Here is an 87,230-nt window from a genome sequence, read left to right on the forward strand (position 1 = left end):
GTGTTGGCTTCGCTTCAGCTACTCAGGTCTCATCCTTATGTATGCTCCCCGAGATGGCTTCGTCTTGCCGCCTACCTACAACGCGAACTATTTAGGAAATATATTAGAGTGGTTTTATTTATCTTTATTCTGAATCATTTGGTTATCTAGATTTTTAAAATTTGCTTACTTACCGCTTATTTACAATGCAAATTATCTAGGGAATGGATTGGTATTTATATAATAGAGGGTTGATTGTATTATCTCTAAGCAATAAAAAAGGCCTCGATGATGTCATCAAGGCCTTTTGAACAACTGAGTGTAATCGTTAGAAACTAGCTGGTTTTGCCATTTCTGAAGTGGCTACACTTGATGCTGCGTGCCCACCAGCACCACCTTTACCTTCAAAAGTAGAAGCTTCGCGTTGATATTCTTTACTCTCAAATGTTGATTCAACAGCCGCAGGTGCAGGTGCTTTTGTCATTGGTGAAGATGAATGACATTTGTACTGCCTTGCAGTTTTTTGAGTTGCAGACGCTATTGTTGGTTTCGTCTCAGTAGGCACTGTAGCAATCGTTTCAGTTACTACTGCGAGTTCAATTGTAGTTTCAGCTATAGCATCAGTTACAGGAGATATAGCCGCGATAGATTCAGTCTCTACCGATTCAGTAACGACAGGCTCTACGACTACAGGTTCTACAACTATAGATTCAACAATAACAACAGCAGGCGTTTCAGTAGCTGTCACTATTTCTTGAGTTTCTTCAACAATAACATTGATAGGCTCAGCGACTATTTCTTCTTTCACTTCTGCAAGTGTCGTTTCTACAGAAACAGGTTCTTCAACTATAGGCTGAGTGATTGGAGCCGTACTTTCGATAACGGGCTCAATTACTGCTTGAGTTGATTCTTCAACTACTGTTTCAGTTGTTTCTACTGTAGAAATAACAGCTTCTGTCACAACATGTTCAACTGCTTCAATGATTTCTACTGGCTTAGTTTCAGCTTCAACTTCAACATTAATCGCTTGTTCAGTTGCTACTGATATAGCTAATTTAGCGGTTTCGGCGAGTGATGCGTTAGCTGAGTTTTGTTGTTCCAGCATTTCTTCATTTGTAATAATTGCAAAGCTTTCTTGTGGAGGCAGAACAATTGGATAACGAATGAATACTTTACCTGAAGCAAATTCTGGCGAAGCAACAGCCCCTGATAATGGCATCGGAGATTTATTTAAATGACGCTCATCACGGAAACGACGACGACGCTGACCACTCACGCGCAAGTGACGAGGAGAGCGACGTGAACGGCGTGGGATAATCGTATCCTGCTTCTCATCATCGCCTACTAGATCGTTATTATCTTGCAGGTTTTCATCATTAAGTTGTGCATTATTTTGTGTAACAGTATTAGCCTGTTGATTGTCATTATCATGGCTTACTACTTTATGTTGTATAGCAGGCGTTGGTGCCGGTAAAGCAGCGGTAGTATTTGCCACAACTGTTGTTGGTTGTTCAGCTGCGGTTGTTGACTCTACAGATGTTGCTGCTTGGTCGTTATCAGTAACACGAATCTTTTGTGTTAACTGACGGCGTTGGCGACGTTGCGCCGCTGGGCGTTGTTCATCTTCTTCTTTTACCGCAGGTGTTACAGCACTGTCTTGCTGAACTTCTTGCTGATTTTTAGCCGTTTGTTGTTGACGTTTTTCGTCTTGACGGCGGCGGCGATCAGCTCGTGGGTCACGGCGTTGCTGCTGATTATCATTAGCTACAGTGGCAGCTTCAGTTGTCGCTTGCTCTTCTGGCTGAGCAGTATTTCTGTTGTTTCTACCTTTATTACGATTATTTGCATCATCAGACTGCGTATTACGGTTATCGCGATTATCGCGATTGTCACGATTATCTGTACTGTCATCGCGGTCACGTCGATTGTTATTGCGACGATTGTTTCTGCGATCATTATTACGACGACGGTCATTATTGCTTGGTCGTGGCGTAGGCGCTGGCGCTTCGACAACTTTTTCTTCTTCAGCGAAAAGATTCTTAAAGAAGGTCGCAACTTTGCTAAATAGGCCTGGCTTAGCGGGTTTATCAGCACTTGTTTGGGTAGGCGCTTTAATCGGGACTTCTTTTGGTTTAAGTGCAGGAACTTCAACAGGTTCTTGTAGCGCAAACGCTGAGATAGCCGGTTGTTCTGGCGCTTTACGTTCTGAGGTTGTGTCGTCAGTATTGCTGAGTGTTTCCGACTCATGGTATTGCGCTAAGTTATAGCTAAGCGTACTAATCTCTTCGCCTTTACGAATACGGATCACATTGTAGTGAGGCGTTAGCATTTGGTCATTAGGGACGATAATGACACGTACTTGATGTTGACGTTGTTCAATCTCAGTGATTGCTTTGCGTTTTTCATTAAGTAAATAAGATGCGACTTGCACAGGAACAATGGCATGAACTTCATGCGTATTTTCTTTTAGTGCTTCTTCTTCAATTAAACGAAGAACAGAAAGAGAAAGTGATTCGTTATCACGAATAGTTCCTGTCCCTGTACAGCGTGGGCACACATGATGGCTTGACTCACCAAGAGAAGGGCTCAAACGCTGACGAGACATTTCTAACAAACCGAAACGTGAGATACGCGCAATTTGAATACGAGCACGGTCTTGTCGAACGGCATCACGTAAACGGTTTTCAACTTCACGTTGATGCCTAACTGGCGTCATATCAATAAAGTCGATAACAATTAGACCACCAAGGTCACGAAGACGTAATTGACGTGCAATTTCATCTGCGGCTTCTAGGTTAGTATTGAACGCGGTTTCTTCGATATCACCGCCACGCGTAGAACGTGAGGAGTTAATATCAATTGCCGTTAATGCTTCAGTTGTGTCAATAACGAGCGCACCACCAGAAGGTAAACGCACTTCACGCTGGAATGCAGACTCTATTTGAGATTCGATTTGGTAGTGGCTAAATAGCGGTATTTCACCACTATAATGTTTAATTTTGCTCGCAAAATCACCACGACCAATGGCTTCAATGTGGTTACGAGCCATTTCAACAACTTTCGGGTTGTCGATAAGGATTTCACCAATATCAGGGCGTAGATAATCGCGGAATGCACGTACAATAACGTTACTTTCTTGATGGATTAAGAAAGGCGCTGGACGATTTTCAGCTGCTTTTTGGATAGCATCCCAATGGCGCAGACGGTAAAGCAAATCTTGTTGTAAAGACTCAGCTGATTTACCAACACCGGCAGTACGAACGATAAGGCCCATACCTTCTGGAATTTCTAAGCATGATAATGCTTCTTTAAGTTCGGTACGATCTTCACCTTCGATACGACGTGAAATTCCGCCTGCACGAGGATTGTTTGGCATTAATACTAAATAGCTACCGGCCAAACTAATAAAAGTGGTTAGTGCCGCACCTTTATTACCACGTTCTTCTTTATCAACTTGAACAATAACTTCTTGGCCTTCCTTTAAAACATCTTTGATGTTAGGGCGACCTTGAGAGTGATAGTTGCTTGGAAAGTATTCGCGGGCAATTTCTTTAATCGGGAGGAAACCGTGTCTTTCAGCACCATAATCAACAAAAGCGGCTTCAAGGCTAGGTTCGATACGGGTAATTTTACCTTTGTAAATGTTGGCTTTTTTTTGTTCATGACCTGGGCTTTCAATATCCAAGTCATAAAGACGTTGCCCGTCAACAAGGGCAACACGCAGCTCTTCTTGTTGAGTTGCGTTTATTAGCATTCTTTTCATGTTGTTACTTACTCATTATTTTTTACTTTATAAATAAAGAGCAGCGAAAAAAAGAGCTACTGTAAACCGATGGCCTCATGATTTTTACAAAGCCGTCTGCCTCTCGGCAGTCGTTCGTATAGAGACGCGCAGTATTCGGTGAACCTGATTCTTAGATTAAAAATTCAGCGTTCTTAATCAGGATGCCGTAAATTTTCATAAAAAACGGAAGTTCCTAACCCAATAAGCTAAAATTCGTTGCTCGCTAATTTATTTGATGTTGTTAAATGTCTTACGCCATTGCTGCATCGTTACGCCATCAAATAACAAATTCAATACCCATTATATTTCAAATTGAATGGTGTTTATTATAAACATAGTACATCACTCAACTGCCTGAACCACATAATTTATCCATGCTTATCGGGCTATTTTCGCTCGATACCTACATGCAATTTGAATTATTTTGGGCATATATCTATTTTAGTGCCAATTCTTGTGTTCAAACATCTCGGCAACTTCTTATTATTCCATTGCCATGTGCATTATAGCAAGTTGATACGTAAGTTATATGGAAATTTTATTGGGAAATAGGATTATTCAGCCAGAAAGTAAGCAAATTGAAAAAAAAGATAAAAAAATTTACGAAAAAGGTATGATAGAAAGAGTGAGTTCGAGTCTTTTTTAATCAATTAAAATTTTAATCAATTAGAGTTAACGCATTCCTTAATGAAAACAGATAACCAAGTTCATTTTATTGATATTAGCGATGACGAAGCAGGGCAACGCATCGATAACTTTTTGCTAGCAAGGCTAAAAGGTGTTCCTAAAAGCATGATTTATCGCATCATCCGTAAGGGTGAGGTACGTGTTAATAAAGGACGGATTAAACCTGAGTATAAATTGCTAGATGGTGACCAAGTTCGCGTGCCGCCAGTGAGAGTTGCAGAGCGTGAAAATGCGCCTGTTTCAGCGAAATTGGATAAAGTTGCTGCTTTAGCTGATTGCATATTGTATGAAGATGAATCGATTTTAGTGATCAATAAACCTTCAGGTACCGCTGTGCATGGTGGTAGTGGTTTAAGTTTTGGTGTAATTGAAGGGTTGCGAGCATTGCGACCAGAAGCCCGTTTTCTTGAATTAGTTCACCGTTTAGATAGAGATACCTCCGGTATTTTACTTGTGGCAAAAAAACGGTCTGCATTAAGAGCATTACATGAGCAATTACGCCTCAAGCAAATGCAAAAAGATTATTTAGCATTGGTGCGTGGCAACTGGCCATCACATATCAAAGTGATTCAAGCGCCATTATTAAAAAACATTCTGCAAAGTGGCGAGAGAGTTGTCAGAGTCAATAGTGAAGGAAAGCCCTCTGAGACACGTTTTAAAGTCGAAGAGCGTTTTGATAATGTGACACTGATAAAAGCAAGCCCTGTAACGGGAAGAACGCATCAGATTCGTGTACATACCTTACATGCAGGGCATCCAATAGCTTTTGATGACCGCTATGGTGACAAGCAATTTGATAGTCAGTTAGCTGATACAGGTTTAAAGCGTCTATTTTTACATGCCAGCTCATTGCGCTTCACTCATCCTAAAACAGGTGAAGAAATGCAAATACAAGCACCTTTAGATGTGAAATTGAGTAATTGCTTGAAAGCCTTACGTGCACGTAAGGCAAATTAATAGGCATTTAATCCGATTTGCGTTAACGAGGAGTAGCAGTTAGATCCTCGTTAACGCTTATTTAGCTTAATGGGTTTATGCCATGCTTACGTAACATTTCGAGTAGTAAAATGATGGGTAGGCCAATTAATGTATTTGGATCGCGGCCATCCAATCGTTCAAATAGAGCAATACCTAATCCTTCAGATTTAAAACTTCCTGCACATTGGAATGGCGCTTCTTTATTGAGATAGTGCGTTATTTCTTCATCACTTAATGGCCTAAAATAGACATCAAACAATTCACATTGAACGTTAAATTTGCCTGTCTCTGTGTCTAGTAAGCACAAACCAGTATAAAAAGTCACTTTGCTGCCGGATGCTGCTTTGAGCTGCTTAAAGGCATTTTCAAAGGTGTGTGGTTTACCAACAATTTGATCATTAATGACACAAACTTGGTCTGAGCCAATAATTAAATGCTGTTGGTATTGCTTAGCCAGTGCATTGGCTTTTTCGTGAGATAAACGAGTAACTAAAGCTTGCGCAGATTCGTGGAGTATAGGGGATTCATCAATATCGGGTGCAGCCGTTAAAAATGGTATGCCTAGTTTTTTTAATAAGGCTTGGCGATAGGGTGAAGTGGAAGCCAAAATAATTGATTTCATAATTTTTCTCGAAACTCATAGCCAAAAGGGATAACTCATTTTAAACTATACACCGCAAAACCTGCGATTTTTTGGTGAAAAGGCAAGATTACATTGCCTTTTTCTTTGACTATAGTTCATTTGAAAGTTAATATGCGCGCCTTATGCAAAAGGTAAAATTACCCCTAACGATTGATGCACAGCGTACAGCTCAGAAAAACCTTGACTATGTTGGGAGTTATACACCTGAGCAAGTTACTCGTATTGCTGAGTCAGTAGTTAGCGTAGATAGTGATGTTGATAACGAATTATCATTTAAAATTGATAATCAGCGTTTGACAGTTATAGAAGGGCATTCCACTGTGGATGTCACGCTAGAATGCCAACGTTGCAGAAAAGATATTAAGCACCATGTCTACATATCGTATTGTTTTAGTCCTGTCGTCAATGACGAAAAGGCCGAAGCATTACCGGAATGCTACGAACCTGTTCATGTAGATGAATTTGGTGAAATAGATTTGCTGGGAATGATAGAAGATGAAATAATTCTTTCCTTACCAGTTGTTCCGGTTCATGATTCTGAACACTGTGAAGTGTCCGAAGCGGACATGGTGTTTGGTGAATTGCCTCCTGAGGCCGAAAAACCAAACCCATTTGCCGTATTAGCCAGTTTAAAGAAAAGTACTTAAGGAGTAAGGTCAATGGCCGTACAACAGAATAAACCAACTCGTTCAAAACGCGGTATGCGTCGTTCACATGATGCACTGACTGCAACCCTAGTTTCTGTAGATAAAACCTCTGGTGAAACTCACCTGCGTCACAATGTGACTGCAGATGGTTATTACCGTGGCCGTAAAGTTATCAACAAGTAGTTTTTAATTTACAAGTTGATACCTTGGCCAATCTAACCATTGCGTTAGATGCTATGGGCGGGGATGTTGGTCCCCGCATCACGGTGCCTGCGGCTTTGCAGGCATTGGCATCTAATCCAGCACTAAAATTACTGCTTGTCGGTCAACCCGAAGCCATTCAACCCTTGCTTGCACAACAGAGTGCCGAGCAAATTTCGCGTATTGAAATTATTCCAGCACAAGGCGTCATAGCGAACGATGCGAAGCCATCAAGTGCTATTAGGCAGAGTAAAGGAACATCGATGCGAGTGGCCTTAGAGTTGGTAAAGACAGGGCAGGCACAAGCTTGTGTAAGTGCAGGAAACACTGGTGCGCTAATGGGTTTGGCAAAACTGATGTTAAAATCAATTGAAGGGATAGAACGCCCTGCATTGATGACAATATTGCCTAATCAGAAAAAAGGTAAAACGGTTGTCCTAGATTTAGGTGCAAACGTGAATTGTAGTAGTGAAATGTTAGTCCAGTTTGCAGTGATGGGTTCGGTTATGGCAGAAGAAATTGCCAATATCAACAACCCTAAAGTCGCTTTACTGAATATTGGTGAAGAAGAAAGTAAAGGACTAGATAATATCCGCGAAGCCGCCGCAGTATTAAAACAAGCCGCGTCGATTAATTATATTGGTTACGTTGAAGGCAATGAATTGCTCACAGGTAAAACCGATGTATTAGTGTGTGACGGCTTCGCAGGTAACGTCTCATTGAAGACAATGGAAGGGGTTATCCGTGTTATCCTTTCATTGTTAAAGTCAGCGGGCGATGAAAATAAAAAAAGCAGTTGGTTTATGCAACTGGCAAAAAAATGGTTAAAAAAACGCTTAATGAAGCGTTTTGTGGATATGAATCCAGACCAGTATAATGGTGCGACTCTGTTAGGATTGAATGGTATTGTTATCAAAAGTCATGGTGCAGCGAACGAACATGCTTTCAAAGCAGCAATTGAGCGTGCGGTACAAGCGGCGGATAAACAAGTACCTGAAAAAATAACAGCGCGACTAAATATTGTTTTACCCAGGAGTGATCAATAACCTATGTCTATGCACAGTAAAATATTAGGAACAGGCAGTTACTTGCCAGAGCAAGTACGTACCAATGCTGACTTGGAAAAAATGGTTGATACTTCTGATGAGTGGATTGTAACGCGCACGGGTATACATGAAAGAAGAATTGCTGGGGAAAACGAAAGTGTTTCCGACATGGGCTTTCATGCTGCAAAAAACGCACTCGAAATGGCAGGCGTTGATAGCAGTGAAATTGGTTTAATTATTGTTGCCACAACATCTGCAACCCACGCATTTCCAAGCGCAGCCTGCCAAGTCCAACAAATGCTCGGTATTAATGATTGCGCTGCATTTGATATTGCAGCAGCCTGTGCGGGTTTTACTTATGCAATAAGTATTGCAGATCAATTCGTTAAAACCGGTATGGCGAAAAAAGCACTCGTTATTGGTGCCGATGCATTATCAAAAACATTAGATCCAAACGACCGCGGTACTGTTATTTTATTCGGTGATGCAGCGGGTGCGGTTGTGATTGGTGAATCTAATGAACCGGGTATTATTTCAACGCATTTACACGCTGATGGGCGCTATGGCGATCTATTAACGCTACCAAATCGTAGTCGTTGTTCTGATGACCCTGCTTACCTGACGATGACAGGTAATGAAGTTTTTAAAGTTGCAGTACGTGAACTCGCTCATATTGTTGATGAAACACTAACGGAGAGTGGCATTGCAAAAGAAGAACTTGATTGGTTAGTGCCACATCAAGCTAATTTAAGAATTATTACAGCGACGGCCAAAAAACTAGATATGACAATGGATAAAGTTGTTGTCACACTTGATCGTCACGGTAATACTTCTGCAGCATCAGTCCCAACAGCTTTTGATGAAGCTGTGCGTGATGGTCGCATTCAGCGAGGTCAACTTGTGCTATTAGAAGCATTTGGTGGTGGATTCACGTGGGGTTCGGCGCTGGTTCGTTTTTAATTTACTGAGAAAATAGACATGACACAATTTGCTATGGTATTTCCCGGACAGGGTTCTCAGTCTCTTGGAATGTTAGCATCATTAGCTGAGCAATATCCGCTAGTTGAGCAAACATTTGCAGAGGCATCAGATGCATTGGGTTACGATCTTTGGGCATTAGTACAAAATGGACCAGAAGAAGAATTAAATAAAACATGGCAGACACAGCCGGCGTTATTAGCAGCATCTGTGGCAATCTTCCGTGTTTGGCAGCAAAAAAAAGGTAAAATGCCAGTAATGATGGCAGGTCACAGCCTTGGTGAGTATTCTGCATTAGTGTGCGCAGGTGTTATCGACTTCAAAGAAGCGATTAAACTGGTAGAATTACGCGGTAAACTAATGCAAGAAGCAGTTCCTCAAGGCACTGGCGCTATGTACGCTATTATTGGTTTAGACAATGATTCGATTGCTAAAGCTTGTGCAGATGCGGCTCAAGGACAAGTTGTTGCGCCGGTCAATTTTAATTCACCAGGCCAAGTTGTTATTGCTGGTGAAAAAGATGCTGTTGAACGCGCCGCTGCGGCCTGTAAAGAAGCGGGCGCTAAACGTGCGTTGCCTTTATCTGTTAGCGTGCCATCACATTGTGCATTAATGAAGCCAGCGGCTGAAAAATTAGCAATTGCATTAGAAAAAATTGAATTTTGTGAGCCAGATTATCCAGTGATCAACAATGTTGATGTTAAAATGGAGCAATCAGCGAAAAATATTCGTGATGCTTTGGTCCGTCAACTGTATAATCCAGTCTGCTGGACGCAAACAGTCGAGTTAATGGCAGAACAAGGTGTTGATCATCTTGTTGAAATGGGACCGGGCAAAGTATTAACTGGTCTTACCAAGCGGATTGTCTCTAATTTAACTGCCGTAGCAGTCAATGATCCTGTATCATTAGACACTGCTTTAGAAAATATCTGAGGACGACATGAGCTTTGATGGAAAAATTGCCCTTGTAACGGGTGCAAGTCGCGGGATTGGTAAAGCAATCGCTTTAACTTTAATTGCTCGCGGTGCGACCGTTATTGGTACAGCAACAAGCGAAAATGGTGCACAAGCAATTACCGCTTATCTTGATGGTAAGGGGAAGGGTTTTGCATTGGACGTGACCTCGCCAGAGTCAATTGCAGAAACTTTGACCAAAATTCGTGAAGAATTTGGTGAAATTGATATTTTGATTAACAATGCGGGCATAACACGTGATAACCTATTGATGCGCATGAAAGAAGATGAGTGGCAAGATATTATTGACACCAACCTTTCATCCGTTTACCGTTTGTCTAAATCTGTTTTGCGTGCCATGATGAAAAAACGTTGTGGACGTATTATTTCCATTGCATCAGTTGTCGGTGTTATGGGAAATGCAGGGCAAACGAATTACGCAGCAGCGAAAGCAGGGCTTATTGGTTTTAGTAAATCATTAGCACGTGAAGTCGCTTCTCGTGGTATCACTGTCAATGTAGTAGCACCTGGTTTTATCGAAACTGATATGACTAAGGCGTTGACAGAAGAACAGCGTGCAGGCATTTTATCTCAGGTTCCTGCAGATAGATTGGGTGATGCACAAGAAATTGCCAGTGCTGTAGCGTTTTTAGCTTCTGATGAAGCGGCCTACATTACGGGTGAAACATTGCATGTCAATGGCGGCATGTATATGATCTAAAGAAATGAGGGAACCATTTGCATTAATTAGTGTTATATAGCGCAAAATAATGCAAAATTATGGTTTCCACAGCCGGGATTGGGTTGTATCTTTTCCTGTATTCATAAACTACGAAAACCATCGCGAAAGCGAGTTTTGATAGGAATTTTAATAGTATGAGCACTATCGAAGAACGCGTTAAGAAAATCATCGTTGAACAACTGGGTGTTAAAGAGGAAGAAGTTGTAAATACAGCTTCATTTGTTGATGACTTGGGCGCTGATTCTCTTGACACAGTTGAGCTAGTAATGGCTCTAGAAGAAGAGTTCGATTGCGAAATCCCTGACGAAGAAGCTGAAAAGATCACAACAGTACAGGCTGCGATTGACTACGTCGAGAACGCATCTAAATAATTGTACTAAACTTATCTAGGCGATCACTCGATCGCCTATGTTCCCTTTGTCACTTTTCCCTCTTAGGAGGATGCGCGTGTCTAAGCGTCGTGTAGTCATAACCGGACTAGGCATGTTATCCCCTGTCGGCAACACAGTTGAATCATCATGGAAAGCTGTTTGTGGCGGACAGAGTGGTATCAGCCTTATCGAGCATTTTGATACTACTAACCACGCAACTAAATTTGCAGGCTTAGTAAAAGATTTCAATTACGAAGATTATGACATCTCTCGCAAAGATGCGAAGAAGATGGACCCATTTATTCAATATGGCATTGCAGCAGGCTATCAAGCTGTTAAAGATGCGGGATTGGAAGTAACAGAAGCCAATGCTACACGTTTCGGTGCAGCGATTGGTTCTGGTATTGGAGGGTTAGGTTTAATTCAAGATAACTGTGAGTCTATTCAACACGGTGGTCCTCGAAAAGTAAGCCCATTCTTCGTGCCTTCAACAATTATCAACATGGTTGCAGGTCATTTAAGCATCATGTACGGTTTGCGTGGTCCAAGTATTTCTATCGCCACTGCTTGTACATCGGGTGTGCATAATATTGGGCATGCAGCACGTATGATAGCTTATGGTGACGCAGACATAATGTTGGCAGGTGGCGCAGAAAAAGCGACAACCCCGCTAGGTGTTGCTGGCTTTGGCGCAGCTAGAGCATTATCAACACGTAATGATAACCCACAAGCGGCTAGCCGTCCTTGGGATAAAGACCGTGATGGTTTTGTTCTTGGTGATGGTGCGGGTATCATCGTACTTGAAGAATATGAACATGCAAAAGCGCGTGGTGCAAAAATCTATGCAGAGGTTGCAGGCTTTGGTATGAGCAGCGATGCTTACCATATGACTTCACCACCTGAAAATGGTGAAGGGGCTGCTCGTGCAATGATTAATGCGCTGCAAGACGCGGGTATCGAAGCAAGTGATATCGGCTATATTAATGCTCATGGAACATCGACTCCAGCAGGTGATTTAGCTGAGGCTCAAGCAGTTATTTCTGTATTTGGCGAAGGTACTGATGTATTAGTCAGTTCAACTAAGTCAATGACAGGGCATCTTTTAGGTGCTGCGGGCGCTGTTGAATCTATCTTTACGATTTTGTCGTTGTGTGATCAAATCGTTCCACCGACCATTAACCTTGATAATCAAGATGAATCTTGCAAGTTAGATCTTGTACCGGGTAAAGCAAGGAAAGTTGAGAACATGGAATATGCGCTATGTAACTCATTTGGTTTTGGTGGTACAAATGGCTCGTTGATATTCCGTCGTTATCACGCAGAATAAGCATCGGCTATATTGAAATTAAAGCTCCAGATTACCTTAGGGTCTGGGGCTTTTCTTTTTCCTATCCTTTACAGCACTTCATGCTTTAGTTTATGATAACTCCATTATGTTACTGTCTGATTTATCAGCTTTTATTATAAGTATAATCAATGTCATACTGGGTAAATGGTCAAATTTGTAATCAAATCGATGTCGCTGATCGCGCTGTTTCATTCGGGGATGGCTGCTTTACGACTATACATGGGGTTAATCAACATGCACAAATGTTGAAAAATCATATTGGTCGTTTGATAAGTGATAGCCGACGATTAAAATTACCACAGCCGGATTGGCAGGCGCTTACCGCACATATAGAAGCGATATGTCGTGAACAAACTGATGATGAGTTTGTCGTGAAAGTGATTATTAGCCGTGGTGTAGGTGGTCGGGGGTATAGTTCAAAAGGGTTTAACCAACCCACAGTCATCACTGCGATTTCAGAATTTCCTCAACATTATCCGCTATTGCAGCAAACAGGTGCTCAACTTATCCTTAGCTCAATTCCATTGAGTCGAAATACTTTGCTGGCAGGAATGAAGCATCTTAATCGTTTAGAACAAGTTTTGATCCGACAGGAAATCGATGAAGCGCAAGTAGATGAAGCGATTGTATTAGATACCAATGGCATCATGGTCGAGTGTTGTAGTGCTAATTTCTTTTGGCGTGTGAAAAATCGAGTTTATACCCCGGCATTATCTTATTCAGGTGTGAATGGGCTTATGAGACAAAAGATAATGGCACTTCTTTCTGGCAGTCAGTACACTTTGGAAGAAGTCGAACGGTTTCCGGCGATATTGGCTCAATGTAATGAGGTTGTTATTTGTAATAGTTTAATGCCAATTTTACCGGTGGCGACAATTACCTTGAAAGAGTCACAGTCTGTATTGGAATACCAATCACGAGAATTATTTGAATATCTGCTTTTGCGTTGTCAGATGTAGTTAATACTTTCAAATCTGATCTATATCGGCAAACCTAGTTTTTAAGTGGTCAAAACATGAAATTAGCCAAAAAAATAGCACTTGTTATCTTTGTTCTCGTATTAGTCGGTGGAATTGCTGCTTATTTGCAGTATCGACAGGTTATTAACTATGCAAAAGTGACAGTCAATTTAACGCAAGAAAAAATATTTACAGTACCTGCGGGAACGGGTCGTGTTGCATTGGAAGATTTACTTGTTAAAGATAATATCATTGAGCAAGGACATGAATTTCAGTGGTTATTAAAGCTACGCCCTGAATTGGCAAAAATGAAAGCAGGTACTTATCGTTTACAACCTGAAATGAATGTTGAACAAGTTTTGGCGCTTATTGCGAGTGGTAAAGAAGCTCAGTTTTCAATTCGTTTTATTGAAGGAAATCGTTTCTCAGATTGGAGTAATATTTTACGTGATGCACCTTATTTAGAAAATAAAGCTAAGGATGCAACCCAAACTGAATTATACGCGATGATTGGTTATGATGGCGAAGGTTTACTTGAGGGGTGGTTGTATCCTGATACTTATTCATATACAGCGGGAACAGCAGATACCGATATCCTCAAACGCGCTTATCAGCGTATGAAAAACAGCCTAGATGAAGAGTGGGCTGGGCGTGATCGTGATTTGCCGTACAAAAATGCATATGAAATGCTGATAATGGCCTCAATCATTGAAAAAGAAACCGGAATTGATAGTGAAAGGTCTCAGGTAGCCTCTGTATTTATTAACCGACTGAAGAAAAACATGCGTTTGCAAACAGACCCAACCGTTATTTACGGGCTTGGTGATAAGTACCGTGGTAAAATTTACCGAAGCGATCTCGATAACTACTCAGCGTATAACACGTATAAGATAGATGGACTACCTCCGACACCAATTGCTATGCCGGGTTTAGCATCAATAAAAGCGGCCGCGCACCCAGCAAAAACAGATTACTTATATTTTGTTGCAAATGGGACGGGTGGGCATACTTTTAGTCATAACCTTAATGACCACAACCGTGCAGTTAAAGTTTACCGACAAATTGAACAGAAAAATTGATAAACAAAATGAAAAACCAATTTATTGTTATTGAAGGATTAGAAGGGGCAGGGAAAACAACTGCAATTAATACGGTTGTTGAAACCCTTAACCAAGCCGGAATTCAAGATATCGTTTTCACACGTGAACCTGGTGGTACACCGTTAGCTGAAAAGCTACGAGAACTGGTTAAACAAGGTATTGAAGGTGACAAAGTGACTGATAAAGCAGAGCTATTGATGCTTTATGCTGCGCGCGTTCAGTTAGTTGATACCGTGATAAAACCCGCTTTAGCCGCAGGTAAGTGGGTTGTTGGTGACCGTCATGATCTTTCATCTCAAGCGTATCAAGGTGGCGGAAGATGTATTGATCGCGAACTTATGCAATCTTTGCGTGATTTAGTGCTAGGGGATTTCAAACCTGCATTAACGCTTTATCTTGACCTTCCACCTGCATTAGGTTTACAGCGTGCACGTTCACGAGGTGAGCTTGATCGAATTGAGAAAGAGTCGTTAGCTTTTTTTGAACGGACTCGTGCTCGTTATACCGAACTTGCCGCTCAAGATGAGTCCATTTTAACCATTGATGCAAGTCAAAATATCGAGCAAGTTCAAAAAGATATTCGTAGTACACTTCAGCAATGGTTAGCTAAATAAGGTTATGACGTAATGAACTGGTACCCTTGGTTAAATGATAGCTATCGCCAATTAATAGCGACTTATCAAAGTGGTCGTGGGCATCATGCTTTATTATTGCACGCATTTCCGGGAAATGGAGCTGAAGCTCTTTGCTATGGTATTAGCCGTTGGTTAATTTGTCAGAAGAAAGATGGACTGAAAAGTTGCGGTGAATGTCATAGTTGTCGCTTAATGTTAGCAGGAACACATCCTGATTATCATGTTTTAGTGCCAGAAAAAGGTAAGCAAACGGTTAGTGTTGAATCGGTTAGGAAGCTCACGGAAATACTTAGCAGTCATGCTCAACAAGGCGGCGCTAGAGTTGTTTATATTCCTAATGCAGAGATATTAACCGATGCAGCAGCAAATGCGTTGTTAAAAACGCTAGAAGAGCCGGGCAAAGAAACTTATTTCTTACTAGGCTGTGAGAAAAAAGAAAGTCTACTGGCAACGTTAAGAAGCCGCTGTTTAACACATTTTTTACCCGCGCCAGAACAACAAATCGCGTTATATTGGTTGCAAAAACAAATTGCTAATTTGAATACAAATAATGCGATAACCGCGTTGAAACTTTGCCAAGGCTCACCTATAGCGGCATTAGCACTTCTTAGCCCAGAACATTGGCAAAAACGTAGTACATTATTTGACGAGTTAGAGATTGCATTACAACAACGTGATTTATTACGTTTGCTACCTATTTTAAACAGCGATAATGGGCCTGAATTGATTAGTTGGTTATTAGGACTATTATCGGATGCGTTAAAATTGCAGCAAAATGCCGTACAATATTGTATTAATCAAGACCAATTATCACGGGTCTCATTGTTATCGACCTCGATGACACGTTCACAACTAGTTAATGCTTATGAGCAGTGGCAAAATTGTCGCCATCAATTAGTGACGGTCTCTGCGCTTAATCAAGAATTGATTTTGACTAATCAGTTATTACAATGGGAAGCATTGATTGCAAATCCCTCATTATGAAAAGAGTAAAATATGTTTGTAGTTGATTCACATTGTCATCTCGATTGCTTAGATTATGAAAAAATACACTCTAACGTTGATGATGTTATTACTAAGGCATCTGCGCGTGATGTCAACTTCATGTTAGCCGTTGCCACGACGTTGCAAGGCTTTGAAAGCATGAAACAGCTTATTGGGATGCGTGATAATATTGCGTTTTCCTGTGGTATTCATCCACTAAATTTAGATGAAGGCCATGATTTTGAAAGATTAGCGCAATTAGCGGCTGGCAGTGAAGTTGTTGCCCTTGGCGAAACGGGGCTTGATTATTATTACCAGCAAGAAAATGCCGCGTTGCAACAAACGTCTTTTCGTCAGCACATTCGAATTGGGCGTCAAGTTAACAAACCTGTTATTGTGCACACTCGCGCAGCTCGTGAAGATACCTTATCGATTTTACGAGAAGAAAAGGTAACTGAGTGTGGGGGTGTTTTACATTGTTTCACTGAAGATAAAGATACGGCGATAGAATTACTTGATTTAGGAATGTATATCTCTTTTTCGGGAATTGTGACTTTTCGTAATGCTGAGCAAATAAGAGAAGCCGCACGTGTTGTCCCGCTTGATCGAATTTTAGTGGAAACTGACTCGCCATATTTGGCACCGGTTCCCCATCGTGGTAAAGAGAATCAACCTGCATATGTTCGTGATGTTGTGGAGTATATGGCTGTGCTTAAAGGTATTAGTGTTGAGCAGATGGCTGAAATTACCACAGAGAATTTTAATCGCTTGTTCCATTTGAATGTGGGTAAAAACAGCGATTAGGTTTTAACTAACCATAATATAAGTCATTATTGAATTATTAAGGAAAATGAAATGGCAGAAGAAACTATTTTCAGTAAGATTATTCGACGTGAAATTCCTGCTGATGTGGTTTATCAAGATGAACTGGTTACTGCATTTCGTGATATTTCACCGCAGGCACCGACTCACGTTTTGATTATTCCTAACAAGCTTATCCCTACCGTTAATGATATTACCGCTGATGATGAACAAACACTCGGTCGCTTATTTACAGTTGCAGCTAAAATTGCCAAAGAAGAAGGCATTGCTGAAAATGGTTATCGCCTGATTATGAATTGTAATGAACATTCAGGCCAAGAAGTTTTTCATATCCATATGCACCTTGTTGGCGGACGCCATTTAGGCCCATTACTTGCAAAATAATGGATAACCCAGTGGGACATGTTGCTATAACGGCTAAGCGTTTTTTTGCACTCAGTATCATGATAATGGTATTGAGTGGTTGCCTTTGGGGCAAAAAAAATGGGCTCATATTTAACGAGCAGCAGCGGATAATTATGGAATCTGCGGTCTTAGCAGAAGGTATCATTGCTGAAAATCCGATCATCAGTGTGGAAAATTATCAAACAGCCGCCACAATTAATATTAGCAATATACAGCCACAAGCTGTGACAGTGTTATATCGCTTGTATTGGTATGATGAGCAAGGGCTGAGAATTGAAACATCCGCTGTTTTAACACAACAAATTCCAGGAAATTCGATGGTGACTGTTAATGCCGTGAGTCTTTCACCTTTAGCGCGCAATGTCCGTATTTATATATTCTTACCACCAAAGGCTGGAGAATAGTCATGAAACACGTTTTATGGGTTGCAATTGCAACGTTATTATTAGCTGGTTGTCCCTCTTATCCTCCCCAAGAGCCGGTTAAACAACCGCCAATCGTACCTGTAGAGCCTGAACAACCGCCACAAGTGACACCGCCACCACCGACAGATAAAGTACCTACACCACCAAAACAGCAAACTACGAATTGGTCTGCATCGATTACCCCTTTGGTTGGACAAATGGCATCAGCGGAAGGTGTTGAAAGTGGTAAAGTGTTGTTGGTTGATTCGGTAAAAAATAATACAAATGGTTCTTTACCTGTACAAGTTGTCACCGGTGCCATGACCACTGCGGTTGAAAATACGCAACGCTTCAAGGTTGTGCCACAAAGTGTTGTGAGTTCGGCACGTAAAACATTGGGTTTATCACAAGATGATAGCCTTGTGACACGCAGTAAAGCGATTGGTTTAGGGCGTTACGTGCAAGCGGATTATGTCATTTACAGTGTTATTTCAGGTTCAACTAAAGAGCGCAATATTGAAATGCAGCTAATGGAAGTGCAAACAGGCGAAATTGTTTGGACGGGTAAACACACGATTGAGTAGTAAAAATCTGCACAATGAAAAGTCGAGCAGTAACCAGCTGAGTAATAAAAAGTGAATAACAATAATGCGTTATTCTCTTTGCTTATGCGTTATTTTCCTCATGTATTAACGCAAAATTGGGAGATAACGCCTTTAGCTGGTTTGTCTGGAGGCACATATTTATTACAAACTCGGTGTGCCCATCAGCGTATTAGTCTTATTGCTCGTGCCGATGGACAAACTCAGTCATCTTTATATGTTGATCGCGATAAAGAAGCACAAATTTTAAAGCAACTTGAACAATTTCCTTATGCCCCGAAATTGATTGGCCGCAATAATCATTGGTTATTATTAACATGGTGCGTAGGGCAAAACCCTCACTATACCACCTTTGTCTCTCCTGAATTTCAAGCAAAGCTCGCTAACATTGTTGCGCAGTTGCATTGCCATCCTTTATTAAATTATCGCTTACAATTGAGAAATGAAATTGCGCATTATGGTGCTCTTATCGATAAAAAGCGCCTATCGCCAAGGTGGAAAAAAATTCATCATCAATTTTTGACGATGAAAATGCCGAAAACATTAAAACTTGCGCCGGCGCATATGGATATTCATAGTGGAAATGTTGTCAGTAACAGTGATGGGAAAATAATGTTGTTAGACTGGGAATATGCGGCGAATACGGATATCGCATTTTCATTAGAAACTTATTTTCAATTCAATGAGCTTACTTTAAATCAGCAAGATTTCTTTCTTCATCATTACTGTGATGTCAGTGGTGCGTATAGCGATAAAATACGGCTAGCTAAGCACTGTCATTTATGGACGCCATGGGTAAAATATATGATGTTAATGTGGTATGAAGTGCAGTGGAATGAAAGTCATCAGCCGCAGTTTTTGCTACAATCACATTCATTAAGGCAATATTTCAATTTACTTGGTTGATAGTTAACGCTGATAACTGAGTTGATAATCATTTGTAGAATAGTTTAATAAGCGAGGCAGGCTATGGGTCCGATAATGCTGGATGTTCAGGGATATGAGCTGGACAATGAAGAGCGCGAAATATTAGCCCACCCCTTAGTTGGCGGTTTGATTTTATTTACCCGTAACTTTCATGACGCCGCTCAATTAAGAGAACTAGTGCGTCAAATCAGAGATGCATCAAGACATCGCTTATTGATAGCTGTCGATCAGGAAGGTGGACGTGTACAGCGTTTTCGTGATGGTTTTACCGCCTTACCTTCAGCACAAGCTTTTGCTGAGCTAAACAGCCAAATGGATGGTGCAAAACTTGCTCAAGAAGCAGGGTGGTTAATGGCATCCGAAATGATAGCGATGGATATTGATATCAGCTTTGCGCCCGTTTTAGATTTAGGTCATCAAAGTATTGCGATTGGAGAACGTTCATTTCATGATAATCCTGAGATTGCAATGGTGATGGCTGAGCGTTTCATTAAAGGTATGCACAGTGCTGGAATGAAGACCACAGGTAAACATTTCCCTGGGCATGGTGCTGTAAAAGCTGATTCACATAAAGAAACGCCTCGTGATGAGCGTTCATTAGAAACCATTCGTGGTAAGGATATGTCGATTTTTAAAGATTTTATCCAGAGAGATTTATTAGATGCCATTATGCCAGCTCATGTTATATACACTCAGGTAGATGAACGTCCTGCAAGTGGTTCACCATTTTGGTTGAAATCAGTGCTTCGTGAGCAACTTGGCTTTAACGGGGTTATTTTTTCTGATGACCTCTCTATGGAAGGCGCGGCTATTATGGGAAGTTACCCTGAAAGAGCTAGCGCTTCTTTAAATGCGGGTTGTGATATGGTTCTTGTTTGTAATAACCCTGAAGGTGCTGTGAGTGTTTTGGATAATTTACCAAAACAACAAAATAGCCAAGCTTCTAAGTTATATCATAGTGGTCGCCAATACAGTTTGAAAGAGTTGCAAAGTGTAGAGCGTTGGAAAGATGGTCATCGTCAATTGGTCAATTTGCACCAAAAATGGCAAGAGCATCGTCAGTAGTTTTATTGAATTTCTAATTTATCGATATCAGCTAGAAATTATATCTAGCTGATATACATCAAAATATGTAACAACCTCCGATTCCTTACCATGCTGATTCTTTGATGATCCATGTCAGATGGATAAATTTTCGATTCCCCCCTGATTAAAACATCTTCCATTACATTAATTATTGTTACTCTATCGTCCAAAATTTCACATGAGGTTAGTGAACGCAGTCGATACCCCAATAGTATTATTTCTAATCAATACCATTATTGTGCATCGGAAAAATATTGATTGTTTTTTAGCTTCATATAGTTTTAATCTCTTTTTATTTTTATTTTTTTAGGTAAATAGTCCATTAAGAGTTGGCAGTTATTAGTTAACTTGTCATATAAAACTAAAAATAGTACTGATGGAATTTACATCTAATTAGTGTGATTTCAAATTGTTAATATTATTTAACTGAAATGAAAATAATAAAAAAAGTTAAGTAATATAAAAAGATATTTATTAATAATGTTATATAGAAATAGATTGCAATGTATCCAAAATCTAATATTTCAATCTTTACTATTAAGTAATCGGTTGCTTTACCGATATGTAGAAGGTAATTACATATATCTGCATTTAAATTGTTTGGATAAATTTGAAATGTACCTAAATAGCGATTTTTAATTTTAATCGTTCAGTGGATATTAAAGTGAATACAACAGCGCAATGTGATGTAAATCACATTGAATCATAGATAAAATGCAAGTGATGTAACAGGTTGTGACAGTGATCGTTTTAATTGACGGTAAATTACGATAGCATTCAGATTATGACGAAATTATTACAATTCGAAGCTAATGAAGATTTACTCGACGAGAGATAAAAAACAAAAAAAACGCTGAACTGTTTAAGTTAAATATAACTAAATGTATGAGGATTACGCCTCATCGTACTCGTTTTGTCTATTTTTAAATAGTTATTAAGATAATAATTAAAGAGATAAGTAAGTTGATATTAGTGTTTAATTCTTTTGCGTAGAAAAATAAGATTTTAGTGTTTGAAATGGAAGTGATGTTTATTAAAAGTCAGTGAAGTTATTTTAAGCTAAATATAAAGATGGTGTTTTATTGCCCATGGCAACATGGGCAAACATAAAATTAATTCAAATAATCATTAACTAGGTTTATTCATAATGAAAGTTAAAAATTTTGTTTTACTAATGCTTTCTCCTTGTTATTTAGCCGTTACTGCAGCGAATGCGAGTAACTGGGAAGATACAATCAAGGAAAATTCGTTTGTTGCTGATTCTGAACTTGAGATTTCTACACGTAATATGTGGAAGTATTTAAAAACAGAAAATCGTTTTGACAAAGAAGAACAACGGTATAAAAAACAAGTCGCACAGGCTTGGGGTCAAAACTTACAACTTGATTATAAATCAGGTTATTTCGCTGATGTTATCGGGTTTGATGCTTCGTACTACGGTGGTATTAAACTTGCGGCAAGTAAAGACTTCGCCTCTCGTGCAATTTTGTATAACGATGATGGTGAAGCTAAAGGCTATAACAAAATTGGTCAACGCTACGCTAAAGTAAAACTTGATTTTGAACCTGTTAAAATAAATGGTAAAGCAGGTTGGTTTACACTGAAAAACAAGGGTATTTTTACTAACTCCCAACGTCTTTCTCTTAATACCTATAGCGGTTATTACACCAATACTGCACTCGGTGATTGGAATTTAGACTTGATGTATCTCGACAGTAAAGTAATGCGTCGTGATAGCCCTAATATTGATAAAATGTATTTTGATGACGGTAATGGTAAACGCCATGTCCTTGATCACGTAATTACGGGTGGCATCAATTATGAAACAAAACCGCTGAAAGTTTATTATTTCTATGGTCAAGCAGATGATGTATTCCGTCAACAAGGTCTCGAGGCTAAATATAAGCTAACATCGGACGTTACACTGGCTTCTCAAATTTATAATCATGAGTATGGCAGTGACGGAAAACGTACTACTGAAAAAAATACAAAACGCAATTTTGATAAGAGAGCATGGCACTACGCGGGTACTGTAGAGTGGAAAGTGCCAGAAACGCCTTGGACTTTGGGTGCAGGCTTAACACATACCACGGCGAAAAAAACCAATGGCGTGGGTCAATTTGCACGTAATCCAATCGGTAATACGCGAGGTCGTTTTAATTCACCAGCATACTCAGATATCGACTATGTTCGTGATGGCGAAACAATGTTAGGACTTTCTGCTGAATATCAAATTAATCCAGATCTCTCAGTGGGTGTTCGTTCTAACTATAGTGAATTCTCTTATGAAGGCGAAAAATTAAGACAAGGCCAAGCAGGTTTGTTTAGTTATTGGACACCAATGAAGAACTTATCAATTTCTTTAAGCGGTGGTTATGGTTGGCACCATGAGCAAGAATCTGATTATTCTACACCGAAATTATATAATGGCCATTCACAGCGCGCGCATTCATTATCGGGCTCTATGACAACCACATATCGTTTCAAAATGTTCTAGAAAGTAGATGTTTATAAAAGGTAATAATAAATGAAACATAAAATTGGGTTACTCACAGTGCTTGTTGCTGGTGCATTAATGGCTGGTTGCGCACCTAAAACGACTAATGATAATTTGAAAGTTCAAGTTATTGGTATCAATGACTTCCATGGTGCACTTCAAGCGCCAGGTGATGGTGAATTAGGTGGTATTGAGTCTATCGCGACCCTTATCAATCAATTAAGAGCTGAAAATAACAAAACGATCGTGGTGGGTGCTGGGGACTTAGTGGGAGCGAGTCCGCTACTTTCATCCATGTTTTATGATGAGCCTACGATTGAAGCTTTAAGTGCAATCGGCATGGAAACCAGTGCCGTTGGTAATCATGAGTTCGATAAAGGTAAAGAAGAGCTTTTAAGAAAACAAAATGGTGGTTGTCATCCAACTGCGGGTTGTGTCGGTAAAGACTCATTTGCAGGGGCTGATTTCAATTATTTAGCAGCTAACGTTATCGTGAAAGAAACGGGAAATACGCTATTTCCTGCTTACTTTATCAAAGAGTTTGACGGTGTCCCCGTTGCATTCATTGGTCTAACACTTGAAGGTACGCCTGCGATTGTTACACCAAGCGGAACTGCGGGTTTAGAGTTCAAAAATGAAGTTGAAACTATTAATAAGCAAGTGCAATTGTTAAAAGCACAAGGTATTAATAGTATTGGTGTGTTGATCCATGAAGGTGCGACTCAACAAATTGATACCAAGAAAAAAGATATAAACCGTTGTGATAATATCCAAGGTCCAATCGTGGATATCGTGAAGCAATTAGATGGTGCTGTGGATTTTGTTGTTAGTGGACATACACATCAAGCTTATAATTGTGAAATTAATGGTAAAACAGTAATTTCTGCACAATCTAACGGGACATTGATTTCTCAACTGAATATCGAAATTGATAGAAAAACGAAAGATATTGTTAGCATTGACGCTAAAAATATCCCAGTTGAAACTAAGCGTTATGAGAAAAATCCTGAGTTAACCACGTTTGTGCAAAAGTATGAGCGTATTTCTTTACCTATCGCCCAACAAGTGATGGGAACATTAAATGGCTCAGCGGATAAAAAACTATCGCCAGCGGGTGATTCAACACTCGGTAAAATTATTGCAGACGGACAATTGTATTCAGCCTCTTCAAAAGAAGCTGGCGGTGCACAAATTGCCTTTATGAATAGTGGTGGTATCCGTGCTGATTTGAAAGCAGGCGAGTTAACTTATGGTGATATCTTCACTGTGCAGCCTTTCTCAAATGTGATTGTGACTCAGTCATTAACTGGCGCTCAAATTAAGCTTGCACTAGAACAGCAATGGGATCGTGCTCGTCCACAAATTATGCCAGTTTCCAAAGGTTTCTATTATGAGTGGGACGATAGTCGTGCAGTTGGCGATAAAGTCATTCCAGGCTCAATGAAGCTTAACGGTAAGCCAATTGATATGAATAAGAGTTATCGTGTTGCTGCCAATGAATTCTTGGCAACAGGTGGAAGCCGTTTCTCTGCATTCAAAGAAGGTAAAGACCGTGTTTATGGTTTACCTGACAATGAAGCATTGATGCAATACTTCAAAGATAATTCACCAATTGCATTACCAACGGATACACGTATCAAAAAAGTTAAATAAGGTGAGTTTACCTATCAGCGTTGGATGACGCTATGATTTAACATTGAACAAACCCTGAAAGTAAATGACTATTTTCAGGGTTTTTTATCGCTATAATTCCTTCTCATTTTTTTGACTATTTCATCATAACTTCCTCAATTTTAATCCAAATATCACAATATAAATGATTACGTTATGGCTAATTTATTTTGACATGCAAAATATTAATGATTCGTATTATCAAATAGCTTGGACGGATTATCATAAATTGATTAATATCAGCATGGTCAGCGCTATCTGGATTCCTTTTTTTCAAAAAATGATTTGACGATTGTGATCGTTGTCATAATAATCAACTAAATTGATATTGATCAATATTTGGTATGACCAATGCGCCAGTCGTGATATTCTTTATTTTATTCGAGTTAATAGTGGTTAATTATTGTTATTAAAGATGTTTATGATGAGAAATCTTTAATAACATTAATATATTTTGTATTGAGGAAATTATGACCTTATCTCAACCTAAGATTGTCGTTATAGGTGGTGGTGCTGGTGGTTTAGAGCTGGCAACTCGCTTAGGACGCAAATTGGGCCGCAAAAAACGTGCCGAGATCACTTTAGTTGACCGTAATCCAAGCCATTTATGGAAGCCGCTATTACATGAAGTCGCTACGGGTTCATTAGATGATGGTGTAGATGCTATTAGCTATCTTGCCCATGCACGCCATAATGCATTTCATTTCCAATTGGGTTCGTTAACAAATATTGACCGTGAAAATAAAAAAGTGATTTTAGGTGAATTGCGCGATAAAAATGGCGAGTTATTAGTGCCATTGCGTGAATTACATTATGATTTTTTGGTGATAGCGCTCGGCAGTACCTCAAATGATTTCGGTACACCTGGGGTGAAAGAAAATTGTATTTTCTTAGATAGCCCGAACCAAGCGCATCGTTTTCATGATGAAATGCTTAATTTATTTCTTCGTTACTCGGTTCGTGGTAATGCTGAAGAAAAAGTTAATATTGCGATTGTTGGCGCGGGTGCAACGGGTGTTGAGTTATCGGCTGAGCTCTATAATGCTGTTGAACAATTGACGAGTTATGGTTTCAAAGGTTTAGATACTGATGCATTAAACGTCACTTTGGTTGAAGCGGGGGAACGAATTCTACCTGCTTTACCTCCTCGAATTTCGGGAGCTGCACATCAAGAGCTGAACAAGCTCGGTGTCAATGTATTGACTAAAACGATGGTAATAAGTGCCGATAAAGAAGGTCTTAACACTAAAGATGATGGCAAAATTCATGCAGACCTTATGGTTTGGGCTGCTGGAATTAAAGCACCAGACTTTATGAAAGATATTGCGGGGCTTGAAACTAATCGTATTAATCAATTAGTAGTCAAACCGACGTTACAAACAACTCTCGATGATTCTATTTTTGCTATTGGTGATTGTGCCTCTTGCGCTAAGCCCGAAGGTGGATTTGTCCCGCCAAGAGCACAGTCTGCCCATCAAATGGCAAGTCGTTGCTATGATAATATTATTGCGATTATGAAACAAAAACCGCTTAAAGATTATATCTACAAAGATCACGGTTCTTTGGTTTCGTTGTCGCGTTTTAGTACCGTGGGTAGTTTGATGGGTAATCTGATGCGTGGAGACATGATGGTTGAAGGGCGTATTGCTCGATTTGTCTACATTTCGCTATATCGAATGCATCAAATAGCGCTTCATGGTTATGTGAAAACAGGATTAATGATGCTAGTAGGAAGTATTAACCGTATTATTCGACCTAAATTAAAACTTCATTAATTCAATCTTTAAAAATAGCGGTTAGGTATTTATTGGCAATAAAAATTCACCTTATTATATTAGGGTGAATTTATTGCTATGATGAGATCTTACTGCTTGACCACTCATTACTGCCCGAAACTAATTACAATAGTTATTATTTCTTCTGTTATGTATTTAAGCGAATCTGTATTTAGAGATAGTTGAGATTTATGTATTTTGTTGTTAAATATAATTGATTTTATAAGTAAAGTTTAATTAAATAAATTTTAATTGTTACGAATTAAATAATTATTTAATTGTTTTTATGATAGAAAGCACATTAATTATTTAAAAAATATTATGACCTTATATTAAATAAATACGGAATATAATTAATGACTATTTGAAAAATTTTATAAAAAAGTTTTTTGGCTAAGTGTTAGTCAAGGTTAGATTGTCTAAATTGAAGTTTATTTTGTATGTATTTTGTGCGTGATTTTTTAACCTCATGATTAATATTGATTTTATCCTGTGATATCATTGGTGTAATATTGTTATTTTGGATAGAAGATAACATTAAATCTCGACTCATTTTGGGTGTATGCTATTAGAGTGACTTAATGTTTATAATTGTTTCAAAATATTATTAAAATAATATTTTGAAAATTAGGATTATTCTAAAAAACCTTATTTACTGTAGGTAATTATCGAATTATCCTGATTAATTGCTACAATAGATTCATTCTGTTTTTTTATAAGGGCATTCTATGAAGCTTAGATTTAAGTTGTTAACAACATCAGTAGTTTGCCTTACTGTAATCTTAATTATAGCATTCCTAATAACTTCATTTTCTCGCTCTCCAGAAGCTAAATTAGCAACGGTATTATCTACAGAACCTATTAAATCAAATCGTATTATTGAATATGAAAATTGTGCAGTAACTGGGGTGCCAGGTACTTTTAGTCAAGAATCACTTTCCCGTTTTCATCCTGCGCAAAATGAATGCAAAATAGTGTTTATGATTGAAGCACTACAAGATAAATCATTTCCTTTCTTTTCAGATAGTCATCAACGAACTTGTGTGATTACTAAAAAAATGGAACTGGTTATCGTCGGATATGATGTGGTATATCGGATAGGGGATACAGTCGGTAAGGTTAGAACAGCTTATGACCCCGGCTTATTTATTCCATTGAATGAAGATGGCCGCTTAAATTTAACGGTGTCTAATAGTGCTGTCTGTGAGACATTACGAAGTGACGTTAAGGATTTAGCCCCTTTTTACTGTATCAAGCAAAACGAATTACTGACGAATAATGACCCTTCCTCCATTTTGGAATTAAAACCCAGCAAAAATACCTATGGTTTTTTCGAGTAATAGCTTATTTTTGAATCATACCAATTGAAGTGATAAAAAAGACTATCAAGGTTTATTTCTGATAGCCTTTCTTGTTATCTATGATAATTGATGCTCTTCAAAATCTGTCAGTAGCTGCTTAATAAATTCGATTCTACCGACCCGATCACTCAGGTCATTGAAGAATTTCAATCGTACAGGGCCATCTAAACGATAGGTTTGTGGTTGTCCTTGTAATAAGCTGATTAAAAAGCTTGGGTCGACTTTATTTTTCTCACCAAACTCAATAAATCCACCTTTTTCATGGGCTTCAATTCGTTTCACACCAAGAGCTTGTGCTTGTAGTCGTATCGCAGCGTTAGCGAGCAAGAATTTACCTGCATCTGGTATTTTACCAAAACGGTCAATTAGTTCAGTACGTAACTCATTCAGCTCGAGTGAGTCTTTGGCGCTAGCAATGCGTTTATAGAAAGAAAGTCTGATATTTACATCATGAATGTAATCATCAGGCAACAAGACTGGCATTCTTAATTCAACTTCTGTTTGTTGATTCGTTAAATCTTCAAGGGAAGGTTCACGACCTTCTTTCAATGCATCTACGGCGCTTTCTAGTAATTCCATATATAGCGTAAAGCCTATGGTTGTCATTTGTCCGCTTTGGTCATCACCCAGTAATTCACCTGCTCCTCGAATTTCTAAGTCATGGGTTGCAAGTGCAAAACCTGCGCCTAGATCTTCTAATGACGAAATAGCCTCAAGGCGTTTATGGGCATCAGCCGCCATCGCTTTCGGGTGTGGCGTCAGTAAATAAGCATAAGCTTGATGATGGGAGCGACCAACACGACCTCGTAGCTGGTGTAATTGTGCTAAACCGAAACGATCTGAACGTTCAATCACAATTGTATTGGCTGTTGGGATGTCGATGCCCGTTTCAATGATAGTGGTACAAATAAGGACATTAAAACGTTGATGGTGAAAATCGGTCATTACCCGTTCTAATTCACGCTCTCGCATTTGTCCATGGCCCACAACAAAGCGGGCTTCAGGGACTAATTTCTCAAGACGCTCTTTCGTTTTCTCTATATTTTCTACGTCGTTATATAAATAGTAGACCTGCCCGCCGCGCAAGGTTTCACGTAATATTGCCTCACGTACGATTAAGTCGTCATATTGGCGAACAAAGGTTTTAACCGCTAAACGACGCGCTGGTGGTGTTGCAATGATAGATAAATCACGCATACCACTCATTGCCATATTTAGTGTACGGGGAATTGGCGTGGCTGTTAGGGTTAAAATATCGACGTCTGCTCGCATGGCCTTAATGCGTTCTTTATGACGGACACCAAAACGATGTTCTTCATCCACGACCAACAGACCTAAATCTTTCCAGATGATATCTGGCTGAAGCAGTTTGTGAGTACCAATTAAGATATCAACTTTACCTTCAGCGGTTTCAGCAATAATTTGTTGTTGTTCTTTTGCTGTTTTGAAGCGCGACAGCATTTCAATCTTAACCGGCCAATTTGCAAATCTATCTCTGAAATTATCAAAATGTTGCTGAGCAAGTAGGGTAGTCGGCACTAATACAGCAACTTGTTTATTATTGTTGATCGCAAGAAATGCTGCTCGCATAGCAACTTCAGTTTTACCAAAGCCGACATCACCACAAACTAATCTATCCATGGCTAAAGGTTGGCACATATCACTTAAAACAGCATTGATTGCCATTTCTTGGTCAGGCGTTGTTTCAAAAGGAAAACCTTGGCAAAACTCTTGATATTGCTGTTTGTCATGTTTGAAAGCAAATCCAGCTTTTGCTGCACGCTGAGCATAAATATCCAGCAACTCAGCGGCTACATCGCGTACTTTTTCAGCGGCTTTTTGGCGCGCTTTGCCCCAACTATCGCTCCCCAATTTATGTAATGGGGCATTTTCATCCGCTCCGCCTGAGTAGCGGCTAATTAAATGTAATGATGATACGGGAACATACAGTTTATCTGAGCCTGCATAAGTCAGTATGAGGTATTCGGCTGTTATACCGCCAGCTTCAAGTGTGGTTAACCCTTGATAGCGGCCTACACCATGCTCAATATGAACAACAGGTTGCCCTGGGCGCAATTCAGCAAGATTACGGATTAATGTGTCTGTATTAATGGTGCGGCGGTTATCAGCACGACGGCGAACAACTCGCTCGCCGAGCAAATCACTTTCACAAATCAGTGCCCTGTGTAGGCTAGATTGAATAAATCCATGCTCTGCTGCACCTAGCGTTATTGCAAAACGGCTCGTGGTTTGATGCGTATAGTCATCAATAATTTCAGGGCGAATTTTCAAGCGTGCTAATAATTCTGTAACAGTTTCACGGCGGCCTTCGCTTTCTACTGAAAAAACAACAGTACCATCAAATTGTTCTATAAATTGGCGCAGTTTCTCTAACGGGGTTTTACTTTGCCCTTGGGTACTGATATCCGGCAATGGTAGATAATCTAAATTAGTATTGGCGGCTTTATCTGCTAGTTTTTCTGCTGATAGTTGAACTCGAGGCCATTTTTTTAATGATTGATTAAGTTGTTCAACGGTCAACCATAAATCTGCGGGTGGTAGCAACGGACGCATCGGGTCAACGCTACGACTTTCAAAACGCTGTTGGGTATCAGATTGAAAACGTTCTGCGGCTTCTTGCAAACTTTGTGAGACAAATAAGGTGTTATCGGGAAAATAATCAAAAAGCGAACTTAGTGGCTCGGGGAAAAAGAGCGGTTGCCAATATTCAATGCCTGTTGGTAGTGTGTTTTTACTGACTTGTTGATAAATATGTTCAGGATCTCGACGAACTTCAAAGCGTTCGCGCCATTGACTACGAAAGCGTTCAATTGCCTCTTTGTCTGTAGGGAATTCATGAGCCGGTAATAAATTAATGCTCGTCACTTCGTCAAGGGTTCGTTGAGAATCCACATCAAAAGTACGTAAACTATCAATTTCGTCATCAAAGAAATCAAGACGAAATGGTAATGAACTTCCCATCGGGAATAAATCGAGTAAAGCGCCTCTTATGGCGTATTCACCATGTTCTAAAACTTGTTCGACATGGCGATAGCCTGCTTTATCGAGCTCTATTGTCAAGTTTTCGCGCGAAAGTTTATCGCCTTTTGCCATTACGAGTGCATGACTGGTTAAAAAACTCGATGGACACACTTTCTGCATTAAGGTATTAACCGGTAAGATTAATGCGCCTTTTTGCATTGTTGGCAAATGATAAAGTGTCGATAAGCGATGAGAGATAATTTCTTGATGAGGCGAAAAATTATCGTAAGGCAAGGTTTCCCAATCCGAGAGTGTTTCGATTGGATGATGAGAAAACTGTTGCATTTCATCTCTCAAGCGTAATGCATTTTGCATATCGCGAGTGACAATAACGACAGGGCCTTGATGACGTTCCATCATCTGTGCACATTCAAGGGCACCAGCTGCACCTATTAGGCATCCTAAATGGCGAACATCGCCACTACGGCTAGGCAGTTCATAACGAGTTTTTAACGACATAAAAATATTCGGCTTCTCACAGCTATTAGTTAAAAAATTAAGCGACTAGCTAAACTTGCAGTTCAGTTATCGATAAAAAATTATCAATAAATTAGTCCGCTTTACTCCATGATTTGTCTGAAAGTAACGCAAATAGGTATATCAATAATAAAAAAAACCACAAAAGCAGGGTTGGGTGGTTCCATTCATCTATCGTACCCTTTATTATCGCTGAACACTTCGCTTTGGCAACAGGGGCATCAAAGATTTCATGCACCAATCTGTCTCAATATTCATAGGTCTGCGCTATATGCGCGGACGAGCTGCTGATAAATTTGGTCGTTTTGTTTCCAGTTTATCGGCAATAGGTATCACACTTGGGGTTACGGCATTAATTACAGTAACTTCAGTAATGAACGGCTTCGAGCGATCGCTACAAGATAGCATACTTGCATACATGCCGCAGGCTATATTGACATCAGCAACTGGAAATATTGACCCAAAAGCACATCCTCTTTCTGACCTACAGCACTTGCAGGGGGTGAACTACATTACTCCTACAGTGCAATCGGATGTGGTCTTACAAAGCCGTACCAACGTTGGTGTCGGTATGATGACAGGGGTTAATGTTAACGAGCCATCTCCGTTATTGGACAAGCTGATTAGCGGCGACCGTAAAGAACTTGTCGAGGGAAGTTACAATGTTTTTTTAGGGAGTCGATTAGCGGAAACCTTAGGGCTTAAGCGTGGCGATGATGTGCGTTTAATCATACCTGGAGTGAGCCAATTAACACCGATGGGGCGCATTCCGAGTCAGCGACTATTTACCGTCGCGGGTATTTTTCAAACTAATGGTGAAGCTGATACGAGCGAATTAATTGTTGCGCAGTCAGATGCCGCTAGAATTTTACGTTACCCTATTGGCCATGTGACAGGGTGGCGATTATTTTTGGATGAGCCTCTCAAAGTAGATATTTTGAGTAAGCAAATTTTACCTGACGGGCTTGTCTGGACGGATTGGCGTGAACGCAAAGGTGAGTTTTTTCAAGCTGTTAAAATGGAAAAAAATATGATGGGGTTATTGCTCAGCCTGATTATTGCGGTTGCAGCATTTAATATCATTACATCACTTTCTCTGCTTGTTATGGAAAAGCAAGGAGAGGTGGCGATCCTTAAAACATTAGGATTAAAGCGTGGTCGTATATTGGCGATATTCATGATCCAAGGTGCAGGGGCCGGTATTATTGGTACTTTAATCGGCACGTTCTTGGGTATATTGCTTTCGAGCCAATTGAATGTATTGATGCCGTTAATTGGTTTGTTACCTAAAGGGGTGGCATTACCCATTGTACTTGATTACCCCGGTATTTTAATTATTGCACTTTCCGCTATGTTTATTTCGTTGCTTGCTACGCTATACCCTTCTTGGCGTGCGGCAGCGGTGCAACCTGCTGAGGCTTTACGTTATGAATAATCAACCACTTCTTGTCTGTGAAAATTTAAGTAAGGTTTATCAAGAAGGGCCAATGACGACAGAAGTGTTGAAAAACGTTAATTTTTCAATGAATGAGGGAGAAATGATGGCAATTGTCGGCAGCTCAGGCTCTGGCAAAAGTACATTATTACACCTATTAGGTGGGCTAGATACGCCTTCTCAAGGTAATGTTATTTTTAAAGGGCAACACATTAACCAGTTGTCTTCTGATTCAAGAGCTGAAATCCGTAATAAAGAATTAGGTTTTATTTATCAATTTCATCATTTATTACCTGATTTCACCGCCTTAGAAAATGTTGCGATGCCCTTATTAATTGGTGGTGTATCGAAAACACAAGCTTTTGCTAAAGCGACAGAAATGCTTACGGCCGTAGGGTTGGCTCACCGTGCGGGGCATCGTCCATCAGAACTTTCTGGTGGTGAACGCCAACGAGTGGCAATAGCGCGAGCATTAGTGAATGACCCTGCTTTGGTACTCGCTGATGAACCGACAGGGAATCTGGACTTACGTAATGCAGATGCAATTTTTGAATTGCTAGGTGAGCTTAATCGTAAGCAACGAACTGCATTTTTAGTTGTTACTCATGATATGAAACTTGCGCATCGTTTATCACGTCAATTAGAAATGCGTGATGGACATTTACAGCAGGAACTCAGCTTGAGCTTGGGGGCTAACTGATGCTTAAAATGCCTCTGACGCTATTAGCGGCATTACGCTTTAGTCGAGGACGCCGCCGAACAGGCATGGTGTCTTTGGTTTCTATTGTGTCAACGCTTGGCATCGTATTGGGTGTTGCGGTATTGATTATTGGTTTAAGTGCCATGAATGGTTTTGAGCGCGAGCTAAATAATCGTGTGCTTTCAGTGGTACCCCATGGACAAATCTATGCTGTTAAACCGCCTTATAATGATTGGAAATTCACTGAGGATATTATTCGTAAAACGCCAGGCGTACAGGGCGTTAGCCCCTATGTGAATTTTACCGGTTTACTTGAGCGTGGTGCAAATCTAAAAGCGATTCAAGTGATGGGTGTTTCAAAAGAAAGCCAATCGGAAGTTAGCGCTTTACCTCAATTCATTCTTAATGATGCATGGCAGCATTTTGAAGCAGGTAAACAATCGATTATTTTAGGCCAAGGGGTTGCTAATTCACTGAATGTAAAAGTAGGTGATTGGGTGACTATCATGATCCCAAATACGGATACTAGCTTAAAAATTCAGCAGCCAAAACGCATTCGAGTTCAGGTATCTGGTATTTTTCGTTTGAGTGGATTACTTGACCACCAGTTGGCCCTAATTCCTCTTGCGGATGCTCAAGAATATCTTGGTTATGACAATGGAATTAGTGGATTTGAAATTAAAGCGGATGACCCATTTATCGCTGATAAAGTTGTCTATGATGCAGGGTTAAGGACAATGCATCATGTCATGGTTAAAAGTTGGATTGGTGACTATGGCTATATGTACAACGATATTCAAATGGTACGAAGTATCATGTATCTAGCGATGATTTTAGTTATTGGCGTAGCATGCTTTAATATCGTTTCGACGTTAGTGATGGCGGTTAAAGATAAAAGCAGTGATATCGCAGTATTTCGTACTTTAGGAGCCAAAGACCGACAAATTCGCGCTATTTTCTTATGGTATGGCTTATTAAGTGGACTAATTGGTTCCTTAATTGGCGTGATATTTGGCGTGCTTATTTCGCTTAATTTAACCACGATGATCAAAGGATTAGAATTATTGATTGGGCATCCTATTTTATCTGGTGATGTATATTTTATTGATTTCTTACCATCAGAGTTGCACTTTATGGATGTTATTTATGTGCTAATAACAACGATTGTCCTGAGTTTATTAGCGAGTTGGTATCCTGCTCGCAGAGCAAGTAAGTTAGATCCTGCGCGTATTCTAAGTGGGCAATAGTCGCTATTAATCGTAGTGAACAATAATTTTTCTGCTCTATCCTATTGGGTTAGTTATTTTGAGTGAGCTATTCATTCGGTAACTAGCCCAATCTATTTAGTTGTGATCCCTTTGCTTATTTTCTCTAAAAATAACTGCTTATAGCTTCGTTTCTCAATTAATTCTTCCGTAAACCCATAATGGATTGCTAGAGTCATAAGGCGTTGATTAAACTCATTAAGTCGCATTATGTTATCGGTCATAATTGCGAACTCAGCGAACCAACCGAAATCAGCAAGATTGTCTATTGTGATATGAACGTCGTTGAGAAAATAAATACTGCGTATTTTCGTTAAAGTTAAATTGCATTGGTAACCTAATGTTTGCAGCATATTTTTGACATGTTGGCAGTCATCTATATTAATGGCTTTACATTCAGTAGCACTAGGACCCTTAACAATCCATAATTTGATCCCCGATGGGGTCATTTCTCTGACTGACATACTGATATTTTTATCGGCAAGTGATGTATTTTCATTGTCGAAAAAATAGTCTGTTTCTATATTATCTGAGGTAAAAACCTGAGCTTTATCGTTAATTATTTTTTGTAAAAATGCTTGAGGATCAGGTAGTTTGAATTTAATTTCAGCTTCATATTTTCCGACAAAATGTTCGCTCATGAGATTTACCTGTCTTGTCATTACTGTTTGTTTTAATTAACGGGATGGTAGCACAGGTTACTAAGTGTTTGGTTGTAAAGGTGAGGCTATTTTTAGGTAAAGCACCTATTTGAACTGAATGATAAATAGGCGCTTTAAAATTGGAAGATGAGTCTGATTTTCTAAATATTAAGAGTAAAATAGCACCGTATTAATAGGCTTCTTTTTTGGTCATTTTGTCTAAATAACCCATAACAAAAGCTGAAAGAACAAAGGTGAGGTGGATAATGACGTACCACATCAATTTGGTATTTTCTATATTTTGTAGGTTCATAAAGATTTTTAGTAGATGAATCGAGGAAATGGCAACAATCGAAGCCGCAACTTTATTTTTTAATGAAGTTGCATCCATTTTGCCAATCCAACCTAGTTTATCACTACTATCAGGGATACTAAGTTGAGAAACAAAGTTTTCGTAACCTGAAAACATGACCATGACTAATAAGCCACCGACTAATGCCATATCAATCAATGATAATAACGTGAGGATGAGGTCAGCTTCTGGAATGGCGAGGATATTAGGTAAAATATGAAATAGTTCTTGGAAGAATTTAATTGTTAACGTAAGCAATGTAAGTGAAAGCCCAAAATAGATAGGGGCGAGGATCCAACGTGATGCATACATTGTTTTTTCGAAGAACTTTTCCATGAAAACCCTTTTAAGTGATAAAAATGATAACAGATAAAACTGTATGTCACATTTTAGCGGTTTGGGGGCATGTGGATAAAGGTTTTTTTGTTAATATTATGATTTAGGGTGTTAAGCTGACGTAACTATCCTTTTTAACCGTCAGTCATTTAATGAATTTAGCATTGTTTTGTCTGTATTCATGATGGTGATGTGTTTGAGTGTGTTAACATTTACATCATGTAGAAGTGATATTATAAGTCATTCTTAGTAAAAATTATTTTTACAGTAAACTGTCGCCAAGACTTGTTGCTAAAACGCATGGATGAAAGGATGTTTTCTGATGTTGCGATACCGTTATAGATTAAAAAAAGTTAAAAAAAATAAGTGTGTGCGCCGCCAGCGACTTCGTAATCGGGCTTTTTATATTGATAGTAGACTAGCTGATATGAAAAAAGTGAACATTGTTGTATTAACTGGAGCAGGTATATCTGCCGAGTCTGGAATTCAAACCTTTCGTTCTGCCGATGGATTGTGGGAAGAGCATCGTGTTGAGGATGTGGCTACGCCAGAAGGCTTTGCGCGTGATCCTAAATTAGTTCAACGCTTTTATAATGAGCGCCGTCGGCAGCTACAAAGCGATGATATAAAGCCAAATGCTGCACATTTTGCATTGGCACAATTAGAAGAACTATTAGGTGATAGATTTTTACTTATCACACAAAATATTGATAACTTGCATGAAAGAGCAGGTAGTAAACGAATTGTTCATATGCATGGTGAACTGCTTAAAGTACGTTGCAGTTGGTCAAATCAGGTTCTCGATTGGAAGGGCGATTTAGCTGTTGATGAACGCTGCCATTGTTGCCAATTTCCTCAGCCTTTGCGCCCGCATATTGTGTGGTTCGGTGAAATGCCATTGGGTATGGAACGTATTTATCAAGCGCTTGAAGATGCAACAATTTTCATTTCTATTGGTACATCAGGGCATGTTTACCCTGCGGCAGGTTTTGTACATGAAGCAAAATTACACGGTGCCCATACTGTTGAGCTTAATTTGGAACCTAGCCAAGTAGAAAGTGAGTTTGAAGAAAAACACTATGGATTAGCGAGTAAGGTGGTTGTTGAGTACATTAATAAGCTAGTTACTGAGCTTAATTCAGCGAACAAAATCTAATTTTTGATAGTTAGAGTCATCGAAACAGCTGAAAAGGGAGCATTAGACTCCCTTTTAGCGATTTTAGAAACAAAGTATTCAATCTGATTCTATTTTAAACGTTCTCATCCATCATCGCTGGCATGGTGATTTCTTTTACACAGGTCGCATTGCTGGTACTTAAAATAAAGCGAACAGCATTAATAACATCTTGCAGGGGGATCAACTTGCCTTCACTGTGTTCAATAACTTCGTTTACAGGCATCGATAATGGATATTCTGTCGCTAAGTAACCTAAGTTAAGAATAGATATACCAATTTTATCCTCTCGTAATGTTTCCCTTAGGGATTGAACAATACCTCGCAGAGCATATTTAGTTGCAGAAAAAGTCACTTCTTTGCTCTTATGATTATCCAGCCCCCATGTGGAGCCAATAAGTATTATTTTGCTGTTATCGGCTAATCTTAGGTTTGCTAACAGGCTTTTTAAATTTAATAGACATGCACTAATATTTGTTTGAATGATATTGAGTAATTCGAGATCATCAGAGGATTCAAATGTATATTCTTCAGTAAATGCTAATTTTTCCCAGATACCGACGTTATAAATAAGCGTATTTATAGGGCGTTCACCCACTTTGTTTTTAATCATTTGTGCGCAGTTTATTTGATTAAGGTCGGCTTGGATCCAATGAAAATTATCTGCTTTAAACGGTGGCACAGAACGTGAGACCCCATAAATAAAATCTTTTTCGGAGGGTATTCCTTCAATAAGTGCTTTGCCTAAACCTTTACTCACACCATAAATTAAAAATGTTTTTGACATTTGATTACCTGTAAAATTAAGTGTAAATACACCTTATTTTTATAAGGGATAATAGCGTTACAATATTAAGTATTAGTGTATAGCATGAATGAATGGGTAGATGTTTGGTTAAATGTGCATATAAATTAATAATGTTAAATTAATACTATCGTCTCAAAAATAATTCGACTTACTGAAATAAAGCATTTATTTTTAAAGTGTTAGCATTAAAATTAACTTGACTTCATAATATTTAACTTAAGATTATTGTTTCTATATTAAACCATGAGGTATAGTTACAATAATACTAAATTATTATTGATATCCTAATTATTAGGTAGTTGATAGTCAATAAGATGCTATTTTGAGTAAATAGAGAGTAGTTAACGAATTAACTATTCAATTTTTATTTAAAAAATCACCTGCATTAACCTCAAAGCTGATTTGAAACAATAATTGTTTGTGTGATCTTTCCCATAATATGAATATTAATATTAAGGGGGATGGAGTATGGACAAACTCTTGGAGCGGTTTTTTGAATATACTGCTTTTGATACACAATCAAAACTGAATGCAAAAACAGTACCTAGTAGCAGTGGCCAACTAAAATTTGCCCGTGCGTTGCATAAAGAACTGAATGAGTTAGGATTTGAAAAAGTGACATTGACTGATCAAGGTTGCTTGACGGCCTATTTGCCATCAAACGTTGATTGGGATGTGCCAACTATTGGATTTATTTCTCATCTGGACACGGCGCCTGACTTTTCGGGCAAAAATGTTTGTCCACAAGTGCTAGAAAATTATCGTGGTGGTGATATTGCATTAGGGATTGGCGATGAAGTTTTATCCCCCGTGATGTTCCCTATATTGCATCAAATGATAGGTAAGACACTTATCATGACTGACGGTAAAACGTTACTTGGTGCTGATGATAAAGCGGGCATTGCCGAGATAATCACTGCGCTAGTGCGCTTGAAAGCAAATAATACGCCACATGGAAAAATTTGTATTGCTATCACACCTGATGAAGAGATAGGGCGTGGGGCTCGTCATATTGATTTTAAAGAGTTCGATGCGCTTTGGGCTTATACCGTTGATGGTGGCGGTGTCGGCGAGCTTGAGTATGAAAATTTTAATGCGGCCAATGTCTCCATTAAAATTGTGGGTAATAATACCCATCCAGGTATGGCTAAAGGGGTTATGGTCAATGCATTAACTTTAGCTAATCGCATTCATTCAATGTTACCTGCTGATGAAACGCCTGAAAATACTGAGGGTTATGAAGGATTTTATCATTTGACCTCGATTAAAGGTACGGTTGAAAAAGCAGAGTTAAATTACATTATTCGAGATTTTGACCTTAATGGCTTTGAAGCAAGAAAGAAAAATGTCATTCGGATTGCTGAAAAAGTCGGAGAAGGGCTACATCCTAGCTGTTATATCGAGCTCACTTTAGATGATACTTATTACAACATGCATAAAGAAGTAATGAAATTCCCGCATGTTGTAGAGCTAGCAAAACAAGCCATGATTGATTGTGATATTAAACCTATCATCCAACCTATTCGTGGTGGTACTGATGGTGCGCAATTATCTCATCGCGGCCTACCGTGCCCGAACATCTTCACTGGTGGATATAATTTTCATAGTAAACATGAATTTATAACTCAAGAAGGGATGGAGCAAGCGGTTAGTGTCATCATGCGTATCGCTGAGTTGACTGCAATACACGCAAGCAATAATCAATCGTAATCAAATTATATTTATCTGACTACAGTAAAACGCCCTACACAGTTCAATGTATAGGGCGTTTTTTTTATTAATAAAGGTCTATTAAGATTAATTATTGAATGCGATTATTAATGTCAGTCGTCAAAATACCAGTATCCATTATTTACCAGTGCAGTAATTAATGGGATAAAATTCACATCATCAATTGCATCGCCGAGCGTCTTACTATTTACCGAATCAAATCGGCATAGGCTATCTGCTGCTTCATAACACTGAGTCTCTAAACATTCGCCATTGACAAAAAATTGGTCGCCAACACGTAGAGCTCTTAACCCGTTGAGTTTGTACAAAGTTTCATCTTGAGTTTTCAACAAGTCATAAATTTCTTCTTGCGTATATGGCGGCTCTGGTGGTGCAACATCTAATTCATGGCGAGATTGAGAAATGTACTCACCTAACCACTTGCGGAATAATTCAGGGTCATTAATCAGAGAGACCATCATTTCACGTAGCTTAATTTGCTCACCTTGCAAAACTTCGGCGGGATTATCACGAAATGATAAATCAGGATCGCTATAGCGATAACTCCCAAGATCATTCGAAATCAAATGGTCGGCAAAGCTACTAATCAGTTCACGGGTATTTGGCGCGCGAAAGCCTACAGAGTAGTTTAGGGAAGGCTCGATGGCATAACCTTCATGTGGGAATCCAGGTGGAATATAGAGAATATCTCCAGGTTCCATCTCTTCATCAATAATCGCATCAAATGGATGGACTTGGAGTAGGTCAGGGTGAGGGCTGTGCTGTTTCATTGGGATTTTTTCCCCAACGCGCCATTGTCTACGACCTTCACCTTGAATAATAAACACATCGTATTGGTCAAGGTGTGGGCCTACGCCACCCCCAGGTACTGAATAAGAAATCATTAAGTCGTCCATGCGCCAGTCAGATAATACTCTGAATGGTTTCATTAGCGCCGAGCTTGGGTGATGCCAATGATCAACGGCTTGAACGAGTAGTGACCAATTTTCTTCACCTAAGTGTTCATAGCTTTCAAATGGGCCATGACCCACTTGCCAATTTCCTTCTTTGTGGCTGACTAGACGGCTATCAACCTCATTTTCCATCGCTAATCCCGCAAGTTCATCAGGCGAGATAGGATCAATAAAACGCGTAAAACCCTGTTTAATAAGCAGCGGTCGTTTCTGCCAATGACTGTCAAGAAAACTCTGCCAGTCAAGATTCAGTTTATAATCCATCTTATTGTCCCTATTAGAAAACATGTCGTAAATAGTATACCTGAAATGGCCTGCAATACAGGGTCTAAATAGCTTCACATCACAGATTAGCTATCTTCAATGACCATCTGTTGCCTAAAAGTGACGATAACGCGGGCTCCACCAAGTGGGCTATCAATAATTGAGATTTCGCCATCATATTGGTCAATAATATCAACAGCAATAGATAAGCCAAGACCTTGCCCAGGACGCAAGGTGTCCGCACGCTGTCCTCGAATAAAAATGACATTTCGTTTGTTTTCAGGTACGCCAGGGCCATCATCATCAACGGTGATGGTTAAACTGTCTTGTCCTACAGCAGCTGTTACCTCAACAAATTCAAAACAGTATTTACAGGCATTTTCCATCACATTACCCATCACTTCCATAAAGTCATTAGGTTGTCCTAACCATGTGATTTCAGGTGAGATATCGACAGTAATAGATACGCCTTTGTGCAGATAGACCTTATGAAGTGCGCTCGCTAAACTATCAATAATGGAAGGAACTGATGAGATTTCACGTAATATCAGGTTTTCGTCACCTTGCATTGATGCACGGTGCAAATAATAACCGACTTGTTGTGAAATACGTCCAATTTGCTCCAACATGATAGGTTCTGCTTGCTCGATATTCATTTGTTTACCTGAGCGCAATAATCTAAGTGTGGATTGTATAACGGCCAAGGGTGTTTTTAAGCTATGCGTTAAATCAGAAAGTGTTGTACGATATTTACTATAACGCTTGCGCTCATTGGTGAGCAAAATATTGAGATTGCGGACAAGCCCTCTTAACTCTGCGGGTGGATTTTCATCTAATGTTTCTCGTTCACCTTTTTCGAGGCCGCTAATCTGCGACACCAATGATTTTATAGGGCGTAAGCTCCAGTAGGCAGCAAGCCATAATAGTGGTATCACTAAAATTAAGTTGGCGAGTAACACATAGCCAAACCATTCCCAAACTAAACCTGTTTTTTGTAAATCTTGAGGAAGTGTATCGACTACAACAATAGTGAGAGGTGGAAGATGCTCGCTTTCACTGTATTGGTTGACAGAAACGGAGTGGGTGAGAGGCTCATCGTCATTATTCATGTCGTTAAGCTTGGTATTATATTCAGGATTGTTATATAGCAGTTGACGCGTTTCTTTAATATCGGTGTCAATTTCGTATAATCCCTCTTTTCTTAGCCAATCTTGATGAATGAGTTGCTCAACATTGGGAACATCGCGTTGACGCCAAAGAACTTGACCATGGTCATCATAGATAATGACCAAAGTTGGATTATTTAACGTAAAATTAGGGGGAACACGGATATCAATTTTATTATTTTGCCACTGTGCAAGGCTATAAATTAGATTGCTTTGGCTGCGCAGCAGGGTGTAGGTCGTCTTATCAAAGCTAATCAGATAACCCAGTATGGCAACAATACCATAGGACAATGTTAGTGCGAGAATAACCGCAGAGGTCGCGCATAAAAAGCGCGCCCGTAATGATAGTGGCTTAATTTTAAATTTTCTTAATGACATATTAACCATTCACGTCGAAGCGATAACCTTGGCCACGAACGGTAACAATTACATCATTACTATGAAATTGTTGTATTTTTTTGCGTAGCCGACCCATTAAAACATCAATGGTATGACTTTCTCTTAATTCTGCATCTGGATAGAGCTGGCGCATTAATGAGTCTTTGCTCACCACTTTACCATTATTACGCAGCAGTGTTTCGATGATGGTATATTCAAAGGCTGTTAGTTTGACGGGCTCACCTGCAACCGTAAATTCTTTACGTGATAAATCGATAACAAAATGGTCTAGCTCAAGTATTTGCGAGGCAAGTCCACTATTCCTGCGCATCAACGCTTGCATACGAGCAACGAGTTCTTCTAATTGGAAAGGTTTAGTTACATAGTCATCAGCCCCGCTATTCAATGCTTGCACTTTTTCTTGCCAGCTTTCTCGGGCTGTCAGGACGAGAATGGGAATAGTCACATGCATACTACGCCAGCGTTTGATCATGGATAGACCATCTTCATCTGGCAAGCCAAGATCAACTACCGCAATATCAGGGCAGCTTTCATTTAAAAAGTAGTCTGCTTCTTTTGCATCTTCCGCTGAATCAACTTGGTGTCCAAGGTCTTTGAGTTGAACGGTTAAGTGATGGCGAAGTAAAGCATTATCTTCGACGATGAGAATACGCATCTGAAAGCCTCATATTAAAAAAAGAGAGTTAACCTGTCGGTTATATTATCACTATGTTAAAAAGAGAAATCACTGACGACAAGTCATTAAGTAAATATAAGTCAAACAAACCAAAAATATACTCCAAATGATCAATTTATTGCGATTTAGTCAATTATCAAAGTGTTATTTGATCTTATCTGAGGTAGGGGGTTTATTTGTATGGGATAAGTAAAATTAATGGGGGAGTTAAGCGTCGAAATATCAAGAATGACACTGAGAAGGATATAAAGGCGAACAATTCAGAGTGAAATGTTCGCCTTTATTAAATTTAACGAGTTATTTTAAATCGTTAACAAAAGTGACAGCGTAACCAATATAATTAGCTGGTGTCATTTCTTTCAAACGTGCTTTTTCGCTTTCAGGTAGTGCTAAGCTATCAATGAATTGTTTCATCCCTTCTGCGGTAACACGTTTTCCACGCGTTAACTCTTTAAGTTTTTCGTATGGTTTTTCAATGCCATAGCGACGCATTACGGTTTGAATTGGTTCAGCTAATACTTCCCAGTTTTGGTCTAACTCATCAAGCAGATGTTGTTCATTAACTTCCAGTTTATTCAATCCTTTCATTGTGGATTGATAAGCAATAAGTGAATAGCCGAGGCCAACACCTAAGTTACGCAGTACTGTTGAGTCTGTTAGGTCACGTTGCCAACGAGAAACAGGTAATTTGCTTGATAAATGGCCAAGTACCGCATTTGCTAAACCTAAATTGCCTTCTGAATTTTCAAAATCAATAGGGTTCACTTTGTGTGGCATGGTGGATGAGCCAATTTCACCCGCAATGGTTCTTTGTTTGAAGTGATTTAGTGCGACGTAGCCCCAGATATCACGGTCAAAATCCAGCACAATAGTGTTAAATCGTGAGACACAATCAAATAGCTCAGCGATGTAATCATGCGGTTCTATTTGAGTGGTGTATGGGTTCCACTGAATACCGAGTGAAGTCACGAAGGTTTCACTAAATTCGTGCCAATTAACTTCAGGATAAGCCACGATGTGAGCATTATAGTTACCCACTGCACCATTGATTTTACCGAGGATTTCAACTTGTGTGAGTTGACGATACTGGCGCTCTAAGCGGTATGCAACGTTTGCAAATTCTTTACCAATAGTCGATGGTGTTGCTGGCTGACCATGAGTACGTGATAACAACGGTAAGTCACGATATTCGTGAGCCATTGCTTTAACTTTATCAATAATTTGACGCCATTGTGGCAATAAAACATCTTTACGTGCAGTTTGAAGCATCAGCGCGTGAGACAAATTATTAATATCTTCAGAAGTACAAGCAAAGTGAATAAATTCTGAAACAGCATGTAGAGCTGGAATGTTAGCGACTTTTTCTTTTAGGAAATATTCAACTGCTTTAACATCATGGTTAGTGGTGCGCTCAATTTCTTTGATACGCATTGCATCTTTTTCGCAGAAGTTTGCAACAATTTCATCTAGGTAAGCGTTTGCGTCAGCATCAAATGAAGGAACTTCATTGATTTGAGCGGTTGCCGCCAGTTTTTGCAGCCAGCGAACTTCAACTTGAACGCGAAATTTCAGTAAGCCAAACTCACTAAAAATAGTGCGTAAAGCGCTGACTTTATCACCATAACGGCCATCAATCGGCGATACAGCGGTCAGTGAGGATAATTCCATTGGTAGCAACTCCAGATTAAAGGTGAGACAAAATATCTTTCGCCTGATTAGACAGACGGCTTCGGGAAAACATTAATTGAATACGGCTGCCGCCGACTTGCTGCCAAAGCACCGCACAACGGATACCTGCCAGTAAAGTGGCTCTAACTTTTGCTTGAACCAACGTATTTTTGAGAATGTCTGGAGAACCTGTAACTTGAATACGTGGTCCTTGAGGGCTGACAACATCCACATAAATACCCGCAAGAGCATTAAAAACACCTTCAGACATCGGTTCAAAATAGCTTGCTTGACGTTCAAATTGTTCTATACGTTGACCTAGTTGGTTCATGGCGTCTTGATTTTTATTAAGGCGGCGCTCAAGAACCATCATACTAAGCATATAGCGTGTCATTTCAGCGGATAAACCACTGTTGCCGCCTGTTAGCATGCCAAGCATTGTACTAAGGCCTGTTTTTAAATTTGCAGGATCGTTACCGAAAACATCTAATGTAGATGATGGATTCATATTCGTCAGGCTTTTGATCATAGTTTCAAGGTCTTGCTCATTAGAAACACCTTCATGAGCCAGTTTTTGAACTATATGACTTGCTTGGCAGATACCTGCCAAAGCAAGCGTGATATCGTAATAATTTTTAGCCACAGTTACTCCTGAATACGGGCTTCAATAATACCGCCACCGAGGCAAACTTCATCTAGATAAAATACTGCAGATTGCCCTGGCGTTACAGCAGCAACTGGGTAGTCGAATGCGACTTCAATTCTATCTTCACTCAGCGGTGTAATAGTACAAGGAATATCAGATTGACGATAACGAGTTTTCACCACACAGCGTAGCGGTTGCGTCATGGTTTCTCTATCAACCCAATGTAGTTGTTGAGCAATTAAGCCAACAGACATCAGGCGAGGGTGTTCATGCCCTTGAGCAACGATAAGATGATTATTTTCAACATCTTTATCAACAACATACCAAGGATCTTCTGAGCCTTCTTTGGTGCCGCCAATACCAAGACCTTTACGCTGCCCTAAGGTGTGGTACATCAAACCTTCATGCTGACCAATAGTTTTACCGTCGACGGTAATAATTGGGCCAGGTTGCGCAGGTAAATAGCGACCTAAGAAGTCACGAAATTTGCGTTCACCGATAAAACAAATACCCGTTGAATCTTTTTTCTTCGCGGTGATTAAGCCAATTTCTTCCGCGATACGACGAACTTCAGGTTTTTCAAGTTCACCAACAGGAAATAGGCTTTTAGCGACTTGCTCATGGCTTAAGGTATATAGAAAGTAACTTTGATCTTTATTGGTGTCTAAGCCGCGTAGTAGCTGGCTTTTACCATCAAGATCACGACGGCGTACATAGTGACCCGTCGCAATAAAATCTGCACCGAGATCTTCGGCTGCAAACTCAAGGAAGGCTTTGAATTTAATTTCTTTGTTGCACAGAATATCTGGATTTGGTGTACGACCCGCTTTATATTCAGATAAAAAATGTTCGAAAACATTGTCCCAATATTCAGCGGCGAAGTTAATTGTATGGAGTTCGATGCCTAATTTGTCACAAACAGACTGCGCATCAGCAAGATCAGTTGCCGCTGAGCAATATTCTTTATCGTCATCTTCTTCCCAGTTTTTCATAAACAGACCAACAACCTGATATCCTTGCTGCTGGAGCAAGTAGGCTGAAACGGAGGAGTCAACACCACCGGACATACCGACGATGACTTTCTTTTGGCTGTTATCTGACATGGTACTGTTATCTGACATTATAAATAGTCTCAATGCGGAAAAATCAAGCCCCATACTTTAGCATGTTGTACCCTTGTTGCACCAGAGTTAGCGGCAATATTCTTGGCGCAAGAAAAACAGAGTAAAGACTGACGCGGCTCTATTAATCGTTTTTTATTAGATCAAAATAAGCCAAATCGAGTTGATTACCCAAAGTGATCACCATAAGCAGACAGAATATCAAGGGGATAGGTGGTATTTTCTTGAAAGCAAAGGATACTTTGTGCAACTAATGGAGATCGTAAACAATTACTTTCAATAATTTGTTGTGCGCTGACCCAGTGGCAACAGCTAATGTCGCTATCTTGTGGATGTGTTTCACAGGTATTTGGTAGTTCGAGTTCAAATAAAAAACGAATAAAAGGGGTGTTATCAGGCGCTATCCATTGATGAATTTTAATTAATTTTTGCGGTGTAGCGCTGATACCTGTTTCTTCTAAAAGTTCGCGTTCGGCTGCCTGCAATAATGTTTCATCTGCTTCTAAATGCCCGGCAGGTTGGTTCCACGTAGGTTTACCATTAACCCACTCTTCAACTACTAAAAATTTGTTTTGGGCATGTACGATAGTCGCTACCGTAATATTGGGTCTAAATTTTGGGCTAGACAATTTTTACCTCCATCCATTCACCGATGGCTAAGTTTTCTAATTTGAATTCACCAATTTGATAGCGAATCAATCTTAGGGTAGGAAAGCCAATATTGGCAGTCATTCGGCGAACTTGTCGATTTCTGCCTTCATATAATGTGATTCTAAGCCAGCTTGTCGGGATATTTTTACGTTCTCTAATTGGTGGATTCCTTGGTTTAACCCAATCAGGTTGTTCAACAAGCTCGATATTTGCGGGTAACGTCAAACCATCATTTAATGTTAATCCCTGACGAAATTTAGCAAGAGCCGCCGTATCGGGTATCCCTTCTACTTGAGCATAGTATATTTTGCCCGTTTTTTTCTGAGGTTGAGTTAAGCGAGCTTGTAATTTACCGTCATTGGTTAAAATTAATAATCCTTCACTGTCCCTATCGAGGCGGCCTGCTGCATAAACATCGCTTATTGGAATATAATTCTTTAAAGTATCTCGACCTTGCTCATCGGTAAATTGTGGTAGCACATCATAAGGTTTATTAAATAGGATGACTTTACGCACAATAGGTGGTTTAGAGGGGGAGTGAGTTGCTCGTCGAGTGCGATCCGCATGAGATTTTGGTGTCAGTTTGTTATTGGTTGTTCGTTTAATGTTTGGCTTTGTCATAATCAGTTAATTATCCACATAAAATAGTGAGTAACTTTTTGTTTTTCTTTGTCTATTAAAAAATTACTCAATTGATCTTAGTTTATGTGATTTACTTGTCAAAGCATAGTAATGTGTAGAGATAATAATATTGTTATTATGCTTAGTTAAATTCAAAAAAAAGTAGGTATATAAGTAGGTATAAGTGATGAATGGAATTAATTAAAATCACCTAGTTGGCTGATAGAATGATTGAAAACCATGTTGAATTAGGTCGACACAAAATAGATATTCATTTTCAGAAAAATCAATAGTATCAATTAAATCCTGCTCACTTCCAATTGCGTGACCAGATTCACGACTTAAATGTAACTCACCGCAAAACTCTAATGCAGAGGTGAAGATTTAGTTAAACTATTTAAAAATGAAAATATTACGTTGCCTGTTGCTTCCATTACCTCAATAGCAACAAGCCTAAATTTAGCAGGTTGGTTTGAGATCATTGAATCAAGTTATTATAGGTAAGTTGGCAGCTAGGGGATAATTTTTCTGACCAAAACTATTCAAGTGTATCACTCAGTGGCAATGTAAATTTATTTAAATTACCAAAACTCATAATAAAAAATAACATGTTGGGTAAGAATGAAAGCTTTTCGTTAATCAGTCAATTTGATGAAATATTTTTAGAAAAGAAAAGGTGTTGAGCAAATTTAAATTTATGTTGTTTAATTAAATGAGAGGTTTTATTCATGGGTAACTTATTTTAAAATGATTTATTGGATTTGATTGTTTGTATTTAGTCGCTTTATAAATGTTAATTCAAATTGATATTTGATTGAAAATAATTAAGTTCATTAAAACCATTTAGTACAATAAAATCAAATTTTTATATTAATAATAAATGTATAAATAATTATGTGCTTATTAATTATGTGAGCAATACGTATTTTTAAGGCAAACTATTTTGCTAGTATGAAAATTATACGAATATGGTTTTTTGATCTTATTATTTGTTTAATTCATTATAGTAATTGTCTGTTTTTTAACCTAAAAATTAGATTGAAAATTATAATTTTAGAATTAATTGTTTGATTTAAAAGTAATTGCATGGATATTAACTTTATATTGTAATAACTAATAGATACGTTAAATGCGATCTGTATTGAAGCTTAGGCGAGTAATCATTGGCGTTCGATGCAGATTGAAGTAATATTGACAGGTCTCTTACAAAAAATTAACAAGCTAAATACGCAATTGAAAGGAGAGGTTAATGGAAAGCAAAGTAGTAGTTCCGGCAGAAGGCGCTAAAATCACCATTGATGCAAAAGGCAAACTAAACGTTCCGAACAACCCGATTATTCCTTACATTGAAGGTGATGGTATTGGTGTTGATGTGACACCTGCCATGCTAAAAGTGGTTGATGCGGCAGTGAAGAAAGCATACAACGGTGAACGCAAAATTTCTTGGATGGAAATCTACACCGGTGAAAAATCTACTCAGTTATATGGTAAAGATGTTTGGTTACCGCAAGAAACCCTCGATTTAATCCGTGATTACCGTGTATCAATCAAAGGCCCTTTGACAACTCCAGTTGGTGGTGGTATTCGTTCTTTGAATGTTGCGCTACGTCAGCAACTTGATCTGTATATTTGTTTACGCCCAGTTCGTTATTATGCGGGCACACCAAGCCCAGTAAAACAACCTGAGCTGACTGACATGGTTATCTTCCGTGAAAACTCTGAAGATATTTATGCAGGTATTGAGTGGAAAGCAGGTTCTGCTGAAGCTGATAAAGTCATTAAATTCCTTCAAAATGAAATGGGTGTAACAAAAATCCGTTTCCCACAAGATTGTGGTATCGGTATTAAGCCTTGTTCTGAAGAAGGAACCAAACGTTTAGTTCGCGCTGCAATTGAATATGCAATTGATAACGACCGTGATTCAGTGACATTAGTTCATAAAGGTAACATTATGAAATTCACTGAAGGTGCATTTAAAGATTGGGGTTATCAATTAGCACAAGAAGAGTTTGGTGGCGAATTAATTGATGGCGGCCCATGGCTTAAAATTAAAAACCCTAAAACTGGCAAAGATATCATTGTTAAAGATGTGATTGCTGATGCATTCTTACAGCAAATTTTGCTGCGTCCAGCTGAATATGATGTTATCGCTTGTATGAACTTAAACGGTGACTATATTTCTGACGCATTAGCAGCACAAGTCGGCGGTATTGGTATCGCACCGGGTGCTAACATCGGTTCTGAATGTGCATTGTTTGAAGCAACCCACGGTACTGCACCAAAATATGCGGGTCAGGATAAAGTGAATCCTGGTTCAATTATTCTATCTGCAGAAATGATGCTACGTCACATGGGCTGGGTTGAAGCAGCTGACTTAATCGTTAAAGGTATGGAAGGCGCAATCGCGGCTAAGACTGTAACTTACGATTTCGAGCGTCAACTAGAAGGCGCTAAACTACTGAAATGTAGCGAATTCGGCGATGCAATGATTAAACACATGTAATTCATTACTTAGTGTAATTAATAACGGGAGCTTAATAGTTCCCGTTTTTTATTATCACTTTAGAAACGGTTATCAAAAAGTTATCAAAACGAATTATCAAAACCTACCCAATTTTTTTGTTATTAAATAACTACTTTTACCCAATCTTTACCCCGGTCATCATTATATTTATCGGTCATTTTTTGCGATTTATGACCCAGTAAATCTTTTGTATTAATCCCCTGATCTCGATATAGCCTTTCAGATAAAGAACGTTGCTCATGGAATGAAGCTGGGGTTCCTTCACCCCAATCAATATCAGTTTTATTCCGTGCTTTCTTAAAATTAGTGGTTAGTGTATTAGCGGTAACTTGTGCTCCACGATCTGCTTGTGAAGTTGTATGAAAATAATGGATTAAATATGGGCTTACAACACGGTCACGGCATCGAGAAACAATATCACGCAGTGATATATTTAATGCCTCAGATCTTAATGCCAGTGGAATAGCTAATTTACTGCCTGTTTTTTCTTGAGTAACATGCAAGTGGTTATCCCAAATATCACTAAACTTCATTGCTGAAATATCACCAAGCCGCTGACCAGTAATAACGGCAAGCAACATAGCATTGCCTAAATACTTATGTTGATTATTGGCAATATCAAATATTTTTTGCCATTCCTCTAAATTAAGGCGCTGACGAGTAATTCGCCTTTTAGGTTGCTTGGTTGCAAGTGCAGGGTTATATCCTGGTGGAACTTCACCGGCGTGCTGTGCTTCTTTGAATACATCAATTAACACCGAACGAATAACTTGCGCCATACGGTGTTGACCATTAGATTTATATTCATCGAGTATCCCTGCAATATCCCTTGCATCAATAGCTGGTAATGGCTTCATTGCTAGCGAATGCCTCATTAAATCAACAGGTTTTCTTTTTTGTTTGTATGTGTTTAATTTAATATCACCATCAGCAAGGCGCTCTTCTTGTATTACCCAGTAGCGATCTAGCCAAGTATTAACAGTAATTTCTTTTCCTTTAATTCTCGCTACTCTATCGCTGATTGCCATCACTTGGCGACTGCGTTGTTCCGCTAACCGACTATTCGCTTCAGTGGCAATTTCACGCGCCTCAGCTTCGTTGTCACCAAGGGCGTGATATTTTCCAGTTATAGGGTGGCGATAACGCCAGTAAACCTTATTAACTTTCCTACTGAATAGCGGATAAAGGTTAGGAATACTGACGTTGTTTTTACGTGGTCGGGCAGCCATCGCTTAAAATCCTTTGCAATTTCGGATTATCACTTTTTTTGATATCCGGTGATGTCAAATTACCGACTAAATCGGCATCCTCTCTCACGCGCCAAATACCACCTTCTTTTTGTGCTGGTGGATAGAACAAGCCACTTCTAGCGTAGCGTTGTAATGTCCCCAGACCAGGAGGGCGACTACGATAGCGATCACTAGCCCATTCCTCCAAAGTTAGCATTTGCATAATTACCTCCACATCTGCCGCATACAGATTTAAAAATTAAATATCGTCGTTAACTGGTTTAATCAAATGCTGGTGGATAATAGACACATACTTAGCTTGATGAATTGCATCAGCTAACGCATTGTGTTGCTCACCTTCGAACTGAAGTGTTTTCTTTGGATCAATACCAGCATTACGGCCTAGCTCTACAATGGTGCGAACATCACGGTTATTATAAAATTTCCAGAATGGCTCTATGCCGACTGCATCATATGCGTTACGCAAAATAATATTGTCAAAATCAACGCCATTACCCCACACTTGAACATCATCAGTTAGAACCTCTCGTGAAAACACCCTAAGACTAAGCAAGGTAATGGATAGGTCATCACCATCAGCAACGATAGCAGCTCTAGCTTCAGCACTTTGTTTCATCCACCAAAGAACGGTATCAGCGTCGATATGAAGCCCAGCGCGCTCACAGCTTTTTAAATCAACTACAGTATAGAAGGTAGGACCAATCTCACCCGTTGAAGGCTCAAAGGCTACTGCGCCAATAGAAACAATAGCGGCATTACCTTTGTTGCTCATCGTTTCTAGATCTACCATTAAGTGTTTATATTTCATTGTTAGTCCTTATTTATTTAAGCGATATACCGGGATGCTATTTGCCCTGCTTTTTTCTTCATTAATATGCGTAAAGCCATGAATCCTGATCCACTTCTCGCCTTTTGATTCCATGTAACCAATGGGCTTTAGGTTATTTATGTGATCCAATTCCTTCTGCATTTCAGAACATTTATCAGCTAACTTAACTACCAAACTAATCAAGGTTAAGTTTTCCTGCTCCCTTGCATCAAGTAACTTATGCCATTCAGCATCGTCAGCGCAGAAGGCTTCAATTAATTTAGTGCTTTCTTCATTTGCTTGAAATGTTTTCTCAACATGCTCACACAGATTAATTAATTGGTCGCTCCATACAGAACATTTTGCAATTTGATATCTACGGGTTAATAACGCATCGGCTTTCAATTCTTTGGCTAATTCAAGCATCTTATTATTCATAATCACACTCGCTTAAACTCAATAACCCATACCCACGGATTGCTTTCATAATTACAATCAGGCTTACTGACTGAATCCCATAAGTGACGAAACCAACAAAATGCATCAGTACTACCACCAGTTAATTCCCTCTCCAGCGGGTAGCCCTCGGCTTTAAAATCATCGTCGCTAGCTGCTTGTAAGCGCTCTACGCGAACATCAGTAATTTCTAGTGTGATACGCGAAGTCCAGCGAGGCATATGTATAGATGGTGTCCATGTACCGTCATATTTATGATTATCAGTATGAGGTTTCCAGTCAGCGTCATCAGGAATTGACCATAAACCATAATCACCGTCTTTTTGTTCACAAGAGGCTTTATAAATTCTTGCTGCTTGTTCTTCACCAGTTTTAAGAACATTGTCATTCCAATCGATGCAAACACCATCTTCATTACCAAGTAATGCAAAAGTTTCACGAACCCAAAGACGATCACCAATTTTACCTAGAGGGCATAAATTATATTTGGGGGCGTCCAATACATGCGTAGTGGTACCACTTCTTGTTTTGGTCGGTTTTTTTAGCCATAAGCAATTACCAGGTATTACATTATTAACAACTCTACGAGTTTGAGTTTTACGGCCATCAAGGATGGCGCGTACCATTTCAGTATTAAAAATAATTCCGCGCTCTTTCATGTCAGCCACCTATGCGTGTAGCAGTTCTAATGCGTTCATAGATTTCACTTGCTTGAAATCGCTCCTCACCAACATCACAGGCGCAGAAATATTCAAATGCAGCTTTTTCAGCTTCCCTATGTGCTTCGATAAACTTGGCCTTGAGTTTTGTTACGTCAAGTCTCAGCCATGAACATACAGGGCTATCATCCGTTGCGGAAATTCCACCAATAAACCAACCATCACCTTGTGGTTTGCTAGGTATCCATCCAGAAATATTACATCCACCATCTTCAAAATAAAGTTTGAATGTTGGATGGTTTTCGTCAATATCGTCTTCCATGCAAACATTACAAAATTCAAGACAGTTATCTTCGATCCACTTTTTTAGTATTTCGTGGTCTTCAGTTTCTGGTATTTGGGAATGTACCCAGTAGCCATTTTCGTCGCGTTCTACTAATTCAGGTTTAATAGACATACACCCACCTTAAATAATAATTCTGTAAACTGAATTAACTGTTTGGATATAACCATCAGTTAAATAAGTATCGATATTGATAACCTGTGATGTTTGAACAGGCGCACCATCAACAAATCGTTTTTTAGTATCATTAAATACGTATCCCTCAGCTCCGTATGCATGAATACTTTCAAGCTTTAAGTCAGCAATAAAAGTAGGGGGAAAATTAACGAGTTGGCTAAAGTTTAAAAATTTATCCATGGCGGCTTCAGCCACTTCTTTATTTGCAATGCGGTGACATGCATATTGAATTGCTTCACACGCCCAAGAAAAGTGATAAGTCGGATTAAACTGAGGATATAGATCCTCATAATCCCATGGGGAGTCATATTGCCACTGCGATTCACTTGTTAAATCGGCTTCTTCAACTGCTCGGTAGAAAACATTCTCAGAAATTGAACTACAAGAATAATTTTCAGCATAAGATTTAACGCTGCCTAACCTAGAAGCAAATTCGTTATAAGAGGACTTAAGTTCCCCTTTTTCCTCTCGGTCAACATCATGTTTATTTTCGGTATACCAAGATTCAAGTATTTTTCTTAGATCTTTTAATGTATTTGGTAAATCAACTTCTTTGTAGGCACCAGCAACTTCACTGCGCCCTGAGCCCATTTGTAATTTTTCTGCCCAATACCCACGATCGATGCGGTCTTTGTTAAAAAATTGAACCATATCTCTAATGCGCCTAAATGCCCATGTACCCATATCACCAGTCATAACTAAATAGCCGGGGAAGGTTACAATATCAAACCAATAAGCAGATCTATTTGGTTCTGAAAAACTATAATGGCGGTGTATCCCATCTGCTTTAATACACTCCATTTCATGTAATTTAGTGTCCCGAATAAAACCCATCATTAATACTCCACACAAAATTTAGATAATAAAAGTCCGTCTCTTAATAAAGAGAATTAAATTCCTTGGTATTGGCTAAATAGTTATTCTGTTTTTTCTTTGTATTTTAATAATTCAATTAATAACTCGATGGTATTAATCATGTGAAACATAAATACAGAATTTATATGTCGATGACGGAAAGCTCTATCACCATCACAGTCAATATCACTAATTGGTTTTATTCCCTTAAATTCGAAGTTATCACTTAATTTAAAGACAATATCTAGAGTGGCTAATTCCATTAGGCTGACACGAAATCCATTTGATAAACTCTCACTTAACTCACGCTGTACATAGTGCAGTTCAGCGTCGTATTTAACCGATTCTAATTTTTTCTCAACCTTACGTTGTAGTAAGTAGAAGTTGCAAGGGTATAATCGCCCACCAAAACAGTCAGCTGATGGTTCATTATTGATATAGTTTATTAGGCGTGTTGTTATTCCATTTTTTGCATCGTCAATGTGAATTGTTTCTGTTTTTACCGATCCACAAGCCTTAATCAAACAATTAACCAGCGCTTGATGCTCTGGTTTTCGAGTGCTTGATACGATAAGAAACCCTTTTTCAACATGATAAAGTGCAGTGATAATCTTAGTTTTAGTTAGAGCAACTTTAAGCATTTCTTCTATAGCAATATACTTTATTTCAGTCTCAAGGAAATCATCAGTACCTTGCTCTTTTAGTTTTTCAATACGTCTATTAACTTCAAACGCAATAGCTGCTTTAGGTAGTATCTTTTCATCAATGCGAAAAGTAATAATATAACCACCTTCAATTGGTGTAACTAATTCGCCTGTAATCTTATTAGGAATAAAACCATAGCTAACTGAATGTGATTCTAAAATATCAACAAAAGGTAATTCTTTTAAATGATTTTCTAGAACTTCAGCGCTGGGTAATTCCGCTTTAAATATAACTGCACTAGTAATTGGAAAACGTTTCATTTGTTAATCTCCGCATAGTTATTAACTCCACACACAATAAATAAGACCACTGACAATAATTAATAAACTTACCTAGTGTGAACTGATTAAGTATCAGTGGCCTTATGTATGATGTGAGTCTCAATGTAATGCCTGAACTAACTTAGCCACATCAGGCGGCTGTGGTATTATTGTTATTCCGCAATAACAATAAGGGTATATTCATGTCTATTTATTCAACTCTTTGGGCTACTTTAAATGAATCTCTATGTGAGGCTCACAATTTAGAGTCTTGTTATTTTAAAGATAACGATCCAAGAGCTCATTCTGTTCGTAAAAAAGCCTATATTTTATTTTTGCTTGAAGTTGTCATGTATGAATACCGAAACAATGAGATTGACATTTGGTTTAAACAATCATTTGACAATACTCTAACTTCATTTGCTTACAATAAAACAGGAATACTCCCCGATCTGTTTTATAATCTTTCAGATACCGCGAAGATTATCGTTTTGCAGAAGCACCTTCTTAAATATCCCCTACCTGAAAATGCCCAAACTTTTCTAAAAAATTTACCAACTCCTTTAGCTTCTGATAATCTTGAAGTAGATCTTTCTGTAGGTTGGACCCTTGGTAATGGTTGGCAGTATTTAAAGCAGCAATAATATGCTCATTTGCATCATTGGCCGCATGCCAAAGCTGACTCAACTCAAAATTCACCGACTGCGCTTTGTTTTTAAACCGAACGAAAGGATAAAAACTGTCTGATAGACACTTATACAACTCAGAGCCAGTGAATTCAGCAGGGTCAATTTTATTTAAATCGAATTGACCTTTTTTCTTATCATTTTCGCTAGTTACTCCACACATATTGCACACCCCACACAGTTAAATTCAATTAAGCACTAATAGTGACAGCGCACATGTCTATGCATTCTGCGATTTCATCGTCGAGTTTTTCGAGTTTAGATTGCAGATCATCGCGGTCGGTACGGAGCTTTTGAAGATTGTTAATCTGTTTAGCTTTTTCAAGTATCCACTCGCGCACATCATCCTGCGACATTGGCACACTAAAAGTAACGATTGGTTCATTTGAATTGGGTTGCATAATGCTCTCCTAAGTTGTCAAAGTTGTAGTTAATTGTTTTCTTGCTAAACATCCTTAAGTTGTAATTTAGTTGTATTTAAACTGACTGTCAACAACTTTATGTTGTTTGATTTAAGTTAAAGAAAGTTTGAGGATAGTGAAAATAGGAGAAACTATGAATATCAACCCAGCTTTTAACTACAAACGGAATAGAGATAAGCTATTTGCTAATTTAATTTCGATTATTGATGGTGTTTTATCAGATAGTGAATTGTCAGATTCTGAAATTCTTTACATTACCACATGGCTTTCTGACTCTGAGCAAATAGCTAACAATGCGTTCGTCATGCTTTTACAAGAAAGAATATCAAGAGTGCTAGATGATGGAGTGATAACGCTGGAGGAAAGAAAGGAGCTAAAGCAAATGCTATTGGATGTGCAGCGAGCAATAATGGACATGCCAAGCATTGATCTATATTCAACAGAATCTGATATTAACTTATTAAATGGGCTTTGTAAGGGAATAGTGGCTGATAGGCAGCTCGGTATAGAAGAAATTAATTATTTAGAGTGGTGGCTAACTCAAAATGGAATGTTAAAAAGAAATTATCCTGGCAGGCATTTGTATGAGCTAGTAAAGACAATAAAGGAAGATGGAATAATAGATCAAAGCGAAAGTGAATTACTCTATAAAGCGTTAGTTGATTTCTCTGGCACAGACTTAGATAGTGGTGTGGTTGATGGTTTGTCATGTCATCTACCCTGTGATGAAATTGATGTATTAAACATTAAAGGATCAACAATTTGTTTGACCGGTAATTTTATTACAGGAAAAAGGTCTTTAATATCAATGCTAATAGAAAATGCTGGTGGAAAGGTTATTGATAGAGTAACGCAAACTGCAGACTATTTAGTTATCGGTGTATTATCCTCCCGTGACTGGAGATTCTCTAGCCACGGAAGAAAAATAGAAAAAGCTATTGATGATAGAGATAGTGGAAAATCTAGCGTAAAGATAACTACAGAAGATATCCTAATGAAATTTTTACCAACTTCGTGATGACCAAAATACTCTACCTATAACATGAACCCTGACAACAGCTTCGCTTCTAGGTAGCTGTTCATCAGGGTATTCCTCTCTATTAAAGCTACGAATAACAATGCCACCATCTGGCCTATAAACAAGTATCTTTACACGTAATAAAACGCCATCCCTTATAGCATAAAGATCCCCATCTTTTATTGTCTTATTGCTGATATCAACAGCAACTAGATCCCCGCTATTCAATACGGGATAGAGGCTATTACCAACTATTTTGACAATTCTAGCGTTGCTTGCATTAACACCGTATTTACGCAATTCATCCCGACGGAATGGGTATGTATATTCTTCTGATTCAACAACTTCTGCATTTGCACCACAGCCTGCAGCTAATTCAATATCAAGTACGGGGATGTCAACAAAGTCAGCGTCGCTATTACTCGGGACGTCTTCCCATTCTTTTATCTCAAACTCTGTTTTTTTCCCGTTTTCATCGCGCACACCGAATTGAAGCCAATGAGCAGAAACATTTACAGCTTTAGCTATATCCGCAATCCTTCTAGGGGAGCTAGTTTGCCCTGATTCAATCTTTTGTATTGATTGTTGACTAACACCCACTTTTTCAGCCAGATCCGCCTGACTCATCCCTGCTTTAACCCTTGCATCTAACAACCGTTTAGCTATCGACATAGTTTCCTCCTCCTTCGAAATTGTATTTTACAACTTTAAGTGTTGAAGTTTCCAACATCTAAAAGTTGTCAAAGTTGTTGTTTTGAATTATTATAAAGTTGTATTTAACAACTTAGGGGGCTAGATGGGACATATAACCAGTAATTCATGTGTCGTAGGGTTACAAACTGCAATCACTGCTGCAGGTGGCCAAACGCAATTAGCAAAACGTATAAGTGAGCTTTTAAATAAGCCTGTTAAGCAGCAACAAATATGGAATTGGCTAAACAGAAATAAAAGAATTCCAGCGGATAAAGTTCTTGTTGTTGAGCAAGCGTCAGGAATATCGAGAAGCAAGCTGCGGCCTGATTTATATCCATAACAATCAAAAGTGGTTATGAAATTTATCAGAGTAGGTTGATTGAATTAACTACCAACAAAACAACGGAATTGTAGATATGTGCAAACAAACACTAAAAGAAGTCGTTAAAGAAATGTGCAAGGCAATGCCTGGTGGTCGTTCTGCAATGGCAGCTGCTTTGGGTATGAGCGAAACCACATTCAACAACAATCTGTATGAAAAAAATGGCTGTCGTTTCTTTGAAAATGATGATTTGGAAGCAATGGAAGAATTATCCGGCACTAAGTTGCTGGTGGGCTATCACATGGATCGCCATGGAATAACCCCAGCGAAGAAAGTAGACCCTGAAAACTTAGACAAAGTTGAGCTATTTGAAATTCGCATGAATTTAGATGCGATGCAGGGCTCGCTCACCATTCTCATCAAAGAAAGCATAGCGGACGGCATTTTAACGAATGATGAAATAATCGCCATAAATCGCAAATTAGACAAAGTCTGCGCTTATGCACGTGGTTTTGTGAATTCATTACCAGTTGTTTATGGGGTGACTAAATGATGAGTAACGCTAGAAAGGGTGACGCTCAGGATATGCGGTCCCGAGCGTCGGTTGCTAATAACAACTTGTGTGGAGTAACTAGCATGAGCAGTTTAAACCAAATCAGTAAGAGAAAGCAATTTAAGTGCTTATCCGTTTCTAAAAATGGTCTGTTTCAATATGTCGAAATCATAACGTCAGCTGACGCTCTGGGCAACTACCAGACCAAACAACAATTGGTAGACATCGCCGATTTAAAAAGCGACTGGGCTAATTTTTATTTCAATAGTGAAGGCGAGGCTCATGTCCAATGAAAAGCATAAGAACCTTGACCGTAATTTCAGAGATAAGCGCGGTCGTATCGTCAAAGTCATTGAGTGGGATAGACAAAAGCAGCGAGTTATTTTCATGCTCGATGATTATGAGCATCCGTGCTTTGTGCCACTTAGTGATTTTAAAAAATATTATTCAGAAGTTAAGTAGGTAGCAACATGAGTGTAAAACTATCAAGTTACGTCTGGGATGGCTGCGCGAGTGCGGGTTTAAAGATAACCTCGGTTGCTATCATGGCTCGCCTTGCTGACTTCTCAAATGATGAAGGAATTTGCTGGCCATCGGTACCGACTATTGCCCGTCAAATTGGCGCAGGTGAAAGTACTGTGCGTACAGCCATCAAAAGCTTAGAGAAAGCAGGTTGGTTATCAAGTGAGAAACGCCGCAAAGGTAACCGCAACACGAGCAATATTTATCAATTGAATGTTGGCAAGTTAGCTTCAGCGGCGATGGCTGCCATTCCTCAACCGCCAGAATCTGACACATCAAATCCTGACGCATCAAAATCTGTTGCATCAAAATCTGTCCCGTCAGAATCGAGCAAAATTAATCGTTTTGACCCGCCAGAATCTGGGGGCGATCCGTCAGTAACTTCAATACATGATCCATTAGTAAATACTCTTTCGTCGCAGAATTCTGACGAATTAAGCGACCAGCCTAAAATTGATTTTTTAAATCGTTATCCAGAAGCCGTGATTTACAGCCCTAACTACCAAAAATGGGGATCGGCTGATGACCTCAAGTGTGCCAACTGGTTGTTTGGTCTCAAATGTGAAGTTTTCAAAGAGTTAGGTTTGAAAGCGCCTAAGGAGCCTAATTTCACAGAATGGGCAAATGATGTTCGCTTGATGAACGAGATTGACGGCCATTCCCACAAAGAGATTTGCCAGTTCTATAAGCGCATTAGCCAAGATGAATTCTGGAAAAAGAATGTTCAATGCCCGAAAACACTGCGCAGCCAATGGGATGATTTGACACTGCGCTTAGCAGGTGAGCAAAAAATCAAAATTGATACGGTTGAGCGTGATGAAGCATTTACTCGCCTTATCGGTTCGCGTTCACCAGCCAAAAATCGCATTGAAGAAATCGCAGTTGAACTAGCAGGAAAATCTGGCGTTAGGCGTATGACTGATTTTGTCGGTCGTAAGGCGTGGATTGGAGTTTGGCAACAAGCCGCAGAACTAGCAGCGAAAGAGGTGACAGCATGATGCGTAGTGAATCTAAAGAAATTTACGGTGTGAATGTATTTGGCTTAATTGCGATGTTTAAACAGCTTCGTAAATTGTGGGTTATTCGTAAGCTTCGCAGGAGATGGAATGATTCTCGCCGTGATTTAATCACTTGCAGAAAATTTCGTCACTTAAATCATCATGCTGACCATTTTCAAGTTAAGCAGCGTTATGAGCATATTCGTCTGTATGTGGAAACCCACCAGCAGCGAGGTGCTATCTAATGAAATTAACTTACGGATCTGTCTGCTCTGGTATTGAAGCTGCGAGCGTTGCTTGGGAACCATTAGGCATGAAACCTGAGTGGTTTAGTGAGATAGAACCTTTCCCATGCGCTGTATTAAATCACCACTGGCCAGAAGTAAAGAATCTAGGCGATATGACCACTATCACTGACAAATTAAACGCCGGTGAAGTGGTAGCCCCAGATGTGTTAGTCGGTGGTACTCCATGCCAAGCATTCAGCGTTGCAGGTTTGCGCGGCGGTTTAAGTGATGAGCGTGGGCAATTAACTTTATCATTTGTTGAATTAGCGGATTGTATTGATGAAATCAGAAAAAACGAAGGCAAAGCGCCAGCAATCATCGTCTGGGAAAATGTCCCCGGCGTCCTCAGTAGCAAAGATAATGCCTTTGGATGTTTCCTCGCTGGATTGGCTGGAGAAGATGAACAGTTTGAGCTTGGTGCGCGACCTGAACATGGAAAATCAAACCAGTTCTGGACGTGGAACAAAAAAAACAGTGAGCACATTATCAGTTGGCCGGTCGCTGGTTATATTGTTGGACCCAAAAGAACTATCGCGTGGCGGGTCCTCAATGCTCAATATTTCGGAGTGCCCCAACGACGCCATAGAGTCTTCGTTGTCGCAACTGCTAGAAAAGACATTAGTGTCTCAGAAATACTATTTGAGCAACCAGGCATGCGAGGGGATATTGAGACGAGCGGAACGCAGGCAGAAGAAATTACCAGTGATGCTGGAGAATGCCTTGCAAGCGGTAATAAAACAACAGGAACCATCTTAGCAAATTGTGGTACCAAACACTGGTCTGGAAACCAAGAAGCCTTTACGGGTGATTTTCATGTTATTGATACATTCCGATTACAGTCATTCGGTCAATATACGCCAGATGATTCAGCCTCAACATTAAGAAGTCGTGATGATAAAAGTGCAACCGATTTAATCGTGACTTGCTCAAGTAAGCAACAATCATTAAATGTTGGCATCAATATAGCGAATACAATTGGGGCGAATGATTATAAAGAGCCTCAAATGGTTGTTTTTAACCCACAAGCTGGAGGTAAAACATCATCAACACTGGGGGCTAGTTCTGAAACGGTAGGTTGTTTACAAGCCTCTCAACAACCGGCTATCGCATTAGCTGGCAATATTATCGGCCGTAAACCGGAAAATGGCGGTAATCAAACAGGCTTTAATGAATCTGATATCTCATACACATTGACTAAAGTTGATGTTCATGGCGTTAGCATTAATAATATTGTACGCAGATTAACTCCGGTTGAATGTGAACGCCTACAGGGTTTCCCTGATAATCACACCAAAGTTCCTTTTAAAGATAAACCTATTGACGATTGTCCTGATGGTCACCGTTATCGCGCCCTAGGTAATTCAATGGCAGTGCCTGTTATGCGTTGGATTGGTGAGCGCATTTGCCATGCTATTGCAGACCTAGCGCCTAAAATAGCCTACGTCCAACAGCTCAATGAGCTCAAAGCTAAATCAGCCCACTGGTTAAAAGAGGTTGGCGACCAATGGAAAACACCAGAAGATATCTATTGGGGTATTAATTCCCTATATGGTCCATTCAATTTAGATTTATTCACCGATGGGCAAAATAGCAAATGCCCTCATTTCTACACCGCAGAAGATAACGCACTGACTCAAGACTGGTCGGAAAAGCTGAAAGAAGTTGGCGGCGTTGCTTTTGGTAATCCACCTTATTCCAGATCGTCATATCACGAAAAACAAGCCCTAACGGGGGTTCGCCACATTATGTCTCATGCTTCAGCGATGCGTGAAAAGGGTGGTCGCTATATTTTTCTATTGAAAGCGGCAACCAGTGAAGTGTGGTGGCCAGAAAATGCAGATCATATCTGTTTTATCCGTGGTCGCATTGGTTTTGACGTTCCTGAGTGGTTTATCCCTGCTGATGAGAAACAAAAACCAACTGGTGCATTCTTTGCCGGGGCAATAGTCGTATTCGATAAAACATGGACCGGTAAAGAATTTGATTACATCAGCCGCGAAGAACTGGAACAGCGCGGCAAGGCATTCATAGAGCAAGCTAAGTGGTTAGCTAAGAAGATGGAGGTAGCGGCGTGAAACCTTTACATATCCGAATTGTTGAAGACTTTAAAGTAGGACACGAGATCACAACAAAGCTAATTAAAAATATGTATGCATCTACAGATAATCACGCTAGCAACACGATTAATTTTTTATATCGCTGCGGAGCAGTAAGAAAATCAGGCAAAAAAGACGGTAAGCACATTGTTTATATCATTGCGCGTGATGGATATGAGAAAACAATTCAAAAAGACAAAGAGATTAGTAAGTTCAGAAAGAAAACGAATAAGTATTTACGTTGTGATGTTAAAGAGCTTACTAAAACACATAACCCACTGGTCTTGAAATTTGATGCATTGCTAGCAGAGGTAAGAGCGTGAAAAACAAAATATCAGAAATTCAGCCTTGTCCATTTTGTGGCAGTGAAAATATCACCCTCGAAAGCCATAGCTATAGAACATGGTTTTATATCCAGTGCCATAGTTGCATTGCGAAAGGCCCTGAAGTAAACGATAAGCAAACTGCAATCACAGCGTGGAACAAGGGCGTAGCTCATGAATAAATCAATATCGCTAGTATTGCCATTTCCCCCTAGCGTCAATTCCTGCTGGCGGACAGTTAAAGGCCGAATGTTACTCAGTGAGCAGGGTCGCAAGTTTCGAATTAACGCTATAGCCGCTGTTTATGATCAATTGCGCAAAATGCCAAAGGCAATCACTGAAGATGTATCAGTCATTGTGAAGATGTACCCACCCACAAAACAGCGGAGAGATATTGATAATTACTTGAAAGCCGCATTCGATGCGTTAACACACGCTAAGGTTTGGAAAGATGATGATCAGGTTAAGCGTGTCGAAATGGAGTGGTGCGAAGTCGTAAAGGGTGGTCGGTTCGAGATAGAGATTCGCTTAATTTCATTTCCTAGTGACAAACAGGTGTAACCATGTATTCTAATAACCTGTACGTTAATCCAGTGATATGCGGAAGCTGGGTTGATGAATTAAAACAACTTGTGGAGTAATACATCATGAACCAATTGGTTATTGATGGCGTCAGCGTACGCCAATTTTCAGAATCTTTTTTTTGTTTGAACGATTTACAAAAAGCAGCAATGTCTGCTGATGGTGAGAATCGTTCTAGCCGAACACTGGAAGTGCATGAATTCATGCGCCGGCCAGAAATCCAAGAATTGATAGAATTGATTAAAAAAGAAACTACGGGAAATTCCCGTAGTATATCTGAACCCGTAATAGCAGTACCCGGACGTAACGGCGGAACGTTTGTCTGTAAAGAATTGGTTTATGCCTATGCGATGTGGATAAGCCCAGCATTCAATTTAAAGGTTATTCGTACTTTTGATTCAATTGTGATGCAGCAACAAACCACAGACACGGAAAGTGAAAGAATTAAGGCTGCTATAATAATCCTTGAGTCAGCGACAAAAACTTTAAATTTATCAAATAGCTCAAAATTGAGCGCCTATCAAAAGCTACAGCAATTTGCTGGTCTACCAAATATTATGCCGTCCTACGCTATTGACGCCCCTGTTGATGCAGCAGACGGATCTAGCAGGACAACTCACTCATTAACCGAATTAATCCGCAAAAATGCACTTAATATCTCCGCTCAAGCAGCCTATAAGCGTTTAGCTGAATTGGGGCTGGTGGAAAGAAAGTCACGCCCAAGCACCAAGGGAGTAGATAAAACCAAGCATTATTGGTCAATTACTTCTAAGGGGCTAATCTACGGGAAAAACATGACTAGCCCTAACAATCCTCGCGAAACACAACCGCATTTCTTTGAGAGCAAAAGTACCGATCTCGTTAAATTAATGGTAGTGGGGCAAGCCGCATGAATAATCAGTGGATATTAACCCCGATCCGTATTCCTGAAATAAACGCTGTTATGTTTAGACCAGGAGCAAGCCTTAACATGTTTAATGACAGAATGCTGATCACAACATTACCCGATGAATTAAAACATCAACCATCGGGTCTTATCTCTCTTTCTGACCAATACCTCAGTGACCAATATAATGATGTCCGGTTATCAAAGCCTGTATTAAATTTAACCATTGACCCCGAGCCACCAGCTAGTTTCATGCTAAAGCCAAAACTTAAGCGCTGGACTAATGATAAATACCTACAGTGGGTTAAGAAGCAACCATGTTGCGTATGTGGTGCTACATCAGACGATGCTCATCACATCATTGGTCACGGTCAAGGCGGCATTGGTACTAAATCTCATGACTTATTCACTATTCCACTGTGTCGGGTTCACCACAGAAACCTACATGATGACCAAAAGGGATGGGAAAGCGAGCATGGAAGCCAAATTGATTTATTATTTAAATTTCTAGACCGTTCAGCGGCGCTAGGTGTTTTCGGTTAATGCGCTATGCGGAACGCAGTGGAGGGTTTTATATGCTAATTTATGCGCATGACTTGGAATATTTAAGCGATATGGCATGGGAAGCGACATCAAACTATAGAGTAGCAACAAAAGGTCAGCTTGCATCATTTGAAGACTTTGGGTTAACAGATACCAGAACTACGCCAAGGGTTAAAAAGCGAGATTTAGAATTAAATGGTCGCCTTGTTTGTCGTGATACAGATCCAGTCTATGCATCGGAAACCCGCTATCGTCGAACTCCAAATCCAATGATAGATCATGATGATTTTTTATTGTGCTCGTGGCGCAGGGCTATTAATGCATTAAGTGAAGAGCAACACTCATGGATAAAGTATTGTTATGGGTATAGTTTAAAATTTGACCATCAGGTCAATATTAGCGTTCACATATGGTCTGAATTTGAAAAACAGCATAAAGATAAGAAGATAACTAAAAAGGTTAAGGAGAGATTAAGATCATTGGTTTGGTTATCAGTTCAGGTTTGTACTGGTAGAGATTACGCACAGACAGACTTAGCACGACTGGTGGGGGTAGAGCGTAATAACTGGAAAATGAATTATGAATTATATTGGGATGACCTTTTAGATATTTGTTATGAGCTAGATAAACAAGCTTTGTTATCCATGGGGCGAACACGAAGCAGTCAAATATCTAAAAATAAGTACTATAACTTGCAAAAATGAACAAAATAGGCCATATTTAAGGCTAATTTGATATGTTGCCAAAATTATATATAACCTCGCATTGCGGGGTTTTTTATGCCTGAAACAAACATAAGGCTCGCCGTTGCGATTAGTCAGAGTGACATGCGTTGTGTTAATAAACTTTTACACTTATAAATTGCAAGTTAGATATGTGTGACGTACTCTGTCGTCGCTATAGCCATCATGGATGATTAGTGGGTATCTATAGCGGAACCCGTCAGTAATGGCGGGTTTTTTGCTTTCTGGTTATTAATCGCGCTAATTCATAGTCGACGTGCTATAGTGCTTAGATCACCCATACCCCATTGCTATAAACAGCAAATCTTGCACCCGCGAGCTTTTATCTAAACAATAGATGCGGTATCCAAAGGAAAGCCTTATGGATCAGAACGCGCTATACCACCGAATTCTATCAATTGCAGAAGGTATGTTAACTATCGCTGTATTGACTTTGACGACCTTCGCATTAGTTTACTGGTTTAAATAATACCTACCCGCCATTAACTCAACTGGAAGAGTATTTAGTCTTAGCGAAACTAAGAGTCGGGGTTCGATGCCTCGATGGCGGTCCAGCTAGCTCAAGCAACAAAATATTCCAAAATTATTCTAAGGGCTGCGCGTTGCGTGGCCTTTTTCGTATATAGCCACCGCAAATCACTATCAACATGTTTAATTACTGCAATGACGTTGCTGGTGGCTACCTATTAACTAAATTCCTCCGCTAGGGGGTGAGATATGCGTATGTCAGACAACTCAAGCCTCTATGCAAAAGCGGTTGGAATAAGCACGGCGGCAGCTGGACTTTTCACTTTAGAAGAATGGGCAATCATTATCGGTATTATTTGTACGGTCGGAACATTCCTTGTTAATTGGCACTACAAACGAAAAGAATTCAAATTAAGAGAGAGGGCAAATAGTGGCAAAGATACCTAATAAAATAAAAATGGCCGCTGCTGCTGGTGGATTGATGGCCTTAACTGTTGCAATGGTCACTAATTTTGAAGGGTATGAACCTAAGCCCTATCGTGATGTGGTCGGTGTTTTGACGGTGTGTTATGGGCACACGGGCGCTGACATTATCCCCACAAAAACCTATACAAAAGCTGAGTGTGATGCGCTGTTAGAAAAAGACTTAGCAATCGTCGCTAAAGCGGTAAATCCCTTAATTAAAGTCAATATCCCTGATTACACCAGGGCGGCACTCTATTCATTTACTTATAACGTCGGAACAGGGGCTTTCTCACGTTCTACTCTACTTAAAAAACTCAATGCCGGTGACCACACTGGCGCATGCAATGAACTAAAACGCTGGATATACGCAGGGGGCAAGCCGTGGAAAGGGTTAATGACAAGACGAGAAGTAGAAAACGCGGTATGCCTTGGCGAATTCGCATCTACTTATCCTTATTCCTCATCGGAACCATTGTCTTTATGGCAACTGGCGTATACGCACTCAGAGATGATACCTGTAGCACTGACAAGGTAAGTCTAGAAAAACACTGTCAAAGTGCAGTCAATCACTATAAAGCTCGGCAGGTGAACTTATGAAAATAGATAACTCATTTTGGTTATTCTTAATGATTGTTGGTCTAGGCTGGTGGGCTGTAACTGAGTATGAAAGCAATTCATTACTGAAGGTAGATAACAGTAATAAAAGTAAAATCATTGCCAGCCAATCACTTCAATTCAATCGGTTTAATCAAATAGCCACATCAGCCTACCGCTATGGTATTCAGGCAGAAGTTAAGTCGCAGGAGAGAGTCATTGAATATAGAACAATTCTTAAAAAAGAGCCCACTTGTGATCTGCTTGTGCCTCAGCCTATTGCTGATCGGTTGCTCAAGTACACCTACGAATTACGGTCAATGTACGCCGATACCCAAAACACTAACCGAGCCAGTGCTAGTACCGCTACCACCAGCACCTTAACTTATTGCCAAGCGATGTTATGGATTGATTCCTTATTAGCAGCACTGGATAAAGCAAATGCCCAGATCGAAGCAGTACGTAAACTGGAAAGGTAAAGCACTTACTGGTATCGAAGCCATGGAAGAGAATATAGGATAAAAAGTAGAATCAATATCACATTGAATTAACCTTTTCATTTATATTTAAAATTTTTCTGATATATTTACATCAATAGTTTAAAATCAAATCAACCTACGTTGGTAGGTTTTTTCATGGATTGATGGCATGTCAGAACCTTCTGTTGAAAATAATGATGTTTTAAGTGAGTGGCCTGATTTTTACCCTTCATTTGTTCCTCCTAAAAATGCATCAGATGCAGAAGGGGAGCTTTTTAGGCTTGTTATTTGCGATCCCCCAGTACAGGCATGTTTTGTCTCAACTTATGAAGAAGATAAAAGAAGGCTTAATTCTTGCAATACGAGAGAAAAGGAAGAGTGTGTCTATGGCACATCATTTTTTAATAGTTATGAGGGCGCGAAAAATAATCAAGATAAATTCCCTCAAGCGCTAGGCAACAAAAAGATAGCTAAGGGAGAGCTCATAGCTAAAATGGGTAAAATGAAGCAAACATTTGTAAACCCTGCTCATTTCACCGTTTGGTTAAGAGTGGATTCAAAAATTCATGAACATTTTGAATGCGTATTAGGGAGAGATAAATGAAAAATATATTTATTTCCCATAAATTATTCGGCAACTTAGTTATTCGTAATGTTTATGAATTCTATGACGAACCACGCCTATTTTCTGTAACGAATGAAGTTTCATCAATTTATTTAGTATATTGGATTGGTGATACAAAGGATTCTTCTAATTGGTTTATTATTCCGATATCTCCAGACAGACTGGAAATGCTAGAAAGAAAAAGGATTGATATTTATTCGGTTTTGACTGAACAGGAGCAATCATTTTTTTATGCAGCAAACATATATTTTGACGAATGTTCAGTATCGATTGAAACAAAAGATACGCAAGATGTATATGACATTGCTCTTCCTAAAAAAGGTCTGGATATTAGTTCAGTTGTCCCTATGTTAGTTAATGGGCGCTTAGGGCATCCAGTGGAATATTCAACACATGAAATTCATGTGGAAAAAAGTGCTAAAAAAAGTATTTTAGATTTAAATCATGTATCTAGTATTTTTGATTCTTTTGATGTTTTTTATCAGCATATGATTAAAGCTCATGATTTTAAAGATAAAATACGACCAGTGGCAGCAAGGCCGGGTTCTTTTATATTATCATTTCAAGCTGAAAAATTAGCTGATTTTGAGTCTATTTTAAATAGGCTTTATAATCTTATTTTGAATAGGAAAGATATTAAAAAATTCATGATGGAAAATGGATTGGATTTTCAATCTTTCTTTTATTTATTAAATAGTGTTATTGAAACGGGTACTAATTTTGAGTTAAAAAACACTAATACCGATGAGGTGATATTTGATTTAACCAAGTCTGCCGCTGAATTTTATTTAAACGATATACGCAGGTCCGCAGCTACTTCTGTTAGTGGTGAGCAAGTTCCCCAAGCAGATATCCTTAAAACTGTATTTAAGATAATTGAGGTAAAATGGTCTGATAACAGTTTAGATACGACCAATACAGGGCTAAGTGAGAGACATATATATTATTACCTTCACGCAGCAAGAATATTAGGTTTTATTGATCAGTATAGAAATGTAACTGTTTCAGGGCAGCAATTAATAGAAGCTGATGATAATACGAAATTAAAAATAGCTGCAAAAAATTTCGAGCAAAGCCACTGCTGTTGGGCTTGGATACAGTGGGCCGAGGTAAGTAATTTATCTGAGCTGGATCCTTGTTCAGCGGAGCAATTTTTAAAGGAACAGTGTTTTACACTAAGTAGTAAAACATTAGCTAGAAGAGCTAGGACATTAAAGAATTGGAGCCTGGAATTAAAAAAACACTATATAACCTACTAGCAAATTTTAGTTATAAGCCGCGGAAAGCGGCTTTTTTTATGAGGTTTTCATACATCTACGCACCCGTATAATAAATGACTACATTAACGGGAGTTCATAACGCTTGAGGCAAGTTACGAGTAGTCATATTTAATTTTTTAAATGCTATTCATTGAGTAGCATTGATAGGATTTTATATATGTTTTGAATGCTGGTGGTCACTCGGTACCGCGCAGTTATATAAATTCGTCTAGAAGAATATTCTAAATAGCCATCAGCTAATCACTGGTGGCTTTTTCATTTGTGGAGACAGTCATGTCAGATAAAAAAGAAATAGGCACCCTATCTATAAAGATATCAGTCGATAGCACTGACTTAGATAAGCTGGAAGCGCAGCTAAAACGTATTGAAGGCCTAATGGTGAGCACTGGATTAAAACATCCAGCTAAGCAAGGCTTCACAATGGATTTTGGTATATTCAACCCTAAAGGGTGTTTAGAACCTGTATTTACAGTTTCTTCTGGCAGAGTGTTCATTAATGATGTGTTTATTGAGAATGGCACTATACAGAAAATGGTACTGCAGCCAGTAGAAGAACAAACTAAAAAGGGTGCAGAGCAAGCGCGGTCTGAAATAACCACAGGTATTAATGATAACCACGAGCAATCATCCGCTATGGCTAAGCTTGATGTTAGTGAAGGTGGCGGCGTTGTCTATGTTGATAAGTTAGAAGCTGTACCACTAAGCAAAGCGGCTAAAGCTACTATTGCAAGTGTTAGTGAATCAATATCTCATGAAGAGTCTGAGTTCGATAAGTATAAGCAACAGGTTGAGTCTGAGTTCAAGCAACTACAATCTTTAATTATAGCAATACAGCATACGCAAGCTAGTTCTGAAATGGCTATGGCTAGTGCTATCGAACGGGCTCACGCTGATATTCAATCGGCTAAGTCTGGGTGGTTGTAATGCCACCTCGCATACCGCGTGCTTGCCGTAAACATGGCTGTAGCAAGACAACAATAGATCGCAGTGGTTATTGTGATGAGCACATGAATACAGGCTGGGAATCCCACCAGCAAGGGAAGAGCCGACACCAACGTGGTTATGGATCTAAGTGGGATAAGATACGCGAGCGAGTGCTTAAGCGTGATAAGTATCTGTGCCAAGACCATTTAAACCAAGGACTAGCAGTAGAAGCCAAGACAGTCGACCACATCAAAGCTAAAGCACACGGTGGTACTGATGACGATAGTAATCTCCAGTCATTGTGCTGGCCATGTCATAGACGTAAGACAGCAACGGAGAAGGCTCATAACTAATTGAATTATAGATAATTAATTTAAAATATTACGTAAGTGATAATGATTATCAACAGCAGGGAGGGGCGGGTAAAATCTCTACCACTCTCGCCCTAAAGTACCGCCGCCTTACCTTTTGTTATATCGCCGCAGGTTAGAAAACTTTTTTTGGGTCTTCCCAAGTATGTATTAATAGGAGAAAGCTATTATGTCAGGACCACCAAGAACCCCTACACACCTGCGATTGGTGAGGGGGAACCCATCAAAACGCCCGATTAATAAAAATGAGCCAAAACCACCTTCAGGGGTACCCTTAACTCCGAAGCATTTCTCCAAACAAGAGAAGTATTGGTTTAAGCGGATGGCTGATGAACTTAATCAGATCGGAGTAATAACTACGCTAGATGGAATGGCGCTTGAATTAATGATCGGTGCATATGTCGAATGGCGTCATCATCGCGATGTTATTGCTGAAGTCGGTGAGTCTTATCAAACTACGACAAGTACAGGAGACATTATCATTCGGGCGCATCCACAGGTGGCAATGAGAGATAGGGCATTTAATAACATCTGTAAGATGATGTTAGAATTTGGAATAACCCCAGCCTCTCGCTCTAAAGTATCCATTGATAAACCCGCCGAAGAAGATCTTTTCGAGGCATTTTTGAAGCGCAAATGATGAATGGCAACCGTAACAGATGGAATTCAGTACGCCGAACAGGTCGTCGCTGGAGAAATTGTTGCGTGCGAATTGGTGCGCTTAGCGTGCCAACGGTTTTTAAATGATCTAGAGCATGGCCCTGAGCGTGGTATCTATTTCATTGAAGACCGCGCACAACACATACTCGACTTTTATAATTTTATTCCTCACGTCAAAGGGGCATTAGCCGGAAAGCCCATTGACTTGATGCCTTGGCATACTTTTATACTGATTAATATCTTTGGCTTTGTTATTCCACTGATTGATGAACTCACCGGCGAGCAGGTTCTTGGTGATGATGGTGATACGGTGCTTGTTCGTCGATTTAGAACGGCATTTAATGAAGTGGCCCGTAAAAATGCCAAATCAACCCTTTCAAGTGGCATCGGTTTATACATGACAGGCGCTGATGGTGAGGGTGGGGCTGAAGTTTATTCAGCGGCAACAACTCGCGATCAGGCTCGCATTGTATTTGAAGATGCAAAGAACATGATTAAAAAGGCAAAAGCCACTCTTGGACGCCTATTTGATTACAACAAACTCGCCATATACCAGGAGCGAACCGCCTCTAAATTCGAACCACTTTCCAGTGATGCGAATAACCTCGACGGCTTAAATATTCATTGCGGTATTGTCGATGAGTTGCACGCACATAAAACCCGTGATGTGTGGGATGTTTTAGAAACGGCAACCGGTGCACGTCTGCAGTCTTTGCTTTTTGCCATAACTACCTCGGGGTTTAATAAAGAGGGGATTTGTTACGAGCTGAGAGACTACGCTATCAAGGTGCTCACTGGCATCGTTGAGGATGATACCTTTTTTGCCATTATCTACACACTCGATGAAAAAGATGATGATTTTGATGAGTCCGTTTGGATAAAAGCCAATCCGGGGCTAGGTGTCTGTAAGCGTTTTGATGACATGCGCCGGTTAGCCAAAAAAGCTAAAGAACAAGTCGCGGCGAGACCGAATTTTCTTACTAAACATTTAAACAAATGGGTAAATGCGGAATCTGTCTGGATGGATATGGGCAAGTGGGATAAATGTCCCGTCAACGCTCCAGATGATGAGTTAAAAAATTATCCCGTTTGGGTTGGTGTGGACTTGGCCAGTAAAATTGACGTTGCTGCAGCAATCAAAATGTACGAGGACAATCAGGGTAAAACGCATATTAAGTGCAAATTTTGGTTGCCCGAAGATCGTATTGAAACGGCCCCTAAACATATTGCTGAACTTTACCGCAAATGGGCTGATATGGGTTATCTCGAACTTACTGACGGTGAGGTGATCGACCATGACATTATTAAGGATGACATTCTTAAATGGTGTGAAGGTGACGAAGTCCGTGAATTGGGCTTTGACCCTTGGAGCGCGGTTCAATTCTCTCGCCGTTTAGCTGAAGAAGGTGTGCCTTTGGTGGAAGTTGCACAGACGGTAAAAAACATGTCTGAAGCGATGAAAAGTGTTCAAGCCGATGTGTACGCCAGTAAATTTCATCATGATCACAACCCCATGATGACGTGGATGTTATCTAACGTCACCGTTAAACCTGATAAAAACGAAAATATCTTCCCGAATAAATCTACCGCCGAAAACAAAATTGATGGGCCGGTTGCGTTGTTTACCGCAAAAAGTCGTCAATTAGTGGGTGGTGGAAATGATACCCCTGATATTTCAGGATTTATAGACAACCCAATCATAGTAGGTATCTGATGAAACATAACAAGGAACCGGGGCGCATAAAAAGTGCGCTTCTTAACTGGTTGGGCGTACCAATATCGCTAACCAATGGCGGTTTTTGGCAGGAGTGGAGCGGAGCAAGTAGTAGTGGGAAAATTGTTACTGCAGATAAAGCTATGCAGCTTTCTGCTGTTTGGGCTTGTGTTAGGTTGCTTAGCGAGTCGATATCAACGCTTCCAATAAAAATTTACAAGAGTGAAAGTGATGGCTCTAGAAGTTTGGCAAAAGATCACCCTGTTCATCGCTTGCTTTGTAAGCAACCCAACATTGAAATGACACCGTCTCGGTTTATGTTAATGGTTGTGGCCAGTTTGTGCTTGAGAGGCAATAGCTTCATAGAAAAAAAATACATAGGACCTAAGTTAGTTGCTTTACATCCTTTATTACCCCAAAACATGGTTGTGAAGCGTAGTGATGAAAACGGAATGATCGAGTACCAATATACTGACCCGTTGACACAGAAGAAAAGAAATATTGATTTAAAATATATGATGCATATTCGCGGTTTTGGTATGGATGGCATTTGCGGAATGATCCCTGTTCAAATGGGGAGAGATGTGATTGGTTCTGCATTATCAGTTGAAGAATCTGCAGCTAAAATTTTTGAGAATGGTTTACAAAGCTCGGGATTTTTATCATCAGACTTATCCCTTAATGACGAGCAACGTGAACGAATTAGAAAGTACCTTTTAAGTTTTGTCGGTTCAAAAAACGCCGGGAAAATGATGGTTCTTGAAGGAGGGATGAAATACAACAATGTCACTATGAATCCCGAAGCCGCTCAAATGCTTGAAAGTCGAACCTTTAGCATTGAAGAAATTTGCCGCTGGTTTCGCGTTCCACCCTTCATGGTGGGTCATATGGATAAACAAAGCAGTTGGGGGGCTAGTGTAGAAGGGATGAACATGCAGTTTCTTACCAATACACTAAGGCCGTTACTTGTGAATATTGAGCAAGAAATTAGTCGTTGTTTATTAAGTGGTGATGATGATTATTATGCTGAATTCTCTGTTGAAGGATTACTCAGGGCTGATAGTGCAGGTCGTGCCAGTTATTATACGACTTCACTACAAAATGGCTGGATGAGTCGCAACGATGTTCGGCGGCTGGAAAATTTACCCCCTATTGATGGCGGTGATATTTATACTGTTCAGCTTAACTTAACCCCTATAGACCAGTTGGGTAAAGAGAATACTGGTACTGAATCTGAAAAGCTTAAAGCCCAGTTGGCTAACTGGCTATTCCCCGAAAGCAGCCCAGCACCACCCACCAAACCTCAACCCGAGGAGTAAATTGAATGAAAAAGAGTCATCTGCCGGTTGCACTGGAGGGAAACCCCTGCGCGTCAATCCGCTATGAATTAACCCCCAACGCCTTAGATAAGTGGGATGGGAGCATTAAAGCCGCCAGTACCGACAATACAATTTCTATCCTCGATGTGATTGGTGAAGATTATTGGGGTGAGGGTGTAACCACCAAACGCATTGCCGCCGCATTACGGGCGATTGGCAATAATGATGTGGTGGTGAATATCAATAGCCCCGGTGGGAATATGTTTGAGGGGCTGGCGATTTATAACCAACTTCGCGCCCACAGCGGCAAAGTCACTGTCAACGTGTTGGGTATCGCGGCCTCTGCAGCTTCTATTATCGCGATGGCAGGGGATGAAATTCAGATGGGCCGTGGCGCTTTTTTGATGATCCATAACTGCTGGGGCGTTTGCGTTGGGAATCGTCATGATCTCGCCAAGCTTTCTCAGGACATGGAGCCCTTCGATAAATCGATGTGCGATATCTACATGGCGCGCAGTGGACAAACAAGTGAAGTTGTCAGTCAGATGATGGACAACGAAACCTACATTGGTGCTAACGATGCGATTGAAAAAGGCTTTGCGGACAGTTTGTTGTCAGCGGATGTCATTAACGATGGTGACGAAAGCCCACAAGCCGCTATACGTAAGCTGGATGCGTTGCTCGCTAAATCGAACACTCCCCGCGCTGAGCGTCGAAAATTAATTAGCGCATTAACCGGAAGTACGCCGAGCGCTACTTCTCAATCCAAGGGTACGCCAAGCGCTACCTCTGAAATTAACCCTGAAACCCTTTCTGAACTGGAAAAAGCCGTTAGTGCCTTTTCCGTTACTCATTAATTGTTGGAGCTATTATGTCTGATACAAACGAACTATTGAAAAACCTATCCGCTAAAATTGAAAAAGCGAACAGTGACTTTAACGCTAAGGCTGAAGAAGCCTTAAAAGAAGCGCAAAAGGTGGGCAGCTTGAGCACCGAAACGAAAGCTGCTGTTGACCAAATGGCAACGGAATTGAATGCGCTGCGTGAGTCTGAAAAGACGCTGAAAGCGTCGCTGGGTGATTTAGAGCAGCACGTCGCACAAATGCCGCTGCAGAATGCGATTCACACCGCGAAGTCTATCGGTCAGCAAGTGATCTCTGCCGATGTACTGAAAGATATCAACTCTAGCATCCAATCAAGAAAATGCATTTCAGTTGCAGTACAAGCGGCACTGACCTCGGTTGATGTGGCACAAGGTGTTGTTGAGCCTCAGCGTTTGCCGGGCGTTGATGTCGCACCAACACAACGTTTGTTTATTCGTGATTTGATTGCGCCGGGTAAAACAACCTCATCGGCTATCTTCTGGGTACAACAAACCGGCTTTACTAATGCGGCAAAAGTGGTACCGGAAAACACCACCAAGCCTTACAGCAGCATTGAGTTTGCCACTAAAATCACGGCAGTGACGACCGTTGCGCATATGTTCAAAGCCTCTAAGCAAATTCTAGATGATTTTGCACAACTGCAGTCGTTAGTGGATGCTGAAATGCGCTATGGCTTGAAGTTTGTGGAAGAGCAAGAAATTTTGTTTGGGGACGGCACGGGTGCGCATTTGCACGGTATTATCCCGCAAGCGTCGAAGTACAAAGCGGAGTTTGCTGTCGATAAGCAAAACGGCATTGATGATTTGCGTTTAGCGATGCTGCAAGCGCAATTAGCTCGCTTCCCAGCAACCGGTCACGTTCTGCACTTCATTGATTGGGCGAAGATTGAACTGATTAAGGATTCACTGGGTCGCTACATTCTAGCAAATCCATCCGCATTAACAGGCCCAACATTGTGGGGCTTACCGATTGTGGTGACGGAAACAGCGGCATTCCAAGGTAAGTTCTTAACCGGTGCCTTTAATGCCGGGGCTCAACTGTTTGACCGTGAAGAAACCAATGTAGTGATCTCCACTGAGAACACCGACGACTTTGAAAAGAACATGATTTCAATTCGTTGCGAAGAGCGCCTTGCGTTAGCCGTTAAACGTCCAGAGGCGTTTGTGTACGGTGATTTCACCGCGCCAACATCTGGCGAGTAACCTACCTGAGCGGTCACAATGGCCGCTTTTTCTTTTGGGGTTCAATATGAAATTAACAATATTACGTGCAATTTATTTCGGTAATAACGTCGCTGTTGAAGGCGAGATCATTGAAACGGGTGATCTGCATGGGCGTGAATTAATTCAAAAAGGCTATGCAATTGAAGTAGAAAACGGTCACGCTGAAGAGCAGCAAGAGCAGCAAGAGCAGCAAGAGCAGCAAGAGCAGCAAGAGCAGCAAATATCCAGTTCAAACTGTTCAGCGTGGCAATTTTATGCAGTATCGAGAGGAGCAAACAGATAAACGGGTTATTTGGCGCGTGATGCGTGATTTCATTATCACTTACCCGGAGGATGCTGAATGAGAATAAGTGCAAAGGTTTCGGGTTTAAGCGATTTAGGTGAGGCGTTAAGCCGGTTAGAGGAGGAAATAAAGGTAAAAATATTACGCAATGCAGGTAAAAAAGCGATGGAGCCTGTACTTGATGATATGAAGCGAAATGCAGGTTTTGATGAAACATCACAAGCTGCCCATATGCGAGATAGCATAAAAATAAGCACTACGAATAGTAAGAAATTAAACGGTTCCGTATTAATTACCGTTGGCCCATCCAATAAGCACTTTATCAAAGCATTTGCGCAAGAAATGGGAACAATCAAACAAGTTTCCCGCCCTTTTAAGCAGCTAGATGGAAAGTTTGATAAGACGGGTGGAACAGTCGGTGGTTCTCTAAATGTTACGGGTTTGATTACAGCTAGAGATGGTACTATTCAAGCAAAAGCAGCTCAAGCAGAAGGTTACATTCAAATAGCAACATCCGTCGATGGCGCAGAAGCCATGCTTAACTCAAAAAGGACATCAACACCATGGCGTAAGCATTCACTTCCTGATTCAAGCGGGACGATAATGCAAGTGGGTGACTATGGCTTCGGTAAATCGTCATCAAGCTACATAACAACAGATAAAATTGCCGATTATAGAATTAACTCTATTGCCTATGCAGAAGGGAATAAAGGCGATTCATTTTTAGGTGTTAATAATCACTTATTAAATGTGTTTGGCTTTACGAGCAGCACACATGGATATCAGCTTAATTTTGCAGCCGGCTCTGAAAGAGTCGGCTTTAGGTCAATAGCTAACAACGTTGTTAATTCTTGGAAAGAATTTTACACCACAGCAAACACAACTAAAGACTCAAACGGCAACCTAAAAGCCGCATCTCCGATTATTAAAGTTTTTGCAGACCATATCGAACTCAATGAGGAATCGGAGGGGGTTGAATTAGAAAAACTCAGCACGGGTCGCTATAAGCTCAAAGGCACACTTGGTATGAATTCCGATGCATCATGGGGTGGTTATCACGGTGGACTGGTGATACCGAATGGGATTAATAATCTGCCATTAGTGTGGGCTGATTTTAAAGTCGAAGCGGACGGTGACATTATTATTGAAACACATTACAGAAAGCACGCTGACTTACCGCCTCCTGTCGTTCTAAACCGTTTAATTACCTACCCTGAATTTATGGACGTAAACGGTAACGAACTCGAAAGTTACACCCCTTGCGATATTCCCAATGGTCACTGGATTGATGTTCGTGTCAATATGCCAAGTGATTCACTCTACAATCAAAAGCAAGCTGAAGCACAGAGACTCGCAGAGATAGAAGCGGAACGATTAGCGAAAGAAGAGGCTGAGCGTATTGCTGAGGAAGCAGAAAGGGCAGAGCAGGAAGCGGCAGAGCGCGATCTCCCTGAAAATAACCAGCCTTAATCTATGGGGCATGTATGGGGCATAAGTTATGCTAGCTAGTGCATATTTGTGCTAGCTTTTATTTTTCATTAGTTCGTTACTGATTGATTTTAAAGGAATGTGCGCGAGTGTGCTAGCTATTGATTATGTGACTCAACACAGAGTAGACGTATTGAGCCTAAATGCCGTTATTTGTATGGATGGTCACAAAATAGCGGTTATCAAAACTAAGCTAATATTTTGTGTAATCAAGGGCTTATAAAACACGCTTCTCACTGTGTTCAAGTGAAAAAATTATCAATAATATCAATTTTATCAATAAGATATAATTTAAGCACCTATATACTGCTACGTCACATGGGCTGGGTTGAAGCAGCTGACTTAATCGTTAAAGGTATGGAAGGCGCAATCGCGGCTAAAACTGTAACTTACGATTTCGAGCGTCAATTAGAAGGCGCTAAACTACTGAAATGTAGCGAATTTGGCGACGCAATGATTAAACACATGTAATTTATTACGTGGTGTGATTAATAACGGGAGCCTAAAAACTCCCGTTTTATTTTGCCTTGAAAAATTCTTCTGCAAAACTCCTGCAAAACTCTTCTGCAAAACGGGCTACAAAATGAACACTACTTTATAGCTAAAACCTGCCAGTTTTTCCCTCGGTCGTCATGATATTTATCTGTCATTGCTTGGCTCTTATGGCCTAATAAAGTTTTAGTATCGATGCCTTGCTCTCTATATAACCTTTCTGATAAAGAACGTTGTTCGTGAAAACTTGGTGGTGTTCCATCTTCCCACTTCAAATCAGTTTGATCTCTGATTCTTTGAAATAGGGTTGTTATTGCATTCCCTGTAACTTGACCACCTCTTTTTGCTTGCGAGGTAGTATGGTGGTAATGAAGAATATAAGGGCTAACTATTAGGTCTCGGCATCGAGCAATTATATCTCTTAATGAGTACTCCAACTTTTCGCAGTGCAGCGAAAGAGGAATGGCAATTTTAGAACCAGTTTTCTCTTGAATAATATGTAGATGGTCATCCCAGATATCATCAAACCGCATTTTGGCAATATCCCCTAAACGTTGGCCAGTAATGACGGCTAGTAGCATCGCATTTTGTAAATAGCGTTGGGTTTTTTCAGCTTCATTAAAGATCACAAGCCATTCATCAAAATCTAGTCGCTGACGTTTAATTCGGTTCATTGGTAATTTTGTTGCTTGCGCAGGGTTATATCCCGGAGGAACTTCTCCTGCATGCTGAGCCTCTTTAAATACATCAACTAAAACCATTCTAACTACTTGAGCCATTCGAGTTTGACCGCGCTCTTTATATTCTTCTAATAATGAGGCGATATCTCTAACGTCAATTTCTGATAGAACTTGATTGCCGCAGGCTTGCCGGAATGCTTCTACTGGTGCTATTTTTTGCTTATATGTATTAAGCTTTATTTCACCATATTCGATCCGCTCTTTTTGTATCTTTAAGAACTGATCTAGCCATGAATGAACGGTGATTCCTTTTTTTAATTTACGACTAATTTCATCTTTAGCTTTTATTAATTGATTCATTTTGGCTTCAGCAAGGCGAGAATTTGCTTCTATTGCAATTTCTTTTGCCGCGCTTTCATCTGTACCTAATCCATGAAATTTACCAGTTATAGGGTGCTTATAACGCCAGTACACCTTTTTTGTTCTGGCGTCGATATAACAAGATAAACCGGGTATGTTGATATTGTATTTACGCGGACGAGCCATCCTCTAATATCCTCAATAATCGCGGATCGTCATTGTGCTTGATTGTTGGTTTGGTGTTCATACCAATAAATCGTGCATTTGTGTCGACTCGCCAACAGCGACCAGCCTTGAATGGCTGGGGTGATATCATGCCGTTTTTTGCGTAACGTATTAGCGTTTGATAGGTTGGCACTGGAGCCTCAAATTCTTCTTCAGCCCAAGTTTTCAATGTTTTTGTACGTGTCACAGTAAATACCTCCACACATCTGCCGCATAACCTCGGCGATATGACAGTTATCACTGACAAGTTAAACGCCAGTGAAGTGATAGCTCCAGATGTGTTAGTCGGTGGTACGCCATGCCAAGCATTCAGCGTTGTTGTGAGCGCAACAGAAAAGCTTTTAGTTGTGGTCGCTATTGCTCTTGGTTTTATGTATTGGCTTGCAATGGGAAAAGCTAGCAATCTAAGTAAAGAGAATGAACTTTTATCTAGTCAGCTGTCAGCAAGCAAGCTACTAAGCAAAGTAACCCAATCCGCTATCACTATTCATTATCAAGTCTCACTCGACAACATCAAAGCAAAGCAATTAGAGGACTCAGAACATGTCAAAGTTAAGACTGTTATCAAAACAGTGCTCAAAGACAATGAGTGCGCTAATACTGCTGTTCCCGATGATGTTGTTAGTGAGTTGCGGAAATACGCCGCCGAAATTAATACCCGTTCAGTCGCCACCGATACCGGCACAACTAACCGCTGATTGTCCTCAGCCTGATATACCAGAGCAGATGGACTGGAAAGATATGCCGCAACTACTGGCTGACGCTATGAATTCAATAGCAAAGTGCAACTTAGACAAGAAAGCCATTCGAGAGATTGAAATAAAAAGGCTAGCGCAATGAAAACATATAGCTTTGCACCTTATGGCCCCGGCTACAATTCAAGTACTGTTGTGGTATTGGGGCGTATTACTCATTTCGAAGGCATTAGTTTTAATGGTATTCGCGGCACTGAGATTCATTTAGATACAGGTATCACCATTCGTACCGGTATGAATTTATGTGATGTACAAAAAATAGTAGAAGGTAACCAATGACAGAAGAGATTTAGTTACTACACAGCTTTGATATTAAATAAACTTAAGTAATTTAACCTATATAGCAAGATAAATATAATTTATTTTTATCTATTAACGATGTGTGGCTTGTAACTAAATTTGTAATAAAACACTGAGTTAGTGAATTTATCTTGCGTGTTAATAATTAAAACACGCCTAACATTACAATTTAAAGTTCTATTATTTTTATTTTATTTGATATTTATTGGATTTTAATTCTAATTATAATTAGTCTGTTGGCATTTTAATTCGAATTAGTAATGATTCTAAACAAACATAATTACTCTTATTGCAATCATCTATATTAGGTATATGCTGTATGTATATACAGTATGTCACATTAACTAATAGAGGTGGTATTTATGTCAGATCAAAAAGATAGTGAAGCTTTGGTAATCAGTGGTGAGACTAAGAAAGGTATTTTTACGCTTGATAACCAAACTATCAAATGCATTGGTGATAATGCAGAAATTATCCATACGGGTAATAACGTAAAAATACTTGATAATGAAGGCATGGTTGAAGATGCTGATGGAAACAGCATCAGAAATGGTAAGGACTCACTTTTTATTGCAACAGGTGAGAATTGCGTTGTTGAGGCGTCATCTGGTTCTGTATCATTTGTTTCTGGAAAAGGGGCTAAATTAGGATTAGGATTTGACCTTATAGACTCTGATGAACCAGAATATGTTGATGGCGTTCCTGCTGTGGAAAATGCAATCTTAATTGGGACTGGTGATAAAACCCTTTTGCAAGTGACTGGAAGTAACTCTCTTGGTATTACTACAGGAGAGGGGGCTGTTATGGGCGATTTATTTTTCGGTAGCACTGGTATTGCTACAGGTAATAACTCCGCTATTGTCTCTGAATGGCCTTTTAAGAAAGCTGTAATTTTAGGGGATAATTCTTATATTGGCGGTGAGGGCTCAGATGAATTTACTGCTTTTTTTGGCGGACAACAATCAACAGTTTCTACCGGGCATAAATCTTCATTGTTATCTGAGTTTCCAGTTAGCGAATTAAAAGTGGGCAAAGATTCCGTTGTTGTTGTTGGGTGGCATGATGGTACACGCAAGCGTTTTTCTGTTTATTATGAAGGTGAAGACTTTGAAACGTTTCCAGAGGGAATTAAAGAGCAACCACCGTCCCGTCCACATGGGAATCCTTATCCAATTAATATATTTAAAACAACTGAAAGTGGTCAACTTGAATTATTAAAAGTTGTAATGGGCACTTGGGGATAAGTTAGATATCCATTTTCATCAAGTCATAGCCATCAGCTAATTACTGGTGGCTTTTTTGTTCGAGATAGGAGCAGAAAACTGGAGTCATTTTATTGAGAGCATTTATACTGTATTTAATTAATATTTTTAGAGTAGTGATATGAGTAATTCTGTGATTTTTATACTAGTCCTATTTATTTGCGTGGTTATGATTCGACACCAAGTAAAATCAATAGTCACATATAAACACTTTTTGTTGTTCTTTATTGGTATATCAATAGCAATGGTTGTCTATATTGTAAATGCCATATATACGTGGCTGAAATTTGATCTTACTCTGGATTATTGGCTGGTTCTTACTTTATCTGCAGTGCTTATAATTTCCGTATTTTCTCTTATTAGAATATTTAGGATTTGATTTTATTTAATTCTGGTGGTCACTTGGTACCACGTAGTTATATAAATTCATCTAGAAGAATATTCTAAATAGTCATCAGTTAAAAGCTGGTGGTTTTTTTGTACTCAAAGAAACCTTAAATTCATCAGATTGATTAATTTTATGGATAAGTCAAAAGGTACTCCCGAGGGGGTACCCTCTCCACGGGGCGGCGACCACGCGGGAAACGGCTCATTTTCAAATTTTCATGCTGTCAGCAGCAGGTAATCCAACTCTCTGATTTAACTTGATAATATCGATATTGAGGTGACAATTTCAACATGGAGTTGTCACCTCAATGTGTTATATCTATCTGATAATCAATAAAAATATCAGTTTTCACCTGACAGAGTGAGGTGTCAATGTCCAACGTCAGCAATCTGGGGGACGCCTACAACTGGAGCGTGGCTAAGATTGCTGAAGCTTTCGGCTTAAATCGTGGCACAGTTAAAAAGCGGTTGCTTGATGCTAATACCCCCATAGCAAATACCGTTCGGGGTAATCCTGTTTATGCTTTACGTGATGTGGGACCAATACTTTTTGGCGCTGAACCAGAGGCAAGCGGCGATGCTATCCAAAATCCGGCTGTTATGTTTCCGAAAGACAGAAAGGATTGGTACCAATCTGAAAATGAAAGGATCAAGCTTGAAACAACACTCAAGCAATTAGTCCCCGTCTCCGAGGTTCATCGAGAAATGGCCGTTATTATAAAGGCCATATCACAAGTTCTGGATACGTGGCCAGATAAACTCGAACGTGATAAAGGTTGGAAAGCCGATCAAATAACAGAAGCCCAAAAGGTTGTGGATGAGCTAAGAGATATATTGGCATTTGAAGTACTCGATGCGGAGGATGAAGAAGAGTGACCATAAATTACGCCTCGGCAGCAACAGTAAGAAAGGATGTATCCGCATTATTGAAAGCGCCTCGCCGAATGCCAATTGCACAAGCGGTTAAAAAATACATGCGCGTTCCGATGGGCGAAGGTTCTTCCATTCCATGGGAAGATACATTATCCAACAATAATTATTGAGGATACCCACGTAAAGGGGAGTGAAAACGGAACCTATAATCTGAATGACCTGCATAAAGCTGCCGTGGCAGGGAAGTTGGCTAAAAAATGGCAAAAACCAAGCCAGTCCCTAAAAGCTGATGGGGTTAGGGAATTTGTAGAGGAAGTCACCAAGGTACTAAAAGACACCTTGAAGCAAAATCAAATACTTATTACAAATCATGGTGGTAATGATAGGGGGACTTGGGCGCATGAACTGATAGCTTTGCGTTATGCGGCATGGCTCTCCGCGGCTTTTGAGGTTAAGGTCTATCAGACATTTTGTTCAATTGTTTTTGGTCACCTAGATATGTTCGCGAAGGCTAACTTACTAGAGTTTGAATATCAAAGTAAGAAGCGCCGAGTGAGTACAGCAGAAAGAATAATGAATAGATGGGGGGTGGTAGGGAAAAAGTGACTATGGAATCAAAATTAACTCAACTTAAACATGAAATTCAAATAAAAATTCCCGAGTTACAAGACGTAGTATCGTAATAGGTCGCTCAGCGGCCTTTTTATTCTTGTATACTAAACCTAAATTGATACACTAATCAGCAACAAATTATTAGCGTCTGGTGTTCTATGGATGGATATAGCGGAACAGCCTTAATTACATTCGTAATTGTCATAGCCTTTATAGTGATACTTCTAGTTTTGCCGGTAATAATATTATCCACGTATGACAGAGGTAAGCATATAAAGGCAGAATCAATTCAAAACAAACAGGTGATGATGGAGCAAAGCTCAAAGCCTGAATTAACGTCAAAGCAAATTGATTCAGAAGAACGGTTAATGTTCATAATATTCACAGTTATAACAGTAATGATACTTATACCAGTATTGTACGTCCTATTTTTTTACGAATGACCCGCTACGGCGGGTTTTTTATTACAAAAAATAACCAATCACAAAGCCAGTTGTAAAAACGCCGAAGGCACTATCGCCACCGGCTTGGATGATGGAACAACCGCCAGACCTACTGACTCCGCTGTCGGAAATTATTGGTTACTCAGAACGCGGATTGCAGAGTCCAAACAAATGATTAAAGGATTACAGAGTTATATAAATACTGAATGTCTACAAGATTAACTGGTAATAAAAATAATATAGAAAATCGAAGCAGAAAGAAGTAAATAATTATTGCTTCGATTTTAACTGTTATTAATAGTTTATTTTAATTCTTCAATAGATGATTTAATTATTGGGCCTGGAGCAACATAATTACAAGTTAGTGCATAATATGTATTTGCTTTGAAGGATTGGGTATGATTATGGCTTGAATAATACCCACCTCCAGGAGGGGTTAGTGTTATACAGTCTGTTCTTATTTTATAGGAACCTGGGGGGATAATTAGGACGTCTCTTTGCATTTCTAGCTTTACTGGTGGCCGACTACCATCAGTGGGTTCAAAATCCCAAGCGCGAGAAAATAAAGAAATATCAATAACATTATTAAACATAGTAGTTTCTGGGATGGAGGACTTTTCGTAAATCCCCTTGAATTTATCTTTATTTTTTTGATAAGTCGATGCGTTAATATCTTTGACAAAAGACCAGTTTCCTCCTCCTGTAATAAGCACCGCATTATTCACAGTATCGTCCTTTGTATCGTCATAAATATTAGTGCTTGAAATACAGCCGCATAAAGAAAGTAAGGAGCATATGAGTAGTGTTTTTCTTAAATAACACATTTAAGTTATCCCAGTTTAGCTTGTACATTGATTTACGATAATTTACATTAAATTTATGTAGCTATCAATTTACTGTAGATAACTTTTTCAATTGTAGAAAAATAAAAATGTCCAAAGTATCGGGCAAAATAAAATGAAGTAATAGTTGAATACACTGTCAGTATAAGTGTTTTAAAGAGTTATCACATGAATTAAGTGTAAATCAATATAGAAAAGAAAATAAAAATTTGAGCTTCGTTAAATGAATAAGTAAACACTAGAAGATTAAAAATAAATATATCCTCTAGTGTTTTAGGTAAGAAGATAGGCTTTACTGCGCCGCTCTTTGTATTGCCTCTCCTCCCGCCTCTATGTCTTCACCAACACCTTTAGTGGTGTTACAGGCAGTTAATGTGAAAGCAACTGCTAATGAGCAGATGAGGAAACTAATTTTTTTCAACATATTTTCTTCCTTTTAGTGTGAAGTTATAAGTTACAAAAGGTCACTTTTAATTATAGCAGAACAATCTGATTACTATTTTTTACCTATAGATAGTTATAGTGCTAGTATTAAACCATTATATCGTTGTGGAATAGATGTCATTATAGGTACCTGACAAACGAAATAAGCTGCTATATTTTAACTGTTAATTTTATTTTGGTGGTTAATCAACATTGGCAATAAAGGGTACACTCTATGATATTAAAAGAGCTATTTATCCGTATGCTTCATGTTTTCCAATATTTATTAGTTGGCATTCTTTTGTTGTTATCATCCATGGTATTGCCTAATTGGTTAGGAAAGGCCACAGTTTTTTTGTAAGATAGTATCTCATTG

At 39.6% G+C, this 87,230-nt stretch carries 92 protein-coding genes and 3 pseudogenes; 67 read left to right on the forward strand and 28 right to left on the reverse strand.

Annotated features, from left to right (window positions below; all coding sequences use genetic code 11):
- Nucleotides 1-307: 307 nt before the first annotated feature.
- Nucleotides 308-3,742 carry a ribonuclease E gene (gene rne, locus ACTH6U_RS13030; RefSeq protein ID WP_441832378.1) on the reverse strand — a complete coding sequence of 1,145 codons (3,435 nt, stop codon included), beginning with the start codon at nucleotides 3,740-3,742 and terminating at the stop codon, nucleotides 308-310.
- A 708-nt stretch (nucleotides 3,743-4,450) separates the two neighbouring features.
- Between rne and rluC the strand changes: the two genes are divergently transcribed.
- Nucleotides 4,451-5,407: a 23S rRNA pseudouridine(955/2504/2580) synthase RluC gene (rluC, locus tag ACTH6U_RS13035; protein ID WP_294105365.1), complete on the forward strand. Its 957-nt coding sequence runs from the start codon at nucleotides 4,451-4,453 to the stop codon at nucleotides 5,405-5,407.
- Between the two features lie 61 nt (nucleotides 5,408-5,468).
- Here the strand turns inward: rluC and ACTH6U_RS13040 are convergent, their stop codons facing one another.
- Nucleotides 5,469-6,050, reverse strand: coding sequence for a Maf family protein (locus ACTH6U_RS13040; RefSeq protein WP_294105367.1), 582 nt, complete (start codon nucleotides 6,048-6,050; stop codon nucleotides 5,469-5,471).
- Between the two features lie 143 nt (nucleotides 6,051-6,193).
- Here ACTH6U_RS13040 and yceD point away from each other — a divergent pair, with 143 nt between their 5' ends.
- From yceD to umoD, 22 genes are all read left to right on the forward strand, one after another.
- The gene (gene yceD, locus ACTH6U_RS13045; protein ID WP_294105369.1) at nucleotides 6,194-6,718 is read left to right on the forward strand and encodes a 23S rRNA accumulation protein YceD; all 525 of its coding nucleotides are present in this window, start codon (nucleotides 6,194-6,196) and stop codon (nucleotides 6,716-6,718) included.
- Nucleotides 6,719-6,730: 12 nt separating this feature from the next.
- The gene (gene rpmF / locus ACTH6U_RS13050; RefSeq protein WP_068444665.1) at nucleotides 6,731-6,901 is read left to right on the forward strand and encodes a 50S ribosomal protein L32; all 171 of its coding nucleotides are present in this window, start codon (nucleotides 6,731-6,733) and stop codon (nucleotides 6,899-6,901) included.
- 23 nt (nucleotides 6,902-6,924) lie between these two features.
- On the forward strand, nucleotides 6,925-7,965 hold the full coding sequence (gene plsX / locus ACTH6U_RS13055) for a phosphate acyltransferase PlsX (protein WP_294105389.1): 1,041 nt from the start codon (nucleotides 6,925-6,927) through the stop codon (nucleotides 7,963-7,965).
- Between the two features lie 9 nt (nucleotides 7,966-7,974).
- On the forward strand, nucleotides 7,975-8,925 hold the full coding sequence (locus tag ACTH6U_RS13060) for a beta-ketoacyl-ACP synthase III (protein WP_294106180.1): 951 nt from the start codon (nucleotides 7,975-7,977) through the stop codon (nucleotides 8,923-8,925).
- Nucleotides 8,926-8,943: 18 nt separating this feature from the next.
- Nucleotides 8,944-9,876 (forward strand): ACP S-malonyltransferase, encoded by a 933-nt coding sequence (fabD, locus tag ACTH6U_RS13065; protein ID WP_441832379.1) that lies wholly within the window; start codon nucleotides 8,944-8,946, stop codon nucleotides 9,874-9,876.
- Between the two features lie 7 nt (nucleotides 9,877-9,883).
- Nucleotides 9,884-10,618 carry a 3-oxoacyl-ACP reductase FabG gene (gene fabG / locus ACTH6U_RS13070; protein ID WP_294105391.1) on the forward strand — a complete coding sequence of 245 codons (735 nt, stop codon included), beginning with the start codon at nucleotides 9,884-9,886 and terminating at the stop codon, nucleotides 10,616-10,618.
- A 155-nt stretch (nucleotides 10,619-10,773) separates the two neighbouring features.
- Nucleotides 10,774-11,010, forward strand: coding sequence for an acyl carrier protein (gene acpP, locus ACTH6U_RS13075; protein WP_004253236.1), 237 nt, complete (start codon nucleotides 10,774-10,776; stop codon nucleotides 11,008-11,010).
- 76 nt (nucleotides 11,011-11,086) lie between these two features.
- Nucleotides 11,087-12,337: a beta-ketoacyl-ACP synthase II gene (gene fabF / locus ACTH6U_RS13080; RefSeq protein ID WP_294105539.1), complete on the forward strand. Its 1,251-nt coding sequence runs from the start codon at nucleotides 11,087-11,089 to the stop codon at nucleotides 12,335-12,337.
- Between the two features lie 149 nt (nucleotides 12,338-12,486).
- Nucleotides 12,487-13,317, forward strand: a complete 831-nt coding sequence (pabC, locus tag ACTH6U_RS13085) for an aminodeoxychorismate lyase (protein ID WP_441832380.1) — start codon at nucleotides 12,487-12,489, stop codon at nucleotides 13,315-13,317.
- A 56-nt stretch (nucleotides 13,318-13,373) separates the two neighbouring features.
- A complete protein-coding gene (gene mltG, locus ACTH6U_RS13090; RefSeq protein ID WP_441832381.1) occupies nucleotides 13,374-14,396 on the forward strand; it encodes an endolytic transglycosylase MltG in 1,023 nt (340 codons plus the stop codon).
- A gap of 8 nt (nucleotides 14,397-14,404) precedes the next feature.
- Nucleotides 14,405-15,031, forward strand: a complete 627-nt coding sequence (gene tmk, locus ACTH6U_RS13095; RefSeq protein WP_441832382.1) for a dTMP kinase — start codon at nucleotides 14,405-14,407, stop codon at nucleotides 15,029-15,031.
- A 12-nt stretch (nucleotides 15,032-15,043) separates the two neighbouring features.
- Complete coding sequence (gene holB, locus ACTH6U_RS13100; RefSeq protein WP_434719120.1) at nucleotides 15,044-16,036, forward strand: DNA polymerase III subunit delta'; 993 nt, start codon at nucleotides 15,044-15,046, stop codon at nucleotides 16,034-16,036.
- Nucleotides 16,037-16,048: 12 nt separating this feature from the next.
- Complete coding sequence (locus ACTH6U_RS13105) at nucleotides 16,049-16,840, forward strand: metal-dependent hydrolase (protein ID WP_441832383.1); 792 nt, start codon at nucleotides 16,049-16,051, stop codon at nucleotides 16,838-16,840.
- Nucleotides 16,841-16,891: 51 nt separating this feature from the next.
- On the forward strand, nucleotides 16,892-17,242 hold the full coding sequence (gene hinT, locus ACTH6U_RS13110) for a purine nucleoside phosphoramidase (protein WP_434719119.1): 351 nt from the start codon (nucleotides 16,892-16,894) through the stop codon (nucleotides 17,240-17,242).
- Nucleotides 17,242-17,667, forward strand: a complete 426-nt coding sequence (locus tag ACTH6U_RS13115) for a YcfL family protein (RefSeq protein WP_294105561.1) — start codon at nucleotides 17,242-17,244, stop codon at nucleotides 17,665-17,667. The genes hinT and ACTH6U_RS13115 overlap by 1 nt, the downstream gene beginning before the upstream one ends.
- 2 nt (nucleotides 17,668-17,669) lie before the next feature.
- The gene (gene lpoB / locus ACTH6U_RS13120) at nucleotides 17,670-18,251 is read left to right on the forward strand and encodes a penicillin-binding protein activator LpoB (RefSeq protein ID WP_294105564.1); all 582 of its coding nucleotides are present in this window, start codon (nucleotides 17,670-17,672) and stop codon (nucleotides 18,249-18,251) included.
- Between the two features lie 51 nt (nucleotides 18,252-18,302).
- Nucleotides 18,303-19,175 carry a phosphotransferase gene (locus ACTH6U_RS13125; protein WP_441832384.1) on the forward strand — a complete coding sequence of 291 codons (873 nt, stop codon included), beginning with the start codon at nucleotides 18,303-18,305 and terminating at the stop codon, nucleotides 19,173-19,175.
- Between the two features lie 63 nt (nucleotides 19,176-19,238).
- Nucleotides 19,239-20,261: a beta-N-acetylhexosaminidase gene (gene nagZ / locus ACTH6U_RS13130; RefSeq protein WP_441829780.1), complete on the forward strand. Its 1,023-nt coding sequence runs from the start codon at nucleotides 19,239-19,241 to the stop codon at nucleotides 20,259-20,261.
- Nucleotides 20,262-21,429: 1,168 nt separating this feature from the next.
- Nucleotides 21,430-22,779, forward strand: a complete 1,350-nt coding sequence (locus ACTH6U_RS13135; protein WP_294105571.1) for an OprD family outer membrane porin — start codon at nucleotides 21,430-21,432, stop codon at nucleotides 22,777-22,779.
- 30 nt (nucleotides 22,780-22,809) lie between these two features.
- On the forward strand, nucleotides 22,810-24,432 hold the full coding sequence (locus tag ACTH6U_RS13140; RefSeq protein ID WP_294105574.1) for a bifunctional metallophosphatase/5'-nucleotidase: 1,623 nt from the start codon (nucleotides 22,810-22,812) through the stop codon (nucleotides 24,430-24,432).
- Between the two features lie 488 nt (nucleotides 24,433-24,920).
- Nucleotides 24,921-26,225, forward strand: a complete 1,305-nt coding sequence (locus ACTH6U_RS13145) for an NAD(P)/FAD-dependent oxidoreductase (RefSeq protein WP_441832385.1) — start codon at nucleotides 24,921-24,923, stop codon at nucleotides 26,223-26,225.
- A 728-nt stretch (nucleotides 26,226-26,953) separates the two neighbouring features.
- Nucleotides 26,954-27,565 carry a UmoD family flagellar biogenesis regulator gene (gene umoD / locus ACTH6U_RS13150; protein ID WP_441832386.1) on the forward strand — a complete coding sequence of 204 codons (612 nt, stop codon included), beginning with the start codon at nucleotides 26,954-26,956 and terminating at the stop codon, nucleotides 27,563-27,565.
- A gap of 78 nt (nucleotides 27,566-27,643) precedes the next feature.
- Here umoD and mfd read toward each other — a convergent pair whose 3' ends face one another.
- Nucleotides 27,644-31,087: a transcription-repair coupling factor gene (mfd, locus tag ACTH6U_RS13155; protein WP_294105581.1), complete on the reverse strand. Its 3,444-nt coding sequence runs from the start codon at nucleotides 31,085-31,087 to the stop codon at nucleotides 27,644-27,646.
- A 250-nt stretch (nucleotides 31,088-31,337) separates the two neighbouring features.
- On the opposite strand from mfd, the gene lolC reads away from it, so the two are divergent.
- Genes lolC through lolE form a run of 3 tightly spaced genes read left to right on the forward strand, consistent with a single transcriptional unit; the run spans nucleotide 31,338 to nucleotide 34,487 of the window.
- Entirely contained in the window at nucleotides 31,338-32,540 is a 1,203-nt protein-coding gene (gene lolC / locus ACTH6U_RS13160; protein ID WP_294105584.1) for a lipoprotein-releasing ABC transporter permease subunit LolC, read from the forward strand.
- Entirely contained in the window at nucleotides 32,533-33,240 is a 708-nt protein-coding gene (gene lolD, locus ACTH6U_RS13165) for a lipoprotein-releasing ABC transporter ATP-binding protein LolD (RefSeq protein ID WP_441832387.1), read from the forward strand. Before lolC ends, lolD begins: the two co-directional genes overlap by 8 nt.
- Complete coding sequence (gene lolE / locus ACTH6U_RS13170) at nucleotides 33,240-34,487, forward strand: lipoprotein-releasing ABC transporter permease subunit LolE (protein ID WP_294105589.1); 1,248 nt, start codon at nucleotides 33,240-33,242, stop codon at nucleotides 34,485-34,487. Before lolD ends, lolE begins: the two co-directional genes overlap by 1 nt.
- A gap of 92 nt (nucleotides 34,488-34,579) precedes the next feature.
- On the opposite strand, the gene cyaB is transcribed toward lolE, so the two are convergent.
- The gene (gene cyaB / locus ACTH6U_RS13175; protein ID WP_441832388.1) at nucleotides 34,580-35,146 is read right to left on the reverse strand and encodes a class IV adenylate cyclase; all 567 of its coding nucleotides are present in this window, start codon (nucleotides 35,144-35,146) and stop codon (nucleotides 34,580-34,582) included.
- A 190-nt stretch (nucleotides 35,147-35,336) separates the two neighbouring features.
- The gene (locus tag ACTH6U_RS13180) at nucleotides 35,337-35,834 is read right to left on the reverse strand and encodes a TIGR00645 family protein (protein WP_294105593.1); all 498 of its coding nucleotides are present in this window, start codon (nucleotides 35,832-35,834) and stop codon (nucleotides 35,337-35,339) included.
- Nucleotides 35,835-36,159: 325 nt separating this feature from the next.
- On the opposite strand from ACTH6U_RS13180, the gene cobB reads away from it, so the two are divergent.
- Nucleotides 36,160-36,990 (forward strand): Sir2 family NAD+-dependent deacetylase, encoded by an 831-nt coding sequence (gene cobB / locus ACTH6U_RS13185; protein WP_294106183.1) that lies wholly within the window; start codon nucleotides 36,160-36,162, stop codon nucleotides 36,988-36,990.
- A 94-nt stretch (nucleotides 36,991-37,084) separates the two neighbouring features.
- Here the strand turns inward: cobB and ACTH6U_RS13190 are convergent, their stop codons facing one another.
- On the reverse strand, nucleotides 37,085-37,795 hold the full coding sequence (locus ACTH6U_RS13190; RefSeq protein WP_434719111.1) for an SDR family NAD(P)-dependent oxidoreductase: 711 nt from the start codon (nucleotides 37,793-37,795) through the stop codon (nucleotides 37,085-37,087).
- Nucleotides 37,796-38,284: 489 nt separating this feature from the next.
- Here ACTH6U_RS13190 and pepT point away from each other — a divergent pair, with 489 nt between their 5' ends.
- Complete coding sequence (gene pepT, locus ACTH6U_RS13195; protein WP_294105598.1) at nucleotides 38,285-39,526, forward strand: peptidase T; 1,242 nt, start codon at nucleotides 38,285-38,287, stop codon at nucleotides 39,524-39,526.
- A 113-nt stretch (nucleotides 39,527-39,639) separates the two neighbouring features.
- On the opposite strand, the gene ACTH6U_RS13200 is transcribed toward pepT, so the two are convergent.
- The 8 genes from ACTH6U_RS13200 to rluE form a co-directional block, all read right to left on the reverse strand.
- Nucleotides 39,640-40,764 (reverse strand): ribosomal protein uL16 3-hydroxylase, encoded by a 1,125-nt coding sequence (locus tag ACTH6U_RS13200; RefSeq protein ID WP_294105604.1) that lies wholly within the window; start codon nucleotides 40,762-40,764, stop codon nucleotides 39,640-39,642.
- An 86-nt stretch (nucleotides 40,765-40,850) separates the two neighbouring features.
- A complete protein-coding gene (gene phoQ, locus ACTH6U_RS13205) occupies nucleotides 40,851-42,308 on the reverse strand; it encodes a two-component system sensor histidine kinase PhoQ (protein ID WP_441832389.1) in 1,458 nt (485 codons plus the stop codon).
- 1 nt (nucleotide 42,309) lies between these two features.
- Nucleotides 42,310-42,984 carry a two-component system response regulator PhoP gene (phoP, locus tag ACTH6U_RS13210; RefSeq protein WP_294105607.1) on the reverse strand — a complete coding sequence of 225 codons (675 nt, stop codon included), beginning with the start codon at nucleotides 42,982-42,984 and terminating at the stop codon, nucleotides 42,310-42,312.
- A 318-nt stretch (nucleotides 42,985-43,302) separates the two neighbouring features.
- The gene (gene purB, locus ACTH6U_RS13215; protein ID WP_294105608.1) at nucleotides 43,303-44,673 is read right to left on the reverse strand and encodes an adenylosuccinate lyase; all 1,371 of its coding nucleotides are present in this window, start codon (nucleotides 44,671-44,673) and stop codon (nucleotides 43,303-43,305) included.
- Between the two features lie 16 nt (nucleotides 44,674-44,689).
- On the reverse strand, nucleotides 44,690-45,316 hold the full coding sequence (gene hflD, locus ACTH6U_RS13220) for a high frequency lysogenization protein HflD (protein ID WP_294105610.1): 627 nt from the start codon (nucleotides 45,314-45,316) through the stop codon (nucleotides 44,690-44,692).
- Between the two features lie 2 nt (nucleotides 45,317-45,318).
- Nucleotides 45,319-46,422 carry a tRNA 2-thiouridine(34) synthase MnmA gene (gene mnmA / locus ACTH6U_RS13225; protein ID WP_441832426.1) on the reverse strand — a complete coding sequence of 368 codons (1,104 nt, stop codon included), beginning with the start codon at nucleotides 46,420-46,422 and terminating at the stop codon, nucleotides 45,319-45,321.
- A gap of 185 nt (nucleotides 46,423-46,607) precedes the next feature.
- The gene (locus ACTH6U_RS13230; protein ID WP_294105611.1) at nucleotides 46,608-47,069 is read right to left on the reverse strand and encodes an NUDIX domain-containing protein; all 462 of its coding nucleotides are present in this window, start codon (nucleotides 47,067-47,069) and stop codon (nucleotides 46,608-46,610) included.
- Complete coding sequence (gene rluE / locus ACTH6U_RS13235; protein ID WP_294105612.1) at nucleotides 47,062-47,712, reverse strand: 23S rRNA pseudouridine(2457) synthase RluE; 651 nt, start codon at nucleotides 47,710-47,712, stop codon at nucleotides 47,062-47,064. Before rluE ends, ACTH6U_RS13230 begins: the two co-directional genes overlap by 8 nt.
- A 1,249-nt stretch (nucleotides 47,713-48,961) precedes the next feature.
- On the opposite strand from rluE, the gene icd reads away from it, so the two are divergent.
- The gene (gene icd / locus ACTH6U_RS13240; protein ID WP_294105615.1) at nucleotides 48,962-50,215 is read left to right on the forward strand and encodes an NADP-dependent isocitrate dehydrogenase; all 1,254 of its coding nucleotides are present in this window, start codon (nucleotides 48,962-48,964) and stop codon (nucleotides 50,213-50,215) included.
- A 122-nt stretch (nucleotides 50,216-50,337) separates the two neighbouring features.
- On the opposite strand, the gene ACTH6U_RS13245 is transcribed toward icd, so the two are convergent.
- From ACTH6U_RS13245 to rdgC, 8 genes are all read right to left on the reverse strand, one after another.
- A complete protein-coding gene (locus ACTH6U_RS13245; protein ID WP_441832390.1) occupies nucleotides 50,338-51,465 on the reverse strand; it encodes a site-specific integrase in 1,128 nt (375 codons plus the stop codon).
- A complete protein-coding gene (locus tag ACTH6U_RS13250; protein WP_441832427.1) occupies nucleotides 51,446-51,691 on the reverse strand; it encodes an excisionase in 246 nt (81 codons plus the stop codon). The genes ACTH6U_RS13245 and ACTH6U_RS13250 overlap by 20 nt, the downstream gene beginning before the upstream one ends.
- A 33-nt stretch (nucleotides 51,692-51,724) precedes the next feature.
- Complete coding sequence (locus tag ACTH6U_RS13255) at nucleotides 51,725-52,294, reverse strand: 3'-5' exonuclease (RefSeq protein WP_441832391.1); 570 nt, start codon at nucleotides 52,292-52,294, stop codon at nucleotides 51,725-51,727.
- 9 nt (nucleotides 52,295-52,303) lie between these two features.
- Nucleotides 52,304-52,732 carry a hypothetical protein gene (locus tag ACTH6U_RS13260; RefSeq protein WP_441832392.1) on the reverse strand — a complete coding sequence of 143 codons (429 nt, stop codon included), beginning with the start codon at nucleotides 52,730-52,732 and terminating at the stop codon, nucleotides 52,304-52,306.
- 2 nt (nucleotides 52,733-52,734) lie between these two features.
- Nucleotides 52,735-53,409 carry a hypothetical protein gene (locus ACTH6U_RS13265; RefSeq protein ID WP_441832393.1) on the reverse strand — a complete coding sequence of 225 codons (675 nt, stop codon included), beginning with the start codon at nucleotides 53,407-53,409 and terminating at the stop codon, nucleotides 52,735-52,737.
- Between the two features lies 1 nt (nucleotide 53,410).
- Nucleotides 53,411-53,866 (reverse strand): hypothetical protein, encoded by a 456-nt coding sequence (locus tag ACTH6U_RS13270; protein WP_441832394.1) that lies wholly within the window; start codon nucleotides 53,864-53,866, stop codon nucleotides 53,411-53,413.
- Nucleotides 53,867-53,875: 9 nt separating this feature from the next.
- On the reverse strand, nucleotides 53,876-54,766 hold the full coding sequence (locus tag ACTH6U_RS13275) for a hypothetical protein (RefSeq protein WP_441832395.1): 891 nt from the start codon (nucleotides 54,764-54,766) through the stop codon (nucleotides 53,876-53,878).
- Between the two features lie 80 nt (nucleotides 54,767-54,846).
- Nucleotides 54,847-55,749 (reverse strand): recombination-associated protein RdgC, encoded by a 903-nt coding sequence (gene rdgC / locus ACTH6U_RS13280; protein ID WP_441832396.1) that lies wholly within the window; start codon nucleotides 55,747-55,749, stop codon nucleotides 54,847-54,849.
- Nucleotides 55,750-55,952: 203 nt separating this feature from the next.
- On the opposite strand from rdgC, the gene ACTH6U_RS13285 reads away from it, so the two are divergent.
- A complete protein-coding gene (locus tag ACTH6U_RS13285) occupies nucleotides 55,953-56,393 on the forward strand; it encodes an ECs1072 family phage-associated protein (RefSeq protein WP_441832397.1) in 441 nt (146 codons plus the stop codon).
- A gap of 233 nt (nucleotides 56,394-56,626) precedes the next feature.
- Here the strand turns inward: ACTH6U_RS13285 and ACTH6U_RS13290 are convergent, their stop codons facing one another.
- On the reverse strand, nucleotides 56,627-56,836 hold the full coding sequence (locus ACTH6U_RS13290; protein WP_441832398.1) for a hypothetical protein: 210 nt from the start codon (nucleotides 56,834-56,836) through the stop codon (nucleotides 56,627-56,629).
- 154 nt (nucleotides 56,837-56,990) lie between these two features.
- Between ACTH6U_RS13290 and ACTH6U_RS13295 the strand changes: the two genes are divergently transcribed.
- Nucleotides 56,991-57,875: a BRCT domain-containing protein gene (locus ACTH6U_RS13295; RefSeq protein WP_441832399.1), complete on the forward strand. Its 885-nt coding sequence runs from the start codon at nucleotides 56,991-56,993 to the stop codon at nucleotides 57,873-57,875.
- Here ACTH6U_RS13295 and ACTH6U_RS13300 read toward each other — a convergent pair.
- Entirely contained in the window at nucleotides 57,861-58,547 is a 687-nt protein-coding gene (locus ACTH6U_RS13300; RefSeq protein WP_441832400.1) for an XRE family transcriptional regulator, read from the reverse strand. The two genes, ACTH6U_RS13295 and ACTH6U_RS13300, sit on opposite strands and share 15 nt — an antisense overlap.
- Before the next feature lie 124 nt (nucleotides 58,548-58,671).
- On the opposite strand from ACTH6U_RS13300, the gene ACTH6U_RS13305 reads away from it, so the two are divergent.
- The 28 genes and pseudogenes from ACTH6U_RS13305 to ACTH6U_RS13440 all read left to right on the forward strand — a co-directional run.
- Nucleotides 58,672-58,908, forward strand: a complete 237-nt coding sequence (locus ACTH6U_RS13305; protein ID WP_441832401.1) for a transcriptional regulator — start codon at nucleotides 58,672-58,674, stop codon at nucleotides 58,906-58,908.
- A gap of 76 nt (nucleotides 58,909-58,984) precedes the next feature.
- Nucleotides 58,985-59,443: a YmfL family putative regulatory protein gene (locus ACTH6U_RS13310; protein WP_441832402.1), complete on the forward strand. Its 459-nt coding sequence runs from the start codon at nucleotides 58,985-58,987 to the stop codon at nucleotides 59,441-59,443.
- An 83-nt stretch (nucleotides 59,444-59,526) separates the two neighbouring features.
- Nucleotides 59,527-59,736 (forward strand): hypothetical protein, encoded by a 210-nt coding sequence (locus ACTH6U_RS13315; protein WP_336431073.1) that lies wholly within the window; start codon nucleotides 59,527-59,529, stop codon nucleotides 59,734-59,736.
- Nucleotides 59,726-59,905 carry a DUF4222 domain-containing protein gene (locus ACTH6U_RS13320; protein ID WP_441829755.1) on the forward strand — a complete coding sequence of 60 codons (180 nt, stop codon included), beginning with the start codon at nucleotides 59,726-59,728 and terminating at the stop codon, nucleotides 59,903-59,905. Before ACTH6U_RS13315 ends, ACTH6U_RS13320 begins: the two co-directional genes overlap by 11 nt.
- 8 nt (nucleotides 59,906-59,913) lie before the next feature.
- Nucleotides 59,914-60,963: a helix-turn-helix domain-containing protein gene (locus tag ACTH6U_RS13325; protein ID WP_441832403.1), complete on the forward strand. Its 1,050-nt coding sequence runs from the start codon at nucleotides 59,914-59,916 to the stop codon at nucleotides 60,961-60,963.
- Nucleotides 60,960-61,208: a hypothetical protein gene (locus ACTH6U_RS13330; RefSeq protein WP_441832404.1), complete on the forward strand. Its 249-nt coding sequence runs from the start codon at nucleotides 60,960-60,962 to the stop codon at nucleotides 61,206-61,208. The genes ACTH6U_RS13325 and ACTH6U_RS13330 overlap by 4 nt, the downstream gene beginning before the upstream one ends.
- A pseudogene (locus tag ACTH6U_RS13335) lies at nucleotides 61,208-63,259 on the forward strand (phage N-6-adenine-methyltransferase); the annotation flags it as partial. The gene ACTH6U_RS13330 and the pseudogene ACTH6U_RS13335, both read left to right, overlap by 1 nt.
- Nucleotides 63,260-63,321: 62 nt before the next feature.
- Complete coding sequence (locus tag ACTH6U_RS13340; protein WP_441832405.1) at nucleotides 63,322-63,669, forward strand: hypothetical protein; 348 nt, start codon at nucleotides 63,322-63,324, stop codon at nucleotides 63,667-63,669.
- On the forward strand, nucleotides 63,666-63,851 hold the full coding sequence (locus ACTH6U_RS13345) for a Lar family restriction alleviation protein (protein WP_287468040.1): 186 nt from the start codon (nucleotides 63,666-63,668) through the stop codon (nucleotides 63,849-63,851). The genes ACTH6U_RS13340 and ACTH6U_RS13345 overlap by 4 nt, the downstream gene beginning before the upstream one ends.
- Entirely contained in the window at nucleotides 63,844-64,230 is a 387-nt protein-coding gene (locus tag ACTH6U_RS13350) for a RusA family crossover junction endodeoxyribonuclease (RefSeq protein ID WP_441832406.1), read from the forward strand. The genes ACTH6U_RS13345 and ACTH6U_RS13350 overlap by 8 nt, the downstream gene beginning before the upstream one ends.
- An 86-nt stretch (nucleotides 64,231-64,316) precedes the next feature.
- Nucleotides 64,317-65,144 (forward strand): KilA-N domain-containing protein, encoded by an 828-nt coding sequence (locus tag ACTH6U_RS13355; protein WP_441832407.1) that lies wholly within the window; start codon nucleotides 64,317-64,319, stop codon nucleotides 65,142-65,144.
- Nucleotides 65,141-65,680 carry a DUF968 domain-containing protein gene (locus ACTH6U_RS13360; RefSeq protein WP_441832408.1) on the forward strand — a complete coding sequence of 180 codons (540 nt, stop codon included), beginning with the start codon at nucleotides 65,141-65,143 and terminating at the stop codon, nucleotides 65,678-65,680. Before ACTH6U_RS13355 ends, ACTH6U_RS13360 begins: the two co-directional genes overlap by 4 nt.
- Nucleotides 65,680-66,384, forward strand: coding sequence for a bacteriophage antitermination protein Q (locus ACTH6U_RS13365; RefSeq protein ID WP_441832409.1), 705 nt, complete (start codon nucleotides 65,680-65,682; stop codon nucleotides 66,382-66,384). Before ACTH6U_RS13360 ends, ACTH6U_RS13365 begins: the two co-directional genes overlap by 1 nt.
- Before the next feature lie 756 nt (nucleotides 66,385-67,140).
- Nucleotides 67,141-67,338 carry a phage holin family protein gene (locus ACTH6U_RS13370; protein ID WP_441830272.1) on the forward strand — a complete coding sequence of 66 codons (198 nt, stop codon included), beginning with the start codon at nucleotides 67,141-67,143 and terminating at the stop codon, nucleotides 67,336-67,338.
- Nucleotides 67,322-67,891 carry a lysozyme gene (locus ACTH6U_RS13375; protein WP_441832410.1) on the forward strand — a complete coding sequence of 190 codons (570 nt, stop codon included), beginning with the start codon at nucleotides 67,322-67,324 and terminating at the stop codon, nucleotides 67,889-67,891. Before ACTH6U_RS13370 ends, ACTH6U_RS13375 begins: the two co-directional genes overlap by 17 nt.
- A 58-nt stretch (nucleotides 67,892-67,949) precedes the next feature.
- Nucleotides 67,950-68,429, forward strand: coding sequence for a hypothetical protein (locus tag ACTH6U_RS13380; RefSeq protein ID WP_441832411.1), 480 nt, complete (start codon nucleotides 67,950-67,952; stop codon nucleotides 68,427-68,429).
- Between the two features lie 169 nt (nucleotides 68,430-68,598).
- Nucleotides 68,599-69,033, forward strand: a complete 435-nt coding sequence (locus ACTH6U_RS13385; protein WP_441832412.1) for a hypothetical protein — start codon at nucleotides 68,599-68,601, stop codon at nucleotides 69,031-69,033.
- A complete protein-coding gene (locus ACTH6U_RS13390) occupies nucleotides 69,030-70,313 on the forward strand; it encodes a DUF6575 domain-containing protein (protein WP_441832413.1) in 1,284 nt (427 codons plus the stop codon). The genes ACTH6U_RS13385 and ACTH6U_RS13390 overlap by 4 nt, the downstream gene beginning before the upstream one ends.
- A 294-nt stretch (nucleotides 70,314-70,607) precedes the next feature.
- Nucleotides 70,608-71,258, forward strand: coding sequence for a hypothetical protein (locus ACTH6U_RS13395; protein ID WP_441832414.1), 651 nt, complete (start codon nucleotides 70,608-70,610; stop codon nucleotides 71,256-71,258).
- Nucleotides 71,258-71,611, forward strand: a complete 354-nt coding sequence (locus ACTH6U_RS13400) for an HNH endonuclease (RefSeq protein ID WP_441832415.1) — start codon at nucleotides 71,258-71,260, stop codon at nucleotides 71,609-71,611. Before ACTH6U_RS13395 ends, ACTH6U_RS13400 begins: the two co-directional genes overlap by 1 nt.
- Before the next feature lie 187 nt (nucleotides 71,612-71,798).
- Entirely contained in the window at nucleotides 71,799-72,269 is a 471-nt protein-coding gene (locus ACTH6U_RS13405) for a phage terminase small subunit P27 family (RefSeq protein WP_441832416.1), read from the forward strand.
- A gap of 3 nt (nucleotides 72,270-72,272) precedes the next feature.
- A complete protein-coding gene (locus ACTH6U_RS13410; RefSeq protein ID WP_441832417.1) occupies nucleotides 72,273-74,003 on the forward strand; it encodes a terminase large subunit in 1,731 nt (576 codons plus the stop codon).
- Nucleotides 74,003-75,322, forward strand: coding sequence for a phage portal protein (locus tag ACTH6U_RS13415; protein ID WP_441832418.1), 1,320 nt, complete (start codon nucleotides 74,003-74,005; stop codon nucleotides 75,320-75,322). Before ACTH6U_RS13410 ends, ACTH6U_RS13415 begins: the two co-directional genes overlap by 1 nt.
- A gap of 5 nt (nucleotides 75,323-75,327) precedes the next feature.
- Complete coding sequence (locus ACTH6U_RS13420; protein WP_441832419.1) at nucleotides 75,328-76,179, forward strand: head maturation protease, ClpP-related; 852 nt, start codon at nucleotides 75,328-75,330, stop codon at nucleotides 76,177-76,179.
- A 14-nt stretch (nucleotides 76,180-76,193) separates the two neighbouring features.
- Nucleotides 76,194-77,408: a phage major capsid protein gene (locus ACTH6U_RS13425; RefSeq protein ID WP_441832420.1), complete on the forward strand. Its 1,215-nt coding sequence runs from the start codon at nucleotides 76,194-76,196 to the stop codon at nucleotides 77,406-77,408.
- 46 nt (nucleotides 77,409-77,454) lie between these two features.
- Entirely contained in the window at nucleotides 77,455-77,712 is a 258-nt protein-coding gene (locus ACTH6U_RS13430) for a hypothetical protein (protein WP_441832421.1), read from the forward strand.
- Between the two features lie 57 nt (nucleotides 77,713-77,769).
- Complete coding sequence (locus ACTH6U_RS13435; RefSeq protein ID WP_441832422.1) at nucleotides 77,770-79,182, forward strand: HK97-gp10 family putative phage morphogenesis protein; 1,413 nt, start codon at nucleotides 77,770-77,772, stop codon at nucleotides 79,180-79,182.
- 309 nt (nucleotides 79,183-79,491) lie between these two features.
- Nucleotides 79,492-79,671, forward strand: a pseudogene (locus ACTH6U_RS13440) (isocitrate/isopropylmalate family dehydrogenase); the annotation flags it as partial.
- Nucleotides 79,672-79,790: 119 nt separating this feature from the next.
- Here ACTH6U_RS13440 and ACTH6U_RS13445 read toward each other — a convergent pair.
- Together ACTH6U_RS13445 and ACTH6U_RS13450 are read right to left on the reverse strand one after the other, a co-directional pair.
- Nucleotides 79,791-80,918 carry a phage integrase Arm DNA-binding domain-containing protein gene (locus ACTH6U_RS13445; RefSeq protein WP_441832423.1) on the reverse strand — a complete coding sequence of 376 codons (1,128 nt, stop codon included), beginning with the start codon at nucleotides 80,916-80,918 and terminating at the stop codon, nucleotides 79,791-79,793.
- On the reverse strand, nucleotides 80,902-81,144 hold the full coding sequence (locus ACTH6U_RS13450; RefSeq protein WP_441832424.1) for an excisionase: 243 nt from the start codon (nucleotides 81,142-81,144) through the stop codon (nucleotides 80,902-80,904). Before ACTH6U_RS13450 ends, ACTH6U_RS13445 begins: the two co-directional genes overlap by 17 nt.
- A 40-nt stretch (nucleotides 81,145-81,184) precedes the next feature.
- On the opposite strand from ACTH6U_RS13450, the gene ACTH6U_RS13455 reads away from it, so the two are divergent.
- The 8 genes and pseudogenes from ACTH6U_RS13455 to ACTH6U_RS13490 form a co-directional block, all read left to right on the forward strand.
- Nucleotides 81,185-81,655: a hypothetical protein gene (locus ACTH6U_RS13455; protein ID WP_441832425.1), complete on the forward strand. Its 471-nt coding sequence runs from the start codon at nucleotides 81,185-81,187 to the stop codon at nucleotides 81,653-81,655.
- Complete coding sequence (gene lysC / locus ACTH6U_RS13460) at nucleotides 81,573-81,797, forward strand: Rz1-like lysis system protein LysC (RefSeq protein WP_441832428.1); 225 nt, start codon at nucleotides 81,573-81,575, stop codon at nucleotides 81,795-81,797. Before ACTH6U_RS13455 ends, lysC begins: the two co-directional genes overlap by 83 nt.
- Nucleotides 81,794-81,991 (forward strand): hypothetical protein, encoded by a 198-nt coding sequence (locus ACTH6U_RS13465; protein WP_336429853.1) that lies wholly within the window; start codon nucleotides 81,794-81,796, stop codon nucleotides 81,989-81,991. Before lysC ends, ACTH6U_RS13465 begins: the two co-directional genes overlap by 4 nt.
- A gap of 383 nt (nucleotides 81,992-82,374) precedes the next feature.
- Nucleotides 82,375-83,256: a hypothetical protein gene (locus tag ACTH6U_RS13470; RefSeq protein WP_294105622.1), complete on the forward strand. Its 882-nt coding sequence runs from the start codon at nucleotides 82,375-82,377 to the stop codon at nucleotides 83,254-83,256.
- Between the two features lie 777 nt (nucleotides 83,257-84,033).
- Nucleotides 84,034-84,537, forward strand: coding sequence for a DUF1441 family protein (locus tag ACTH6U_RS13475; protein ID WP_441830279.1), 504 nt, complete (start codon nucleotides 84,034-84,036; stop codon nucleotides 84,535-84,537).
- Nucleotides 84,534-84,704, forward strand: a complete 171-nt coding sequence (locus ACTH6U_RS13480; protein ID WP_336429856.1) for a hypothetical protein — start codon at nucleotides 84,534-84,536, stop codon at nucleotides 84,702-84,704. Before ACTH6U_RS13475 ends, ACTH6U_RS13480 begins: the two co-directional genes overlap by 4 nt.
- A gap of 64 nt (nucleotides 84,705-84,768) precedes the next feature.
- Nucleotides 84,769-85,140: a KilA-N domain-containing protein gene (locus tag ACTH6U_RS13485; RefSeq protein WP_336429858.1), complete on the forward strand. Its 372-nt coding sequence runs from the start codon at nucleotides 84,769-84,771 to the stop codon at nucleotides 85,138-85,140.
- Between the two features lie 551 nt (nucleotides 85,141-85,691).
- Nucleotides 85,692-85,811, forward strand: a pseudogene (locus ACTH6U_RS13490) (lysis protein); the annotation flags it as partial.
- Nucleotides 85,812-85,891: 80 nt separating this feature from the next.
- On the opposite strand, the gene ACTH6U_RS13495 reads toward ACTH6U_RS13490, so the two are convergent.
- Nucleotides 85,892-86,314 (reverse strand): hypothetical protein, encoded by a 423-nt coding sequence (locus ACTH6U_RS13495; RefSeq protein ID WP_294105628.1) that lies wholly within the window; start codon nucleotides 86,312-86,314, stop codon nucleotides 85,892-85,894.
- A 409-nt stretch (nucleotides 86,315-86,723) separates the two neighbouring features.
- Nucleotides 86,724-86,855, reverse strand: coding sequence for an entericidin A/B family lipoprotein (locus ACTH6U_RS13500; RefSeq protein ID WP_048607741.1), 132 nt, complete (start codon nucleotides 86,853-86,855; stop codon nucleotides 86,724-86,726).
- Between the last annotated feature and the right edge of the window lie 375 nt (nucleotides 86,856-87,230).

The sequence above is a fragment of the Providencia sp. genome (assembly GCF_052096715.1).
In the GTDB taxonomy this organism is placed as follows: Bacteria; Pseudomonadota; Gammaproteobacteria; order Enterobacterales; family Enterobacteriaceae; genus Providencia.

Bases quoted from the DNA above. Each gene is read 5' to 3' on its own strand.
- rne (WP_441832378.1), bottom strand. From the start codon at position 3,742: ATGAAAAGAATGCTAATAAACGCAACTCAACAAGAAGAGCTGCGTGTT.
- rluC (WP_294105365.1), top strand. From the start codon at position 4,451: ATGAAAACAGATAACCAAGTTCATTTTATTGATATTAGCGATGACGAA.
- ACTH6U_RS13040 (WP_294105367.1), bottom strand. From the start codon at position 6,050: ATGAAATCAATTATTTTGGCTTCCACTTCACCCTATCGCCAAGCCTTA.
- yceD (WP_294105369.1), top strand. From the start codon at position 6,194: ATGCAAAAGGTAAAATTACCCCTAACGATTGATGCACAGCGTACAGCT.
- rpmF (WP_068444665.1), top strand. From the start codon at position 6,731: ATGGCCGTACAACAGAATAAACCAACTCGTTCAAAACGCGGTATGCGT.
- ACTH6U_RS13060 (WP_294106180.1), top strand. From the start codon at position 7,975: ATGCACAGTAAAATATTAGGAACAGGCAGTTACTTGCCAGAGCAAGTA.
- fabD (WP_441832379.1), top strand. From the start codon at position 8,944: ATGACACAATTTGCTATGGTATTTCCCGGACAGGGTTCTCAGTCTCTT.
- fabG (WP_294105391.1), top strand. From the start codon at position 9,884: ATGAGCTTTGATGGAAAAATTGCCCTTGTAACGGGTGCAAGTCGCGGG.
- acpP (WP_004253236.1), top strand. From the start codon at position 10,774: ATGAGCACTATCGAAGAACGCGTTAAGAAAATCATCGTTGAACAACTG.
- pabC (WP_441832380.1), top strand. From the start codon at position 12,487: ATGTCATACTGGGTAAATGGTCAAATTTGTAATCAAATCGATGTCGCT.
- mltG (WP_441832381.1), top strand. From the start codon at position 13,374: ATGAAATTAGCCAAAAAAATAGCACTTGTTATCTTTGTTCTCGTATTA.
- tmk (WP_441832382.1), top strand. From the start codon at position 14,405: ATGAAAAACCAATTTATTGTTATTGAAGGATTAGAAGGGGCAGGGAAA.
- holB (WP_434719120.1), top strand. From the start codon at position 15,044: ATGAACTGGTACCCTTGGTTAAATGATAGCTATCGCCAATTAATAGCG.
- ACTH6U_RS13105 (WP_441832383.1), top strand. From the start codon at position 16,049: ATGTTTGTAGTTGATTCACATTGTCATCTCGATTGCTTAGATTATGAA.
- hinT (WP_434719119.1), top strand. From the start codon at position 16,892: ATGGCAGAAGAAACTATTTTCAGTAAGATTATTCGACGTGAAATTCCT.
- ACTH6U_RS13115 (WP_294105561.1), top strand. From the start codon at position 17,242: ATGGATAACCCAGTGGGACATGTTGCTATAACGGCTAAGCGTTTTTTT.
- lpoB (WP_294105564.1), top strand. From the start codon at position 17,670: ATGAAACACGTTTTATGGGTTGCAATTGCAACGTTATTATTAGCTGGT.
- nagZ (WP_441829780.1), top strand. From the start codon at position 19,239: ATGGGTCCGATAATGCTGGATGTTCAGGGATATGAGCTGGACAATGAA.
- ACTH6U_RS13135 (WP_294105571.1), top strand. From the start codon at position 21,430: ATGAAAGTTAAAAATTTTGTTTTACTAATGCTTTCTCCTTGTTATTTA.
- ACTH6U_RS13140 (WP_294105574.1), top strand. From the start codon at position 22,810: ATGAAACATAAAATTGGGTTACTCACAGTGCTTGTTGCTGGTGCATTA.
- ACTH6U_RS13145 (WP_441832385.1), top strand. From the start codon at position 24,921: ATGACCTTATCTCAACCTAAGATTGTCGTTATAGGTGGTGGTGCTGGT.
- umoD (WP_441832386.1), top strand. From the start codon at position 26,954: ATGAAGCTTAGATTTAAGTTGTTAACAACATCAGTAGTTTGCCTTACT.
- mfd (WP_294105581.1), bottom strand. From the start codon at position 31,087: ATGTCGTTAAAAACTCGTTATGAACTGCCTAGCCGTAGTGGCGATGTT.
- lolC (WP_294105584.1), top strand. From the start codon at position 31,338: ATGCACCAATCTGTCTCAATATTCATAGGTCTGCGCTATATGCGCGGA.
- lolD (WP_441832387.1), top strand. From the start codon at position 32,533: ATGAATAATCAACCACTTCTTGTCTGTGAAAATTTAAGTAAGGTTTAT.
- lolE (WP_294105589.1), top strand. From the start codon at position 33,240: ATGCTTAAAATGCCTCTGACGCTATTAGCGGCATTACGCTTTAGTCGA.
- cyaB (WP_441832388.1), bottom strand. From the start codon at position 35,146: ATGAGCGAACATTTTGTCGGAAAATATGAAGCTGAAATTAAATTCAAA.
- ACTH6U_RS13180 (WP_294105593.1), bottom strand. From the start codon at position 35,834: ATGGAAAAGTTCTTCGAAAAAACAATGTATGCATCACGTTGGATCCTC.
- ACTH6U_RS13190 (WP_434719111.1), bottom strand. From the start codon at position 37,795: ATGTCAAAAACATTTTTAATTTATGGTGTGAGTAAAGGTTTAGGCAAA.
- pepT (WP_294105598.1), top strand. From the start codon at position 38,285: ATGGACAAACTCTTGGAGCGGTTTTTTGAATATACTGCTTTTGATACA.
- ACTH6U_RS13200 (WP_294105604.1), bottom strand. From the start codon at position 40,764: ATGGATTATAAACTGAATCTTGACTGGCAGAGTTTTCTTGACAGTCAT.
- phoQ (WP_441832389.1), bottom strand. From the start codon at position 42,308: ATGTCATTAAGAAAATTTAAAATTAAGCCACTATCATTACGGGCGCGC.
- phoP (WP_294105607.1), bottom strand. From the start codon at position 42,984: ATGCGTATTCTCATCGTCGAAGATAATGCTTTACTTCGCCATCACTTA.
- purB (WP_294105608.1), bottom strand. From the start codon at position 44,673: ATGGAATTATCCTCACTGACCGCTGTATCGCCGATTGATGGCCGTTAT.
- mnmA (WP_441832426.1), bottom strand. From the start codon at position 46,422: ATGTCAGATAACAGCCAAAAGAAAGTCATCGTCGGTATGTCCGGTGGT.
- rluE (WP_294105612.1), bottom strand. From the start codon at position 47,712: ATGACAAAGCCAAACATTAAACGAACAACCAATAACAAACTGACACCA.
- icd (WP_294105615.1), top strand. From the start codon at position 48,962: ATGGAAAGCAAAGTAGTAGTTCCGGCAGAAGGCGCTAAAATCACCATT.
- ACTH6U_RS13245 (WP_441832390.1), bottom strand. From the start codon at position 51,465: ATGGCTGCCCGACCACGTAAAAACAACGTCAGTATTCCTAACCTTTAT.
- ACTH6U_RS13255 (WP_441832391.1), bottom strand. From the start codon at position 52,294: ATGAAATATAAACACTTAATGGTAGATCTAGAAACGATGAGCAACAAA.
- ACTH6U_RS13260 (WP_441832392.1), bottom strand. From the start codon at position 52,732: ATGAATAATAAGATGCTTGAATTAGCCAAAGAATTGAAAGCCGATGCG.
- ACTH6U_RS13265 (WP_441832393.1), bottom strand. From the start codon at position 53,409: ATGAAAGAGCGCGGAATTATTTTTAATACTGAAATGGTACGCGCCATC.
- ACTH6U_RS13270 (WP_441832394.1), bottom strand. From the start codon at position 53,866: ATGTCTATTAAACCTGAATTAGTAGAACGCGACGAAAATGGCTACTGG.
- ACTH6U_RS13275 (WP_441832395.1), bottom strand. From the start codon at position 54,766: ATGATGGGTTTTATTCGGGACACTAAATTACATGAAATGGAGTGTATT.
- rdgC (WP_441832396.1), bottom strand. From the start codon at position 55,749: ATGAAACGTTTTCCAATTACTAGTGCAGTTATATTTAAAGCGGAATTA.
- ACTH6U_RS13285 (WP_441832397.1), top strand. From the start codon at position 55,953: ATGTCTATTTATTCAACTCTTTGGGCTACTTTAAATGAATCTCTATGT.
- ACTH6U_RS13290 (WP_441832398.1), bottom strand. From the start codon at position 56,836: ATGCAACCCAATTCAAATGAACCAATCGTTACTTTTAGTGTGCCAATG.
- ACTH6U_RS13295 (WP_441832399.1), top strand. From the start codon at position 56,991: ATGAATATCAACCCAGCTTTTAACTACAAACGGAATAGAGATAAGCTA.
- ACTH6U_RS13300 (WP_441832400.1), bottom strand. From the start codon at position 58,547: ATGTCGATAGCTAAACGGTTGTTAGATGCAAGGGTTAAAGCAGGGATG.
- ACTH6U_RS13305 (WP_441832401.1), top strand. From the start codon at position 58,672: ATGGGACATATAACCAGTAATTCATGTGTCGTAGGGTTACAAACTGCA.
- ACTH6U_RS13310 (WP_441832402.1), top strand. From the start codon at position 58,985: ATGTGCAAACAAACACTAAAAGAAGTCGTTAAAGAAATGTGCAAGGCA.
- ACTH6U_RS13315 (WP_336431073.1), top strand. From the start codon at position 59,527: ATGAGCAGTTTAAACCAAATCAGTAAGAGAAAGCAATTTAAGTGCTTA.
- ACTH6U_RS13320 (WP_441829755.1), top strand. From the start codon at position 59,726: ATGTCCAATGAAAAGCATAAGAACCTTGACCGTAATTTCAGAGATAAG.
- ACTH6U_RS13325 (WP_441832403.1), top strand. From the start codon at position 59,914: ATGAGTGTAAAACTATCAAGTTACGTCTGGGATGGCTGCGCGAGTGCG.
- ACTH6U_RS13330 (WP_441832404.1), top strand. From the start codon at position 60,960: ATGATGCGTAGTGAATCTAAAGAAATTTACGGTGTGAATGTATTTGGC.
- ACTH6U_RS13350 (WP_441832406.1), top strand. From the start codon at position 63,844: ATGAATAAATCAATATCGCTAGTATTGCCATTTCCCCCTAGCGTCAAT.
- ACTH6U_RS13355 (WP_441832407.1), top strand. From the start codon at position 64,317: ATGAACCAATTGGTTATTGATGGCGTCAGCGTACGCCAATTTTCAGAA.
- ACTH6U_RS13360 (WP_441832408.1), top strand. From the start codon at position 65,141: ATGAATAATCAGTGGATATTAACCCCGATCCGTATTCCTGAAATAAAC.
- ACTH6U_RS13365 (WP_441832409.1), top strand. From the start codon at position 65,680: ATGCGCTATGCGGAACGCAGTGGAGGGTTTTATATGCTAATTTATGCG.
- ACTH6U_RS13370 (WP_441830272.1), top strand. From the start codon at position 67,141: ATGCGTATGTCAGACAACTCAAGCCTCTATGCAAAAGCGGTTGGAATA.
- ACTH6U_RS13380 (WP_441832411.1), top strand. From the start codon at position 67,950: ATGAAAATAGATAACTCATTTTGGTTATTCTTAATGATTGTTGGTCTA.
- ACTH6U_RS13385 (WP_441832412.1), top strand. From the start codon at position 68,599: ATGTCAGAACCTTCTGTTGAAAATAATGATGTTTTAAGTGAGTGGCCT.
- ACTH6U_RS13390 (WP_441832413.1), top strand. From the start codon at position 69,030: ATGAAAAATATATTTATTTCCCATAAATTATTCGGCAACTTAGTTATT.
- ACTH6U_RS13395 (WP_441832414.1), top strand. From the start codon at position 70,608: ATGTCAGATAAAAAAGAAATAGGCACCCTATCTATAAAGATATCAGTC.
- ACTH6U_RS13400 (WP_441832415.1), top strand. From the start codon at position 71,258: ATGCCACCTCGCATACCGCGTGCTTGCCGTAAACATGGCTGTAGCAAG.
- ACTH6U_RS13405 (WP_441832416.1), top strand. From the start codon at position 71,799: ATGTCAGGACCACCAAGAACCCCTACACACCTGCGATTGGTGAGGGGG.
- ACTH6U_RS13410 (WP_441832417.1), top strand. From the start codon at position 72,273: ATGGCAACCGTAACAGATGGAATTCAGTACGCCGAACAGGTCGTCGCT.
- ACTH6U_RS13415 (WP_441832418.1), top strand. From the start codon at position 74,003: ATGAAACATAACAAGGAACCGGGGCGCATAAAAAGTGCGCTTCTTAAC.
- ACTH6U_RS13420 (WP_441832419.1), top strand. From the start codon at position 75,328: ATGAAAAAGAGTCATCTGCCGGTTGCACTGGAGGGAAACCCCTGCGCG.
- ACTH6U_RS13425 (WP_441832420.1), top strand. From the start codon at position 76,194: ATGTCTGATACAAACGAACTATTGAAAAACCTATCCGCTAAAATTGAA.
- ACTH6U_RS13430 (WP_441832421.1), top strand. From the start codon at position 77,455: ATGAAATTAACAATATTACGTGCAATTTATTTCGGTAATAACGTCGCT.
- ACTH6U_RS13435 (WP_441832422.1), top strand. From the start codon at position 77,770: ATGAGAATAAGTGCAAAGGTTTCGGGTTTAAGCGATTTAGGTGAGGCG.
- ACTH6U_RS13445 (WP_441832423.1), bottom strand. From the start codon at position 80,918: ATGGCTCGTCCGCGTAAATACAATATCAACATACCCGGTTTATCTTGT.
- ACTH6U_RS13455 (WP_441832425.1), top strand. From the start codon at position 81,185: ATGACAGTTATCACTGACAAGTTAAACGCCAGTGAAGTGATAGCTCCA.
- lysC (WP_441832428.1), top strand. From the start codon at position 81,573: ATGTTGTTAGTGAGTTGCGGAAATACGCCGCCGAAATTAATACCCGTT.
- ACTH6U_RS13465 (WP_336429853.1), top strand. From the start codon at position 81,794: ATGAAAACATATAGCTTTGCACCTTATGGCCCCGGCTACAATTCAAGT.
- ACTH6U_RS13470 (WP_294105622.1), top strand. From the start codon at position 82,375: ATGTCAGATCAAAAAGATAGTGAAGCTTTGGTAATCAGTGGTGAGACT.
- ACTH6U_RS13475 (WP_441830279.1), top strand. From the start codon at position 84,034: ATGTCCAACGTCAGCAATCTGGGGGACGCCTACAACTGGAGCGTGGCT.
- ACTH6U_RS13500 (WP_048607741.1), bottom strand. From the start codon at position 86,855: ATGTTGAAAAAAATTAGTTTCCTCATCTGCTCATTAGCAGTTGCTTTC.